Source organism: Aliivibrio logei (assembly GCF_001691055.1).
Lineage (GTDB): Bacteria > Pseudomonadota > Gammaproteobacteria > Enterobacterales > Vibrionaceae > Aliivibrio > Aliivibrio salmonicida.
Map to the genome: position 1 here is coordinate 230,687 of NZ_MAJU01000011.1, position 98,123 is coordinate 328,809.

Annotated in this window: 91 protein-coding genes and 1 tRNA gene (1 of these 92 cut by a window edge); 32 read left to right on the forward strand and 60 right to left on the reverse strand. The window is 39.3% G+C overall.

The window, feature by feature from the left end:
• A protein-coding gene (locus A6E04_RS11595) for a sodium-dependent transporter (RefSeq protein WP_065611444.1) crosses the window boundary here: on the reverse strand, window positions 1–1,257 show its 5' portion. Its footprint begins 93 nt before the window's first position; only the first 1,257 of its 1,350 coding nucleotides appear in the window; its start codon is at window positions 1,255–1,257; the stop codon falls past the left edge of the window.
• Window positions 1,258–1,751: 494 nt separating this feature from the next.
• Here A6E04_RS11595 and A6E04_RS11600 point away from each other — a divergent pair, with 494 nt between their 5' ends.
• Genes A6E04_RS11600 through A6E04_RS11610 form a run of 3 tightly spaced genes read left to right on the forward strand, consistent with a single transcriptional unit; the run spans window position 1,752 to window position 4,151 of the window.
• On the forward strand, window positions 1,752–2,192 hold the full coding sequence (locus tag A6E04_RS11600; protein ID WP_012549564.1) for an ATP-dependent zinc protease family protein: 441 nt from the start codon (window positions 1,752–1,754) through the stop codon (window positions 2,190–2,192).
• Window positions 2,192–3,097, forward strand: coding sequence for a 30S ribosomal protein S6--L-glutamate ligase (gene rimK / locus A6E04_RS11605; RefSeq protein WP_017023039.1), 906 nt, complete (start codon window positions 2,192–2,194; stop codon window positions 3,095–3,097). The genes A6E04_RS11600 and rimK overlap by 1 nt, the downstream gene beginning before the upstream one ends.
• Window positions 3,057–4,151, forward strand: a complete 1,095-nt coding sequence (locus A6E04_RS11610; RefSeq protein ID WP_017023038.1) for a succinylglutamate desuccinylase/aspartoacylase family protein — start codon at window positions 3,057–3,059, stop codon at window positions 4,149–4,151. Before rimK ends, A6E04_RS11610 begins: the two co-directional genes overlap by 41 nt.
• Window positions 4,152–4,220: 69 nt before the next feature.
• Here A6E04_RS11610 and A6E04_RS11615 read toward each other — a convergent pair whose 3' ends face one another.
• Window positions 4,221–4,706 (reverse strand): GreA/GreB family elongation factor, encoded by a 486-nt coding sequence (locus A6E04_RS11615; protein ID WP_026025570.1) that lies wholly within the window; start codon window positions 4,704–4,706, stop codon window positions 4,221–4,223.
• 233 nt (window positions 4,707–4,939) lie between these two features.
• On the opposite strand from A6E04_RS11615, the gene A6E04_RS11620 reads away from it, so the two are divergent.
• On the forward strand, window positions 4,940–7,480 hold the full coding sequence (locus tag A6E04_RS11620) for an Ig-like domain-containing protein (RefSeq protein WP_065611446.1): 2,541 nt from the start codon (window positions 4,940–4,942) through the stop codon (window positions 7,478–7,480).
• A gap of 67 nt (window positions 7,481–7,547) precedes the next feature.
• Here the strand turns inward: A6E04_RS11620 and A6E04_RS11625 are convergent, their stop codons facing one another.
• From A6E04_RS11625 to A6E04_RS11640, 3 genes are all read right to left on the reverse strand, one after another.
• The gene (locus tag A6E04_RS11625; RefSeq protein ID WP_012549559.1) at window positions 7,548–7,874 is read right to left on the reverse strand and encodes a DUF3622 domain-containing protein; all 327 of its coding nucleotides are present in this window, start codon (window positions 7,872–7,874) and stop codon (window positions 7,548–7,550) included.
• A gap of 404 nt (window positions 7,875–8,278) precedes the next feature.
• Window positions 8,279–8,815, reverse strand: coding sequence for a DUF3332 domain-containing protein (locus tag A6E04_RS11635; protein WP_017023034.1), 537 nt, complete (start codon window positions 8,813–8,815; stop codon window positions 8,279–8,281).
• Window positions 8,816–8,885: 70 nt separating this feature from the next.
• Window positions 8,886–9,401: an RNA methyltransferase gene (locus A6E04_RS11640; protein WP_017023033.1), complete on the reverse strand. Its 516-nt coding sequence runs from the start codon at window positions 9,399–9,401 to the stop codon at window positions 8,886–8,888.
• A gap of 176 nt (window positions 9,402–9,577) precedes the next feature.
• Here A6E04_RS11640 and A6E04_RS11645 point away from each other — a divergent pair, with 176 nt between their 5' ends.
• A complete protein-coding gene (locus A6E04_RS11645) occupies window positions 9,578–9,853 on the forward strand; it encodes a DUF134 domain-containing protein (protein ID WP_017023032.1) in 276 nt (91 codons plus the stop codon).
• Window positions 9,854–9,870: 17 nt separating this feature from the next.
• On the opposite strand, the gene nqrM is transcribed toward A6E04_RS11645, so the two are convergent.
• From nqrM to purL, 3 genes are all read right to left on the reverse strand, one after another.
• Window positions 9,871–10,074: a (Na+)-NQR maturation NqrM gene (gene nqrM / locus A6E04_RS11650; RefSeq protein ID WP_012549555.1), complete on the reverse strand. Its 204-nt coding sequence runs from the start codon at window positions 10,072–10,074 to the stop codon at window positions 9,871–9,873.
• A complete protein-coding gene (locus A6E04_RS11655) occupies window positions 10,071–10,541 on the reverse strand; it encodes a NifB/NifX family molybdenum-iron cluster-binding protein (protein ID WP_065611448.1) in 471 nt (156 codons plus the stop codon). Before A6E04_RS11655 ends, nqrM begins: the two co-directional genes overlap by 4 nt.
• Before the next feature lie 238 nt (window positions 10,542–10,779).
• On the reverse strand, window positions 10,780–14,709 hold the full coding sequence (purL, locus tag A6E04_RS11660) for a phosphoribosylformylglycinamidine synthase (protein ID WP_065611449.1): 3,930 nt from the start codon (window positions 14,707–14,709) through the stop codon (window positions 10,780–10,782).
• Window positions 14,710–15,072: 363 nt separating this feature from the next.
• On the opposite strand from purL, the gene mltF reads away from it, so the two are divergent.
• Together mltF and A6E04_RS21320 are read left to right on the forward strand one after the other, a co-directional pair.
• On the forward strand, window positions 15,073–16,557 hold the full coding sequence (mltF, locus tag A6E04_RS11665; RefSeq protein ID WP_023603703.1) for a membrane-bound lytic murein transglycosylase MltF: 1,485 nt from the start codon (window positions 15,073–15,075) through the stop codon (window positions 16,555–16,557).
• A gap of 170 nt (window positions 16,558–16,727) precedes the next feature.
• Complete coding sequence (locus A6E04_RS21320) at window positions 16,728–16,886, forward strand: hypothetical protein (protein ID WP_158007247.1); 159 nt, start codon at window positions 16,728–16,730, stop codon at window positions 16,884–16,886.
• Between the two features lie 79 nt (window positions 16,887–16,965).
• On the opposite strand, the gene tadA is transcribed toward A6E04_RS21320, so the two are convergent.
• Together tadA and A6E04_RS11675 are read right to left on the reverse strand one after the other, a co-directional pair.
• Complete coding sequence (tadA, locus tag A6E04_RS11670) at window positions 16,966–17,499, reverse strand: tRNA adenosine(34) deaminase TadA (RefSeq protein WP_065611451.1); 534 nt, start codon at window positions 17,497–17,499, stop codon at window positions 16,966–16,968.
• A gap of 1 nt (window position 17,500) precedes the next feature.
• The gene (locus tag A6E04_RS11675) at window positions 17,501–18,373 is read right to left on the reverse strand and encodes a LysR substrate-binding domain-containing protein (protein WP_017023027.1); all 873 of its coding nucleotides are present in this window, start codon (window positions 18,371–18,373) and stop codon (window positions 17,501–17,503) included.
• A gap of 710 nt (window positions 18,374–19,083) precedes the next feature.
• On the opposite strand from A6E04_RS11675, the gene A6E04_RS11680 reads away from it, so the two are divergent.
• The gene (locus tag A6E04_RS11680) at window positions 19,084–20,232 is read left to right on the forward strand and encodes an S-(hydroxymethyl)glutathione dehydrogenase/class III alcohol dehydrogenase (RefSeq protein ID WP_017023025.1); all 1,149 of its coding nucleotides are present in this window, start codon (window positions 19,084–19,086) and stop codon (window positions 20,230–20,232) included.
• A gap of 276 nt (window positions 20,233–20,508) precedes the next feature.
• Window positions 20,509–21,351, forward strand: coding sequence for an S-formylglutathione hydrolase (fghA, locus tag A6E04_RS11685; RefSeq protein ID WP_065611453.1), 843 nt, complete (start codon window positions 20,509–20,511; stop codon window positions 21,349–21,351).
• Window positions 21,352–21,424: 73 nt separating this feature from the next.
• Here the strand turns inward: fghA and A6E04_RS11690 are convergent, their stop codons facing one another.
• The 3 genes from A6E04_RS11690 to guaB all read right to left on the reverse strand — a co-directional run bounded on the left by A6E04_RS11690 (window position 21,425) and on the right by guaB (window position 26,496).
• Window positions 21,425–22,984, reverse strand: coding sequence for an AbgT family transporter (locus A6E04_RS11690; protein WP_023603705.1), 1,560 nt, complete (start codon window positions 22,982–22,984; stop codon window positions 21,425–21,427).
• A 278-nt stretch (window positions 22,985–23,262) separates the two neighbouring features.
• Window positions 23,263–24,816, reverse strand: coding sequence for a glutamine-hydrolyzing GMP synthase (gene guaA / locus A6E04_RS11695; RefSeq protein ID WP_065611456.1), 1,554 nt, complete (start codon window positions 24,814–24,816; stop codon window positions 23,263–23,265).
• Between the two features lie 216 nt (window positions 24,817–25,032).
• A complete protein-coding gene (gene guaB / locus A6E04_RS11700) occupies window positions 25,033–26,496 on the reverse strand; it encodes an IMP dehydrogenase (protein WP_017023021.1) in 1,464 nt (487 codons plus the stop codon).
• Window positions 26,497–26,705: 209 nt separating this feature from the next.
• Between guaB and xseA the strand changes: the two genes are divergently transcribed.
• Window positions 26,706–28,040 (forward strand): exodeoxyribonuclease VII large subunit, encoded by a 1,335-nt coding sequence (gene xseA / locus A6E04_RS11705; RefSeq protein ID WP_017023020.1) that lies wholly within the window; start codon window positions 26,706–26,708, stop codon window positions 28,038–28,040.
• 1 nt (window position 28,041) lies between these two features.
• On the opposite strand, the gene A6E04_RS11710 is transcribed toward xseA, so the two are convergent.
• The 21 genes from A6E04_RS11710 to trmJ form a co-directional block, all read right to left on the reverse strand.
• On the reverse strand, window positions 28,042–28,278 hold the full coding sequence (locus A6E04_RS11710) for a zinc ribbon domain-containing protein (RefSeq protein WP_017023019.1): 237 nt from the start codon (window positions 28,276–28,278) through the stop codon (window positions 28,042–28,044).
• A 296-nt stretch (window positions 28,279–28,574) separates the two neighbouring features.
• On the reverse strand, window positions 28,575–29,450 hold the full coding sequence (locus A6E04_RS11715; protein ID WP_065611457.1) for an alanyl-tRNA editing protein: 876 nt from the start codon (window positions 29,448–29,450) through the stop codon (window positions 28,575–28,577).
• Between the two features lie 55 nt (window positions 29,451–29,505).
• Window positions 29,506–31,008, reverse strand: coding sequence for a ribosome biogenesis GTPase Der (gene der, locus A6E04_RS11720; protein ID WP_012549538.1), 1,503 nt, complete (start codon window positions 31,006–31,008; stop codon window positions 29,506–29,508).
• Between the two features lie 180 nt (window positions 31,009–31,188).
• Entirely contained in the window at window positions 31,189–32,346 is a 1,158-nt protein-coding gene (bamB, locus tag A6E04_RS11725) for an outer membrane protein assembly factor BamB (protein WP_012549537.1), read from the reverse strand.
• Window positions 32,347–32,356: 10 nt separating this feature from the next.
• A complete protein-coding gene (locus A6E04_RS11730) occupies window positions 32,357–32,968 on the reverse strand; it encodes a YfgM family protein (protein ID WP_012549536.1) in 612 nt (203 codons plus the stop codon).
• An 11-nt stretch (window positions 32,969–32,979) separates the two neighbouring features.
• Complete coding sequence (hisS, locus tag A6E04_RS11735) at window positions 32,980–34,248, reverse strand: histidine--tRNA ligase (protein WP_065611459.1); 1,269 nt, start codon at window positions 34,246–34,248, stop codon at window positions 32,980–32,982.
• 40 nt (window positions 34,249–34,288) lie between these two features.
• On the reverse strand, window positions 34,289–35,407 hold the full coding sequence (ispG, locus tag A6E04_RS11740; RefSeq protein ID WP_012549534.1) for a flavodoxin-dependent (E)-4-hydroxy-3-methylbut-2-enyl-diphosphate synthase: 1,119 nt from the start codon (window positions 35,405–35,407) through the stop codon (window positions 34,289–34,291).
• 12 nt (window positions 35,408–35,419) lie between these two features.
• Window positions 35,420–36,310, reverse strand: a complete 891-nt coding sequence (locus A6E04_RS11745) for a RodZ domain-containing protein (protein WP_023603709.1) — start codon at window positions 36,308–36,310, stop codon at window positions 35,420–35,422.
• Window positions 36,300–37,061: a type IV pilus biogenesis/stability protein PilW gene (gene pilW / locus A6E04_RS11750; protein ID WP_012549532.1), complete on the reverse strand. Its 762-nt coding sequence runs from the start codon at window positions 37,059–37,061 to the stop codon at window positions 36,300–36,302. Before pilW ends, A6E04_RS11745 begins: the two co-directional genes overlap by 11 nt.
• 30 nt (window positions 37,062–37,091) lie before the next feature.
• Window positions 37,092–38,210, reverse strand: a complete 1,119-nt coding sequence (gene rlmN, locus A6E04_RS11755) for a dual-specificity RNA methyltransferase RlmN (protein ID WP_023603710.1) — start codon at window positions 38,208–38,210, stop codon at window positions 37,092–37,094.
• Between the two features lie 230 nt (window positions 38,211–38,440).
• Window positions 38,441–38,875, reverse strand: coding sequence for a nucleoside-diphosphate kinase (gene ndk, locus A6E04_RS11760; protein ID WP_012549530.1), 435 nt, complete (start codon window positions 38,873–38,875; stop codon window positions 38,441–38,443).
• An 88-nt stretch (window positions 38,876–38,963) separates the two neighbouring features.
• On the reverse strand, window positions 38,964–40,250 hold the full coding sequence (gene pepB / locus A6E04_RS11765; RefSeq protein ID WP_065611461.1) for an aminopeptidase PepB: 1,287 nt from the start codon (window positions 40,248–40,250) through the stop codon (window positions 38,964–38,966).
• A gap of 237 nt (window positions 40,251–40,487) precedes the next feature.
• Window positions 40,488–40,688, reverse strand: a complete 201-nt coding sequence (gene iscX / locus A6E04_RS11770) for a Fe-S cluster assembly protein IscX (RefSeq protein ID WP_012549528.1) — start codon at window positions 40,686–40,688, stop codon at window positions 40,488–40,490.
• A 128-nt stretch (window positions 40,689–40,816) separates the two neighbouring features.
• Window positions 40,817–41,155 (reverse strand): ISC system 2Fe-2S type ferredoxin, encoded by a 339-nt coding sequence (gene fdx / locus A6E04_RS11775; protein ID WP_012549527.1) that lies wholly within the window; start codon window positions 41,153–41,155, stop codon window positions 40,817–40,819.
• Between the two features lie 2 nt (window positions 41,156–41,157).
• Window positions 41,158–43,011 carry a Fe-S protein assembly chaperone HscA gene (gene hscA, locus A6E04_RS11780; protein WP_065611463.1) on the reverse strand — a complete coding sequence of 618 codons (1,854 nt, stop codon included), beginning with the start codon at window positions 43,009–43,011 and terminating at the stop codon, window positions 41,158–41,160.
• Between the two features lie 35 nt (window positions 43,012–43,046).
• Window positions 43,047–43,562 (reverse strand): co-chaperone HscB, encoded by a 516-nt coding sequence (gene hscB / locus A6E04_RS11785; RefSeq protein ID WP_012549525.1) that lies wholly within the window; start codon window positions 43,560–43,562, stop codon window positions 43,047–43,049.
• A 15-nt stretch (window positions 43,563–43,577) separates the two neighbouring features.
• Entirely contained in the window at window positions 43,578–43,901 is a 324-nt protein-coding gene (gene iscA, locus A6E04_RS11790; protein ID WP_012549524.1) for an iron-sulfur cluster assembly protein IscA, read from the reverse strand.
• A gap of 120 nt (window positions 43,902–44,021) precedes the next feature.
• Window positions 44,022–44,399 (reverse strand): Fe-S cluster assembly scaffold IscU, encoded by a 378-nt coding sequence (iscU, locus tag A6E04_RS11795; RefSeq protein ID WP_012549523.1) that lies wholly within the window; start codon window positions 44,397–44,399, stop codon window positions 44,022–44,024.
• A 33-nt stretch (window positions 44,400–44,432) separates the two neighbouring features.
• Window positions 44,433–45,647, reverse strand: coding sequence for an IscS subfamily cysteine desulfurase (locus A6E04_RS11800; protein WP_023603714.1), 1,215 nt, complete (start codon window positions 45,645–45,647; stop codon window positions 44,433–44,435).
• 31 nt (window positions 45,648–45,678) lie between these two features.
• Window positions 45,679–46,185 (reverse strand): Fe-S cluster assembly transcriptional regulator IscR, encoded by a 507-nt coding sequence (iscR, locus tag A6E04_RS11805; RefSeq protein WP_012549521.1) that lies wholly within the window; start codon window positions 46,183–46,185, stop codon window positions 45,679–45,681.
• Window positions 46,186–46,290: 105 nt separating this feature from the next.
• Window positions 46,291–47,019: a tRNA (cytosine(32)/uridine(32)-2'-O)-methyltransferase TrmJ gene (gene trmJ / locus A6E04_RS11810; protein ID WP_023603715.1), complete on the reverse strand. Its 729-nt coding sequence runs from the start codon at window positions 47,017–47,019 to the stop codon at window positions 46,291–46,293.
• 208 nt (window positions 47,020–47,227) lie between these two features.
• On the opposite strand from trmJ, the gene suhB reads away from it, so the two are divergent.
• A complete protein-coding gene (suhB, locus tag A6E04_RS11815) occupies window positions 47,228–48,031 on the forward strand; it encodes an inositol-1-monophosphatase (RefSeq protein WP_023603716.1) in 804 nt (267 codons plus the stop codon).
• A 104-nt stretch (window positions 48,032–48,135) separates the two neighbouring features.
• On the opposite strand, the gene truC is transcribed toward suhB, so the two are convergent.
• Together truC and A6E04_RS11825 are read right to left on the reverse strand one after the other, a co-directional pair.
• Window positions 48,136–48,891: a tRNA pseudouridine(65) synthase TruC gene (truC, locus tag A6E04_RS11820; RefSeq protein WP_175365431.1), complete on the reverse strand. Its 756-nt coding sequence runs from the start codon at window positions 48,889–48,891 to the stop codon at window positions 48,136–48,138.
• 32 nt (window positions 48,892–48,923) lie between these two features.
• Window positions 48,924–49,244 (reverse strand): YqcC family protein, encoded by a 321-nt coding sequence (locus tag A6E04_RS11825; protein ID WP_065611515.1) that lies wholly within the window; start codon window positions 49,242–49,244, stop codon window positions 48,924–48,926.
• Window positions 49,245–49,346: 102 nt separating this feature from the next.
• Between A6E04_RS11825 and A6E04_RS11830 the strand changes: the two genes are divergently transcribed.
• Together A6E04_RS11830 and A6E04_RS11835 are read left to right on the forward strand one after the other, a co-directional pair.
• On the forward strand, window positions 49,347–50,387 hold the full coding sequence (locus tag A6E04_RS11830) for a DUF3549 family protein (protein ID WP_065611465.1): 1,041 nt from the start codon (window positions 49,347–49,349) through the stop codon (window positions 50,385–50,387).
• A 2-nt stretch (window positions 50,388–50,389) separates the two neighbouring features.
• On the forward strand, window positions 50,390–50,698 hold the full coding sequence (locus A6E04_RS11835) for a DUF3301 domain-containing protein (protein WP_012549515.1): 309 nt from the start codon (window positions 50,390–50,392) through the stop codon (window positions 50,696–50,698).
• A 67-nt stretch (window positions 50,699–50,765) separates the two neighbouring features.
• Here A6E04_RS11835 and A6E04_RS11840 read toward each other — a convergent pair whose 3' ends face one another.
• From A6E04_RS11840 to A6E04_RS11870, 7 genes are all read right to left on the reverse strand, one after another.
• On the reverse strand, window positions 50,766–52,043 hold the full coding sequence (locus tag A6E04_RS11840) for a carbohydrate porin (RefSeq protein WP_065611467.1): 1,278 nt from the start codon (window positions 52,041–52,043) through the stop codon (window positions 50,766–50,768).
• A gap of 242 nt (window positions 52,044–52,285) precedes the next feature.
• Entirely contained in the window at window positions 52,286–53,296 is a 1,011-nt protein-coding gene (locus A6E04_RS11845) for a LacI family DNA-binding transcriptional regulator (protein WP_065611469.1), read from the reverse strand.
• A 78-nt stretch (window positions 53,297–53,374) separates the two neighbouring features.
• Window positions 53,375–53,689: a PTS lactose/cellobiose transporter subunit IIA gene (locus A6E04_RS11850; RefSeq protein ID WP_065611471.1), complete on the reverse strand. Its 315-nt coding sequence runs from the start codon at window positions 53,687–53,689 to the stop codon at window positions 53,375–53,377.
• Window positions 53,690–53,699: 10 nt separating this feature from the next.
• A complete protein-coding gene (locus A6E04_RS11855) occupies window positions 53,700–54,635 on the reverse strand; it encodes an ROK family protein (protein ID WP_065611473.1) in 936 nt (311 codons plus the stop codon).
• A 29-nt stretch (window positions 54,636–54,664) separates the two neighbouring features.
• A complete protein-coding gene (locus A6E04_RS11860) occupies window positions 54,665–56,074 on the reverse strand; it encodes a glycoside hydrolase family 1 protein (protein ID WP_065611475.1) in 1,410 nt (469 codons plus the stop codon).
• An 86-nt stretch (window positions 56,075–56,160) separates the two neighbouring features.
• Window positions 56,161–56,466, reverse strand: a complete 306-nt coding sequence (locus A6E04_RS11865; RefSeq protein WP_017023002.1) for a PTS sugar transporter subunit IIB — start codon at window positions 56,464–56,466, stop codon at window positions 56,161–56,163.
• 32 nt (window positions 56,467–56,498) lie between these two features.
• Window positions 56,499–57,869, reverse strand: coding sequence for a PTS sugar transporter subunit IIC (locus A6E04_RS11870; protein WP_065611477.1), 1,371 nt, complete (start codon window positions 57,867–57,869; stop codon window positions 56,499–56,501).
• 928 nt (window positions 57,870–58,797) lie between these two features.
• Here A6E04_RS11870 and A6E04_RS11875 point away from each other — a divergent pair.
• Together A6E04_RS11875 and A6E04_RS11880 are read left to right on the forward strand one after the other, a co-directional pair.
• The gene (locus A6E04_RS11875) at window positions 58,798–59,067 is read left to right on the forward strand and encodes a hypothetical protein (RefSeq protein ID WP_017023000.1); all 270 of its coding nucleotides are present in this window, start codon (window positions 58,798–58,800) and stop codon (window positions 59,065–59,067) included.
• The gene (locus A6E04_RS11880; RefSeq protein WP_017022999.1) at window positions 59,067–59,522 is read left to right on the forward strand and encodes a YaiI/YqxD family protein; all 456 of its coding nucleotides are present in this window, start codon (window positions 59,067–59,069) and stop codon (window positions 59,520–59,522) included. The genes A6E04_RS11875 and A6E04_RS11880 overlap by 1 nt, the downstream gene beginning before the upstream one ends.
• A 61-nt stretch (window positions 59,523–59,583) precedes the next feature.
• On the opposite strand, the gene A6E04_RS11885 is transcribed toward A6E04_RS11880, so the two are convergent.
• Window positions 59,584–60,357, reverse strand: a complete 774-nt coding sequence (locus A6E04_RS11885; RefSeq protein ID WP_023603724.1) for a Zn-ribbon-containing protein — start codon at window positions 60,355–60,357, stop codon at window positions 59,584–59,586.
• A gap of 103 nt (window positions 60,358–60,460) precedes the next feature.
• Window positions 60,461–61,009 (reverse strand): SecY-interacting protein, encoded by a 549-nt coding sequence (gene syd / locus A6E04_RS11890; protein ID WP_017022997.1) that lies wholly within the window; start codon window positions 61,007–61,009, stop codon window positions 60,461–60,463.
• Between the two features lie 108 nt (window positions 61,010–61,117).
• Here syd and queF point away from each other — a divergent pair, with 108 nt between their 5' ends.
• The 5 genes from queF (at window position 61,118) to xni (ending at window position 68,387) form a co-directional block, all read left to right on the forward strand.
• Window positions 61,118–61,963 carry an NADPH-dependent 7-cyano-7-deazaguanine reductase QueF gene (queF, locus tag A6E04_RS11895; protein ID WP_065611479.1) on the forward strand — a complete coding sequence of 282 codons (846 nt, stop codon included), beginning with the start codon at window positions 61,118–61,120 and terminating at the stop codon, window positions 61,961–61,963.
• 119 nt (window positions 61,964–62,082) lie between these two features.
• The gene (locus A6E04_RS11900) at window positions 62,083–64,305 is read left to right on the forward strand and encodes a tetratricopeptide repeat protein (RefSeq protein WP_175365428.1); all 2,223 of its coding nucleotides are present in this window, start codon (window positions 62,083–62,085) and stop codon (window positions 64,303–64,305) included.
• A 176-nt stretch (window positions 64,306–64,481) separates the two neighbouring features.
• Window positions 64,482–66,044 (forward strand): GGDEF domain-containing protein, encoded by a 1,563-nt coding sequence (locus A6E04_RS11905; RefSeq protein WP_017022994.1) that lies wholly within the window; start codon window positions 64,482–64,484, stop codon window positions 66,042–66,044.
• A 128-nt stretch (window positions 66,045–66,172) separates the two neighbouring features.
• Window positions 66,173–67,531, forward strand: a complete 1,359-nt coding sequence (gene ppnN, locus A6E04_RS11910; RefSeq protein WP_065611483.1) for a nucleotide 5'-monophosphate nucleosidase PpnN — start codon at window positions 66,173–66,175, stop codon at window positions 67,529–67,531.
• Window positions 67,532–67,613: 82 nt separating this feature from the next.
• Window positions 67,614–68,387: a flap endonuclease Xni gene (gene xni, locus A6E04_RS11915; protein ID WP_065611485.1), complete on the forward strand. Its 774-nt coding sequence runs from the start codon at window positions 67,614–67,616 to the stop codon at window positions 68,385–68,387.
• Between the two features lie 205 nt (window positions 68,388–68,592).
• Here the strand turns inward: xni and rlmM are convergent, their stop codons facing one another.
• The 3 genes from rlmM to A6E04_RS11930 are packed head-to-tail and all read right to left on the reverse strand — an operon-like array spanning window position 68,593 to window position 70,968.
• On the reverse strand, window positions 68,593–69,684 hold the full coding sequence (gene rlmM, locus A6E04_RS11920; RefSeq protein ID WP_017022991.1) for a 23S rRNA (cytidine(2498)-2'-O)-methyltransferase RlmM: 1,092 nt from the start codon (window positions 69,682–69,684) through the stop codon (window positions 68,593–68,595).
• On the reverse strand, window positions 69,681–70,067 hold the full coding sequence (locus A6E04_RS11925) for a DUF423 domain-containing protein (protein ID WP_023603728.1): 387 nt from the start codon (window positions 70,065–70,067) through the stop codon (window positions 69,681–69,683). The genes rlmM and A6E04_RS11925 overlap by 4 nt, the downstream gene beginning before the upstream one ends.
• A complete protein-coding gene (locus A6E04_RS11930; RefSeq protein WP_012549496.1) occupies window positions 70,060–70,968 on the reverse strand; it encodes a transcriptional regulator GcvA in 909 nt (302 codons plus the stop codon). The genes A6E04_RS11925 and A6E04_RS11930 overlap by 8 nt, the downstream gene beginning before the upstream one ends.
• A gap of 361 nt (window positions 70,969–71,329) precedes the next feature.
• On the opposite strand from A6E04_RS11930, the gene csdA reads away from it, so the two are divergent.
• Window positions 71,330–72,547 carry a cysteine desulfurase CsdA gene (gene csdA, locus A6E04_RS11935; RefSeq protein WP_017022989.1) on the forward strand — a complete coding sequence of 406 codons (1,218 nt, stop codon included), beginning with the start codon at window positions 71,330–71,332 and terminating at the stop codon, window positions 72,545–72,547.
• 24 nt (window positions 72,548–72,571) lie between these two features.
• Window positions 72,572–72,997, forward strand: coding sequence for a cysteine desulfurase sulfur acceptor subunit CsdE (gene csdE, locus A6E04_RS11940; protein ID WP_065611487.1), 426 nt, complete (start codon window positions 72,572–72,574; stop codon window positions 72,995–72,997).
• Between the two features lie 84 nt (window positions 72,998–73,081).
• On the opposite strand, the gene tcdA is transcribed toward csdE, so the two are convergent.
• From tcdA to A6E04_RS11955, 3 genes are all read right to left on the reverse strand, one after another.
• The gene (gene tcdA, locus A6E04_RS11945; protein WP_017022987.1) at window positions 73,082–73,891 is read right to left on the reverse strand and encodes a tRNA cyclic N6-threonylcarbamoyladenosine(37) synthase TcdA; all 810 of its coding nucleotides are present in this window, start codon (window positions 73,889–73,891) and stop codon (window positions 73,082–73,084) included.
• Window positions 73,892–73,985: 94 nt separating this feature from the next.
• Window positions 73,986–75,086, reverse strand: coding sequence for a murein transglycosylase A (gene mltA, locus A6E04_RS11950; RefSeq protein WP_065611489.1), 1,101 nt, complete (start codon window positions 75,084–75,086; stop codon window positions 73,986–73,988).
• A gap of 178 nt (window positions 75,087–75,264) precedes the next feature.
• Entirely contained in the window at window positions 75,265–75,651 is a 387-nt protein-coding gene (locus A6E04_RS11955) for a DUF2850 domain-containing protein (protein WP_083198998.1), read from the reverse strand.
• A 150-nt stretch (window positions 75,652–75,801) separates the two neighbouring features.
• Between A6E04_RS11955 and argA the strand changes: the two genes are divergently transcribed.
• On the forward strand, window positions 75,802–77,142 hold the full coding sequence (gene argA, locus A6E04_RS11960) for an amino-acid N-acetyltransferase (RefSeq protein WP_026025539.1): 1,341 nt from the start codon (window positions 75,802–75,804) through the stop codon (window positions 77,140–77,142).
• A 61-nt stretch (window positions 77,143–77,203) separates the two neighbouring features.
• Here argA and A6E04_RS11965 read toward each other — a convergent pair whose 3' ends face one another.
• The 5 genes from A6E04_RS11965 to A6E04_RS11985 form a co-directional block, all read right to left on the reverse strand.
• A complete protein-coding gene (locus A6E04_RS11965) occupies window positions 77,204–77,536 on the reverse strand; it encodes a DMT family transporter (RefSeq protein WP_065592659.1) in 333 nt (110 codons plus the stop codon).
• A 228-nt stretch (window positions 77,537–77,764) separates the two neighbouring features.
• Complete coding sequence (gene recD, locus A6E04_RS11970; protein ID WP_065611491.1) at window positions 77,765–79,789, reverse strand: exodeoxyribonuclease V subunit alpha; 2,025 nt, start codon at window positions 79,787–79,789, stop codon at window positions 77,765–77,767.
• Window positions 79,782–83,408 (reverse strand): exodeoxyribonuclease V subunit beta, encoded by a 3,627-nt coding sequence (gene recB / locus A6E04_RS11975; RefSeq protein WP_065611493.1) that lies wholly within the window; start codon window positions 83,406–83,408, stop codon window positions 79,782–79,784. The genes recD and recB overlap by 8 nt, the downstream gene beginning before the upstream one ends.
• A gap of 304 nt (window positions 83,409–83,712) precedes the next feature.
• Complete coding sequence (gene recC / locus A6E04_RS11980; RefSeq protein WP_065611495.1) at window positions 83,713–87,147, reverse strand: exodeoxyribonuclease V subunit gamma; 3,435 nt, start codon at window positions 87,145–87,147, stop codon at window positions 83,713–83,715.
• Window positions 87,148–87,227: 80 nt separating this feature from the next.
• Window positions 87,228–88,217 (reverse strand): TDT family transporter, encoded by a 990-nt coding sequence (locus A6E04_RS11985; protein ID WP_065611497.1) that lies wholly within the window; start codon window positions 88,215–88,217, stop codon window positions 87,228–87,230.
• Window positions 88,218–88,352: 135 nt separating this feature from the next.
• On the opposite strand from A6E04_RS11985, the gene A6E04_RS11990 reads away from it, so the two are divergent.
• The gene (locus tag A6E04_RS11990) at window positions 88,353–89,228 is read left to right on the forward strand and encodes a LysR substrate-binding domain-containing protein (protein WP_065611499.1); all 876 of its coding nucleotides are present in this window, start codon (window positions 88,353–88,355) and stop codon (window positions 89,226–89,228) included.
• Between the two features lie 32 nt (window positions 89,229–89,260).
• Here the strand turns inward: A6E04_RS11990 and A6E04_RS11995 are convergent, their stop codons facing one another.
• Window positions 89,261–89,896, reverse strand: coding sequence for an alternative oxidase (locus tag A6E04_RS11995; RefSeq protein WP_026025540.1), 636 nt, complete (start codon window positions 89,894–89,896; stop codon window positions 89,261–89,263).
• A 214-nt stretch (window positions 89,897–90,110) separates the two neighbouring features.
• Between A6E04_RS11995 and A6E04_RS12000 the strand changes: the two genes are divergently transcribed.
• The 3 genes from A6E04_RS12000 to A6E04_RS12010 all read left to right on the forward strand — a co-directional run bounded on the left by A6E04_RS12000 (window position 90,111) and on the right by A6E04_RS12010 (window position 92,185).
• Window positions 90,111–90,401 (forward strand): YebG family protein, encoded by a 291-nt coding sequence (locus A6E04_RS12000; protein ID WP_012549481.1) that lies wholly within the window; start codon window positions 90,111–90,113, stop codon window positions 90,399–90,401.
• A gap of 397 nt (window positions 90,402–90,798) precedes the next feature.
• On the forward strand, window positions 90,799–91,830 hold the full coding sequence (gene dapD, locus A6E04_RS12005) for a 2,3,4,5-tetrahydropyridine-2,6-dicarboxylate N-succinyltransferase (protein WP_017022688.1): 1,032 nt from the start codon (window positions 90,799–90,801) through the stop codon (window positions 91,828–91,830).
• A 166-nt stretch (window positions 91,831–91,996) separates the two neighbouring features.
• Window positions 91,997–92,185 carry a YqaE/Pmp3 family membrane protein gene (locus A6E04_RS12010; protein WP_012549479.1) on the forward strand — a complete coding sequence of 63 codons (189 nt, stop codon included), beginning with the start codon at window positions 91,997–91,999 and terminating at the stop codon, window positions 92,183–92,185.
• A 15-nt stretch (window positions 92,186–92,200) separates the two neighbouring features.
• On the opposite strand, the gene A6E04_RS12015 is transcribed toward A6E04_RS12010, so the two are convergent.
• Window positions 92,201–93,133: a LysR family transcriptional regulator gene (locus A6E04_RS12015; protein ID WP_065611501.1), complete on the reverse strand. Its 933-nt coding sequence runs from the start codon at window positions 93,131–93,133 to the stop codon at window positions 92,201–92,203.
• Between the two features lie 109 nt (window positions 93,134–93,242).
• On the opposite strand from A6E04_RS12015, the gene chrA reads away from it, so the two are divergent.
• A complete protein-coding gene (chrA, locus tag A6E04_RS12020) occupies window positions 93,243–94,394 on the forward strand; it encodes a chromate efflux transporter (RefSeq protein ID WP_065611503.1) in 1,152 nt (383 codons plus the stop codon).
• Window positions 94,395–94,430: 36 nt separating this feature from the next.
• Here chrA and A6E04_RS12025 read toward each other — a convergent pair whose 3' ends face one another.
• On the reverse strand, window positions 94,431–94,862 hold the full coding sequence (locus tag A6E04_RS12025) for a type IV pilin protein (protein ID WP_065611505.1): 432 nt from the start codon (window positions 94,860–94,862) through the stop codon (window positions 94,431–94,433).
• A gap of 103 nt (window positions 94,863–94,965) precedes the next feature.
• Between A6E04_RS12025 and A6E04_RS12030 the strand changes: the two genes are divergently transcribed.
• The 4 genes from A6E04_RS12030 to A6E04_RS12045 are packed head-to-tail and all read left to right on the forward strand — an operon-like array spanning window position 94,966 to window position 97,732.
• A complete protein-coding gene (locus A6E04_RS12030; protein WP_023603743.1) occupies window positions 94,966–95,481 on the forward strand; it encodes a GspH/FimT family pseudopilin in 516 nt (171 codons plus the stop codon).
• On the forward strand, window positions 95,459–96,079 hold the full coding sequence (locus A6E04_RS12035) for a PilW family protein (RefSeq protein WP_065611507.1): 621 nt from the start codon (window positions 95,459–95,461) through the stop codon (window positions 96,077–96,079). Before A6E04_RS12030 ends, A6E04_RS12035 begins: the two co-directional genes overlap by 23 nt.
• Complete coding sequence (locus tag A6E04_RS12040) at window positions 96,079–97,335, forward strand: hypothetical protein (RefSeq protein ID WP_065611509.1); 1,257 nt, start codon at window positions 96,079–96,081, stop codon at window positions 97,333–97,335. The genes A6E04_RS12035 and A6E04_RS12040 overlap by 1 nt, the downstream gene beginning before the upstream one ends.
• The gene (locus tag A6E04_RS12045; protein WP_023603746.1) at window positions 97,325–97,732 is read left to right on the forward strand and encodes a type IV pilus modification PilV family protein; all 408 of its coding nucleotides are present in this window, start codon (window positions 97,325–97,327) and stop codon (window positions 97,730–97,732) included. The genes A6E04_RS12040 and A6E04_RS12045 overlap by 11 nt, the downstream gene beginning before the upstream one ends.
• Window positions 97,733–97,989: 257 nt before the next feature.
• On the opposite strand, the gene A6E04_RS12050 is transcribed toward A6E04_RS12045, so the two are convergent.
• Window positions 97,990–98,066: transfer RNA gene (locus A6E04_RS12050), tRNA-Trp, on the reverse strand.
• Window positions 98,067–98,123 lie beyond the last annotated feature (57 nt).

The following is a 98,123-nucleotide window of genomic DNA, read 5'->3' on the forward strand; positions in this document are numbered from 1 at the left end:
TTCAGGATAACCTTGCTCAAGCTCTTTAATTTTAGAGTGACGACTCCACACCCAGCCACCAAATACACAGAACAATAATGCCGCGACAGGTTGTAAATATTGCGTTGCAATCATCGCAACTAAGCCAAATAGTTCAGAAAAATTAAAGACAATCACCACACTAAACACGGCAATTAATAAACCTAATACCCAGCTTGTTGGTGTTCTTCTCGTTTCAAATCGCTCACTCACTAAAGAAACTGAACATTCAAGCATTGAGATTGAAGACGTTAATGCAGCGATGGTTAATAATAAGAAGAAAGCAATGGCAAACAGATCGCCCAATAAACCTAAACTATCAAACATCATTGGTAAAACCGTAAACACCAACGTGTCAGAACTTAATAACGATCCATCTTCGGCATAAATTTGAACGCCCTTTTGCATTGCAACAAACATCGCAGGCATAACCACTAAGCCCGCAACAAATGCCACAGCGGTATCCACTAAAGTAACGTTCATCGCCATTTTAGGTAAATTCTCTGTCTTACTTAAATACGATCCGTAAATCAACATTGAACAGCCACCAATGGTTAGCGAGAAAAAGCCTTGCCCCATAGCTGCTAGAATCAATTTTTTATCCATTACTTTTTCAAAATCAGGAATCAGATAATGCTTTAGCCCTTCAACAGCACCCTGCTGCATCATGATATAAACAAACAATAATCCAAATAAAACAAATAATGCCGGCATCAAACGAGTAGACCATTTTTCAATACCGTCTTTAATTCCACCCTGTACGATTAAAATAGTTAATACATAAAAGAGTATCGTACCCAGTAAATTACGTTCAATGCTAAAACCTTTAAACCACTCAGCGAGATCATGCAATCCAACAACATTGGCCATCGCACCAAATAGAAAACAGATTAACCAACCACCAACAATGCTATAAAACATCAGTACAACACTAGGTACACTCAGACCAATCCACCCAACAAAAGCACCAAAACGCTTACCCATTGGATTTGAAGTCAGAGATCGCATACTGTCTACTGGGTTTGCTTGACCATGACGACCGATCGCCATTTCGACAACAAGCATAGGGAAAGCCACCACAAGGATCATGATGAGATAAACCAATAAAAAGGCACCACCACCATTGCTTGCTGCCTGAGTTGGGAAGCCCCAAATATTACCCAGACCCACCGCTGCACCAGCAGCTGATAATATAAATCCTAATCGTGAACTAAAACTTTCTCTGTTACCTGTCGTCATCTCTGTATCACCACACTAGTACAATAAGCGAATAATAACTTCACTCGTAATTAAACACCAGATTTAAATACTCGCTTCATTCATTTATTTCTCTTAACAATAAGAAAGCAGAGACTCCATCTGCTTTAAAATAAGAAAACAACATAATATCTATTCATTATTTGTCAAAATACCCACTAACATAGTGCTCTTTTTTTAAACAGTGTGAATAGAAAGCTTAATTCCATTCACAAATGGCTATCCATTAAAAAAACTAATGTGACGTGCGTCAAAATTATAATGAATATTTTATTTGACGAAATTTAAAACTGCTGATAAATTCGCGCCTATTGAGTCACGGTGTACACATCCTATAACACCTCTCTACGTATTCCACCAAACTCCAGACTACTGAACATATCAGTTCAGACAAATTAGATGGTAGCCAAATGGGTTAGATATCTGCAACGTATTTACTATACTTGTTGTAGATTTTTCTATTTGAGAAAATATTAATGACAAATAAAATCATGGTTGGATGGCGAGAGTCTCTTAGCCTTCCCGAGCTTGGTATTAAATTAATTAAGGCAAAAGTCGACACTGGCGCCCAAACATCTTGTTTACATGCGTTTAAAGTTGAGCCCTTTACCAAAGATGGTGAAGCATGGGTTCGCTTCTGGATCCATCCTGAAAAACGTAATAATGATTTTGTTCAAATATGCGAAGCTCCAATTGTTGATAAGCGAGTAGTAAAAAGCTCAAGTGGGCAAGAAGAAATGCGCTATGTGATCAGAACCATGATCCGACTAGCAGGCCAAGAATGGCCAGCAGAAATAACATTAAGTAACCGAGAAACAATGGTGTTTCGTATGTTACTTGGCAGATCATCAATGCAAGACCGCATTGTTGTTGATCCATCGTCGTCTTACCTAGTTGATTTTGAGGAAATTGTATAATGAAAATCGGTATTTTATCTCGTAACCAAGACCTTTACTCTACTCGCCGTTTAATTGAAGCGGCAGAAAGCCGTGGTCATGAAGTAAAAGTAATTGATGCATTACGCTGTTATATGAATATCAATTCAGAAAAACCTCAAATTCACTTCAAAGGTGAAGAACTGATTAATTACGATGCGATTATCCCTCGTATTGGCGCATCAGTTACTTTTTATGGTACTGCTGTATTACGTCAATTTGAAATGATGAATGTCTACCCGGTGAACGAATCTGTTGCTATCACTCGTTCTCGCGATAAATTACGTTCAATGCAACTGCTTTCTCGTAAAGGCATTGGTATGCCAATCACGGGTTTTGCAAGCAAGCCTGATGATGTAAAAGATTTACTTGATATGGTTGGCGGCGCGCCAGTTGTGATCAAGCTCTTAGAAGGCACTCAAGGTATTGGTGTTGTTCTTGCAGAAACAAGAAAAGCAGCAGAAAGTGTTGTTGAAGCATTTATGGGCTTAAAAGCGAATATTATGGTTCAAGAGTTCATCAAAGAAGCTGGCGGTGCAGATATCCGTTGTTTCGTTATTGGTGGCAAAGTGATTGCAGCAATGAAACGTCAAGGTGCAGAAGGCGAATTCCGTTCTAACCTACACCGTGGTGGTTCTGCGTCACTGGTTAAACTGACTCCAGAAGAACGTAAAACAGCAGTAGCAGCAGCAAATATCATGGGATTGAACGTAGCAGGTGTCGATTTACTTCGCTCTGATCGTGGTCCATTAGTTATGGAAGTGAACTCTTCACCTGGCTTAGAAGGCATTGAAGCCGCTACAGGTAAAGACGTTGCTGGTTTAATTGTTGATTTTATTGAGAAAAATGCAGCGACAAAAGGGACTAAAACTCGTGGCAAAGGCTAGACAGAACAAAGCATTCGACATACTAACGCATTCAGTTGCACCCGGTGAAAGAAAGGTCATTGAGATTGAAGCCGCAAAGCTTTATACCCACTCACCTTTATCTATCCCTGTAGAAATCATTAATGGCCAGCATGCTGGCCCAATCCTGATGGTCAATGCGGCCATTCATGGTGATGAGCTCAATGGGGTTGAAATTGTTCGACAGTTAATCAATAACATTGACCCAAAAACCCTAAAAGGCACTTTAATTGCAGTGCCTATTGTTAACGTTTTTGGTTTCATTCATAAATCTCGTTATCTACCCGATCGCCGAGATTTAAACCGTTGCTTCCCTGGTTCAGAAAAAGGCTCTTTGGCATCACGCATGGCAAATACCTTTTTCACCCAAATAGCAAAACGTTGTGATTATATTGTTGATTTGCACACCGGAGCGATTCATCGAACAAACTTACCTCAAATTCGTGCCAATCTAAGTAATCCTGAAACGTTACGAATTGCAAAAGCATTCGCAACACCATTGATTGTAGATTCGCCATTACGAGATGGTTCGTTACGCAGTGAAGCTGAACGTTGCGGTATTCCAGTATTAACATACGAAGCCGGTGAAGCATTGCGCTTTGAACCGATAGCGATCAATGCTGGATATGTGGGTGTACAACGAGTAATGCAATCTATTGGTATGTTAAAAGCCAGTAGAAAGCGCTTACCAACAGCCATTATTGCGAAATCAACTGGTTGGCTTAGAGCAGAAAGCGACGGTATCTTACGTACTATCGTGACACTCGGTGAGCAAGTTGAAAAAGATCAAGTTCTTGCTTATATCAGTGCGCCACTTGGCCACGGTGAGATCGAGATTATCGCACATAAAGGTGGCATCGTTATTGGCCAACAAACATTACCATTAGTTAATGAAGGGGACGCTATTTTCAATTTAGCTTACTTTTCTGAAGATGATGAGATGGTCGGTCAAACAGTTGAAACGTACATCGATGAAATGATTGATGCCGATACTGATCAACTAACGAATGGGCAGATCACAACATCTACCCTTTGATATTTCGATACCAAAAACAAAAATAAGAGAGGTTCGCCTCTCTTATTTTATTCATAATATTTACCGGTATTACTGAACACCAATAATTTCGTATTGTTGTTTTCTTCCAGCTAAGTCAAGTTCGAATTCATCCCCAAGCTGCTTTCCTATCATGGCCTTACCTAAGGGTGCTGATGGCGTGATCAACAAAAATGTCATGTCTTCATGAGTCACTTTTATCCCCCCCGCTGACGGTCCAATAAAGAACTGACTTTCGATATCATCCTGATTCACTAATGTCACTAACGCACACTGATTTATCACACTATCTTCACCGTATTCTAAGCGTGGTAATTTACGATACGCTAAAATATCGGCATCACATTCCGACACTCTTCGAGCTTGCCCATGCGCTAAATACGAGGCTTCTAAACCAAACGTTTCATACTTACTTCGAGCTATGGCTTCTTTATCTGTCGCTTGTTCAATCGCTCGCTGTGTCGCCTCTAACGCCATTTGGTGAACTTGACGTAATTGTTGAATGATTGAATCTAATAACGCTTCTTTTTCTATCATGTTAGATAACCCATAAAATCGACCGCTTATCATAACAAAAATAAAGATAACCGCTTTAACTTCCTATCCCATTTTTAATGTGAAGTATTTCCAAAAAGAATCGTAACTCAATGAGAATAGAGTGAATCCCTGTGATCTCCTGTTAAATAGCAAAACAAAATGAAATACCTTCTTAATTATCGACTAAAACTTAAGAGTCAATCCCCCCGACTTACTCGATTAAGGATATATCTATGAAACGGATTTTCATTAACAGTGCTATTGCCTCTGCCCTCTTTATTTCATACGGAGCCAATGCTTTTGATTGCAGTTCACTCCCTCTTTGGCAAAATTCAGAACCCTACAGCGGTGGTGCTGAAATACAACAGAATCAGATTGCATACCAAGCACAATGGTGGTCCCAAGGACATTCACCAGAAACACATTCTGGTGAATGGCAAGAATGGAAACGTTTAGGTCAATGCGATAATAGTGGCGGGAATGCCGCACCAACACTGTCCATCATCTCCCCTTTAAATAATGCTGCGATTGCAGAAGGAAGTGCCATCACATTACAAGCCAATGCTGTGGATAGTGACGGAGAAATTACTCGTGTTGAATTTTTAGCGGATAGCCAATCCATTAAGATAATCACCGCCCCACCGTATAACACGGATTGGGTAGCACTAAAAAATACGACATCAATTTCAGTGATCGCTACTGATAATGAAGGCAGTTCAACGGCTGAATCCGTCTCTATTCACGTACAATCAACCGGGGATTTAATCCCACCATCAATACAACTTCTCTCACCAACGGGCAATGAAGTTCTCTCTGTCGGCGATGCTTTATTAATGTCCGCAGACGCAACAGATAACGATGGTCAAGTCGCTTATGTCGAGTTTTATGTTGATAGTGAATTGGTTTTTACAGACAGTTCCGTGCCTTTTGAACACTTATGGGCAGCAACAAAGGGAACGCATCGTTTTAAAGCAAAAGCGATCGATAATGATGAACAGTCAAGCATCAGCCAAGAAAGTATCCTAACCATCACGGAACCATCTAGCGGTGGTTGTGCAGGCTTACCTCAATACAAATCAGGAACGGCTTACACTCAAGGCGATGAAATACAAAATATTAATCAAAAATATCGTTGTGATGTCGGTGGCTGGTGTTCTTCTTCATCTGATTGGGCGTATGCTCCAGGCACAGGCTCAAGCTGGCAAGATGCATGGACAGGGCTAGGCGTTTGTAGCACTCCACCAGAGGTCGCCATTACTTCACCAAGTGATAACAGCGTCATTCTTGCAGGATCGTCCATTATAATAAATGCCACCGCAAGCGACAGTGATGGCAGCATTGTTGGCGTAGAATTCTTTGCAAATGACATTACACTAGGCGCTGATACTCAAGCCCCTTATTCCATGACTTGGACTGCCGCCTTAATTGGAAATAACACACTAAAAGCCGTAGCAACCGATAATGAAGGAAATAACAGTGACAATAGTATTCTTGTTACTGTCAGTGATCAAAACGTAGTGACAAGTCTAACTTCCCCTGCATCTGGATCGAGCCTTGCCTTAGGAAAAATTACTCAACTAAGTGCAACCGCAACTTCATTAACCAGCTCGATAACTCAGGTTGATTTCTTAATTAATGGGGCAATCGTTGGGTCAGACACAACAACACCATACAATACCAATTGGACACCAAGTGCTATTGGTTCTTACTCCATTTCAACAGAGGCCACTGATGCCCAAGGAAATAAAGCACTCTCAATAGCATCAAGTATTACCGTTCTAGAACAAAGCCAAGCAACGCATAAATTAATTGGTTATTGGCATAATTTCGTTAACGGTTCTGGTTGCCCTATTCGTTTATCGGAAATGCCTGATGAGTGGGACGTTATCGATATTGCATTTGCTGATAATGATAGAAACAGCAACGGAACGGTGCATTTCAACCTCTACTCTGGTGATATTCACAGTAGCTGTCTCGCTCTAGATCCTAATCAATTTAAACAAGACATGGCCGCGTTACAGGCAAAAGGAAAAATATTTGTACTTTCTCTTGGTGGTGCAGAAGGCACAATAACCTTAAATACAGAACAAGATGAAGCCAATTTTGTCAGTAGTTTAACCGCACTTATTGATGAATGGGGCTTTGATGGGCTAGATATCGATTTAGAAAGCGGATCGAATTTACTTCATGGCACACAAATTCAAGCTCGCTTACCTACGGCACTAAAACAAATAGAAATGAATATGGGCGGAGACATGTATTTAACCATGGCACCAGAACATCCTTATGTTCAAGGTGGAATGGTTGCTTACAGCGGTATTTGGGGCGCTTATATTCCAGTAATAGACCAAGTTCGAGATACATTAGATCTTCTTCATGTTCAATTATATAACAATGGCGGATTAGCAAATCCATACATGCCAGGAGCCGCTCCAGAAGGATCCGTTGATATGATGGTAGCGTCGGTAAAAATGCTCGTTGAAGGGTTTGAACTCGCTGATGGCTCTTTCTTTGCTCCACTAAGAGATGATCAAGTCGCTATTGGTCTACCTTCAGGGCCAAGTTCAGCAAACTCAGGACAAGCGCCAACACAAAACATTATAGATGCATTAGATTGTGTCACTTATGGCTCAGCATGCAGCACCGTTGTTCCAAATAAATTATACCCGAATTTTGGTGGTGTGATGACATGGTCAATTAACTGGGATAAACATGATGGGTTTAATTTCTCACAACCGATTGGCGAGAAACTGACATTAATGAACGCTCAATAACATAAAACAACAGGCACAAAAAAGGCGCTCAATAAGCGCCTTTTTTATTTTAAATAGATAGAGAAGATTACTCTTCGTCGTAATCGTATTCGCTTTCGTCTTCTTTCGCATCACGAGCAGCTTCATATTCTGCTTTTTGTGCCGCTGATTTTTCTTTCTTGCGAGCGATCATTTCTTCTTTTTCGCTACGTTGATCAGCTTTACGATCGTTACGAACAGCTTGAGTCTTTGCAAATTCAACAAGCTCTTTTTGAGCCCATTCAACTGCTTCAGCTTCGCTTTCAAAACCAAGTTGACGCTTAGATACAACCGTTCTGCGAGAAGTAACTTGGCGCGTAATTTCAGCAGCCCAAGCGTTGCGTTTTTCTACAATACGGTAATCAAACTTTGCCATTTTTATTTCCTAGAATTCGATAGTTAAGGGATAGATCATTACTAAAAAATCCATCTATAACTGCAGTATAATACTTGCATTCCCTTTAATGCCCGCTATTAGAACACATTTCAATAAAAATGCACCAAAAAGATGTACTGAGCATCCCTCGAAAAAGTATAAAATTGAAATTAGCACGCGCCCAAAAGATATATCGTTTCCTTCCAAGCCATTATCATCGTTAATCCTTCTCTTACCAAGATCTCGATACGACATATCTTCAACCTATTATTCGTCGAAAATAGCAACCATAATACCAAGAGTAAGTTTGACGTAAATTAAAACCGAAATCGAACCAATCGTTTATTTTACTTATAAAAAAACGATTGATGAGATCATCAATCGTTATTTATTTGAATGAGACGTTAGCTTCTTGATGCAGCCAGTTCTTCAAGTGCTTCGATACTTGTTTCTGATACGATTTGTCCATCCATATAGTAAGTAATGTGATTGCCATCTCTTACCCCTAATAACACGGCTTTCTCGCCATTATTATAAGTAATGTCCATTTGAACCGTATTTTCATCAATTTTCTTCATTTGACCAGATTCGATAGCACGATTTGATGAAAGAGGAATTGGTGCTGTTTTTAATGAATCATCAAGGCTGTCATTAATCTTCATCATCGTATCGACTTTACTATCAAAGATATGAGGTGTTCCAGTCAGTACGTTTTTACCCGTCCAAAATTCTAATGAGTTAAAGACAATATAATCCGATGCTAATGTCAGAGCATAAACAGGGGCTAACAAGAAGTTAACTCCGGCACGAGCATAACGGTTATCCACGACTTGAACGTTAAATTTCATCAACATTCCCGTGACGGCATTACTACCAACACAACCCGATAACGTTAGTGCTACGGCCGATATTGCAATGACTTTGATGATGCTTTTCTTCATAATTCCCTCTACTTAATATAGTGTTCACACTTTAAAAGCATAGGTCTTATATGAAAAACATCCAGAAAGATTATTCTTTCTCTTTAATAACTAAGTGATTTCTATTATCTCGACTACTGCGAATCAATTCATCACCTTTTACAATATCGACTGATTTAGCTAAGCGATCATATAAAAGTACATTAACCGTTGCGGCTAAATTCATGCAACCCACGGTTGGAATATAAACAACGTGATCAGCACGGTCAGCCACTTGTTGTGTAATCGAACCATCTTCTGGACCAAATACATATATCGCTTTATCTGGATGTTTGAATTCAGGTAATGAAATAGCGCCTTCAGCTAACTCAACACACACAATTTTCATGTCATCGGCTAAGTTATCAAGTAAGCACTCAACGCTAGTTAGCGGGATTTTATTTACTGCTTTTTTTGTATCGGTTTGAAATTTAGCAGCACGGTCATACCTTTCACCAGTATAACGAACATCATCCACTTGATAACAACCAGCAGCACGCATCACTGCGCCAACATTCGTCGGACTTTTTGGGTTACTTAAACCAATTGTGACATGCGTATTTTTCATTATTGTTCCGTACTCTCAAATTAAAGAGCACGCATTTTACCAAAGAGAACCTAAGAGGGATAGTTGGAGTTATCAATCATGATTATATCGATTAATGTTATGCCCTTTATATAATAATCATTGGCATATTTACGTCTCTCATTTATGGTTACCCAATTAAAGCAGAGGACACTTTCATGGCCAGACCAATAATAGAACGAAATATACGCTGTAGACCCGCTCATAGTTGCTTCAAACCTAATGGCATTCCCATGACAGAACTAGAACAAGTGTCATTATTACCTGATGAATTTGAAGCCATTCGCCTATCCGATCTTCATGGGCTCAATCAACAAGCTTGTGCTGACCAAATGGGAATATCTCGTCAAACGTTTGGAAACATCATTAAACGAGCACGAGCAAAAACAGCACAAAGTATCATTGAAGGAAAAGCACTAATGCTAAGCAAGTAGTGCTTTGTTTGAAACCACTAACGTTGAGGTTCTTGAATTTGGTATAACGATTGTTTCGCCTCTTCAATACAGGTTGTCTTGCAATTACAAACACGCTTTACCTTTAAAATACTTAACCCTCCGCAACTGCCTTTAATACTTTGTCGGTGAAAAATAACGCCGATGGCCATCATTAAAATTACGGCTAAAAAAACACAAAAAGTCACCATGAATGTCATCATAATCCCTCCTCACCTTTACGGAAATTAAGCATTTTAGCGACTACTCCAATCAAACGAGGCGCTAATATTTTGGCTTGAGTTCTTTCTGTTTTTCGCCCCTCAGAGCACCCCACTTTATTTAAATGATTTATAGATTGTTTTGCAGCACTGCAATCCATAATTTTTTCTAACCCAGAGGGATGAATTGAAGACAATTGATTCATTCTTGTTGCTTGGTAAATATCCACATTACGGCTCAATAACTTAGTTAATAATCGCTCTCCGATATTACGAACCACCACAGCTTCAACTCCATTCATTATTAACATGTCTAATAATGCTTTCTTTCCTTTGCAGCCAGTAATCACCTTCGCCGGATTATCAATAGAAATAGACCTTCCTTTTCTATCATCCAGAATTAAAAACTGCTCAGCTTTAGAAAAATGGGGGGCGATTTTATCTCGATGACTTGGAATGGCGTAAATCATAAAAACCTCATAAGTAATATTGAATGATCACACCATACACTTAATTACTGGCATATGCCAATAACTCATATTTTACGCATAAAAAAACCGCTGAGATTTTCACCCCAACGGTTTTTAATAAAAGAGTCGTCTTTACCCAACCCTTTGTCTTATTGTAAAACAAAATTAGAAATAAATTTATTCTAATTAATCACATTTTTTAATTAATGTTTGATTTCCTGCTCATTAAAACAGCAAATCAACCAATGTTCTTACGTGCATTTTGGAACATACGCATCCATGCCCCATTTTCCCCCCAAGACTCAGGCGCCCAAGAGTTAGCAACCGTACGGAAGACACGCTCAGGGTGAGGCATCATGATCGTCACTCGACCATCCGTCGTTGTTAAACCAGTGATTGCATTTGGTGAACCGTTCGGGTTATTCGGGTATTGTTGCGTCTGATTGCCATTATTATCAACATAACGTAACGCAACGGTTCCTGAGTTTTCGATTGCATTTAGGTGCTCATTATCACGAACTTCAACACGCCCTTCGCCATGAGAAACAGCAATAGGCATGCGAGAACCTTCCATTCCATTGAAGAAAACAGAATCAGATTTCTGAACTTCAACTAGGCTGAAACGTGCTTCAAAACGCTCTGATTCATTACGAACGAAACGAGGCCAATACTCTGCACCAGGAATCAATTCACGCAAGTTAGACAGCATTTGACACCCGTTACACACACCTAGAGAGAACGTATCTTCACGCTTGAAGAAATCTTCAAATTGATTACGAGTCTTTTCGTTGAACAGAACCGATTTAGCCCAACCTTCACCAGCGCCCAATACATCACCGTAAGAGAAACCACCACACGCGACAAGACCGTTGTATTCTTCAAGTACCGCAGAGCCAGTAAGAATGTCACTCATGTGAATATCAGTGGCTTCAAAACCTGCGCGGTCAAACGCTGCTGCCATTTCCACATGCGAGTTAACGCCTTGCTCACGCAAGATTGCCATTTTAGGCTTGGCCCCTTTATTGATCATAGCCGCTTCAATGATTGGAGCCGCAATGTCTTCGTTCACATCAAAACTAAGGCTAACGTTTAGGCCAGGGTCTGAATTGTCTTTCTTCGCTTCGTGTTCTTGGTCTGCACATTCAGGGTTATCACGTAATCCTTGCATTTTATGTGTTGTTTCAGCCCAAATAGTACGTAACTCAGTACGGTTACGTTCAACGACAACTGTCTCACCAGATTTAATTACTAGCTCGTCTGAATCAGCAACAGAGCCGATAACGTGTGAACATTCACCTAGCTCATTTACTGCTAATGTTGATAGAACGGAATCTAGATCTTCGTTACGAACTTGAATTACTGCGCCTAATTCTTCATTGAACAACACAGCAAGCGTATTTTCATTGCTCTCTGATTCAAGTAACAGCGCTTCAATATTCGCGTTCACACCACAGTGACCAGCAAACGCCATTTCAGCAAGTGTTACAAATAAACCGCCGTCGCCCTTATCGTGGTAAGCCACTAGTTGATCATTAGCAACCAATGTTTGAATGCCTTCGTAGAAGCCTTTCAGCTGTACTGCGTTATCGACATCAGCCGGTTTATCACCCAATTGTTTGTAAACTTGTGCCAGTGCCGTTGCACCCATGCGGTTTTTACCGTTGCCCAAGTCAATAAGAACTAACGATGTTTCACCTTTGTCGGTTCTTAACTGAGGAGTCACTGTTTTACGGACGTCTTCAATTCGAGCAAAAGCAGTGATGACAAGAGAAAGTGGAGACGTCACTTCTTTCTGCTCGCCATTTTCTTCCCATTTGGTTTTCATCGACATAGAGTCTTTACCCACCGGGATAGTCAAACCAAGTGCAGGGCAAAGCTCTTCACCAACGGCTTTAACTGCTTCATAAAGACCCGCATCTTCACCAGGGTGACCCGCTGGAGACATCCAGTTTGCAGACAGTTTAATGTGTTTAATATCACCCACATTCGTTGCTGCAATGTTTGTAATTGCCTCACCAACCGCTAAACGTGCTGATGCACCAAAGTCTAATAAAGCAACTGGTGTACGTTCACCCAGTGACATCGCTTCACCGTGGTAAGTATCATAACTTGCCGCTGTTACTGCACAGTTCGCAACAGGAACCTGCCAAGGACCAACCATTTGATCACGAGCAACAAGACCTGTTACTGAGCGATCGCCAATGGTGATTAGGAATGTTTTTTCAGCGACGGTAGGTAAACGAAGAACACGCTCAATCGCCTCATTCAATTCAATGCCAGAACAATCAAGCGCCGAGTTATTTGCTTTTAGTGTCTTAGCATCACGGTGCATCTTAGGTGTCTTACCTAAAAGGATGTCCATTGGCATATCAATTGGCGTATTGTCGAAATGTGAATCTTCTAATTTTAGATCACGCTCTTCTGTTGCTTTACCAACGACGGCATAAGGTGCACGTTCACGCTTACAAATCGCTTCAAACGTTGCTAAATCTTTATCAGCAACAGCCATAACATAACGTTCTTGAGATTCGTTACACCAAATTTCAAGTGGGCTCATGCCCGGCTCATCATTTGGTACATCACGTAGATTGAAGATACCACCACGTTCACCATCATCAACAAGCTCAGGTAATGCGTTTGAAATACCACCTGCGCCTACATCGTGGATAAATGCAATTGGGTTTGCATCACCAAGCTGCCAACAACGGTCGATAACTTCCTGACAACGACGCTCCATTTCTGGGTTTTCACGTTGCACTGAAGCAAAATCAAGATCTTCAGCCGATTGACCTGATGCCATTGACGATGCAGCACCACCACCAAGACCGATGTTCATTGCTGGACCACCAAGAACAATTAAGCTTGCGCCCACAGGGATCTCTTTCTTCTGAACATGATCATCACGGATATTACCTAAACCACCCGCAAGCATGATTGGTTTGTGGTAACCACGAACTTCTTCACCATTGTGTGAATTTACTTTTTCTTCATAAGTACGGAAGTAACCTAATAGATTTGGACGACCAAATTCATTGTTAAATGCTGCACCGCCTAGAGGGCCTTCAAGCATAATATCAAGTGCGGTTACGATACGGCTTGGCTTACCAAAATCCGTTTCCCATGGTTGAACAAAGTTAGGAATTTTTAAGTTAGATACAGAGAAACCAACCAAACCAGCTTTTGGTTTACCACCAATACCGGTTGCGCCTTCATCACGGATTTCACCACCAGAACCTGTTGATGCACCCGGCCAAGGAGAAATTGCCGTTGGGTGGTTATGGGTTTCAACTTTCATCAAGATATGTGTTTTCTCTTGGTGGTAGTTGTACTGGCGTGTTTCTGGATCAGGGAAAAAGCGACCAACGGTTGACCCCGTCATTACCGCGGCATTATCTTTGTAAGCAGAAAGTACATGCTCAGGGGTAACTTCAAAGGTGTTTTTGATCATTTTGAACAAGGTTTTATCTTGTTTCACACCATCAATAGTCCAATCTGCATTGAAAATCTTGTGGCGACAATGCTCTGAGTTCGCTTGTGCAAACATCATTAATTCAATGTCAGTCGGATTACGACCTAGTTTTTCGGTAAAGCTTTCAAGAAGGTAATCGATTTCATCTTCAGCCAATGCAAGACCTAGGGTAACGTTTGCGTTTTCTAGCGCTTTACGACCACCGACAAGTAGATCAACTTCAGCATAAGGAATCGGTTCTGCAACCGTAAACAATGCCGCTGCCGATTCAAAATCAGTAAAGACCACTTCCATCATGCGATCATGAAGAATGGCTTTTAGTTCGACTAATTGAAGTTCAGAAAGTGTTTCAGAGGTTTCTACATAATAAGCAGTACCGCGCTCTAAACGTGCGATATTTGATAAACCACAGTTATGGGCGATATCAGTAGATTTTGAAGACCAAGGAGAGATAGTACCCGGACGAGGGGCAGAAAGAAGCAACAACCCTTCAGGTTCATGTTCTTCAATCGTTGGACCATAAGTCAGTAGTTTTTCTAACTTTTCAACTTCAGACGCATCAAGGTCAGCTTTTACATCAGCAAAATGGGCAAACTCAGCATAAATACCTGTTACAGGTAAACTCAGTTCACGGCAAAGCTCAAGCAGCTTATTAACACGAAATACAGATAGAGCAGGTGAACCACGCAAAATTCTCATGTACTTAGGTCTCTTTGGCAATGAATTAAAGGTAATATTGGAATAGTTTCATGATGTTAAAAGCAATCAACTCAATTAATTACTCATATCACATAGCGACTATGCCGATGTTACCTCTGGTATTGCGAGCGCATTATAAAGGATTTTGTTTTGTGAAGTAACACCCAAAGCAACCGTTTGCGTATTTTTTTTCAAAAAAAGAGAAACGCCCCTCTGTTTTAATGAATTTGAATATAAAATGTACACTTGATGCAAATGTTGGCCTTAATCTCTCTTTATTGTTCTAATTTGTTACTGCGCTTTTGCCTCTTTTTCTCCCATTTGATATAACTACGCCCTACTTATTTAAAAGAGCATTCTGACTTGAGCCACATCCGATATTATCGTCTTCTAAAATCTTGCCTAGTTATTTCTACGCTTGTATTTACCTTAACGGGTTGCCAAGTAGAATCAGAACCAAAAACAAAACTAGAGCAAGTAAGAGAACGTGGCATCTTAAGAGTCAGTACATTAAATAATCAACTCTCTTATTATATTGGCTCGAACGGTCCTACAGGGCTTGATTATGATCTTGCGAAAGCCTTTGCTGAAAAGCTAAATGTAAAACTAGAAATCACGCCTGCTTATACGTATTCAGGTTTATTCCCAGCGCTAAACCGCAACGAAGTCGATATTGTTGCCGCTAATATGACCATTACCCCTGAACGTCTAGAAAACTTTCGTACCGGACCAATTTATTATTATGTTAGTCAACAGGTCGTATATAAAAAAGGAAACTGGCGCCCTCGAAATATCAAAAACCTCACAGAATTAGATGAAAACTTAACGATTGTGAAAGATTCTAGTTTTGAAGGCACTTTATTAAAATTAAAAGAAAAATATAAAAAATTAGAATGGTCTACAGAAGATAATACGGATGTAAGTGAACTATTAAAACAAGTCGCACGCGGTGAAATACATTACACCTTAGCCGATTCGGTTGAGCTGTCTCTTACCCAACGAATTCATCCCGATCTCGCTGTCGCTTTTGAGTTAACCGAAGATCAACCTATCGCTTGGTTCTTACAAAAAACAGAAGACGATAGCCTTCAGGCATTATTGATTGAGTTTTTTGGTGAGCTAAAAAGCAGTGGTAAATTAGCATTACTAGAAGAAAAATATTTTGGTCACGTAGAAACGTTCGATTACGTTGATACACGTGCTTTCATTCGTTCACTAGAAAGTAAGTTACCGAAATGGGAACCTTTATTTAAAAAATACGCAGGGGATTTTGATTGGCGTTTCTTAGCCGCTCTCTCATACCAAGAGTCACATTGGAACCCTATTGCTAAATCTCCTACAGGTGTGCGAGGCATGATGATGCTCACTTTACCAACGGCTCAATCTGTTGGAGTTAAAAATCGATTAGACCCAGAAGAAAGCATTCGCGGGGGAGCTGAGTATTTACGTCGTATAGTAAAACGTGTACCAGATTCCATTACCGAACATGAGAAAATTTGGTTTGCCTTAGCGTCTTATAACATTGGTTTCGGACACATGATGGACGCCCGTCGTTTAACACAACGATTAGGGGGCGATCCTAATTCATGGACAGACGTAAAAGACAATTTGCCTTTGTTACGCCAGAAACGTTATTACAAATACCTTCGCTATGGATTTGCTCGTGGTGATGAAGCTCAAAACTACGTTGAAAACATCCGTCGTTATTACCAAAGTATTATTGGTTATGAACAAGAACAAGCAAACAAGTTAATCCAAGAAGATATCACCGTTGAAGATTTAACTGTCATTGATGTTCCATTGTCATCAGCAACGTCTACGACAAGCCACGCAGTTTCAAGTCAGTAATTTGTTACTGTATAAAAAAGGCATTAGGATGATAACGGCTGACTCGATGAGAACGTTCATATAACGGTAACAATTACCACATACTCTGAGCTAAATAGATTAGAAAATCACTCGAATTAAGGGTAAGTGATTAACCTTAATTTTTTGCTTGTTAAATGGAAGGGGGATCAATGATCTCTAATAGAAGAAAACTAAAAACACAAACCTCGCTTAGGGGAAGTACTCAGCGTCGACGTAAATTATTAAATAACCATAAAAAAGTACTTCATCGCCAACGCACTTATGCACTATCTCTTTTTGATGAAAATGAAGCTCTCTTTTGTCGTTAATTACCTTTATTCCTCCTTTGTTAACGTACTTTAAAAAGGCAAATTAACTGTGAACTTGCCTTTTTGTCTCTGCTTTCTGTTATTTACTCTCTAATTCGTCTTTCTTTTCAGCCTCTCGCTGCAATTGTTTCTCTTCTTTTTTCTCTTTTCGTCTACGCTTAAAAAAAGCTTGTAGCTGTTCACGACACTCATCAGCCATTAATCCAGATTCACACTCAACAAAATGAAAAGCAGTGGCTGCTGTAAACAAATTAATGACACTGCCTGATGCCCCTGTTTTTAAATCCGCTGCACCAAAAACAACCTGTTTAATTCGACTCTGTACGATGGCGCCAGCACACATTGGACAAGGCTCAAGAGTGACATATAACGTCGCGTTAACCAGTCGATAGTTCTCAACGGCTTGCCCCGCTTGCTTAATCGCCATCATCTCAGCATGAGCAGTAGCATCATGAGTTCCAATTGAACGGTTCCAGCCCTCTCCTATTATCTCGCCATCTAGCACAATAACGGCACCAACAGGAACTTCACCTTCACCTTCTGCGATTGAGGCAAGCTCTATCGCTCTTTGCATATAGAACGTCGCGTTCTTATTCTCGTCTAAATCTACCATTCTATTCTGCTAACTCTTTTGCTAAGAACTCAACCAATAAACGAACTTTTGTTGAAAGGTGTCGATTGTTGGGATATACCGCCCAAATACCTTCTTTAGGCTCTCTATATGGAACCAGTATTTCGACTAATTCCCCTTTATCCATTGATTCTTGAACATAAAAATCAGGCAGCTGAACAATGCCTAATCCTTTTAAAGCAGCATTCGTTAGGGCTGCGCCACTATTACAATGAACCGATCCCTTTACTCTTACACTTTTTTCTTTTTTATTTTCAATGAATCGCCAAATAGGCAAACTGCCAACTAAACAATTATGCTGAGAGAGTTCAGACAAGGTATGTGGTTCACCATATTTTTCAATATAAGCAGGCGATGCGCATACTCGTACTTGTCGGCTAGATAAGCGTTTTGCCATCATTGTTGAATCACTTAATCGACCTAAACGAATCGCCAAATCAAAATCTTGCTCAACGAGATCGAACGTTTGATTTGATAACACAAGTTCAAGTTCAAGTTGCGGATACATGAGCATGAAATCGCTAAGCAATGGCGCGATAAGTTGCTCACCATACGTGACTGATGACGTGATTTTTAAACGCCCTTGAGGGGTCGCATTTAATTCGGTAATCGCTCTATCTGCTTGTTTTAAGCCTTCAACTAAATGACGACAATGTTGATAATAAGTTTGTCCAGCTTCTGTTACAGATACTTTTCGAGTCGTTCGTATTAAAAGTTTTATCGATAAACGTTCTTCTAATGCCGCGACTTTACGACTAATTTGTGCAACTGAAGTCTCTAATGCTTTTGCTGCACCAGTAAAACTTTGTGCTTCTGCTACGGCAACAAATTCTGTTACCCCTTCCCAATTAATCACTCGCTGATACTCCGTACTTATTATTACACAACCGTAAAAATAACTTTTATTATACAGCGATTATCACAAATAATGAACTGCTCATAATGACCACTAACAAAACAGTAAACGAAAACAAAAGTAATACTAAGCTTGAAGAATTACTTTAATCTATGCTGCTCTGCATAGAAATAAATAGACCAATATAAAAATAGATTTTGCCCTACTTTCTGCGTTTGCTTAAACGTGACTAAAAACATCGTCTCTCCAATTCCCCCAAAGGAGAAATGATTATTGCTATTGCCATTTTGCCCCAATAAAAGAAACATATACTTTTTCAAAGGCCGTATTTTACGTCACGTCGGTTAACCTCTTTCCTTATCGCTTCAAATTTATGCAATACAAGCAATACATACTCAAGTATAAAATGAATGTTATTTTTAAGATGCAGCACTCAAATACTCTTTTTCCTATAAATTGATTCAATACGCTTATTTAATTCTAAATTAAGACTAATATTCACTCTATTGACTGCTATTTTATAGACAAAATAATGATTACAGGCTGAAAACACGTTTATTATTACATTTTAGTAAAAATCATTTTCATTTTAGGGGGATTATCAATTCTCATGGAATGCTTATACTAGGCACATCAAAACGAGACAGCGAAATTAAAATTCAACTACGCTTTAGTTGACTGCTGATTCAACCAATTAAAAGGAAAACCCAATGGCTCTTGATATTAAACCTGATCAAACACACATCAAATCTAAAGCAATGGTAGCTTGGGCTGCTGGCGAACCGCTAAAAATGGAAGAAGTTGATGTACAACTTCCTAAAGCGGGCGAAGTATTGGTTCGCATCGTTGCTACTGGCGTGTGTCACACTGATTTATTCACTCTTTCTGGCGATGATCCAGAAGGTATCTTCCCATCAATCCTAGGCCATGAAGGCGGCGGTATTGTTGAGATGATTGGCGAAGGTGTAACAAGTGTTGCTATTGGCGACCATGTTATCCCTCTTTACACTGCTGAATGTGGTGTATGTAAGTTCTGTACTTCTGGCAAAACGAACCTTTGCCAAGCAGTTCGTGAAACTCAAGGTAAAGGCTTAATGCCTGATGGAACTAGCCGCTTCTCTATTAATGGCGAAACTATCTTCCATTACATGGGTTGCTCTACGTTCTCTGAATTCACGGTTCTTCCTGAGATTTCATTAGCGAAAGTATCTAAAGAAGCGCCGCTTGAAGAAGTTTGTCTTCTAGGTTGTGGTGTAACTACAGGTATGGGTGCAGTTCTTAACACGGCTAAAGTTGAAAAAGGCGACACGGTTGCTGTATTCGGTCTTGGCGGTATTGGTCTTTCAGCTATCATCGGCGCAAAAATGGCCGGAGCAAGTCGCATCATCGGTGTGGACTTGAACGAAAGCAAATACGAATTGGCTAAGAAATTAGGTGCGACTGATTGCATCAACCCAACAAAATTCGATAAGCCAATTCAAGAAGTGATTGTTGAAATGACGGACGGTGGCGTGGATTACTCTTTTGAGTGTATCGGTAACGTGAACGTAATGCGTGCAGCACTTGAGTGTTGTCACAAAGGTTGGGGAGAATCAATCATCATCGGTGTTGCTGGTGCTGGTCAAGAGATCTCAACTCGTCCATTCCAACTTGTGACTGGTCGTGTATGGCGTGGTTCTGCATTCGGTGGCGTTAAAGGCCGTACTGAACTTCCTGGTATCGTTGACCGTTACATGCAAGGTGAGTTCGCTCTTGATGACTTCATTACTCACACTATGGGCCTTGCGGATGTAAACGCAGCGTTCGACTTAATGCACGAAGGTAAATCTATCCGTACTGTTCTACATATGGATAAATAATAAATTCGGTTCTAGCTCAAACTGCTAGAGACAATTTTTACTTGCTCCCATCTTCTATGTTGGTGGGAGTAATTTATAGATGACTTTTTGATTTTAAAGTGCTTTCCCGTAAAAGAAAAAGCAACACTGCCTCATTTTTACGCGGGTGGCGTAGCAATGAATTAAATAGCAATACCTCTTTTTTCTTTACTTCAAAGCACTTTAAAATCAATCAGTAGACTCCACATTCTATGCAGTGCTCTCACTGATATGAATAACACATAATAAGGGCTCACCATGACAATCGAAAACATCAGCCAAGCCAAAGTTGCCGGTGGTTGGCACAAACAATATACACATACATCGTCAACATTAAATTGTGATATGCGCTTTGCAATTTATCTGCCAGCAAACGCGTCTGAAACGAATCCTGTACCTGTTTTATATTGGTTATCTGGCTTAACTTGTACTGATGAAAACTTCATGCAAAAAGCAGGGGCATTCAAAAAAGCAGCTGAACTAGGTATTGCGATTGTTGCAATGGATACTAGCCCTCGCGGCGAAGACGTAGCTGATGATGCCGAAGGTGCTTACGATTTTGGTCTGGGTGCAGGGTTCTATTTAAATGCGACGCAAGCGCCATGGAATCGTCATTATCATATGTATGATTATGTAACTAAAGAGCTGCCTTCTCTTATTGAAGCGCACTTCCCTGTTTCAAGCAAAAAATCGATATCGGGTCATAGCATGGGCGGACACGGTGCAATTACGATTGGATTGAAAAACCAAGAGGCGTATCAGTCTATTTCTGCATTTAGTCCAATATCTAATCCTATTAATTGCCCTTGGGGTCAAAAAGCATTGGGGCTATATCTTGGTGAAAATAAAGACGATTGGAAGGAATACGACAGCTCTGAACTTCTTAAAAAAGGGTCTAAATTACCAATTTTAGTTGACCAAGGTGAAGCGGATGGCTTTTTAGAAGAGCAATTAAAGCCAGAATATTTATTTGCCTCAGCACAACTGTCAGGCGCCAATCTTGAAGTTAGAATGCAACCAGGCTATGACCACAGCTACTTCTTTATTTCTACCTTCATTGATGAGCACTTAGAATTTCACGCGGCTTATTTAAACGCCTAGCTTTCCCTAAAGAACCAATATAAAAAAGCCCTGAGAACTCTCATTCTCAGGGCTTTTTTGTCACTAATACAAATTAACCAGGAAGGTTATAAGTGTACGGTGCTTGAATACCCAGTGGGATACCAAGTGCCCAATACGCTAGTAAGAAGATTGTCCAACCAATAAGCATCGCAATAGAAAAAGGCATCATAAGTGAAGCCAATGTACCGATGCCCGTCGACTTAACGTAACGTTGACAGTAAACCACCACTAGCGGGAAGAATACCATCAGAGGTGAAATAATGTTTGATACAGAATCACCCACACGATATGCCGCTTGAGACAGCTCAGGTGAAATACCAACACCCATTAGCATTGGAACCAGTACAGGACCAATTAGTGCCCATTTAGCGGAGGCCGAACCAATAAGTAAATTAACAAAAGCGGTTAGTAAAATCATACCAACAATCGTTAGTTGCCCTGGAAGGTCAAGCGCCTTCAAGAAATCAGCACCGTACATAGCTAAAATAGTACCGATGTTTGATTGACTAAATGCCACTAAGAATTGCGCACAGAAGAATGACATAACCATGTATGCCCCCATTGTCCCCATTGTCTCTGACATCGCTTTGATTACATCATTACTGCTCTTAAATTTACCAGAAACACGTCCAAAAACGATACCCGGGATAACAAACAGAATAAAAATCAATGGAACAATAGACTTCATTAGCGGCGCAGAGAACGACGTAATTTCGCCTTCTGGTGAACGAAGTGCTGAATCTTCAGGATAGATAAGCGCAATTAATAATGCGATACCAGCAACCATAGCCCAGCCTGCATATTTAAACGCTTTTGATTCGATTTCAGTAAAAGAACCAAGATCTGGCGCTTCTTCTGCATCTTTATCTACTGGCGTATTTGCTAAACGTGGTTCAATGATTTTCTCTGTCACATACCAACCAATAGCAACAATCAGTACAGAAGAAAGTCCAGTAAAGAAAATATTCGCTAATGGATTAACAACATACGATTGGTCCAGTACTTGAGCGGCCGTTTGTGTAAAGCCTGCCAATAATGGATCAATACCTGATGGAATAAAGTTAGCAGAAAAACCACCTGATACACCCGCAAATGCAGCGGCAATACCCGCTAACGGATGGCGACCCGCCGCGTGGAAAATGATACCACCTAGTGGGATAACTAATACATAACCTGCATCCGCTGCTGTGTGTGACACAATCGCAACAAGAATAAGCATTGGTGTAAGTAATTTAGCTGGAGTGAAGTTCAGCATTTTCTTTAGGCCCGTTTGAATAAAGCCCGAAGAATCTGCAACACCAACACCTAGCATTGCAACCAGTACAATACCTAAGGGTGCAAAGCTAGTAAAATTAGTTACCATTGTTGCTAAAAAGTTCGCTAAAGAATCACCAGTTAAAAGGTTTTTCACCTGAACCGCATCTTGGGTTACAGGGTGAATTAGATCAAAGTTAATCTGTGATAATAGCGCTGAAAGCCCCCAAACAATTAAAAGGCCCCAGAAAAAAAGTAAAGCAGGATCTGGAATTTTATTACCTACTCGTTCAATAGTGTTTAGAAAACGGTCCATAGCACTAAGCTTTGGTGCCTTCTCTGCTGATTGGTTACTCATTCATAATTCCATATTAGTAAATGTTGTATTTAAAGATAAAGAGATTTAATTTTTTTTATTCTTTATCTATTCCTTTGCTAAATCAGTGTAAACCAGATATTGCCAAGAAAAGCTTAATACATTGCATTTTCACCACTATGGAAATGTTTAATTTGTAAATCAATGTTTCACCGAAACATATCACTAACAAATTTAATAATCACATCACAATAGAAACAAAAAAAGCGCCTTTCGGCGCTTTCTGTTTATTTGATATACATTAGCAGATTAAGTGAAAATTATTCCCACTCAATCGTTGCTGGCGGCTTACCAGAAATATCGTAAACTACGCGAGAAATACCACTAACTTCATTAATAATACGGTTAGATACTTTACCTAAGAAATCGTATGGTAAATGAGCCCAATGCGCAGTCATGAAATCAATGGTTTCTACCGCACGTAGAGAAACAACCCAATCGTATTTACGACCATCGCCCATTACGCCAACAGAGCGTACCGGTAAGAATACAGTGAATGCTTGAGATACTTTATTGTAAAGATCGGCATTATGAAGTTCTTCAATAAAGATCGCATCAGCACGACGAAGTAAATCACAGTACTCTTTCTTAACTTCACCAAGAACACGTACACCTAGACCAGGTCCAGGGAACGGGTGACGATAAAGCATATTGTATGGAAGACCTAATTCTAGACCAATCTTACGAACTTCATCTTTAAACAATTCACGTAACGGTTCAACAAGACCCATTTCCATGTCATCAGGTAGGCCGCCAACGTTATGGTGAGATTTAATAACGTGTGCTTTACCCGTTTTAGACGCCGCAGACTCGATAACATCTGGATAAATGGTCCCTTGAGCTAACCATTTAGCATTTGATAATTTCTTAGACTCTTCGTCAAAAATATCAACAAACACATGACCAATGATCTTACGCTTAGCTTCTGGATCTGATTCACCACTAAGCGCGGTTAAGAAACGTTCTTCAGCTTCAACATGAATGATCTTAAGACCAAAGCCTTCACTGAACATTTCCATCACTTGTTCTGCTTCATTTAAACGAAGTAAACCGTTATCAACAAATACACACGTTAGTTTGTCGCCAATCGCACGGTGAGCAAGCATCGCAACCACAGATGAATCAACACCACCAGAAAGACCAAGGATAACTTCATCGTCACCCACTTGTTCTTTAATGCGAGCAATGGCATCTTCAATGATTGATGCAGAAGTCCACAGACCTTCACAACCACATACATTAAGAACAAAGTTCTCAAGCATTTTTAGGCCATTTTTAGTGTGTGTTACTTCTGGGTGGAATTGAACACCGTAGTATTTCTTCTCTTCGTTTGCCATTGCAGCGTAAGGACACGTTTCTGTCTCTGCAATTTTTACGAAATCAGATGGGATCTCAACAACTTTATCACCGTGGCTCATCCAAACATCTTGAGTTGCTTCAAGATCTTTAAACAACGCTGATTCGCCAGTTACTTGAACTGCAGCATAGCCAAACTCACGCTCAGTAGACGTTGCTACTTTACCGCCAAGTTGCTCTGCCATTGTTTGCATGCCGTAACATACGCCGAATACAGGAACACCAGAATCAAATACATATTGAGGAGCACGTGGAGAGTTTGCTTCTGTCACACTTTCTGGACCACCAGATAAAATGATGCCATCAGGATTGAAGTCACGGATATCCGATTCTTCTACATCCCAGCTCCAAAGCTCACAGTAAACACCAATCTCACGGATACGACGCGCAACAAGCTGCGTGTATTGAGAACCAAAATCTAAAATAAGAATGCGTTGAGCGTGGATATTAGTCGTCATTAGTCTTTCTCAAAAAGTCATTTATTTAGTGTGGTTTTACTATAAAACCACACGCTTAAAATTGAATTTGGTACAAAGTATTTTTCTCATATTTCAAAGCAGAATCACTCGAACTCGAAGAGAAGGTAGAACATTTACAATGTGCAAACGAGTACCTTTAACAACGAAACCGTAAGGTTCTACAAAAACTGAGAAAAATTAACCTAGGCGCTTTTTCTAACCTAAACGGTAGTTTGGTGCTTCTTTTGTAATCTGAACATCATGTACGTGCGATTCTTTCATACCCGCACCTGAGATTCGTACAAATTCTGCTTTAGTACGCATATCTTCAATCGTTGCAGAACCCGTTAGGCCCATGCTTGAGCGTAAACCACCCATTTGTTGGTGAACGATCTCTTTTAGACGACCGCGATACGCGATACGACCTTCAATACCTTCTGGTACAAGTTTGTCGGCTGCATTATCTGATTGGAAGTAACGGTCTGAAGAACCTTGAGACATTGCACCAAGAGAACCCATACCACGGTAAGATTTGTATGAACGACCTTGGTAAAGAATAACTTCACCCGGCGCTTCTTCAGTACCAGCAAACATTGAGCCAACCATGACACATGATGCGCCGGCAGCGATTGCTTTACAGATATCACCAGAATAACGAATGCCGCCATCTGCAATAACAGGAATGCCGTGAGCATTTGCCACTTCAGCTGCGTCTGAAATTGCAGTAATTTGAGGAACACCAACACCAGTTACAATACGAGTAGTACAAATTGAACCAGGGCCAATACCGACTTTAACCGCACTTACGCCAGCATCGATTAATGCTTGAGCGCCTAAACCAGTCGCAACGTTACCACCGATGATTTGTAGATCAGGGAAAGCAGCACGAGTTTCACGAATACGTTGTAAAACGCCTTCTGAGTGACCGTGTGATGAATCGATAAGTAGAACGTCAACACCTGCTTCAACAAGAGCAGCAACACGCTCTTCGTTACCAGCACCCGCACCAACAGCAGCACCAACACGTAGACGACCACGTTCGTCTTTACATGCATTCGGTTTACGTTCTGCTTTATGGAAATCTTTTGCTGTGATCATACCAGTTAGTTGGAACTCATCGTTCACTACCAATACTTTCTCAACGCGAGCTTCATGCATTTTCTCTTGAACTTCTTCACGAGTTGCGCCTTCTTTAACAGAAGCTAAGCGTGATTTTGGCGTCATTACAACGTCAACTTTCTTAGATAAGTCTGTTACGAAACGCACATCACGACCAGTAATGATACCAACAAGTTCGTTAGTTTCAGTTACTACAGGGAAGCCAGCAAAACCGTGTTTTTCAGTCAGATCTTTCACATCTTGAATAGTTGCGTCAGGACGAACGGTTACTGGAGCAGAGACAACGCCTGCTTCAAAGATTTTTACTAAGCGAACTTCTTCAGCTTGCTGTTCAATTGACATGTTTTTGTGGATAAAACCGATGCCACCCTCTTGCGCTAACGCAATAGCAAGACGCGCTTCTGTCACGGTATCCATTGATGCTGAAATCATTGGGATATTTAGAGAGATGCTCTTCGTTAACTGAGTGCGAATATCAGCGGTGTTAGGAAGAACAGTAGAGTGTGCTGGGACGAGTAAAACGTCATCGAAGGTTAAAGCTTCTTTTGCGATTCGTAGCATTTGCAATATCTCACAACATAAGGTGTTAAAAGAAATAAATCCCACTTTATCGTTTCGCATAATAAAGTGTTTTGGATTTGATATTGCAGACGGATTATACGCACCGCGCAAACGCTTGGCTAGACATTTATTTGTTTTTAATTTGCAATTACCCCCTTGATATGTATTATATTGCCGCTAATTCCTATATTCATGTCTAAGGCATTCTCATGTCTCTCGATTCTAATCCCCGCATCTTTACAGTCTCCCGATTGAATTCTGAAGTTCGTTTATTATTAGAAAATGAAATGGGAATTGTTTGGCTTGTTGGTGAAGTGTCTAACCTTACGATGCCCGTTTCTGGCCATTGGTATCTCACTCTTAAAGACAGCCAAGCTCAAGTCAAATGTGCCATGTTTAAAGGCAATAATCGTCGCGTAACGTTTAAACCTCAAAATGGTAAGCAAGTACTTGTTAAAGCTCGTCTCTCTTTGTATGAGCCTCGTGGTGACTATCAGTTAATCATTGAAAGCATGCAAGCTGAAGGGGATGGTCGTCTTCAACAAGAATTCGATCACTTAAAAATGTCATTAGCCGCTGAAGGCTTATTCGCTCAGACCGCTAAAAAGGCCTTACCAGAGCAACCGAAATGTGTCGGTATTATTACGTCTAAAACAGGCGCGGCTCTTTTTGATATTTTAAACGTATTAAAACGACGAGATCCAAATCTTCCTGTCATCATTTATCCAACCTTAGTTCAAGGCACAAATGCCGCAATTCAAATAGCACAAGCCATTGGACGAGCAAATAGCCGTAATGAATGTGATATTTTGATCGTTGGACGTGGAGGCGGTTCATTAGAGGATCTTTGGTGCTTTAATGAAGAAATTGTGGCAAGAACCATTGCTGCTAGTCAGATACCAATAGTTAGTGCTGTAGGTCATGAAATCGATGTCACTATCGCTGATTTTGTTGCCGATGTACGTGCTCCAACACCTTCTGCTGCGGCTGAACTAGTGAGTCGAGATCTCTCTTCTCAATTGCAGATAGTCTCGCATCAAAAACGTCGTTTACGCAGTGCTATTGAACGCTATTTATCCCAACAACAAAAACGACTTTCAACATATCAATTTAGAATTGAAAAACAACATCCTCAACTTCAATTAAATACACAAAGCCAACGTTTAGACGATCTTAATCAACGCTTAGAAAGTCATATGCAACAGCGACTAGAGCGCAATCAGCATAAGATAGAAAACCTTTCTTTACGTCTTAGTAATTTATCTCCCGCAAGAAAAGTACACCAAGATAAGCAACGTATAGAGACATTAAAGCGTCGTCTTTTAGATTCAATGGACAGAAACTTACTAATGCAACGTCATCAGCTTGCTTTAGCTGCTGAAAAACTGGATACCGTAAGCCCTCTTGCAACATTAAAGCGAGGCTATTCAATTACACGTAATGCATCAGGCAGTCTCATAACATCAACTCAGCAGGTTCATACTGGTGATACCATTACAACCCGCTTTGTTGATGGTGAAGTACAATCAATAGTCGATAAGTAACTTACTGCTTATCGCTTAATTGTACTAACTCAGTCTTTACTCGTGATTTTGACTTCAGCTCATTACACTCATGGCAGAAATAATTTGCTGCACCACAGGCGTTAAGCTTTTCCATTTCTTTATTGCAGTCAGGACAATGCGCGATTTTTTTAAAATCAACCTGACAAAAATCACAATGATAACCCTCTTTCTGCCAGCGTAATTCTGATTGGCAGCTTGGGCATTGATTTACTTGCATCACTTACTTCCTCTACGACTATTCACTTTAAACAAATGCAGATCTTTGCGCTTATAGGGATCTGATCAGCGATCATCCCCTTTAAGAACATTTATATAACCACACCCCGAAAGCATTAGTTACATATGCTGTATTTCAATTTAAAACGATATAAAAAACCAATAATGATATGAAGAACACAAAGATCCAGTACATCAATCAGAGAACAAGAAGACTCTTCCAGTTGAATTACCTTTAATTACGTAAATAACAGAGCGTACTCTACACTTCATGTAATTTCGATTTATGCATTCCTATTATCGCTTTATGGACTGCGTTATCATCAATAATTCTTGCTCACCTTGAACTTGTAGTTGCACCTTAATTTCTTGATATTCATCAAATGAAGCAACATGTGTTCCACCACAAGGCAATTTTGCAATACCATCTATACCAAAATCAGCAATCCAATAACGTGAGTCTGTTAACGCTTTACCATCACACTCCATGCTTACCTTACTGCCTAATGATAACCATTCTTTAATCTGTTGGTTTATTTGATGCTCAATAGCAGAAAGATCATCTAGCATTTCAACGCTGTTTAATCCACGCTTACGAAGTGTTTTACCTAAACGATAAATGTCTTCACAATGGTCTTCTGTTACAAAACTTGTAACTTGGGCGTAGTTATTAAAATTGTAATGACCTAATTCATCTTTTCTGTCTGCATCTTTACGCCAATACTTAGCATGAAGCGCTTTATTTAATGCAAGATAGGCAATATGGCCTGCACTGTGTCCTCGGCTTAATGCTTTTTGATGTTCTTCATCAACCGTTAACTCAATGCTATCACCAAGAGAAACGGGCACTGCACTTTCAACTAAATGAGCAACAACAAACACCCAACCCTCTTCACCTCGTTTAATCGGTATTTCTTTATTGGTGTATAGAGTACCCGTCGATAATTCAATAACAGCAGTATGGCAAGCAAGTACTGGGTATTCATTTGAACGAGTACTAATCGTTCCTTTATCTTCAGGATGATCTGGCCAAATATGACTAACAGGGTGAAAAGGCGTTTCTTTCACAACAAGCCATTGGCCTTGTTCTGTTTTTTTAATTAATTGAATCTCAGAGGTGTGTTGCCACGTTTGATGACAGAATAAAACATCCGTTGAAAAGAATTGAGTCATGATTTTTACCTAAAAAAAACGCCCAATTAATTGGGCGTTTATCGTTTAGTTGAATTTATTTTTTATTGCGGTTTTTAACAGCACCAACAAGACGTTTACGTTGACGCTCTTGAGACAATGTTAATTTACCACCGCGATCTTCAAATGGGTTTTCGCTGTTCTGGAACTGAATACGAATTGGCGTACCCATGATTTCTAATGATTTACGGAAGTAGTTCATTAAGAAACGTTTGTAAGAAGAAGGTAATTCTTTTACTTGGTTACCGTGAATAACGATAAGTGGTGGGTTATAACCACCTGCGTGCGCGTATTTCAATTTCACACGACGGCCACGAACCATTGGCGGTTGGTGATCATCTTGAGCCATCTTCATAACACGAGTAAGAACAGATGTACCTACACGCTTAGTTGCAGAAACATAAGCTTCTTGTACTGATTCATATAAATGACCAACACCCGTACCATGCAATGCAGAAATAAAGTGAAGACGAGCAAAGTCAACAAAACCTAAACGGCGGTCTAGTTCTGATTTTACTTTCTCTTTAACTTCATTATTCAATCCATCCCACTTATTAACAGCAATAACTAAAGAACGACCCGCGTTCAATGCAAAGCCTAACAAGCTTAGATCTTGATCTGAAATATTTTCACGCGCATCAATAACCAATAAAACAACGTTAGCATCTTCGATTGCTTTCAATGTTTTGATTACTGAGAATTTTTCAACGGTTTCATTGATACGACCGCGACGACGAACACCCGCAGTATCGATCAGTACATATTCTTGACCTTCACGCTCCATTGGAATGTAAATAGAGTCACGAGTTGTACCAGGCATATCGTAAACAACCACACGCTCTTCACCTAAAATACGGTTAATTAGCGTTGATTTACCTACGTTAGGACGACCGATAATGGCAAGTTTGATTGGTTGATCTTGAAGACGAGCAAAATCTTTCTCTGCATCTTCTTCTGTAAGATCTTTTTCTTCGTCTTCAAAATCTTCAAATTCAGTCAGATCAGTAATCTCACCGTTTTCATCTCTTAAAGATTCTTCAACAAGCTCTTCCATAAAAGGAGCAAGAGCAAGCTCAAGCAGAGAAGTGACACCACGACCGTGTGAAGCAGCGATTTGGTATACTTTACTCATACCTAATTGCCAAAACTCAGCACTTGCTGCATCTGCATCAATACCATCAATCTTGTTTACTACTAAGAATGTTGGTTTTTCACGAGAACGTAAGTGTTTTGCTATCGCTTCATCAGATGATGTCAAACCAGCACGGCCATCAACCATAAATAGTACAACATCAGCTTCTTCAATCGCAGCTAATGACTGTTCAGCCATTTTAGTTTCAACACCTTCTTCTGTTCCATCAATACCGCCGGTATCGATTAGAATGAATTCTTGCTCTTCTAACTTAGCTCGACCATATTTACGGTCACGCGTTAAGCCTGGAAAGTCCGCAACTAATGCATCCCTTGTGCGTGTAACACGGTTAAACAGCGTCGACTTACCAACATTTGGACGCCCTACCAGAGCAACAACAGGAATCATATATACCTCTTAATTTAATCATAGGCATAGCGCGAGCTAATACCAATTTGATGATAGTTTTTTTAATATGAACGGATAAAAACCATCACCAAATTGGATTATCTTTCACTATCTAAAAACAATAAAAGGCTCCAAAGTCAGAAGGACTTGGAGCCAATTCACAATTATAGCAAATAAAACTTATTTAATTCGCATTTTTTTGATATCGCCTTCACGTGTAACAATTAGGAAACTATCCCCAACCACTATCGGTGAAACCGCAATACCATCGCTGTCAATTTCTTGTTGTGAAACAAACAAACCACTTTCTTTATCTAGCCAATGCAAATAACCTTCGTTATCCGCTAAAACTACATAATTATCGATGATAATTGGTGATGTTAACTGGCGATACTCTAGCTCTTTATTGTTCCAAAGCTCAGTACCACTTCGTGCATCGACGGCAACAACATGATCTTTTTCTGTTACTAGGAAAAGGCGCTTTCCATCCGTAGACATATCCATGGCAGAAGAATAATTACGCTTCCACGCAGGTTGACCAGTACGAAGATCTAACGCAATCAACTGTCCGTTATAGCCAATAGTATATAAACGTCCACCAAGGATTAATGGTGATGAATCGACATCAACAAGGCGATCTATTTCAGTCGCTCCTTTTGGTGTTCCTACTGGTTGTTGCCACAACAATTGACCTTTAGACATCAATGCTGCTGCTAAACGTCCATTAGACATTCCCCAAAAGACACCACCAGATATACTGACAGGAGCACTGTCACCACGAAGTGTTAAGCTAGGAACTTCACTGTTAATTTCCCACTTTTCGGTTCCGGTTTCCGCATCAAATGCAACCAAAGCCCCACGACTGGTATGAACGATTACATAACCTTCGTCCGCTAATGGTTTAGCAATGACTTCACCATCGACTTTCTCACGCCAAAGCTCTTCACCCGTTTCTGCATCAAGAGTGATAATCTCTCCATTTTCAGAACCAATGAATACTTTTCCATAAGTCAGCGTCAGACCGCCAGATAATCGAGCAGTATCATCTTGTTCTAAATCTTGTTCCCAAATGGTTTTACCATTTTTAGGGTCAAGCGCTTTAACAAGACCATCTCGACTTGCGACATAAATCTTATCGTAAGCATATGCAGGTGTTAAACGTGAAAAATAATGTCCAACACCATCACCAATTGAACTTGTCCATTCCGTTGTTGGTTCAAATTGATTCTGAACAACAGGAACAGGTGCCATTACGATTGTATCTTCTTCACTCGCACAACCAACAAGCATGGAGAAACCAAAGGTACATAATGCCGCTTTTTTTAACACCTTACGCATTCAGTTGTCCTTACTCAGCTAAGTCGTCCAATTTCATTTGAACAGATGGATTCATGCCATCTTGAAGTGACTCTGTATATTCAGAACGAGCGGTTGCAATATCACCTTGACTCAGTGCAATGTCGCCTTTCAATTCTGCAACACGAGCAGACCAGCTTGTTGATTTAACACCAGCTAATGTAGTAAGTGCAGCATCAAACTTATTTTGTTCCGCTTGAATACGAGCAGCACGAACTTGAGCCATTGCGACTAATGCATCATCTTTACTGTTGTTTGAAATCCAAATCAACTGTTCTAATGCGGCATCTAATTGATTCGCTTCAACTTGAACTTTAGCTAACTGAAGTGCTGCCAATGCGGCATATTCACTTTTCGCATGTGCTGCAATAAAAGTTTGAGTCGTTTCTTCAGCTTTAGCTCCAGAGGTGTGCAATGCCGTCAATGTTCTTTCGTAACCTGCAGAAGCCGTTTCTTTCGCAGTCACTTGCATTGATTGGTAATATTTCCAACCTAGAATCGCACCAATACCAACAACGCCACCAATTACGACAGCCTTGCCATTTTCTTTCCACCAACTTTTAATGGCTTCAACTTGTTGTTCTTCAGTTTCGTAGGCTTCCACGTCCTATCCTCTTAAATCAATTCTGCTAATTTTGCGAATACGTCTGCTTGAGCGAATGTCTCTTGCTCACCAGTACGTAAATCTTTTACGTTTACAGTTAGCTCTGCAACTTCACTCTCACCTAAAATAAGAGCTACCGCTGCACCCGCATTGTCTGCACGTTTAAATTGCTTTTTAAAATTACCACCACCGAAGTGACACATTACTCGTAATCCAGGAACCTGTTCACGCAGTCGTTCAGCCAGTTTCATACCAGCCATTAATGTGTCAGATCCAGAAGTCACCATATAAACATCAACCGAGCGGCGTACGTCTGTTAATTCTAATGTTTCCATTAAAAGAACTAAACGTTCAAGTCCCATAGCAAAGCCAACTGCCGGAGTCTCTTTTCCACCCAATTGCTCAACTAATCCATCGTAACGACCACCAGCACATACCGTACCTTGAGCGCCTAAACTTTCAGTTACCCACTCAAAAACAGTACGGTTATAATAATCTAAACCACGAACTAAGCGTTCATTAACTTGATATTGGATGCCAGCAGCGTCAAGTAGTTCACATAATCCAGAAAAATGTGCTTTTGAATCATCATCTAAATACTCAGACAGCTTAGGTGCATCGCCTAAAATAGCTTGTACTGCTGGGTTTTTAGTATCAAGAACACGCATTGGATTAGTGTACATACGACGCTTACAATCTTCATCCAAGATATCTAAATGTTGTTCTAGGAATTCAATTAACACCACACGATAGTTAGCACGAGCTTCTAATGAACCAATTGAGTTAAGCTCTAAATGAACGTGCTTATCAATACCTAGCTCACGCCACAAGCGTGCTGTCATCATGATAAGTTCAGCATCAACATCTGGACCATTTAGACCAAATACTTCAACACCAACTTGATGAAATTGACGGTAACGACCTTTCTGAGGGCGTTCATGACGGAACATTGGTCCCATGTACCATAAACGTTGTTCTTGGTTGTACAACAAACCATTCTCAATCCCTGCACGTACACAACCTGCAGTACCTTCTGGACGAAGCGCTAAGCTATCACCATTACGGTCGTCAAACGTATACATTTCTTTTTCAACAACGTCTGTAACTTCACCGATAGCACGCTTAAATAGATGCGTCTGTTCAACAATCGGCATGCGAATTTCGCTATAGCCATACGCACTAATAACGCGTTTTACGCTGTCTTCTACTTTGTGCCACAATGGCGACTGTGTTGGAAGGCAGTCATTCATGCCTCGAATTGCTTGGATTGCTTTAGCCACGTTCACTTCCCAATGGGTTTTATTTATATCTGGATATTAATCAGTCGATCTGATTAATATCAATTTGATTTTCTTTTGATAACATCGCTGCTTTTGCACGGATCCTAGCTTCTAGCTTATCCACGATATTGTCGTTATCAAAACGTTCTTTTTGACGAATGCCATCTTCATAGAATGCACTTTTACGATAACTTCCCGCAATTCCCATATGAGACACTTCCGCCTCGCCTGGGCCATTAACGACACAACCAATCAAAGATACGTCCATTGGTGTGATTAAGTCTTCTAAACGCTGTTCAAGCTCATTAACCGTAGCAATAACATCAAACTCTTGACGAGAACAGGTTGGGCACGCAATAAAATTAATACCACGAGAACGAATTCGTAATGATTTTAATATGTCAAAACCAACTTTGATCTCTTCAATAGGATCTGCCGCTAGCGAAATACGTAATGTGTCGCCAATGCCTTCTGATAATAATAAACCCAAACCAACGGCTGATTTAACAGAACCCGCACGAGCACCACCTGCCTCGGTAATTCCAAGGTGCAATGGTTGCACTATCTGTTTTGCTAGCAAACGATAAGAATCGACAGCTAAAAAGACATCAGAAGCTTTGACACTGACTTTGAACTGATCAAAGTTCATACGATCTAATATATCGACATGGCGCATTGCGGACTCTAGTAATGCTTCTGCTGTCGGTTCTTTATATTTAGCTTGAATGTCTTTTTCTAATGAACCGCCATTCACACCAATACGAATCGGAATATTATTATCTCTTGCACAATCGACAACAGAACGAATTCGTTGTTCATTACCAATATTACCGGGATTAATACGTAAGCAATCCACGCCATATTCCGCAACTTTTAATGCAATACGATAATCAAAATGGATATCAGCAACTAATGGAACCGAAACCTGTTGTTTAATCAACTTAAAGGCTTCTGCCGCATCCATTGTTGGCACTGAAACACGAACAATATCAGCGCCGACTTTTTGAAGTGCATTAATTTGTGCAACGGTAGCAGCAACATCAGTTGTTAACGTATTCGTCATAGACTGAACAGCGATTGGTGCGCCATCACCAATAGGAACATTACCCACATAAATGCGAGTAGATTGGCGACGTTTAATTGGAGACTCTATATGCATGGAATCAACTCATTATTGAGGTAAAGTTAGTCGTGCAACTTTACCGGCAGGATATGCAGATAAATTAACAGGTTTGCCTTTGTAGCTTAACGTGACCGCATTTGGAGCGCCAATCACCAACTCATAAGGTGCTTTGCCTGTTAATTTTAATGTTTGATTTGATTTCTTAACACCTGAATACAAACGATTGTTTGCGGCGTCTTTCACTTGAAGCCAGCAATCACTATTGAATGTAATTACAACATCATCAGTAATAATTGCTTCTTGTGCTTGCTCTGATACTGTCGGCGTTTCAATCGAATCAGTCGCTTCATCAGTAACGGTTGTTTCAGCTAAAGGGGCAGTCACTGTATCAGAACTTTCTAATGTATCAATTCCGTCATCAAGTGCCACTGCACTTTCTGTTGAGCTATCAGCTAACTCATCGACAATAACCGCTTCTTCTTTATTTATCTCTTCAACATGAGACGTCGCTTCTGCGGTTTCAAATTGAGCTTGTTCTTGCCACCACCACAGTACAGACATACTTAGAATAAGCGCAAAAATAACCCATGTTAGCTTCATAATACGGTTATCATGTTTTTCTCTTTTTGTTTTACGAGAAAAACTTTGCATATCGTGTTCTTCAATTTGCGCTTTACCCAGTATATCTAACCCATTCAATACCGCCATTTCTGGAACATTAACGGCTTTTGCATATGAGCGATAATAACCACGAGTAAATGTGGCAAGTTTTCCCATATCAAACTGATCAGCTTCTATCTGCTCGAGAACTTCTACACGCAGTCGTAAGCGCGCTGAAATATCTTCTAACGTTAGATTTGATTCTTCACGAGCGTTTTTTAATAACTGCCCTGGAGCGATAATGGTTTCAATGTTGTCTTCTGTATGTTCAATAGTCATGATTTATATAGGTCTGATATTCTTTGGAGTCCGGATATTTTTGTCCCAAAATGTTTGCATATTTAGTAACCAAATGTGCATTGCCTGCTTTTTTTTCTAATTCTATGAGTAAGCTTAGGCTAACGGGTTTATATCCGTACTTCTTATTAAATTTAAACAGCGAAATCCTCGGTTCTGAATAGTTGCCTTCATCAATATTCAATTTAGCCAATTGAAGGGTGGAACGAACTCGATGGGGATCGTGAGCGAGTGAACGCTCAAAATACGTTTTTGCTGTTACGTTATCTCCACTACTTAGGGCGCACATCGCTGCATTTTCATAGCTTGCTGACACTAAATAGTAGTAAGGTTGTTCAATTGCCAGAGTAAACTTTTGCTGTGCTTCCTCATAACGGCCTTTTCTACAGAGAAAAACCCCGTAGTCGTTTAATACATTACCATTTTTTGATGAATAACGTAATGCTCGTTTGTAAGCCTTTTCAGCTAATTCATTTTCTTCTACTTGTTGATAATAATAAGCGAGGGAAGTTTGAGAGCGGTAGTAGTCAGGAGCATATTGTGCAGCCAGTTCCAAATTCTCACGGGCCTTCATCATATTGCCCGCATTTAAGTAACCTAATCCGAGAGTAATTCGAGCTTCGGAAGCTCGAATTATCTCATCGTCGGTCATCTCATCGGCTTCATTAACCGTGACACAACCGGCACTGGTTAACAATCCAATTGCTAACCATGCTGCACTCCATTTTATCATTCTGCTTTCCCTTGCTGTAATACATCAAGATTAAACAGTTTTTACAGGGATAGCCTCACCTTGCTGTTTAACTTGAGTGCGTTTAGTTCTATCGATTACATCACCGACCAATTGACCACAAGCGGCATCAATATCATCACCACGAGTTCTACGAACCGTTACCGTAAAATCGTATTCCATCAATGTCTTCATGAATCGATCGATACGTGAATTACTTGGCTTTTTGTATGGTGACCCAGGATATGGGTTAAATGGAATCAAATTAATCTTTGCCGGGGTATCTTTTAGCAATTCTGCGAGTTGTCTTGCATGATCCATATCGTCATTTATATGATCTAAAAGTACGTACTCTACCGTTACACGACCACGGTTAGCATTTGATGATGCTATGTATTCACGAACACACGCTAAAAACGCTTCAATATTCCAACGATCATTAATTGGCATGATCTCACTGCGCAATTTATCCGTAGGTGCATGAAGAGAAATAGCTAAAGCAACATCAACTTTGCCGATCATTTGTTCTAAGCCAGAAACAACACCTGATGTAGATACAGTGACACGACGTTTAGACAAACCAAAACCTAGATCATCAAGCATAATATCTAATGATGGAATTAGATTTTTCATATTAAGCAATGGTTCACCCATGCCCATCATTACGACATTCGTAATTGGACGGCGACCCGTTTCTTTTTCTAAACCAATTTCACGAGCTGCACGCCAAATTTGACCGACAATTTCAGAAACTTTAAGGTTACGGTTAAAGCCTTGTTGTGCTGTTGAGCAGAATGTACAAGCAAGTGCACAGCCCACTTGAGAAGATACGCATAAGGTTGCGCGATCACCATCAGGGATATAAACCGTCTCAACATCTTGATCGCCTACTTTCATCGCCCATTTGATGGTGCCATCAACTGAATGCTGAGCTTCAGATACGTAGGGTGCTCGAATTTCACATTTCTGCTTTAGCTTTTCACGAAGCTTTTTGTTGATGTTGTTCATTTGATCGAAGTCATCACAACCAAAGTGATACATCCACTTCATGATTTGATCTGCTCGGAAGGCTTTCTCTCCTAATTCCTCAGAAAAAAATGCTCGAAGTCCTTTACGATCAAAGTCCAGTAGATTGGTTTTAGTTGTAGTCATGTTGCCTCTCTGATAAATAACATCACCGCTAATATGGGCGCAGAATTGTACAAGCTTTGAGAGGATATTACTAGAGTTTCAGGCATGAGAGCCGTTAGGAGGGAGTTCATTTAACAATAAAAAGGTTATCGTATTTATCGTTCTGTTATCTAGGGTATTCATATTACAGTAAATACAAGCTCCTCTGAATCTTCAGGGAGCCTGCAAACATTCTAAACTCTTAGTTCGATTTACTCAGCAGGGCGTGGGCAAATTTCATCTTCAACAAAGAAATAAGCAATCTCACGAGCGGCTGATTCAGGACTGTCCGAGCCATGCACAGAGTTATAACGCATGCTGATCGCATAATCAGAACGCAAGCTACCACAGGCCGCTTCATCTGGATTTGTTTTTCCCATCAATTCACGGTAGCGAGTAATAACACTTTCACCTTCAAGCACTTGAACCATAACAGGGCCTGATGTCATGTACTCAACGAGTGCATCAAAAAATTCTTTGCCTTCATGCTCGGCATAAAAACCTTGAGCCTGTTCTTTTGTTAGAGAGAGCATTTTAGCGGCTACAACTTGCATACCCGTTTTTTCAATACGACGGTAAATAGCACCGATTAAATTACGCTTAACCGCATCTGGTTTTACAATTGAAAAAGTACGTTCTATTGTCATTCTACTTTCCTTCAAGTTTCTTTTACTTCTTAAAAGCTATTATAATTATTAGAAAAAAGACCGAGTCTATTGCCCGATCTTTTCTTATTTATTTTGTAAGAATGTTCGCTAATGTTCTTACACCGACACCCGTTGCCCCTGCTGACCATTTGTCTGAGGGAGCGGTTCGGTAAGTTGCAGAGCAATCCATATGCAACCAGCCTTTCTTATAATCATCAACAAAATAAGAAAGAAAACCCGCGGCCGTACTTGCGCCTGGTGAATAGGCTCCAGAACCAATATTCGCTAAATCAGCAAAATTAGAAGGCAACATCTCACGATGAAATTCCATTAACGGCAAACGCCATAAACCTTCGTTCTCTTCTTGAGCTGAAATTAATGCTTGCTGGCTTAACTTTTCATCAAAACTCAATAATGAATGAAAATCATTACCAACCGCCATTTTAGCGGATCCCGTTAGTGTTGCACAATCGATAATTAATTCGGGGGTTTGCTCAGAAGCAAATTGAAGGCCATCCGCTAAGACTAAACGTCCTTCTGCATCTGTATTTAAAATCTCAACCGTTTTTCCATTTTTATAGGTAATGATATCGCCTAACTTTAATGCTCGACCTGATATCATATTTTCTGCGCAGCATAAAACCAATTTAACACGCTTATCTAAACCACGAAGAATCGACATTGCAAGACCTGCAGTAACAAGCGCAGCTCCGCCCATGTCAGCCTTCATTGATGCCATGCCACCTGAAGGTTTAATGCTGTAACCACCAGAATCAAACGTAATGCCTTTACCTACAAGACAAGCGTATACAGGCGCATTTTCATCACCCGTTGGGTTGTAGTCTAATTGCAGCATCGCAGACGTACGTTCAGAGCCACGACCGACGGCATACGTTCCCGTCCATCCTTCCGTTAAAAGATCTTTATCTTTTACAATTTTAGCTTTTACCGTTCCTTCTGGAGCAACTGATTTAATGAATTCGGCCGCCATACTCGCCAACTGGCGTGGGGCAACTTCTTCTGCCGTTTTATTAATAATGTCACGGGTCCAGTTGGTCGTTAAAATACGTGCATTTAATTCTTTTTCGTCATGATCTGAGAGTGAGTTCCAAGCGATATCATTATTACTTTTCGAACCACGGAAGCCTTGAATAAAAGACCAAATAGATTCGAGATCCCATGACGCGCCATCCAAAGCGACATCAACAATACCTTGAGTATTTAACTTTCGTGCAGCACGTTGAACCGTACTGTATACATCATTGTCAGTATAATGAATGACGGCGCCTTCTGTGGTAAATGAAAGCAGTGCGTTATTCCCCCAATGAGCAAGAGCTTTTGTATTTGAAAGTTGTACTGTCATCTTCTGTGACATCATGTATCTCCTTTATAAAACGCAACACCACTCAACAATAAGTCATGATCATACCAATTCAACTTGCCATTGATTTTTATTGCATTTTTGTATTCGGTTAAACGAACAGAACGTTCGATTTTTAAGTCAATTTGCCTACTTTGAACCCATGATTCAAGGAACTTAGGTTAATTCTAAGAGATGGAGCCAACCAATTGCTGATATTTCATATATTTCAGACGAGATCCTTCATTAAGACTAATCCCACTCATCCATCCAACAAAGAATGATAGCTTCTAATACCTTCTCTCCTGAGTGCTTTGGATCGTCATCAAAATCATCCAATTCCAATATCCACTCAAGTAAATCCGTAAAGCGAACCGTTTTAGGGTCAACTTCTGGGTATTTTTCTACTAATTCAATCGCAATATCTTGAGAATCTATCCATTTTAAGCTCATAATCACATCCTTAAATTATGTTGATACCATTAACTTACTAATATAAAAAAAGGTAAGTTCTGAGGGGTAAGCTATTACTCACATCTCATCCCTTACCTTTTTAGAAGAGGCTAATTAATTCGTTAAAATTAATGCTCTTCTGATGCTAAGTTTAGTGTATATTTTGGAATTTCTACCACTAAATCTTGTTTTGCCATTCTTGCTTGGCAACCTAAACGAGATTCAGGCTCTAGACCCCATGCTTTATCTAGCATGTCATCTTCAAGCTCATCACTTTCTTCTAATGAATCAAACCCTTCACGAATAACAATGTGGCACGTTGTACAGGCACATGATTTTTCACATGCATGCTCAATAGCAATACCATTTTTTAATGCAACATCTAAAACGGTATCGCCTTCATTCGCTTCAAGCACTGCGCCGTCAGGACATAATTCACTGTGTGGTAGAACAATTATCTTTGGCATTTCTATACCTCATCAATAGATTGACCAGCTAATGCGGCACGAATAGAGGCATCCATTCGACGCGCTGCAAACTCTTGGCTTGCTTCATCAGCGTGTTTAATTCCGTCTTCAATTGCTTGCGTATCAGTACCTTTACGTACCGTAATTAACGCTTCAACTGCTTGTAATATTACTGTTTGTTCTTCTTTCGATAACAATGCATCACCATCGTTATTTAACGCTACGACTAATCCTTCGATAACACGATCGGCCTCAACTTGTTGCTCAGCCAGTGCTCGTGCTTTCATATCATCTTTTGCATAGGTCATAGAATCTTTTAACATTGTAGCGACTTCATTATCACTCAAACCATAAGATGGCTTAACTTGAATATGAGATTGAACACCAGTGCTTTTTTCCATTGCCGTAACAGATAAAAGACCATCGGCATCCACTTGGTAAGTCACTCGAATATGTGCAGCACCAGCTGTCATTGGAGGAATGCCTTTCAATGAGAAGCGCGCTAATGAGCGTCCATCTTCAACCATTTCACGCTCACCTTGAACAACATGAACCATCATGCCTGTTTGACCGTCTTTAAAAGTCGTAAATTCTTGTGCTTTAGCTACTGGGATTGTGGTATTACGAGGAATGATTTTTTCAACTAATCCCCCCATGGTTTCAATACCCAGAGACAGTGGAATTACATCGAGTAATAACATTTCTGCGTCTGGTTTATTACCCACTAAAATATCCGCTTGAATGGCTGCGCCAATAGCAACCACTTGATCAGGATCGATACTGGTTAATGGTGTTTTAGCAAAATAATCACCAACAGAACGTCGAACGATAGGTGTTCTTGTTGAACCACCAACCATGACCACTTCCATTACGTCTTCAGAACTAATATCGGCATCTTTAAGAGCACGGCGGCACGCCATTAGTGTTTTCTTTACTAATGATTGAATTAATTGATTAAAGATATCAACCGTAATAGTGCCTGACCATTCTTTAAAAGAAACCGTGACTGAATCTGCATCTGACAATGCGACTTTGGTTTCTGTTGCTAATGTCAAAAGCTCACGTTGTTCTTGATTAGAAAGGGCCGTCGTAATTTCTGCTTGATCTTTAATCCATTGGGATAGTACATGGTCAAAATCATCACCACCGAGTGCTGAGTCGCCCCCTGTAGCTAGTACTTCAAATACACCTTTTGATAAACGTAATATTGAAATATCAAACGTACCACCACCAAGGTCATAAACCGCAATAATACCTTCTTGACCAGAATCAAGACCATAAGCAATCGCTGCGGCCGTTGGTTCATTTAATAAACGTAGAACATTTAAACCCGCAAGTGTTGCTGCATCTTTTGTTCCTGCTCGTTGAGCATCGTCAAAATAGGCAGGAACCGTAATTACGACACCTTCAAGACTGCCACCTAAAGTGACTTCTGCGCGATTGGATAATGATTTTAAAATTTCAGCAGACACTTGAATTGGATTAACATCACCCTGAGTAGTATGGATAACAGGTAACCCATTATCGCTTTCCGTAAATTGATACGGTAAATCAGGATAACGAGCCTGAATGTCTTTCAATGAACGGCCCATTAAACGCTTTACTGAAATAATGGTATTTTGAGGATCAGAAGCAGCCGATTGGTAAGCATTAGCACCTACACAAATTTTATCATCTTGATATTGCACTACAGATGGAAGAATCACGTTACCTTTCATATCGGGCAATGTATTCGCTTCACCACTTCTAACAGAGGCTACCAGCGAGTTAGTGGTTCCTAAATCAATGCCAACCGCTAACTTATGTTGATGCGGTGCAGCACTTTGTCCAGGTTCAGAAATTTGTAGAAATGCCATCGGTAATATCCTTCACTTAGTTAATCTAACAAAGATTAACCTAATAATTTATCTTCTAACTTTTCGACTTCTTGGTTTAGCTTATCAATAAACTTAAGTTTACGAACGCTTTGTGCCGCTTCTTGCCATAACTCGGATTCTAATTGCTGCTTTAATTCAGCTAATTGAGTTTTACGCATTGCAGAAACATTTTCTGAAAAATCAAACAGTGCACTTTCAGGATCTGAACTTGATAGCAAGTCTTCGAGATCTTCTCGTAACTCCATCTGTTGCATTAGAAACATAGGATCTTGCATTGTGGTTTGTTCGCCACGAATGTCATGTCCTTGCTCTGATAATATATACTCTGCACGAGTGACTGGATTTTTAAGCGTTTGATAAGCGTCGTTGATTTGTGCCGCTTTTTGAACGGAAAGCAAGCGGTCACGCTCTGAAGAGGTCGCGAAATTGTCGGGGTGGAATCGTTTCTGCAATTCAAGGAACTGAGCAGAAAGAAGGCCACCATCCAGTTCAAACTGGTTTGGTAGCCCAAATAATTCAAAATGATTCATAGTTAACGTTATGCTCTATACGTTGAAGCTTTCACCACACCCACATTCACTTTTTACGTTAGGGTTGTTGAACTTGAAGCCTTCATTTAGACCTTCTTTGGCAAAGTCTAATTCAGTGCCATCCATATAAGCTAAACTTTTTGGATCGATGATGATTTTTACACCAAACTTTTCAAAGACTTCGTCTTCTTCATTTAGATCATCAACAAACTCAAGAATATACGCCATACCAGAGCAACCAGAGGTTCTTACGCCTAAACGTAGACCAATGCCTTTTCCTCGGTTTTCAAGAAATGTTTGAACACGGCTTGCTGCTGCTTCGGTTACTGAAATGGCCATACTACAACCTTTACTATATTTGTTTTGTGGTCATGGATGTCATTAACTAATAATGACCTACTTAGATAACAAAGCGCTTTACTATATTACAAACAAAACGCTTTATTAGATTGCTTAATCTTAGTGCTTATTACGGTAATCAAGTACCGCTGCTTTAATTGCATCTTCCGCTAAGATTGAACAGTGAACTTTTACTGGTGGTAATTCTAGCTCTTCTGCAATTTCAGCATTTTTCAATGCAGCAGCTTCGTCAAGAGTTTTACCTTTAACCCATTCAGTTACTAATGAGCTTGACGCAATTGCAGAACCGCAACCGTATGTTTTGAATTTTGCATCTTCAATAATGCCTTCTGGAGACACTTTGATTTGCAATTTCATTACGTCACCACACGCTGGAGCACCAACCATGCCGCTACCAACTGATGGATCATCTTTTTCAAATGAACCTACGTTACGTGGGTTTTCGTAGTGATCGATTACTTTTTCGCTATAAGCCATGATAAATACCTCTAAATTCTGAAACGTCCGTGTTTAGTGGTGTGCCCACTCAACCGTGTTTAAGTCGATGCCTTCTTTGTACATATCCCATAACGGAGACATATCACGCAGTTTATTTACTGCCTGGCTAATTTGTGTAATTGCATGATCAATTTCTTCTGCCGTTGTATAACGACCAAAAGAGAAACGAATTGAACTGTGTGCTAATTCATCATTCAAGCCTAATGCACGCAATACATACGATGGTTCAAGACTCGCTGAAGTACATGCTGAACCAGAAGAAACAGCAAGATCTTTCAATGCCATTAGCAATGATTCACCTTCAACAAACTCAAAGCTGATGTTTAAGTTATGTGGTACACGTTGGTCTAAATCACCATTAATGTGTACCGCTTCCATATCTTTAACACCATCAAGAAGACGATCACGCATTGCTAGGCAATGGTCGTAATCTTTTTGCATCTCTTCTTTTGCAATACGACAGGCTTCACCCATACCAACAATTTGGTGAGTTGCTAATGTACCAGAACGGAAACCTCGTTCGTGGCCACCACCATGCATTTGTGCTTCTAAACGAATACGTGGTTTACGACGAACGTACAATGCACCAATGCCTTTAGGGCCATACATTTTATGAGCAGAAAGTGAGATTAAATCTACTTTCACTTCTTGTACATCAAGTGGGATTTTACCCGCTGATTGCGCCGCATCTACATGGAAAACAATTTTACGTGAACGACAAAGTTCACCGATTGCCGTGATATCTTGAATCACACCAATTTCATTATTTACGTGCATAATAGAAACAAGAACCGTGTCTTCACGCATTGCTGCTTCTAATTTAGCTAAATCAACCAAACCATTTGATTCTGGGTCTAAGTACGTTACTTCATAGCCTTCGCGCTCAAGTTGACGACATGGATCAAGAACCGCTTTATGCTCAGTTTTACATGTAATTACGTGCTTACCTTTCTTATGATAGAAATGCGCAGCACCTTTAATTGCAAGGTTATCTGATTCTGTAGCGCCTGATGTAAATACGATCTCACGTGGATCGGCATTTAATAAAGCAGCAATATTGTCACGAGCAGTATCTACTGCTTCTTCAGCCTGCCATCCGTAACGGTGTGAACGTGATGCTGGGTTACCAAAGCATCCATCCATAGTCATATGTTGAACCATTTTATCGGCTACGCGCTTATCAACAGGACAAGTCGCCGAATAATCAAAGTAAATTGGCAGTTTCATTTTCATCTCCGAGAATACAGACGTTTGACCGTCAAAAGCGGACATTAACACCCACAGAATTTGTTAATTTTGAATTCGTTACTAACCCATTATTTAAGGCTGCATCGATGTTTTGTCGATCTGATACTTGTTGAACTTCATTATCAACCATCAGCTCACCAAGGCTTATACCATCTAAGAAGCTACTGATACGTGAACTTAAATCACGCCACAATGTGTGCGTTAAACAACGCGTGCCACCTTGACAACCTTCTTTACCATGGCACTTAGTTGCATCAACCGATTCATCAACCGCCGAAATAACCATTCCAACCGCAATTTCATCTGGTTTTAATCCTAAGCGATAACCACCACCTGGACCTCGAACACTAGCAACTAAACCAGCTTTACGTAATTTAGAGAATAATTGTTCAAGATAAGATAATGAAATTCCCTGTCGTTCCGATATATCGGCAAGTGGCACAGGCCCTTCTTGAGCATGCAGTGCAACATCAAGCATTGCCGTTACTGCATACCTTCCTTTCGAAGTTAATTTCATAAGTTACCTCATACCCACACTATTCGTATGGAATGAAGTTTCCCATACCTGACCATTTTGGTCAAGTATTTATCCTACTATTTTAGTCAAGTATTCTAATTGCATCTATTTTTTAAGATTTGAGCTTCTTTCTACCGCAGTTAATATACCGCGTAATGTACGTAATTCATGAATTTCAGGACGAGCACGATTAAACATGCGGCGCATCTTATTCATTACTTGTCCTGGATGAGCCTTATTAATAAAGTCGGTATCCGTCATCACTTTTTCAAGGTGCTCATAAAATAATTCTAATTCGTTATTTAAAGGATATTCCGCTTCTTTAGATTCACCTTTATACGCCTGACTATCTAACCAAGCAACACGTGCTTCATAACTAATTGTTTGCACTGCCATTGCTAAATTTAATGAGCTGTATTCAGGATTTGCTGGAATACATACATGAAAATGACATTTCTGTAATTCTTCATTGGTTAATCCAACTCTTTCTCGACCAAATACAAACGCAATAGGATGAGACGGCGCTTCTTCTATTGCTTTGACGCCCGCTTCTCTTGGTTCTAACATTGGCCATTCGAGTGTTCTTGAACGAGCACTTGACCCAATAACTAAACCACAATCAGAGATAGCTTCATCTAATGTACTAACAATACGCGCTCGATTCGCAATATCACTTGCACCGGCAGCTAATGCGATGGCTTGACCATCAACTTCACATTCAGGCGCAACTAATACCATATTAGTTAAGCCCATTACTTTCATGGCACGAGCCGCTGACCCAATGTTTCCTGAATGGCTAGTACCAACAAGGACAATACGAATTCTATCTAACATGTTATTTTTCCATATGATGAAAAGAGCCGCCGGATACTACCATAAAGCAATATCCCTTTCTTCTTTATATACCAGAGATTTTAACCTGTAATCGCTTTTTTCATAATAAAGACACGAACTGAACAAAAAATAAACGCTTCCTTTTAATTATTAATTTATGTATACTCGCGGCCGATTTCTGTTCTTTAACATCTTTTGGGATATAACTATGCATCCAATGCTAAATATTGCTATACGTACTGCGCGTAAAGCCGGTGACTTTGTTGCTAAATCTTTTGAGCAAACTGACAAAATTGAAACAACAAAAAAAGGCAATAATGAGTTTATTACGAACATCGAAAACGATGCTCAATATATGCTTGTTGATATGATCAAGAAATCTTACCCTGATCACAGCATCATTTCTGAAGAGTCTGGCCTAATCGAAGGCAGAGACGCTGACGTTCAATGGATCATTGACCCATTAGATGGCACTACTAACTTCGTTAAAGGTATCCCACACTTCGCTATCTCTATTGCTGTTCGCATTAAAGGTCGCACAGAAGTTGCTTGTGTATACGATCCAATCCGTAATGAATTATTCACAGCTCAACGTGGTTCTGGTGCTCAACGCAACAACCAACGTATGCGTGTGCAAGAATTAAAAGACATGAATGAAACCATTCTTGCAACAGGTCTTCCTTACCGTCAAAAACAACACGCTGAAAGCTACACAAAAATCCTAGGCGCAATGTTTGTTGAATGTTCTGATATCCGCAGTTCTGGTTGCCCTTCTCTAGATTTATGTTACTTAGCAGCAGCTCGTATTGATGGTTTCTTCGCTCTAGGTCTTAAGCCTTGGGAAATCTCAGCAGCAGACCTAATCGCTCGTGAATCTGGCGTGATCTGTACTGACTTCACTGGTAATACTGACTACATGAAAACAGGTAACCTAGTTGCTGGTAGCCCACGTATGGTTAAGTCTATGCTTAAAAAAATCCGTGACAACGGCAGCGAAGCTCTTACTAAATAGACGCGTTGACGACATAATTGTCATTGATTGAAAATTGAATTAAAAAAAGGGAAGTGAATTTATTCACTTCCCTTTTTTATTATCTCGATGTTATTGATGATCGATCACAGCTCAATTTCCCACCCAAAATCAACCATTAGTTTATTCCACTTTTCACCAACACTCGCTTTTATTACAACATGCTTATTCGTGCTCGGATGAATGAAACTCAATTCAGACGCGTGTAATAATAAACGGTGACTATCTAAATTATTTTGAAATAATCGATTATGTTTGCTATCGCCATGAGTCGTATCCCCAACAATTGGGTGGCGTAAATGCGCCATGTGACGACGTAGCTGATGTTTTCTGCCTGTATGCGGCTTTAATTCCATCAAGCAATATCGACTGGTTGGGAATTTACCTGTTGAATAGGGTAATTCAACGTTAGCTAAGGGTTTATATTCCGTTATTGCTTCTTTTGCCTCAACGTCTTTTGACGCCTTTTTATCCGCAATTTTATCTAATTGTTCTTTAAGTGGGTAATCAAGAATATCCCCCTCTTCTATCCAGCCACGCACAATAGCATGATACGTTTTTTTAATTTCTCGACTTGCAAATAACGGTGAAAATTGAGCAGCCACCGCGCTTGATAACGCAAAAAACAAAATGCCAGATGTAGGTCTATCTAAGCGGTGTAATGGAAAAACATGTTGGCCAATTTGATCTCGTAATGTTTGCATCGCAAATACGGTTTCATGTTTATCAAGCCATGAGCGGTGAACAAGCATTCCTGCCGGTTTATTAATGGCTATCAAATCGTCATCTCGATACACTATCTCTAATTCAATCGGCTTTGGTTTTTCTTCATGTTCGCTCAACGCTTCAGTGTTTATATTGTGTTTATTAATGTTCACAAAATCTTACCTAACTTATCAATATTCTGGCAAATACCTATGATCTCAGTAGTGCCTTTTTGATTTTTCAATGCTTCTTCGATATAAGGCGCGATAGAGAATTCTTTCGGTAATGGGTGCCCATTTTCGATTAAAATAAACATCTTAGGGATAAAAATCCACTGCAACCACTCTGTTGAAGATAACGTATCAATAGCAAAAGGTTCTGTACTCGCCAACGCAGACAAAGACGGAGTTGCTGTCTGCCAATGACCATGATGCTGTAATTGCTCAGTTAACTGCTTTAATAACACCGTTAATGATAATGAAGTTGTCATAACCGATTGTTCTCGCACTCTCTAATACTTTTAATGACAAAGGATACCATCTTATCAACGGTTGGGTATAATCGAAGCATTAACCATTGAATAAGATATATCATGGAACAGATTTATACGCTTAGCCAACTAATCCAACAGTCCAATTGTGAGTATGCTATTTATGATTTAGGTCGTCGTGTCCAACGCATTGACAGTAAACAATTTGAGTCAATTGAAGCGGCACAACAACCTTATCTTTTTCCTTTGCAACGTCATGCTCACTTAGCTATCGCTTATTGGAATGAAACAAAACAACCTTGGATTTGGTTTTTAAAACTACCTCTAGATGAACGCAGTCTGTTGCAACAAGCTGATGTAGGTAATTTTATTAAGTATGTAATTGAAGCGATTGGTGTCTCACTAAGCAGTGAGTTAAATGAAGATCAACAACAAAATCTGTCCAACAATCCATACACGTTTAAGCCTAAAGATGACAAGATGGCGATGTTTCATAGCCTCTTACGCGCTGACTTAAAACAGCCAATGAGTCAATATTACGAACATGCGAAAACCTATCTTTCTGGCAATAATGGTTGGACTAATTGGCAATCGGTTGGCGTTCAAGGGTTAGCTGATGTATGTGCAAATCTAGATAAAGACAATAACTCAGTCGCACTGCGTAACGCATTAACCCACCTACCAAATACAGTTTTATACGCAACGCTAGGGTGCTTAGAGCACATTAAATTGCCAGAAAAACTAGCTCAAAGACAACTTGAAATCATTAATGATCTTTGCGACTCAGATGCTGCTGATTTATTTTTATTATCAGCCCACATTCGCGCCCTTTCTGGCGCACCTAAAAAGGTCCTTTCTGAAGCATTAGCTCAAATTCTACGTAGTGAACGATTAAGCCACCCTGAAGTATTAGTCGCAATTGCAGGGCGTTGCTGGGGAGGATTAGAAGACATTGCTATTGCGAATCAATTTTTACTTCGTTTGGCCCAAACCGGTGATCAGCAACTCTTTAATCAACTGTTTGCCGATCTCGTAATGCAACCAACATTACGTATGTGTATGTTACAAATTCTACACGGTGATGCCGACTCTCAACTGGCTCAAGCATTAGTCAAACTACAGCAAAATACGAAGAGTGAATAAAAATGGAGAATCTCTTTGCGATACTCGGCTTAACGTTTTTTTGCTTTCTATTTTGGCAGCAACGAAGACAATCAGAATTTGCTAACCAAGCAATTCAACATTATTGTAAAAAAATGGAATTACAACTATTAAGTGTCGCAAGAGGCTCTTATGGTTTTCGTCTACCTAGTGGAAAAAAGCGCCTTTATACTACGTATGAATTTGAATTTTCTTCCATTGGTGATGATCACTATACGGGGAAATTGATCATGGTTGGATTTAAAGCCGCTAAATTTAATCTACCTCCATATCGTATTGATGGTGAGTTTTAATACAAACGGTATAAGTGGGTAGTAACTCAATGCTACCCACTTAAGAGCTTAAGTTATACGATGATAATTACCACCACGCCTCCCACATTGCACCCACTGCAAATGTGTCTTGCTTACCGGTTTCTCCGCGAGTTAAATCTACTTCAGTATTTGAATCACCAACCGTTGCATAGAATCTCAACATTGGGCGTGCTCCTGAGTCCATATCAAAACTGATATTTTGAGATAGTGTGACTTTCCACGCGTCGTTCTGTCCACTTTGATTATCAAAATCAACCACAGAATAACCCGCTTCCAACCAAGTAGAATGAATACTATTCCATGCATATGTTGGTCGGACAATTGCACTGTAGTTCGCTCGGTCATCCTGACTTGCATTTTTATCTTCTAACGATTGATAACCTGCTAAATATTCAATATTGGTTTGATTACTAATAACCAACTTACCTTCTAACTGCATAAGCAACGTAGTGAGATCTTCCGTTTTATTAAAGATATTATTATCGACATTGTTGCCATAACGAGTAACAAACTGATTCGTCATTGCACCATAAGTATGATCAAGTTGAATGGCTAATTGGTATGAATCAATATCATCCACATAGCACTGTTTATCCAGCCCAGTGCCCGTACATGTTTGCGTATCTTTATCTGTCTCTGTATTTTTAGAAGAGAAACCATAGTTAGCATACAGTGATAATGCTAATGCATCTGTCAGGTTAATATCATGCAATTTAGAGGTAATCGCATAATTTCCGCTATCACCAGTACCGCCATTGTCATCAACTTGCGCAACCGCTGCCATGTCAAATTTTACACTGCCAAATTCAAGGTTTTTAATACCAGCACCTTGAGCATCATTCTGCATCCAAAAGTAATCATTTAACCCTGTTTGAGGACGATTATGGAAATCTCGGCCAGCCCAAATATAAGCATTAGGTTGTGATTCAAAAACATTCGTAGCCCCCGCATAGAATTTTTTCAAACCAACTTCATCACCCCAATGCTCTAACATTAAAACGACATCCCAAATCGTACCATTATCAGAGACGAATCCTTTAGCAAATTGAAATTCCCCCCCATTACTTTCGTTACCTAAACGACCCGTAGCATTTCCAATCAATTGACCATCAGCAGAAACGTATTTCTCTGTGTCATCTGAAAAGTGAAAACCATAACGAGCGTACCCTGAAAATACAATGCCATCAGGTATGTCTGTTTCCGGAGAAATAACTAAGGGTTGTTGATCATCTAATTGGATATTATCTAGCAATTCTGTTTCAGCCAAAATGATTGGTGAAGAAAGTGCAGCTGTAACAGCAAAAGCAACAGGTAATAACTTCATTTTATATTCCTTTAAATATTTAGACAGCAAAAAACAAATCAATGCAAAAATGCACTAATTAAAGTTATTCATTTATTCTCTATTTAATTATCAAACACTTACTTAAATATATTCAAACACAGAAAGTGTTAACTATTAAGTTAATCACATGGCTTTTATATTCATATATATTTTATTTTTGTGCTTTAAAAAGAATAGTTAAATCCGAACGAATCATATCTACGTACGGATATTTATATTAGTTACTGGTTTTTATTATATATACTAGAATCACGAATAATAAGTTCGCCAGTTAATACTTCGGTTGTTGGTTTGATTTCTTTATCCGAGATTAACGCTAATGCTTTATTCATTGCTAGTTGTGTTATTTCTTGTATTGGAACATTAATGGTTGTTAATGCAGGAGATAAGAACGCGGATATCTCATCATTATCAATACCTACAATTGAAATATCTTCAGGTACTCGCAGGTTCATTTCTTTTAATGCCTTTATTGCCCCTAGAGCTAAATGATCATTAAAACAAAATATAGCGGTAATTTTATCTGATTTACTCAATAATTCTTTGCACGCTTGATAACCATCTTCCAACTTACCATGCTTCACGATGGTTAAGCTCTCATCGTAATGTACACCATGTTTTTCTAGTGTTTCTTTCGCACCTTGTAATCTTATTTGTCCGGTACTTGAAGCCAAACTAATAGTAATAATTGCAATATTTTTATGTTTTAATTCAATAAGATGCTCTATTGCCATTCGACTTGCATCATATTGATCAAAAGCAACAGCATGCCCTAGCCCATCAGGTAATGTTCTATTGATAACAACTAAAGGAATAGGTAGTGTTTCTTGGATCTTACAATAATCAGTCGCTGTCATGGTTCGGCTATAAATTAAAATAGCATCACACTTTCTAGAAACTAATGAATTAATGGCTTCTATTTCGGTTTCAAGTTGGTTGTGACCATCAGTAACAATTAACTGCTTACCTGATTCTTCTGCAATTCTTGTTGCTTCTTTGAGTAAAATACCAAAATAATAACCATCAAAGAAAGAGACAATAAGACCAATGCTATTTGAACTATTTGTTGCCAATGCTTGAGCTACGAGGCTCGGTTTATAGTTCAATGTCTCCATTGCATCAAAAATCAGTTTTTTGGTTTCTTCCTTTACCGGCCCCTTCCCATTCATTACACGAGAAACCGTCGCTTTAGAAACACCAGCAAGCTTACATACATCATTAATTGTTGCCATTCACCCACCAAATACACCCAAAAAGAACTAGCGTAATAATAGCTAAGTTATTACGCTAAATACACTTTATTATTTATTTTACAAAACTCGATGGATCTCAATCAACTCTTGGATCATTTCTTTTGCAAGCATAGAAGTCATTATATGATCTTGAGCATGCACCATAATTAAATTTACCGGTACTTTACCTTCCCCTTCATCAAGACCAATTAACTGCGTTTGCACATCATGAGCTTTTTTTGATGCTTCTGCTGATTGTTTTAATAACTCATCAACTTTATCCCATTCACCCGATTTTGCAGCTCGAAGGGCTTCCATTGCGCATGATTTTGATTCACCAGCATTAATGATCAGTTCCATTACCGTGCTTTCTAGTTCTTCACCGACTAACATCGCTTTATTCCTATTTAATTTGATTGGTCATTGATAAAAAGTGATAAACAGATCCAATTAATCCGCTGTCATTATTAAACGTACTTTTTTCAATAGTGACTAACTCTTTAACATTAAATTTATTTATTGATGGTTGAGTTTGTATAATCTCTTCAAATTTATTTTCTATATTTGAAATTAAATCATCTCGATTACTTATTGCACCACCAATGATTATTTTCTCTGGATTTAAAATAAACGTTAAATTATATAAACCAATGGCTATATTCTTATAAAAGTCATCAATAATATTAATTGCAATATTATCTCCAGACTCCGCCAATTTAAATATATCTTTACCTGATAAATTTTCAATACTATTAATATTTTTTAATTTAGAATATCGTCGTCTAAGTCCTTCTCTTACTGATGCGGTAAAACTCATTGTTGCTGTCGCTTTATCTTCAGTATCAAATATATTCTTTGTGAACATATAACCAAATTCACCCGCCATGAAACCATGACCTCGAACCATTTGATTATTGATATAGATAGCACCACCGATACCTGTACCTATAGTAATGCAGATAAAATTATCAACCGATTGTGCTTTACCAAGCCACTTTTCAGCTAAAGCCACACAATTAACGTCATTTTCTAATTCAACCGGTAATGACAATTTTGCAACCATTACCTCTTTAAATTGAAATCCATAAAAATCATTAATGGCTCCACCAGTTTTTAAATACCCCGTGTTTACATCAACAAAACCAGGTAATGAGAAAGCCGCACCATCAAACGTATATCGTGTAGACCATTGTTCTTTTATATCAACAATGGTTTGAATGATTTGCTCCCCACTTGACTCAGTTTGCACCTTGCCTTGCTCTAGAATGTGGCCGTGTTCATTCAACACGCCAAACTTAATGTCTGTTCCACCAATATCAAACGATAAATACGTTGCCATAATTCGACTTTCCCATTTCTAATATAACGCTAGATATTTTCACCACGAGTCGCGATAACATCTTTAAACCAATGGAAAGACGCTTTTTTCTTACGCTCTAGTCCATTTTGATGATCAACATAAATAAACCCATATTGCTTTTTGTAACCGTTTAACCAGCTCAATAAATCAATCGCTGACCATGCGTAATACCCCTTAATGTGAACACCACGACGAACCGCTTCTTTTACTGCACCTAGATGATCTTTAATAAAATTGATTCGCGGAATATCACACACTTCACCATCAATAATCGGATCTTCATCACCCAATCCATTTTCTGTAATGTACAGTTTGATCTGACCATAATGCTCTTTTATCATTTCAAGCCCAGCAACAAACCCTTCAGGTGAAATTTCCCAATCCCATTTAGTGTATTTTTTATCGTCCATTTTAACTGTGCGATATACATTATCGTAACTTGGGTTGCCCGGAGAACCAGTCGAATTTTCACGAGTGATTTTACGAATTCCCATACCACTTTCAATTTTTTCAACACGTTGTGGTTGGTAGTAATTCAGTCCCATAAAGTCATTCAACGGTGCGGCTTCAAAAATAGTTTGTAGTTCTTCATCAGTCCAATCAGGCAAGTTACCTTCTTCTTGTAGTTGCTTAACCACGTATTCAGGATACTTACCTAATAGGATAGGATCATAGAACCAATTCATACTAAATTGGTTCGCATGCATTGCGGCAAAGTGACTCGCCTCTGAATCATCGACCCCAAATGCAGGGCTAAATACATGACTCAAGCCAATCTCACCAAATTGATTCAGTTTTTTATACTCAATCACCGCCTTAGCGTGTGCATAAAATACATTATGCGTCGCTTGAAAATATTTCTTAGGATCATTTTGAATCCCTGGTGGGTGTGCGCCTGCCATATAGCCTAATGCGCAAAACACAACGGTTTCATTAAAAGTAATGAAATGTTTAACACGATCACCAAACTCATTAAAACATAGCTTTGCAAACTCAACATACGCATCACAGGTTGCTTTGTTTAACCATGAACCTTCTTTTTCTAGCGTTAAGGGTAAGTCCCAGTGATATAAAGTGACAAAAGGAACAATGCCATATTTCAAACATTCATCAATGACATTGTTATAAAAATCGATTCCTTTTTGATTAATCTCACCGGTGCCATTTGGAAAAATACGAGCCCAAGAGATTGAAAAGCGATAAGACTCTAAGCCCATTTCAGCCATTAATGCGATGTCTTCTTTATAACGATTGTAATGATCAATTGCGATATCGCCATTAGTTCCTTCAAAGGTTTTCCCTGGAATTTTAGTAAACTCATCCCAGTTTGTTGGACCTTTTCCATCTTGATCCCATGCGCCTTCTATTTGGTAAGAAGCCGTTGCTGCGCCTAATAAAAAATCATTTGCAAATTTCATCTCGAATTCCTGCTCTACTGCTGCTAACAAATCGATAGCCAACTGATGTTTGTATTGGCCTAAGTCTTCTTAGGCCTAGAATATGATTAACTTAAAAGTACCAATGCATCTTTAAGGATCTTGTCGCCTTTCATCATGCCGTAATCCATCATGTCGATGACTTCTACCTTTTTATTTACTTCATCTGCCAATTTCTGAAGCTCATCTTTCTTGAAGCGGATTTGTGGCCCTAATAAAAATAAATCATATTCAGCTAAATAATCTTGAATGGTCTCAACACCATGAGCTTCGATATGAATCTCCAATCCTTGTTGTGCCGCTGCTTCTCGCATTTTTTTAACAACCATTGATGTAGACATGCCCGCTGCACATAGTAGTAAAATCTTTTTCATAATAACCTCGATAATAATCTAATAAATTTCAATTAAGCTGTTGCTGTCGTTGTTACAGATTCTGTTTCTGGCGCTGTTGATTTAGCTTCTTCTTGCGCCGTTAATTTGTCTAGATACTTAAAGAATGGGAAATACACACATAACGTCATACAGAAGACTGCGACTTGTAATACAGCGGCACTCCACCCCCCAACAATAAATCCACTCAATACTATTGGCGTTGTCCATGGCACTTGAACGGCCGTGAATGGTCCAACAAACCCCATGTTAATTGAGGTATAAACCATGATTGCTGACAGCACTGGAGCAGTAACAAATGGAATAAACATAATTGGGTTAAAGATGATTGGTGTTGCGAAAATTACGGGCTCATTGATATTAAAGATGCCTGGAATAAAAGAGAGACGACCTAATTGCTTAAACTGAACAGAGCGGGCAAATAGCACCATACAACACACCAAGCCAAACGTTAGACCTGAGCCACCAACAGTAATGAATTGGTCAACAAATTGGTTGGTCACTATTTTTCCATTCTCACCAGCAATAAGAGCTTCGCCTGCATTCACTATAGATTGATTATGAAGTGCATTGGCTGTAACGATAGGTCCCATGATACCCATAACAATGACTGGCCCATGAACACCACACCACCAAAGTAAAGAGATAAGTAAAGCAATACCTACTGCACCAAAAAATGAATCAGACATGCTCTGTAACGGTGTTTGAATAATATGGTAAATGGTTTCAATAAAGGTTCTTTCAAACACCACTTCAAAGAATATGTACGTTAAGAAAGCAAGAGTGATAATAATAAAGCCAGGAATCAATGATTTAAAGGCATTAGATACACCTTCAGGCACGCTGTCTGGCAGTTTAATCACCCAATTACGGTTAAAGGCCATTGAGTAAATCATGCCAACAACTAAACCAATAACAATAGCTGCAATCATGCCTTTACCACCTAGGAAGGCTTTTGGTATCACACCACCTATATGCGTCACACCATCTGGCGCCACAACAAAAGCGTTCATCACAATAAGAAGAGACACAATGGCTAATACCCCCGCATTTACGCCATTGTGCCCTTCATATTTAACGTAAGTGTAAGCGATACCAAAAGCTCCAATCAGTGCCAAAATATCAAAAGTAGCGCCAACAACTTGAAACAATGGTGTTGACCATTCAGCACCAAAAATTCCCGCCATAAATTGGTCATAGCCATCAATAGGAACAAAGGCCAATAACAAGAATACCGAGCCAATGATTGTCAATGGCATGGTTAACATGAAGCCTTCTTTAATGGCTACAATTGGTTTTGAATTCACTACCTTTAAAAGCTTAGGAAGGATTTTATTTACCTTCTCCATTATTGTGCTTTGCATAGTTGCCGCTTGCGTACTCATTTTTCACCCCTGAATTGAATTTTAAACATGCGAATTAATTTAACCTGAAATTAATGTAACCGGTTTCAGTAACCGGTTACATATCATGATTGAGCAAGTTTGATTCAACTCACGCTTATTAATTAAACGAATAATAAAAATGTGATCTATGTAATTTATTACTGAAGTTATGAGGGGAATGATCTTTTAAAGCAGATAAAAAAGAAAAACCCCACTAAGCTTTCGCCTAATGGGGTCATAACTCTACTCGCAGCAGTCCGGCTACTAATGGGGCTCCGTGCATCAATTCCTTGATAGTATGCTGAAATCCGTCAGCGTATCCTTTCATCGCTATCCTAGCGGTGTCCATGATCTAATCCTGATCCGTTAACAGTCCATCGCTAACTTTCTTCATTTATCCTTAAGCGGTGTCCCTTACATCATCCTGATGCTTTATCCTTCCTCTATCCTAGAGGTGTCCACTGTCTTTCCTTAGTAGTAACCATCCTAGTTACTATTGAATCCATTCAATGTCCAAATTTGCTTTCCATGCCGATTACTCATCCTAAGTAACCGAGTGCTTCATCCTAAAGCGTACCAAATCCTTGGTCGTTCCTATTCCGTGTCAGTATCCTTCCGACACCAATAAGATTACGCTTTTTACTTTGTTGAACAATTCCTTGCATACAAACTTTTAAAGAAATAGAGGGTGAGATATAAGATTAAAAATAAATAGTAATAAAAAACAATAAGATAAAAAACGACCACAAACTAAAGTCGATAAAACAAACGACATATCTCAATCATCTTGTAAGAGATCTCTTACACGTTGCTTCTACTATGTCTTTACTCCCTCTTTAAATGTTCTATATACCTTAGCGAATTACTTCTGTGGTGAATTAGATCAGTATTCGATATCATGGCGAAAGATGAAGCATAGGAAGTCATAATGAAAAATGTAACGGATGAACTGCAAACAATAATGCAGGATTTAATGAATGAAGGTAAAAAACCAACCACCGCTCTCGTTAAATCTCGCTTAAGCACTCAAGTTCCGATCCCTGCAATTATTACAGCGATTAAATCATTTAAATCCAGTGCTCAAGTTCCAAAAATTGAAGTCCGTGAAACGTCATTGACTGCAGATGAGCGTATTGCTCAGCTTGAACAACAAATAAAAGAATTAACCCAGCGTTTAAACGCTTTGGAGAATAAATAATGCAAATTTGGGTAGATGCTGACGCGTGTCCAAAAGTAGTGAAAGAAGTTCTTTGTCGCGCCGCTACACGTACAGGGCTTCAAATTACTTTTGTTGCTAACCACTACGTACCGGTTCCGACAGCGCCAAATATTAAATCTATACAAGTTGAATCAGGCTTTGATGTTGCAGATGATGAAATAGTAAGACGCTCTGAAGCGGGTGACTTAGTTATTAGTGGGGATATTCCACTGGCCGCTGAACTTATCGAAAAGAAAGTTCAAGTATTGAATCCTCGCGGCGAACTCTATACTGAAGCCACGATTAAAGCGCGACTGAATATCCGTGACTTTATGGATACAATGCGAGCAAGTGGTATTCAAACTGGAGGTCCTGCGGCATTATCGCAGACAGATCGACGTGAATTTGCCAACCAATTGGATCGTATTTTAGCGAAAGTGAAAAAACCAATTTAATCGATCTTCATTGGTATAAATAAAGATCCCGCATTCATCGCGGGATCCTATTCAGCTCTATCTACTCTTTAAAGTCCCAAGATAAATTACTGACTAATCGGCATTCATCGCACTTAAAATCAAACACGTCATGGATTGGCTCTTCTAACGCCCAATCTCCATCGCATACTGGGCATTTACGTGCTAATTCTTTTTCTTTGCTTTCACCACCCACGCGATAAATGTACAGATACGTTGAAATACCACTCAGTACTTCCATACGACGACACAAATCCCAACCGCGCTTAAACAAACGACTCTCACTTGAGCTCACTTCATGCAATGCTGGATGCTCAACCACTGACCCATTCATTTGCAATTGATCACACGCACTCCAATCTTCTTGCCATTTTATGAATTGTTTTTGATCGCCATTGGCAACCGCCGGTAAGCGATAAAGAGGAATAGGTTGAAATGTCTCACCGTGACGAATTGGCGAGCAAGTATGTAAATGAGTAGTGTACAGAATTTGCCAGCTCACCTTTTCACTCTCATCACTTGGATCCGAGTTCATGTCTTGGCCAACCACTCTTATTTTTGGTTGCAACAATCCGAAATCACTTAGTTGCTTAAGCGCTAGATTCACTTGCGGACTGTGATTATCAGGATGAAGAGAGTCTTCTTCTGGACAAATAACACGAGCAACAAAGTTAGTGCCCTTCATTAAGACTGGTAGTTCACGTCCAATCACTTGTCCGTTATAACGCAGACAATCTAAACAGTAATTTATCGCTTTCTCTACCGCTGCCATTGAGGTATCGCAGTACACTTCAAAATCTAACTCAGTTACAAACATTAACGCGTCTTTCCTACTACAACTTTAAAAATAAAAATTCCGATACATACACCTTATCGGAATCCATTTAACTCTGCTCGTTACCTGACACAATAATTTTTATTTACGCGACAACAGGTTCAAGCTTTTCTAAAAACTCAGCCATACTTTCTGCTAATACTTTTCGCTTTTTCGTTCCTACGGTATCTAGAATCACTTCCCCAGATTGATTACAAATAGAAATCACTTCCATCTCATCATCCGTCACCGCAATAAACAACGTAGGGACTAATTTTAATCGACGCTGCATAACAAGGTGCCCTAGCATGTTCCCTTGTAAATTCTCAAGATCTTCATCACTCCAAATTTGAAGTAATTCAACATTCATATCTTCAAATTTAGCCGTCATATCAGCACTAAATTGAGCACCATAAAACGCATGAAAGTCATCATGCAGATCGAGTTCAATGCCATTCTCAATATTAACCAATCGAATACTTTCATCGCGAGCGACGGGTTGCCATGAAACCTCTAAATCGCGCGTTTCATCAATACAAGGAGAAGCTAATCCCACTAATTCTTCATTTATCGGAAGGCTATCATGTTTTTCTTTCCATGCTTCGACATAACGTTGACTAAAGTTAGCAAGCGCTTGCTCTACCGAAAGTGGCATTCGATTCTCCTAATAAGACAAAAATTCAAGTAAACTAGCGTCAATCGCATCAAATAACGCTAATTTACTAAGCGACCTTTATTCTAATCTACTTTTGGCATTTTCAATATGACTAAATACACGAACGCTGATGAGCTAAAATCACTGACTCTTGGCCAGAAAACTGAATATAAACACAGCTATGAGCCAGAGTTGCTGCAAGCAGTTCCTCGCAGTTTAAATCGCGATGATCTAGCTCTTGGCGATGAATTACCTTTTGTTGGTTGTGACGTATGGACACTCTATGAACTGTCTTGGTTGAACCAAAATGGTTTACCTCAAGTTGCCATTGGGGACGTTGTATTACCTGCAACAAGCCCTAATTTAGTTGAATCGAAGTCCTTTAAATTGTATTTAAACAGCTTTAACCAAACTAAATTTTCATCATGGGAAGACGTAACCAGTACGCTAATTAAAGATTTAAGCGTATGTGCAGGTGAAGATGTTATGGTTAACATCCACCCTGTTCAAGCTTATTCACAACAACCTATTGTCGATATGCAAGGTGAATGTATTGATAACCAAGACATTGTTATTAATAGCTATGAGTTTGATGCTAACTATTTAGAATCAAGTACATCAGAAAAAATGGTGAATGAAGTTCTGCATAGCCATCTACTAAAATCAAATTGTCTGATCACCAATCAACCAGACTGGGGCAGTGTTGAAATTAATTACGAAGGCAATAAAATTGATCGTGAAAAATTGCTTCGCTACTTAATTTCGTTCCGCCAACATAATGAGTTTCATGAGCAATGTGTTGAACGTATTTATACGGACATTATGAAATTCTGCTCACCAAAATCATTAACGGTATTTGCTCGTTACACTCGTCGTGGCGGATTAGATATTAACCCATTCCGCAGTTCTCATTTAGTTAAGCCTGAACATAATCGACGTTTGGCTCGCCAATAAGAAATAACACGAAAAGCACATATTTATCGTCTAATTTGTCTACTTTGAACCGTTTTCTTAGTAGACAAATTTCATGACAACGATAGTATGTAATAGTTGTTTTTTAGTGGATGATTTACATGCCTTTGCGTCAATGCTTTCTTGTTATTTTGATTTTATTCCCGCTTTCTGCTTGGGCTAAATTTTTCTCTGCGCCAATTCTAAATGATGCTTATCAATTATTAGAAACAAACCCAGAGCAATCCCTCTCTATTGCTAATCAATATCTAGAACAACGCCAGATATCACCAAGCCAAGATCCTAATCGAATTCAAATCAACAATGATTCTGAGCGTACTATTCGTACGCCAATCAGTACTGTTGAGGCATTTCAAATAAAAGCACTCGCCAATAAACGATTAAGTCGAAATCGTGAATCCATAGAATCAATTAAACAAGCAATCTCTTTGGCTGATGATTTCAGTTTAAAATCAAGCTACCTTGAATCAAAACTAATTTATGCCAGTTTATGGTGGGATTTAACGAAAGACGTTGATGAAACGAATACTATTTTAGACGACATCCAACAAAATTTATCTCAATTAAATACCAAGACAGATATCCATCAAAAAATATATTTTGGATTAGCATTAATTCATGCTCAAGTCGAGTCAGGGCAAGGAAACAACAATAAAGCCCAACGCTACTTTAGCGAAGCCATGAGCTACGGTAATTCACTGAACGATCCAAGTAGCATGATTTATTATCATATCTCTTACGGTCGACATTTCTTAAAGAACAAGCAATTTGACCAAGCCTTAACGGAACTATTAAGTGCTTATTGGCAATCTATTGAGGCTGATAATAGTGGCCAATTAGCAAGTACTAATTATTTATTAGGTCAGCTTTTCTTCCAACGAAAAGTACTTGATAAAGCCCTTGAGCATGCTTCTCAATCTGCCGAGTTTTATGGTCGCTATAATAAAAGCGAACAGCTTTCTAATGTGCTTGTGTTAATCGCGAAGATCCACCTTGAACAAGGCCGATTCAACTTAGCGCTTGTTCAATATTTTAATGCCCTCGATCAAGAGAAAGAAAAAAATAACGTAAATAAACTGATTTCACTTCGTTTAGACATCGCGAATACGTATTTCTTACTTTATAACTACGCCCTTAGTGAGCATTACTTAAAACAAGCAAACAACCTAAACGAATACGTTGATTTACCAAAAGAGCAAGCCGTTGCCAACTTACTTCAGGCAAAACTAAACCTAGTGCACAACAAACCGAAACTGGCTGTTAGCGACATTCAAAAAGCAATTAAATACAGTAATCAAGATAATAATATTTCATTAAAATTACAGTCTCAGAAACTTCTTTCTGAGACCTATGAAAAAATGGGATTATTTAAAAAAGCACTGATTGCACAACGTGAATACGAAACATTAAATTCATCGCTTCAAGCTGCTCAAAACCAGATCAATGAAGAAGTTTTCCGCCAACAAAAAAGTATTATTGAACAATCTTTACATTACCAAGGTTTAGAAGAGCAATTAAAAGAAAACCATGTTCAAACGCTTAAAATACAAAAGATTGCCGGTTTCTTAGTCGTATTACTGACTGTGTTGGCTATTTATTCTTTTAGAAAACAACAGGTAAACCGATTCTTAAAAAAACGCTTACATTTATTACTCAATAAATACTATACCCATCCAAGAAGTGGATTACGTAACTTACGATTGCTAACAGAGCGTTTACCTTCGTCTTTACAACAAAGTAGTTCCAACTTAGAACAATGGCATTTAGGTGAGCTAATCAATGAACCATTAAGTGACCGCTTACGCTTTACCCTTTTTAATGTACCTATGCTACAAGATTTATATATGACCCAAGGGTATCAAGAAGGGTTAGCAATAGAGAAAGAATTTGGCGATCATTTATCGGCTGTAGTGAGATCCCCTAGCCGTATTTATCATTTTTCAGATGCGAGCTTTCTTTACATAGAGCATAAATCAGACACAACAAGTTGCGCACAAGAAATGGCAGAAACCGTTCAACAATGGATAAACGACTTCACATCCGATGTTATGACAGATAAAACCGTTAATATAGGAATGGTTGAATACCCATTTTTGCCCCGAGCATATACTGCGATTAATGATCGGGAGCTGATTGATATTTTATTGATGGCAACGAACACGGCAAGAGATATTCACGCCCAAGAATCAGGCAGTCAATGGGTGCATTATCGAGCAATAGATAACGCACCAGCGGCAAGTTTTGCCACGAATAATATACGTTCAGCGTGTGAACAAGCCATCAATCAAGGCTTAATCAAAGTGTACTCGTCAAGAAATACATAATCATTTTAAAAAACAACTCACAAATTTAATAAAATTTCGCTACAAATGATTATCAACTATACAAACACCGTTATTTTTTTTAGTCTGTTAATTATAAATTTGTTATTATGAAGAGTATTGAATTTCTCAATATATACACTGCCACTTATTCTAATATGAGTTTTATGTAAGTTATTATGATTGAAGTATCCATTGTTGCCTCAGAGTTAAGCCAATTAAAGCAACAATTAGATCAAACGCGCTTATCACACCGTGACACCTCGTTGAAATCACGCCGTGAAATATTGTTGCTTAAACGCATTATTTTGCGATTTTGTGCTGCGTGTAAACATCATGATAGCGATCTAGATAAAGAAATTATTGAGCTTGCTCATGATATTGAACATATCGAAAACACCTCAGATTTAACCGTCCGTATTGCGACTTTTGAACGCTTAATTAACCGCTATCAATTAAATGTCCAAAAAGAACATTCAGTAATGGAAGAACATATTTCTTATTGTGGCGAGACATTACAGCGTGTTGTTGGATTGCCGACAGGTTTAAAAAGAGACTTACGTAATCTACTTAGGCACCCATCTCAAGATGGAACTAAACATATCCAACGTATTGTTCGCCTTATTGAGCTGTACGAAAGAGCAATTAAGTTTATTTCAGCGGGTAGCGTATCTTCCGAAATCAATGCCAATGAAATCATTGATGTTGATACTCAAGAGCAATTAAGTAATGAATTGCAACACCTGATCTCAGAGCTTGATTTCAATAACACCTCCGGTGAAGACCTCCTTGATATCAGAAATAAACTGCTCACTGGCGTTGATGCTGTATCCCTAATTGATTTAGCCCTGCAAACGTTACAACTCGTTCTTCAAGGCACAAATAAAGAACGAAAAGCATCCCAAGTCTTTGTTGGTGAGATGAACACTCAAGTGGCTCAAATCATAAAAACGAGTGAGCAAAACCAAGAACAAGGCCAATCTTATTTAGATCAACGTTCATTATTAAATGAAGAATATGGCCTTTTAATCAAACAAGCCGAAAACATTCTAGAAAGTAAAATAAGCGCACAAGAACACAAAACAAAAATGTCGTTACTGCTCAATGAAATGAGCGATCTTGCAGAGCGAAATAAAGCCATGCAGGAGCGAGAAGCCGCACTAATAGAACGTCATGAATACACAACAAAAAAATTAAATAGCGTCTATCAAGAAACTCTAGAATATCGTCGTCAATTAAACGATCAACAACAAAGAGTGTTTAAAGATCCATTAACCAATGTTTATAATCGCGCTGCTATGCATGAACGTTTAGATTTAGAATATAAACGCTGGGTCCGTCATCAACACTCTCTAGTATTAAGCATGATCGATATTGATCAGTTTAAACGTATCAATGAGCAATTTGGACACCTCGCTGGTGATAAAGCACTTAAAATCATCGCAAAAACCATAGAAAAACAAGTCTCAAATACTGATTTTGTCGCTCGATTCAGTGGTGAGGAGTTTTTAATCCTCTTTACAGAAACCACGAAAGAAGAACGAGAAACGGTGCTTAAAGCGATCCAAGCTGCCATCGCAAAATTGCCCTTCAAATTTAAAGGCAATCACGTTCAAGTCACGGTTTCTATTTGCAGCTCTGAATTTACCAACAGTGATATTCCTGAAAAAGTCATCGAACGATCAGTTCAAGCGCTATACAAACAAAAAACCAAAGGCACTCAACAACGCATTTGTGCATAGTTACCTTTTATATTGCCTACGATAAATCCATAACCCTCTCACTTTTTTACTCTTTTTCTAGCTAAAGTCCCCATTGCTGTGTAAGTTTACTATTCGAACAATAATAAAAATAAGCTAGGGAGGCGCATATGATCACTCATATAAGCCCAGCAGGTAGCATGGATTTGCTATCGCAATTAGAAGTCGACCAACTAAAAAAAACCGCATCGAGTGATGTCTATAGAATGTATCGCAATTGCACTTTAGCGGTTCTAAACTCAGGCAGCCACACTGACAGCTCAAAAGAACTCCTCGATAAATATAAGTCATTTGATGTTTCAGTAACACGACGTGATCGTGGTATTAAGCTTGAGTTAAGTAACCCACCAGAACATGCGTTTGTTGATGGCAACATCATTAAAGGGATCCAAGAGCACCTTTTCTCTGTGTTACGCGATATGGTATATGTGAATATGCAAATAGCGGATCACAATCGATTGAATTTAACCAAAGCCACTCATTTAACTAATCTCGTTTTTAGTATATTACGTAACGCAAAAGCGCTTCATACGGGAATTGAACCTAACCTTGTCGTGTGTTGGGGGGGGCATTCAATTAACCCAATCGAATATCAGTACACTCGTGAAGTTGGTCATGAACTTGGCTTACGTGAGCTCAATATCTGTACTGGTTGTGGTCCAGGAGCAATGGAAGGTCCAATGAAGGGCGCCGCGATTGGTCACGCTAAACAGCGTTATTCTCAAAGTCGTTTTGTTGGATTAACTGAACCCTCAATTATCGCCGCTGAGCCACCAAACCCTATCGTCAATGAACTGATTATCATGCCTGATATTGAGAAACGTTTAGAAGCATTTGTTCGTATGGCACATGGAATCGTTATTTTTCCTGGTGGCCCAGGGACTGCTGAAGAATTACTGTATATCTTAGGGATCATGATGAACCCTGCTAATCGTCAGCAACCAATGCCTATCGTTCTTACCGGTCCAAAAGAGAGTGAAGCTTACTTCCTTTCAATTGATACCTTTATTCGTGAAACATTAGGGGAAGAGGCGACTCAATATTACAGTATTGTCGTTGGCGATCCTGAAAAAGCAGCGGTGATCATTAATAACGGGATCAAAAAAGTGAAAGAATATCGTAAAGCAACCGATGATTCTTACAGCTTTAACTGGGCATTAAAAATAGAGCCAGAGTTCCAACTGCCATTCGAACCCAATCATGAAGCGATGGCGTCACTTGATTTGCACCTTAACCAACCAACAGAAAGTCTTGCTGCCAACTTACGCCAAGCTTTCTCTGGTATTGTGACGGGTAATGTCAAAGCGGAAGGCATTGCCGAGATTGAAAAGCACGGTGTATTTAAGTTACACGGCGAACCAGAATTGATGGAAAAAATGGATCGTCTACTTCAAGATTTTGTTGAGCAAGGCCGAATGAAGCTTCCGGGCTCTAAATACGTTCCTTGTTATGAAATCGTCGTTGATTAGGGGTAGAATCTCACCTCATCACTAACGTACAATAAGAGGCCTACTAGGTCTCTTTCTTTTTATACATAGGAATGAATACGTTATGGCAATTCATCTGGTTATTATCGATGCTCTCAATCTCATTCGTCGTGTTCATTCAGCACAACCAAACCAAGATGATATCCAAGCAGTAGTGACAACGACAGGCCGTACAATTAATCGTATTTTAAAAGAAACCAAACCAACTCATATCATTGCCGTCTTTGATCACCACCTTCAAGACAGAGGGTGGCGAGCCGAAGTATTGCCTAAATACAAAGAAGACCGAAAACCAATGCCTGAAGCTCTGCAAAAAGGCATGGATACAATTCAAGAATCTTGGTGGAAACTGGGGATTGACTCTCTTTTATCTGATGGAGATGAAGCTGACGATTTAGTCGCAACACTTGCCAATAAAGTCGCCTCTCGCAACGAACAAGTCACAATAGTCTCTACCGATAAGGGCTATTGCCAGTTACTTTCCCCGACGCTACGAATTCGTGATTATTTCCAACATCGTTGGTTAGATGAACCTTTTATTGAAAAAGAGTTTGGACTAAAGCCTGAACAATTGGCCGATTACTGGGGATTAGCTGGAATTAGCTCAAGTAAAATAACGGGGATCCCAGGGATAGGCCCTAAAGCAGCATTAGAAATTTTGACTCAATTTCCGACAATTGAAGCGGCCAATGAATCCGATGAATTACCAAAGAAATACCGTAATAAATTTGATGAGTATTACAATACCGCGATTCTATGTCGAAAAGTCGCCGGTTTAAGAACCGATATTGAACTTGGATTTAACTTACAAGATATACGATATGAGAAGCCAGAATAGTTGAAATTAAAACAATGAATATAATGTGCTTTCTACAAAAGAAAGATGGCTGTATTTGATGTGGTTATTACGTCGATGACAAACCGTTTTTTTGCGCCAAAGTACATCATATTTAACACTGAATTTAAATAAAAACGCCCGTAGATCAGACGATCTACGGGCGTTTTGCATTTATCTTGCAAGAGCGTTTTATCTCATAGCAAAATTAATGTGGAGAGATATTTGTAATCGCTTGAATATGTACCGTAATTTCTTCACGGTCATGATACAAATGCTTCGCTTGAAGTTTGTATTTAAAGCCATTCTTATTTAAAAATTCTTTTAAGTTTTCAATATCTTGAAGAACTTCGTCGTAACGACCTTTCATTGGTAACTTAAGGTTGAATAGTGCTTCTTTAGCCCAACCTTTAATTAGCCATTCACCCATAAGGTGAGCAACTCGTGCAGGCTTTTCAATCATGTCACACACGATCCACGTTACGTTCTTTCTTTGTGGTTCAAATTTAAAACCATCAACCATGTGGTGTTTAACTTGACCTGTATCCATTAAGCTTTGTGCCATCATGCCATTATCAATCGCATGAACAAACATAGAACGCTTAACCAGTTGGTAAGTCCAACCGCCAGGACAGGCACCTAAATCAACAGCCCACATACCAGAAGCCAAACGAGTATCCCACTCATCTCTTGGAATGAATACGTGAAACGCTTCTTCCAATTTCAATGTAGAACGACTTGGTGAATCTGAAGGGAATTTTAAACGAGGAATACCCATAAAGAATTTTGAATTATTATTCGTATATGAGTAACCAACATAACAATGGCCAGGTTCAATAAAGCACACGTGCATTACTGGGATTCGATCAGTATCTCTTGCTGTTAGCATTTGCTTGCCGCGTAATGCTTGACGAAGTGGCACAGTAAATTTACGACAGAATTTTAATAGCTCTTTCGCTTCATTCGTATCCGGAGTTTCAATGCGAATATCACCACAATGAGGCACGCCTTCAACACTGCTTAATGCATCAAGGATCGGAGAAATACGATCTTCTGTTGGTAGGTCACTTAATTCTGTTGCAACAGCAAACATTTGACGAGCAAAAATAAGCTCATTAAATTTAATCTGTTGAATCAGTTTATCTGCATCGCCTTCCTGATAGCATTCAAATAATACATAGCCAGTGTTACTTTTTAGGCGAGGAAAACCAAACACTTCAAGTTGAGTGGCTTTATCTTGGATCTCACCTGCGCACTCTTTTTCAAAACCAGAGCGACAATAGAACATTACTTGTTTCACTTTGAAACCTCAGTCAAACGATAAGTTGAAACAGCCAGCGTCAGCCAACCGCTAATAAAACAGAGCCCACCTAATGGAGTTATTGGCCCAAACCACTTAATTCCTGTGAACACTAATGCATATAAGCTACCACTGAAGAAAATTATGCCAATGGTAAATAGCAAGGCGGCGTATGATACCCCTTTTGACATGGAATTTCTCAACAAAATTCCACAACCAAATAAAGCCAGAGTATGCCACATTTGGTACTGTACCGCAGTCTGATATACATCAAGGAGATACGGTGATAATACGTCTTTTAAACCATGAGCTCCAAAAGCGCCTAACCCCACGGTTAATGCCCCACTTAAGCCTGCAATAAGAAAACATAGACGACTATTCATCATCCACCACATCTTGCTCACTGCGTGCTTTGCTTAGCACCCACTCTCTAAAGGTGGCAATACGACCCGTATCGGCCTGCTTTTCATTACACACCAGATAAAATGCATTTTTACTAATAAGTAATTCTTCAAATGGAGCAACAAGTCGACCTGCATCTAATTCTGGTTGAGCTAATACATTATTACCTAATGCGATGCCTTGTCCGTGTGCGGCAGCTTGCAATACCATGGTAGAGTGACTAAAAATGGGGCCTTGGTTTACATTCATACCTTGTAATTCAAACTGTTTAACAAACAACTTCCAATCTTTACGTGAGGTATCATGCAATAACGTATGGAATCGAAGATCATCAATCGTCGCTAATGGCTTTTCGTTCAATAACACTTGAGGTGAACACAGCGGTAATAATTGCTCTTGATACAATAGTTCAACTCTTAGCCCCGGCCAATTACCTCGACCATAATAAATAGCAACATCAACATCTTCTGTTAATGAACCTTCATCCATATCAACGGCTTTAATTCGCACATCAATATCTGGTTCTTTCTGATTAAAATCAGACAAACGAGGAACTAACCATTGAATTGCGAAGCTTGGCGGTAAACTAATGGTTAACGCGCCTTTCGCACTTCTTTCCAATACTTTATCTGTTGCTTCAGATAGAGATGAAAAAATCTCTTTGATATCTAAAAAGTAACCTTGCCCTTCCTCTGTTAGAAGTAAAGAACGATTACGACGACGAAAAAGCTTAAGCCCTAGAAATTCTTCTAACGCTTTGATTTGATGGCTAACCGCAGCCTGCGTAACAAATAATTCTTCTGCTGCACGGGTGAAACTTAGGTGTCGAGCTGCCGCTTCAAACACACGCAGAGAATTTAACGGTGGTAATCTTCGAGACATAAGAACTCACATTCTGAATCATTAGTTTTTTTAATGCTAACTATTATAAATTGTCCATTGTCGAACTACCAGATAAAACCTACTATTGCTTTGCAGTTTAGAGGAACGACCTATATTCCTCCCTGAGTATTTTTTCAATCTCTAAGCTGCAATGTTGTGTTTGCATATATTGGCTTGACTCTTCAAGCCCGGAATTACTGTCATTATGATTAGTAATCCATACTTACTGTCTTTTTAGCCTTTGGTTAAAAAAAATTGTTAGCACCGTTTAATACGGTGCTTTTTTTTGTCTGTAATTTTGACTTACGGCCAAGAAATCCGCATCATTCCCCCAGTTTGCTAACCACTAAAGAAAATCACTATGACCGCATTTACTGTTGACGCTGTTCGTTCTCAATTTCCCGCTCTATCACAAGAAATTAACGGGCAACCTATCGCTTATTTTGACAGCGCTGCCACCACTCAAAAACCACAAGTGGTATTAAATGCGATTCAAGATTATTACCAAAATGATAATGCTAACGTGCATCGTGGTAGCCACAGTCTAACCGCCTCCGCAACCTTAAAATTTGAACAAGCAAGAGCAACCGTTCAACAGTTTATTAATGCGAAAAACGCTAAAGAAGTAATTTGGACTCGCGGGGCAACAGAGGCCATCAATCTAATCGCGCAAACTTACGCTCGTAGCACATTACAACCAGGTAATGAGATCCTAATTAGTGAATTGGAACACCATGCTAATATTGTGCCTTGGCAAATTGTGGCAGAGCAAACTGGCGCAAAAATTATAAAAATACCAATGAAACAAGATTGCACATTAGATATGTTCGCTTTTGAGTCATTGGTAACCCAGAACACAAAAATCGTCGCTATCGCTCAAGTAACCAATGTAACAGGCACATTAAACCCGATTGATACCATAATAAAAGCAGCGCATAACGTGGGAGCTATTGTCGTTATTGACGGCGCTCAAGGTATTGTTCATCACGATATTGATGTTCAAGCAATGGATGCGGATTTTTACGTTTTCTCTGGGCATAAATTGTTTGCGCCAGCAGGCATTGGTGCTCTCTATGGTAAACAGCATCTATTGGAGTCTATGCCAGTTTGGCATGGTGGCGGTAAAATGGTTGAAAAGGTTTCATTTGAAAAAACCACGTTTGCAGAACTTCCCGGGAAATTTGAAGCGGGTACACCAAACGTTGCTGGTGCGATTGCCTTTGCTACTGCAATCAAGTGGATTAAACAATTCGCCCACGATGATCTAAATACTCATATTAACGAACTTCGTCATATGGCAATTGATGGAATTAAAGACATTGAAGACTTACGTTTTATAGGGCTACAAGATAATGCGAGTTTATTTTCTTTTGTGATTGATGGTGTTCACCACCAAGATATTGCGACTTTATTAGATCAACAAGGCATTGCTGTACGCTCTGGTAACCATTGTGCGCACCCAATGTTAGACGCATTAGGATTAACGGGAACTGTACGCGTTTCATTTGCCTTGTATAATACTAAGCAAGATGTTCAACGTTTTATCGACGCGCTAAATAAAGCCGCTGATATGCTATAAGCCCAAGTTTAAGGTATTTTATTTATGTCTACATTCCCTTCATCACCTTTTGGTTTTGACGTCACTCATACCACGGTATTGGATTTAATGAGTGAAGCGAAAGGCTGGGAAGATCGTTATCGTAACGTGATTCAATTAGGTAAAAAACTGCCTAAAATGCCAGAAGAGCTTCAACAAGAGAACGTGACTATTTCTGGCTGTGAAAGTAAAGTTTGGCTACAACATGAAGTAGTTGATGGGGTTTATTTTTTCTGTGCGGATTCTGATGCAAGAATTGTCCGCGGACTTATCGCGTTAGTAATGGCTGCTGTTAATAATAAAACCGCACAAGAGATTAGCATGTTTGATATGAATGGATACTTTGCTCAATTAGGGTTAATTGAACATTTAAGCCCATCACGCGGTAATGGGCTTAAAGCGATCATTGAAACGATTAATCGCTTAATTTAAAGCAGGAACGAGAACGCTTCGCTTCAAGGGTCTAGATACGAGAAAGAGCCAATAAAGCTCTTACTCGTCCCTTAACTCTAATCTCTATTTACTATGTTTCTCTATCAACTTCTCTACAATTCTCGACACCGCAACAAATCCAAAGGTCGCTGTAACTACCGTAGCGGCACCAAACCCTGTTGCACAATCCATACGTTTAGGCCCTTCCGCTGTTGCTTTAGTTGCACACACAGAACCATCCGCTTGTGGGTACTTCAAATGCTCAGTAGAGTACACACAATCAATACCAAATTTACGTTTTGTATTCTTAGTAAAATTATGATGATGACGTAACGTATCACGCAATTTCTTTGCTAAAGGATCTTGAATTGTTTTGGATAAATCCGTAATCGCAATTTGAGTAGGGTCAGTTTGGCCACCAGCGCCACCGGTTGTAATTACTTTAATCTTGTTGCTCTTACAATAAGCTAATAACGCCGCTTTAGGTTTCATACTATCAATGGCATCAAGTACGTAATCAAATTCTTTAGAAATATATTCTGCTTGGTTTTCAGGGGTAATGAAGTCATCAATCAAATTAATCTTACATTCAGGATTAATTAATTTAATGCGTTCAGCCATTACTTCAATTTTACTTTGGCCGATTGTTCCCGTCATAGCATGGATCTGACGGTTAATATTCGTCACACACACATCATCCATATCAATCAAGGTAATCTCACCAAGACCAGTACGAACTAATGCCTCTACAGCCCACGATCCGACACCACCTATACCTACCACACAGACATGTGCAGCACGCATTATTTCTACTTCACTATTACCATACAAACGGCGAGTGCCACCAAAGCGTTGGTCATAACTTTCAGAAGCAGGCGTGGTTAATTCGCGCATGGGTTTCCCTTACTCAAAAACAAAAAAAGAGCACGATTTATACGCACTCTTTTTTAGAAGATCAAGCTTTAAGAAATCCAGCTCTATTTCAGCCCTATTTCTTTTTTAGCATTTCCCATGGATTTTCAGTTTCAGAATCTTTTAAACCTAATTTCCATACTCGACCAAAATGTTTAAAGTGCCCTGCAGCAATACCCGCTTCTGGCCCCATTCCATAATATTGGTCTAAATGATTTTCTTTTACTGCGCCACCAGTATCTAATGCAAGTAGAACTTTAAGTACATGCTTACCAGTCCATTTACCGTCTTTATCCAATTGTGGAACTTCCGCAAGTATAGGGGTTCCCATAGGCAATAAAGTACGATCTGCTGCAACAGCTGCCCCTGCAATTAAAGGGATACCCGCCGTACCTAATACATGATTGGCGTCCCTTGGTGAAAAGAAAACATACGATGGGTTAGTTTCTAACAATTCACGAACGGTCGCATCATCGTTTCTTTCAACCCATTCTTTAATCGCTTTTAACGACATGTCTTTGCGTTCAACTTCACCGCGTTCAATGAGTACTTTACCAATACTCACATAAGGATGGTTATTCTTCCCACCGTAGGCAAAATACTCTAGCCTGTCATCGTCACCAAAATGAATAAAACCACTGCCTTGCACTTCCATAATAAATGGGTCAATCATATTATCTGAGTAACCAAGCTCTAAACCTAACCCAGATAAAGCGCCTGCATTTATTTCAGCACGTGTTGGACAATTAGAACCACATGCTGGTTTATCATAAACAGGGTATTTAAATTTATCCGTTGGCTTATGACGCATTTCAATCACTGGTGAAAAATAACCAGTAAACATCACGTTCCCTTGTTTATCCCCCCCCCCCATTTGAGCAAATTGAATTCCGTAATTTGATAATTCAGCTGGATTTGAACTTTCATCAATCCACAGTTGAAGTTTCGTATAAAGCTCTTCATAACGTAAAGACATGGATTCAGAACGCTCTACCACTTCTTTGCTTTGATTTTTAAATGCACTAAAATCAGAGGGTTTATCTGAATTAATATCACTGACTTCATTTAAGTTACTGCTAAAACTGCCATCCAAATACTGCTGAGCACGATCAGTCGGTTGATCAGCACAACCGGCTAAAGCAAGAAGAATACAAACAAAAGGAAGTTTACGAAGCACAATAAGACCTTACTTATTAAATAGTGCGGCAAGAATGACAAACAAATAGAAAGAGAGCAATTACCTAGAATGGAATAAATGTAAGAAAAGGAGAATTTTGACAAAAATTGACACAAAATCAGAGGCTAAATTCTAAGTAAGCTCAGGTAGTGACACTTACTTAGAAAGAAAATTATTATTATTGTTTACGAAAACTCGACTTGTAATGCGTTGGTTTTATTCGCAGTAATTCAGCACCATCATTGTCTTCTACAAGATAAACATACTCTGTTTCACCGTGCATATAAGTTAATGTCTTCCCATCGAAATCAAACTTTGTATTAATTAAACGACCGTGAGTATAAACACCACTCGAATTCACCGTAAAACTGTCCTGAACATAAGTAGGAACCCCTAACTCAACCCAATTACCGTACAATTGAGAAACGGGCATTTGAGCAAAAAATCCAACACGAAACATCGCAGCGATCACAGCAGATACTAAACCAACGGCAAAAAAACTCATTAACACTAATAAACGAATTTTTCTCTTCTTTAACTCTTTTTGCTGAGTCTGACTCATCATGGCGCCTACTAAAAACTATTATGTTATTAATCTTATCGGCAATCTGTAGAAATATTAAGAAAAACTTATGTGACCTTGCACTAAACACTTGTATATAGTTAAATACTTAGTCAATATAAATGCATAACTAATTACTCATGGATGAATAGTGTGAAGTTTCGTAGTACTGCTTTAGTTAAAGGCTTTCGCCAATCGGCACCTTATGTGAATGCTCACCGTGATAAAACCGTGGTGATTATGCTTGGAGGTGAAGCCATTGCTGACCAAAACTTTGCAAATATCGTTAATGATATTGCTCTCCTAAACTCTCTTGGGTTACGGATTGTTATTGTTTACGGCACTCGACCTCAAATGCGATCCCAACTCAAAGCAAATGGTCATCATGCGCCTTTTCACAAAGGGATCCGAGTCACCGATGAGCAAACCCTTGAACTCGTAAAGCAAATCGCAGGGCAATTACAACTTGATATTACAGCTCGGCTATCCATGAGTTTAAATAACACGCCAATGGCAGGTGCACAAATTAATGTTATCAGCGGTAACTTCATTATCGCCCAACCGCTTGGCGTTGATGATGGGATTGATTATTGCCACAGTGGTCGTGTTCGCCGTATCGATACCAATGGTATTAGCCGTATGCTTGACCAGCAGTCCATCGTCTTACTTGGCCCTGTAGCCAGTTCCGTCACTGGAGAGTGTTTTAACTTGCTCTCTGAAGACGTAGCGACCCAATTAGCCATTCGATTAAACGCAGATAAATTAATTGGGTTTTGCTCTGAACAAGGTGTTGTTGATAACCAAGGTCATATTTTAGCCGAGCTATTTCCCAATGAAGCAGAAACCATACTTGGGAAATTAGAAACGGATCTTAACCCGAAAGATGGAAATTCTACGGGCACCATGCGCTTTTTAAGGGGGGCCATTTCAGCTTGTAAAGCGGGCGTACCAAGAAGCCACCTTATTAGTTACAAAGAAGATGGGGCATTAATTCAAGAATTATTTTCTTTTGATGGTATTGGTACTCAAGTTGTAATGGCCAGTTCTGAACAAATTCGTGATGCTGAAATTGATGACATTGGCGGTATTATGGATTTAATTCATCCATTAGAAGAAGAAGGTATTTTAGTACGTCGATCTCGAGAACAACTAGAACAAGAAGTCGCTCAATTTACCATCATTGAAAAAGACGGATTAGTGATTGCTTGCGCCGCTCTTTATCCTTTTCCTGAAGATGGCATGGCTGAAATGGGCTGCGTTGCGGTTCACCCTGATTATCGAGACGGAGATCGCGGAGTCACATTACTCAATCGCTTACGCTTTAAAGCCAAGCAATTTAAATTATCACAACTGTTTGTTCTTACCACTCGCAGCCTGCATTGGTTTAGAGAGCAAGGGTTTGTTGAAGTTGATGTCTCGCAATTACCAATGACAAAACAAAAATTGTATAACTACCAACGTAAATCAAAGATCTTAGTGTTAAAAGAACTGTAAACGAAAAAAGCCGCAACGGAATTATCCCTTTGCGGCTTTTTAATAATCGTCTTTGTTCTCTTTAGTGACTAGCAGTATTAGAAAACAAATTAACAACCAGTACTCCAGATAAAATCAGAGCGATTCCGGCTAATGCTGGTAAATCCAGTTTTTGCCCATAAGCAAAATATCCAATACCGGCGACCAAAACAATCCCAGCCCCACTCCATATCGCATAAACAATACCTACAGGCATGCTTTTTACGGTTATTGACAGTAAAAAGAAGGCAATAGCATAACCCACAGCAACAATAACACTCGGGGTTAGCTTGGTGAATTGCTCTGTTTTAGGAATAAAAGAGGTCGCTATCACTTCGGAAATAATAGCAATAATAAGCGCCATTGCTGGTGGCATTGAAACAAGTAATTTAAACATATAACGGAACAGCCATATTAATACCAACTCTATCAATCATCTAATTAATGATATTGGTAGAAAAAAAGATCCGGTATTCCTTCCGAATTTTAGAGACGCAATTATAGGCATTTATTTCACATTTACTAGAGGTGGAGAAGAAAATGATTATTACGTATATGAAATAATACAGCGGCTAATCTTTTCTTTATTAACCACTGTATTTAACTAACTCATTAACGCTGCTAATCCACTGTTTCTCTGAGTTTTAATCATTACACCTCGCGCCACCACTTTCTCTGTTGCGAACAGATCGAGTTTTTTCTTAGCTCGTGTGACACCCGTATAAATCAACTCTCGCGTTAAGATTGGGCTGAACTCAGCAGGTAAAGCTAAAACTGTATGTTCAAACTCAGACCCTTGAGATTTGTGAATCGTCATCGCATACACGGTTTCATGCTCTGGTAATTGGCTTGGTAATACTCCACGAATCGAACCGTCCGGCATATCAAAATAAACACGTAGACGTTGATCAACAGGATCTGGCATCGCAATACCAATATCACCATTATAAAGACCTACGCCATAATCATTTTGAGTCACCATCACCGGGCGACCTGAATACCACACTTCATCACCATGAGGAATCAAATCAGCTTTTCTTAATCCTTTTTCAATGCGTTGATTAAGTCCTACAACCCCAAAGTCGCCTTCGCGCATTGCACACAATAATTGAATATGGCTAAAGGCTTTTAGTGCCACTTCTGGTTTATCGCCCGCATGGATATGGCCCAAATAACTGCGATAGCCATTCACCATCATGGTGATCATTGCGTTATAGCTGTCATTACTTAAATCATGAAAACGAATATCAGAGAACCCTTTGGCCCACACCGCTTCTACTTTAAATTTACTGCCTTCATTAATGGCTTTCGCTAATTGACCAATCCCTGAGCGCGCATCAAAACGGTAACTCTTTTGCAGCATACACAAGCTATCGGCTACCGCGTTATTGTGCGATTGCACAGGCAAAGCATAGCCTGTTAATTGAGATAATTGTTGTGCTTGATTCTGGCTGTAACCCATTTTAGTAAACTGACAGATATCACCTAACACCGCTCCCGCTTCAACCGAGGCTAGCTGATCTTTATCACCCAATAAAATAACACGCGCGTGTTCTGGTACCGCATCGAGTAGTCGGGCCATCATAGGTAAATCGACCATCGAGGCTTCATCCACCACCAATACATCAAGGTGTAACGGGTTCGATTTATTATGACGAAAATCCACTTGGTTTGGAATATAACCAAGCAAGCGATGCAGCGTACTTGCGTCTGTCGGGATCGCTTCTTTTACTTCTGATGCTAAACCAATAGATTGCACCGCTTGACCAATGGATTCAGTCAAACGCGCTGCGGCTTTACCAGTAGGAGCCACTAATTTAATTGCGATGCTTTTATTATCTTGCTGAGCTTGAGTTACTAGGGAAGCCAAAAGCTTGGTAACCGTGGTTGTTTTACCCGTTCCTGGACCACCAGAGATCACAGAAAACCGACGAGTTAACGCTACCGCTGCCGCAACTTTCTGCCAATTCACACAGTGTTTAGTTGGGATTAAGTTATCCAGCGGATCTAATTCTGAAGACTTAGTGGCTGCGAGTAAAACCGCATCAATCGCTTGCCAATCTAACTCACTAGAACTAGATCCCACAACATCGAGCATATCGCACACTAATTGCTGACGAGATACTTGATTATTATTCTCTAATTTTTTAAGCCCACTGAATAAAAAATGGTATTGGCGAGCAAATAGCTCATCCAATGTATTCGATAACTGAGGGTTTACTGCCACGCTTTGCGCCGCTTTAGTGATACGGTTGGCAACACGCTGCTCAAAGGACCAATAGCGTTGTAAATATAAACGAGTTCCATCAAAGGCTAGTGGCGTTGCTTCTGTGCCATTAGATACCGTCGATGCCGCTGATAACTCACGAATCCACTTATTTTTCTCTGGTACTAACGCTAACAATGCATCACGATATTTTGCAGGCAACGTAAACAGATCACCTTGCTCTACTTGCTCGATATCAATACACACATGGCCTTTACCTAACTCATGGCTAGTCATTGCTGCGAGCAACATGATTAAGTTTTTATCGCTGTTCTTTTCCTGTTGGCCTAAAAACTTAGCGAATTGTAGATCCAATGGACGAAGTACACCGTGATCCATTAAGTGTTGTAATTGCTTAAGCATCGACTTCTACTCCATCTACCAATAACTCTAATTCGTCTAATAACACTTCACTTGGTTTTGAATAAAAGACCCCATTTGAATTGCTATCATGCCCCTCATGACTCTCTTCAATACCACGCAAGAAAATATAATACGCTCCACCAAAATGAGTGTCGTAATTATAATCTGCAATGCGGCTTTTCAAGAATCGATGCAACGCTAAAGCATACAGCTGATATTGGAAGTCATAACGATGATCTCGCATTGCTTCAATTAAAGCATCACCGCCGTAGCATTCTGGAGAATCGCCTAAATGGTTAGATTTCCAATCGAGAACGTAATATTTGCCTTCATGCTCAAACACTAAATCGATAAAGCCTTTCAACATTCCACTCACGGTAGAAAAGCCTAACTCACCCGCACGTGCAGAGACTTCATCGTGTTTAGCGATGGTTTTATTGACCAAGCTTGAGTTTAATAGCGTTATCGGCAATAAAAACTCCATTTCAACCAAACGTTGAGTTGGGCCTTTGGTTGCCAATCGTAAATCGTGACCATCCAACGGACAATCGAGCACGCGTTGCATCATGCTTTGAACGACGTCTAACCATTCCACATCGTAGTTTTCTTTTTCTAATAGCTTGATGATTATTTGTGTATTTTCTTCGCTGTGAATTGGTTGAGTAAATTCAACCTCTTCAAACAATGAGTGTAAAAACGTACCCGCTCTCGCACCGCGAGGGAAAGTGAATATCGTTCGTTCTGGCTCTAAATCCAATTCTTTGTCGTCTTTATCTTCAGCGGAATCCACATCCAAATTAATCAATTCTAATGACGAATCGTTATGATGGTTACCTTGTTTCACCAAACCCGAATAACTGGTCATCCACCAATTACTTTTCACAGGCTGACTCAATTTGTTGGCTGTTAATGCTAACGAGTTGTCTTCTGTCTCTTTATAAAGCACATCACTTAAGGTTTGGGGTGACTGGATCACCATAGGCGAATTGCCTGCAACCAACTTATCTAAGCACGCTTTAAGCTCTTCTACATTGCATTCATCCGCTTGTTGGATCAAATACCCTAAACCAGAAAGATGTACACCCGTTGGTGGTTTTTTCGACGTGCCTTTACCGATAGGTGCCATGCCAATATAACAAGCATAAACAGCACGAGTCAGGGCTACATAAATCAAACGTAAGTCTTCGGCTAAACGTTCTTTTTCTGCCTTCTCAACGGAATCATCTTCTTTTAATAAATCCAACACCGAGTAACGATTATCTTCATCATAAAAACTGACTTCGCCTTTTTTATCCACGGCTCGATAGGAACAAACAAACGGTAAAAATACCAAGTCATATTCCAACCCTTTTGATTTATGAATCGTCACGATTTGCACCAAGTTACGCTCAGATTCTAAACGTACCGTTTGCTCTTCAGCATCGCCATTAGGTTCAGAAATCGCATCAGATAACCAACGTAACAATCCATAATCACTGTCGAGGGTTTGGCTTGTTTGTTGTAATAATTCACCAATATGAAGTAAATCGGTTAAGTGACGTTCACCGACATTTTCAGCCAGTAAACGCTCAGAAATACCTTGTTGAGTAATAATTTGATGCAACATAGGCATGATGCCACGTTGTAACCAGTGTTTACGGTAGGCACGGAACTCATTAACGGCTAATTCCCACTGCATTTCGTCAACATTAAATTGATGTAGTTGATCGGCCGTATAAGCAAACAAAGACGAGGCTAATGCAGAACGAACCGCTCGTGCATCCGTTGGCGTCATTGCAGCCTGCAATAAACGCAAAATGTCTTTAGCTAATGGCGAAGAAAACACACTGTCTCGGTTCGACAAATAAACACTGGCAATACCCTGTTTTGATAACGCTTCTCGAACCAATTTCCCTTCTTTACCAGTACGAACCAGTACGGCAATATTCCCAGCTTTAATCGCTTCTTTTTTCTCTCCATTTTGTAGGTGCGCAGACCCTTGTTGAGATCCGGTCAAAATGGTTTGAATTTGCGCCGCCGTCGATTCAGCCATAACTCGTTGGTAATTGCCTTTGTTTATCGGGTTACCATCTTTGCTTTCTTGTAACCAAAACGTCATTGCTGGCTGAGTTTGATTATCTAACGACCACGATTTCTGCTCTGCATTTTTTGGGTTATATTTCACCGGATAAAACGGAATATCATCATCGTATAAAAACGGTTGTTTACCATGCTCAAAAATACGATTTACTGACGACACCATATCGGCAGTTGATCGCCAGTTAGTATCAAGAGTGTAGTGATCCGCCACTTGGCGACGAGCCTGAATATACGTAAATATATCTGCGCCACGGAAAGCATAAATAGCCTGCTTTGGATCGCCAATCATGAACAAACCACACTGTGATTGATCTTGATAGATGGTATTAAAAATAGAATATTGAAGTGGATCGGTATCTTGGAATTCATCAATCAAGGCAATTGGGTATTGCTCGCGGATCTTTTCTAGCAGTAAAGCGTTCTCTTGATTTTCGGTTGCAGCCGACAATTGAGTCAGCAAGTCATCAAACGATAACCAGTTCTTCTGCTCTTTTGCTTGCTGCAAGGTGTCTCGACAGCGATGAATGGCTAAAGATAACAATGGCTGTTTTATTTCTAATGGCTGCGCTAAAAAGTCATCAATTAATTTAAATACTGCGTGTTCTGGTGCTTCGCCTTTTTTGGTTTTATCAATTAATAACGATTGAGAAAACTTTTCTAATTTGTCATGAATTTTCAGCGAAGTCGTTGGGTTACTTGCCCATACTGACACTTGCTCTAACCAATTTGGTAAATTCTTTTTAGTGTAACTACGTTTATCAACACCTGAGCCTGAAATTAAGGCTTCAAAATCGGCACAATGCTCTGACCATTGTTTTTTTAATCCATCAATACGAGCAATGCCCTGCTGACAGAACTCTTCTAGTGAGTTTTCTAATGGCTCAACCGTTAAATGCTTTGGGACACCAGTAAGACTATTGCCCATATCACCTAATAATGCAGAAGGGCTTGGCCAGCAATCATAAACACTTTCAGCCACCATTTTTGGCAGATGATAAAAACTACGACGCCAAAAATCTGCGGCCACTTGGTGCATTAATTTGGCTTGGTCGGTGACAAATTCACTTTCGAACTGGGCTCCAGATTCAAAGGCATTTTGCGTTAGCATACGCTGACAAAAACCATGAATGGTAAAGATTGAGGCTTCATCCATACTGCGTTCAGCATTCAATAATATGTGTGCTGCCGACTTATGATCAGAAATAGCCGCTAATAACGGGTCAATAACGGGATCGCCACTCTCATAATCACTTTTATGCACAGCACGAGCAAACGCTAAACGAGCATCATGGATCTTAGCTCGAATACGTTCTCTTAATTCTGCGGTTGCGGCTTCCGTAAAAGTCACTACCAGTATTTTATCTACGGTTAATTCTTCACTATGGCGACTGTTCTCATCACCATGCCCTAATAGTAAACGTAGGTATAAACTGGCAATGGTAAAGGTTTTACCTGTACCTGCGGAAGCTTCAATTAAACGTGTCCCATGTAAAGGAAACGTCATTGCATTCAATTGATTTGGAGCTGCGATTGTCGTCATCGAACATCACCATTTTTATTTATCATCAACACTCTGTTTTTACAGACTATTTGTGTGACCCATATCGTAGTTCATTAGGAACAACGATAATAAAATTAATAAAGCGACCAATGTGAGATCTTTCTCACGGTTCACTTTTTCTGCTTTGTTACACTCAGCGCCACTTACAAAGAGCCCATTAAATGTGCATTTGTATTAAAGGATTCGGTCAACCTCTGACCTGTGGCCGTACAGCGAACGCCCTACACTAAAAATGATTTACTGGCGGCCACCCTACTCTTACCAATAACAACTCTCTTTTTTATTACAGCTTTTCTTTCTCACTATGCAATAACGCATCGTGTAATACTGTTTTGGCATTATCAAAAATTTCCTGACCAAATTCATCATTCCATTCTGGCCACATACGCATCACGTAATCACTACGGTTTTCGCCAGCAAAAAGTTTCCCGCCATAAAAAGCCCCATTGTATTCATCTGCCATTTTTTTCAGTGCTTTTTCATGAGTTTCTTCATCGTCATTCCACACACCTTTTTTATCAATGTGTGTTTCTAGCCCGGCCAACGCCGCTTTTGGTAAATAAGGCAGTGGCGCACAGTTACCAGAAATATAAAGGCTCAATATAACGTCTAAATGTTGATACGCTTTTTCTGTTTCGATTGGCTCAAAATGATAAATCGCATCGGTGCCAAACAGGTGAGTAAACTGTTGTTGCTTCATCGCACACAAACAAAGGTGATCAATCCACGTTGCTAGGATTTCATGTGAACGAATTTTACCCCCACGATAACGCAGCATTCCCGCTTGATAACGCTGTTTTAGCCAGCCTTGCAATTCCATTTCACCATGAGGAAAAGTAAAGCGTAAACGCACTTCTTGATCCTCTAATGGTGATGTCGTTAATGGCTGAATATGAGCCACTAACTCTTTTACCGTGTTCACTTCTTTGTCTGCCGCGATCTCACCAAAGCTACCAATAGGTAATTTTCCTTGCGCTTTTTGTTGCTGATAAAACTCACGACTTAGTTGAGATACTTGGTTAGGATCATCATAGGCCAATAACTCTTCTAGCAATTCTGATTTCATTCCATAACCAGTACGACCATCAATAGAAAACGGTTCATCATCTTCAACTCGACTCTCTACCGTTTCAAAAAATACTTTTAAACCACGGTTAAAGAAATAGGCGACAGGTAAGCGCCAAAAGCGTTGTAGCTCTGTTAATTCAAGCTCTTTTGATTCTGGTGCAAACACTAAAGGTTCAGTTTGGAATTCTGGCGCAGATTTTCCTTCCAGTTTTGCGGTTGGTAGCCATTCACTGGCATAACTGGTGTTATCCCCCACAAAACTCTGTTGGCTATAAGGAACCAAAGGATGTTCTATTGTTAATTTTTTAACTAAGCGTTTAGCTGACTCTTCAGGGTTCAGATCACTATCGCCATCTAGACAATAACTTTGCTGACAATACTCAAGCAGTTCACTCACCAAAACAGAAGGGGCTTTTTCTGTGTTATCTCGAATAGAGCGACCTATATAGCTGAGATAAAACGCTTTATTCGCCGATTGCAGTGCTTCTAAAAATAAATATCTATCATCATCTCGACGAGAACGGTCACCCGGCTTCATTCGTTTCTGCATTAAATCGAAACCTTCAACTGGCATGGTTCGCGGATAAGACCCATCCGTCATACCAAGTAAACAGACCACATCAAATGGAATTGAACGCATTGGCATTAAGGTACAGAAATTCACTTGTCCCGCTAAGAAACGCTGACTTGCTTTGCCACCAGATAAATTATTTTTTAGGTAATTATTAATGATCGCTGTTGAAATTGGTGCTTCAAAGCCCGCATCTTCTAAATTTTCTTCCAGTTTTTGCAATTGATCTCGAATACTTTTAACGACCAGCTCACCTTCTAATTCGACAAGTAAAAAATCGTCCATTAGTTGGTTAATAATGGTGCGCCATGCATTAATGGTTTGCGCTTGGCCTAGGATGATCTGATAAGTCAAAAGCTGATCAATAAAGTGCGCTAAGTTACCTGCGATTTCGGCATTCATGCCTTGCACTTGTTCGTAGCTCGCCATGCCTTCAAATAAACCCGCGTCTTGCTCCATCGCATAACCAAGCAACATTCTCTGAATACCAAATAACCATGAATTTTGATTATGTTCAGGAAGATCAAAATGCGCAGAGGTGCTGTTATCCAATCCCCAGCGAATACCGGTTTCTTCTGCCCATCGTTTTACTATTTCAAACTGCTCGGCATTAAATTTAAAACGTGACATGACCGCAGGAACTTCCAACAAACTTAATAGCTCTGATAAACCACAACGATTCTCAGGTAACGCCATTAAGTTCATGAAGGCCAATAACACTGGATTTTCTTGCTCAGCACTTTGATCGGAAATAGCAAAAGGAATGTAGCGATCGAATGCTGCGTTACCAAAGACGGCTTGGATCGCCGCACTGTACACATTGATGTCTGCCACCATCACAATAATATCGCGAGGTTTTAATTCTGGATCATTGGCAAACATATCCAATAATTGATCATGCAATACTTCTACTTCACGCATTGGGCTATGACATGAATGCAAAAGAATCGAACGATCATCAGCGCTGATTGGTTGCTTGTGCTCACTGTTATCAAGCACATCATCACGACTGCGTTCTTCTAAATTTAAAATATCAGATTGGATAGAATGTAAGAGATTGTCATTATTTACATCAACAAAAGCATCAATCTCTTGCGCTTCCATTTCTGATAATAGACAAAGATTATCTCGACCTAATTTCCCCCATGATGCAAGCAGTGAATTACCTACTTCTGAAGTGTGCAGCTCATCTTCAAAATTTGCATCAAGCGATCCTTTTAATTGCTCCGTATCACCGATTTGCTCACTGTGATCATCTAACCATTTTACTTGCAGACGATTACGCGCCTCTAAACGAGCGAGGTACTTTCTGTCTCGAATTTCACCCCAGTAATAACGACAAGGATTGGTAAACATTAAATGCACATCAATGTGTTGCCCAAGAGCCGCTAGCGCATCTAAATAACGAGGAGGCAATGAAGTAATACCCACTACAAATAAACGCTTAGGCATGCCTTTTGGCAAGGTTCCCGTTTGCAAATAATTTTCTAAGGTTTCAATAAAGTGCTCGAACATATTGGCACGATGATAAGGAGAATGACCCAGCGCTAGGGTTTGATCATACAGCGCTTGCCATAAAATAGGCTGCCAAGGATGTTCTCCTTCTAATTCTATAACCTCTTCACCCGCTTCCCATTTTTGGATCCATTCTGGGCGGAATACTAAATATTGGTCAAAGATATCGGCAATTTTTGCAGCGAGTTGGTAGCACTTCAGTTGTTTGTCATCATTTTCTAAATAGCGTTGCAGTGGCGCAAATTCATCTTGTTTTAATAACTCGGGTAATAACGTCACTATCTTCCACGTCATGGCTTCTTTATTAAAAGCACTGCGCTTTGGCACATCATCCAGAACCTGAGTAAACAAGTCCCAAATAAAAGTAGCAGGAAGTGGAAAAGTAAGATTGGCGGCAATGCCGAGCTCTTTGGCGAGTTCGATTTTAAGCCATTGCGACATACCCGGACTTTGAACGAGAATTTGCTCTTGCTCAAATGGGTTATCAAGAGGGTTTAGACGAATTAATTCAACGACAAGAGATTTAAGAACATCAAGTTGATTTGAATGATAAACAGTAAACACACCCAGCTCGCTTATAAAGAAATGAAAGTCTCTATAGCTTAACGTAACTGGATGTGTTTTAAGAGAAAAAGATTACGAATTTAGTGTGCGTGTTTAGGGTTTGCTAAACGATTAGCCATACGTGTTATTGGGCGATAATGTGCTAGATAATGCGCTGCTACATAACTTACAACACAGGTAGCAACAACTAACTCAACAACGGCAAGCATTCTGACTTGGTAGACATAATCAGCAACAACACCTTGAGATAACATCCAGTTCGCCATTTTAAATAATGCTGTCGCACCAATCACCATTGGAAAGGTAAATGCTGCATAGCCTGGGCTAAATGGAAGTCTCATTAATTTAAAGAAAGCCATGTAAATTACGCTTGTCATTAATACTGCAATCCCAAATAAAAGCGCAATAATCACAGGCGATGGTGAAGCCGTGACGGTTAGATAGCCCGCTAAAGATAAGCTTGCTGGTGCAGCCATAATTGCAATCGTTGGTTTTGCAGCGTCAGGAACTTCATTACAAAACATCAAACGGTAGATCATAATTGGTAGCATAATGGCATAGATAATTAAACCAAACATCAATACCCAATGTGCCACTGATGCTAATGCAGGATTACCAGAAAAAGAGACATCCGCTACCACTAAACCTACAGGCGGAACAAACCAACTTGGTACCATATGATGTAATTCAAAATCTTTTGCTCGATGGTAAATAAAAGAGACTAAGAAAATAATATGGAGAGCAATTGCAGCAAGCCATAACGCATCACCAGCGGCTGGATAAAAATGACCAACACTGCTTGATACAACCATTGTGCCCATCGCAAACGTCGGAGCAACACTACCGACAACTGGGTGAGCAAGTTCACTCCATAATACGGCGGGGTGTAATAAAAATTTAACCGCTAAAATAAGTAATAATACTGAAGCGATTGCCGCTGAGATCCATTGCGCATAACCGTTTAAAGGTAGCGCATTTTCCCAGCACCAACCTAAGCTGGCAATCCCAAGAGCTAACCCTGCCATTGGTGTTGGTGCGCCTGCTATTTTTTGTTTTGTGTAATTAAGCATGACATTGTTCTCTTTACTATTTAACGATGAAGCCAGTTTACTACCAGCCAGTCATTAATAAAATTTGAATAAATTAAAGACTACGTTAATATAAACTTAACGATGATAATCTATTAGTATTTAGGACTTCCTGTCATGAGAATTTCACTAAAACAACTCAATGTATTTACGGCAATTGCTCAAGAAAAAACAATGACCAAAGCGGCTGAGCGACTGTTTATTACAAAACCTGCGGTGAGCCTTTCATTGTCTGAACTTGAAAAGAATTTGGGTTACAAAGTATTTGATCGCGTAAATAATCGCTTAGTGTTAAATAGTGAAGGCCGCCAACTCCTTCCTTTAGCGGATGAATTACTAGAACGAGCGGAAGCTATCGAGCATCAATTTACTGCTGATAGTCAGTTGACTGGTTCATTAAACATTGGTGCCAGTGATACGATTGGTAATCATATCGCACCAGTTTTACTGAGTAAATTCCAACAACAACACCCTTGTGATATTCAACAATTATTTATTTCAAATACCGCTCAAATCATTAATCGACTGTTGGAATTCAAACTCGATATTGGCTTAGTTGAAGGGAAAGCACATCATCCCAAGCTAAACATGATTGAATGGCAACAGGATGATATGTACATAGTATGCGCCCCTTCTCACCCGTTAGCTATGCAGAAAATAATTACATTAGAAGACTTAGAAAACTCAACTTGGTTATTAAGAGAGGAAGGATCTGGTAGCCGGGAGTATTTCCTTAATCATATTGCATCCAATTTAAATGATTGGCATGAGTCCTTACAGCTTCACACCACCGAAGCCATTATTAATTGCTGCTCTGAAAATATGGGGCTCGCGTGTTTATCTCAATTAGCAGCTCAAAATTCGATTAATGATGGACGGTTAGTTCAGCTTCCTTATGAAAAGAAATTGACTCGCCCTTATTGGTTATTGGTTCATAAAGAAAAATATCAAACGCCATTATTGCAGTATTTTATGACTTTTATTCAACGTTAATGAGGCTATTTCTAGCCCCATAAAAATGATACCTAACGTTGGTGAGCAGGAAGATCGTGGTTTTCATAAGCGTCAGCAAACGAATGATTACGATCTCGATGTTTTGCTTCATCATCACGAATCTTTAAGATCACATCACGCAGTAGTGCGTCATTTGGTAATTGATAATAGTCTATCGCTATTTGTGGTGCAGCTTCGTTTTCCACGTCTCCATTATCAATTTTACTTAAATATTCGGTGTAACTTTTACAAGCTTCTTCTTCAAAATAACCGACCACTCGGTGAGCCACTTTTGATGAGAGTAAATAAATAAAGCTATAAACAACCATAAAGACACCTTGGCCCAATAAAACCAACGTGCGCTCTATCCAGCGAGGTTTTGCAATATCTAAAAATATCATTAAATGCATTCTTTCGTTTTCAGCTTCATTCAATAATTCGCGGATCCACCCTTCATCATCTTTCATACGACGTAATGCTTTTAGGTGATTAAACATGCCGGCAACCATCCCAGGAACCGCAGCAATCGTTTCTAAAATAACGGCACGCTTTGCATATTGAGAACCATAAAAAATATTTAAAAGAAACTTTAAGCACTGCGTAATTTTATAAGCAATACGCTCTGACATTTTCGTTGTCGCTTTATGTTTCAGTTCAAAATCTGACATCATTAAGCACTCCTTTATTTAAAGTTGCATTTAAAATACAACTTTAGATAAGATTACTCAACTATTTTTCTACATTTAATTTTTTACATTTTAGCCATAAAAAATCAGTCGATTATCTCCTAGCGTTACCTCTCTCTCGCTTTCTCTCCTCCAAGTGGACAAAAAACCTCATTTACTGTATAAAACACCAGTTAATTTAATAGGAGAGACGACCATGGCTGTTATCGTCAAATATGTAGTTGAGCGCAACGGAGAAGAGAAGATGACTTTTACCTCTAAAACTGAAGCCGATGCTTATGACAAAATGCTGGATGTTGCAGATGAACTTTTTACTCTGCTAAATGAAAGTAATTTAATTGAAGATGAAGGGAAACAAGAAGAGTTGTCTCTTTACCTGGCTAAGCACAAAGAAGATGTTTTAGTTGCTTTGGGCGCAAAACGTAAACCTGTACCTAAAAAAGCAAAGATTGAAGCCGTCAAAGACGAAGAGTCTGACGCCGCTTAATTCTAAAGATACGATATATAAAAATACAAATAGCGGCTTAATGATCCGCTATTTTCTTTTCTCCACGACCACTTTAAATTCCCTTTTCTTACCTCTATTCCCTTTTCTCATTAAAATTTTTTGATTTCACTCTTCTATATCACAGCAACTCTCTTTATGATGTGAAGTAAGATTTATTTTTAATACCTATCGAATTAATTAAATGACAAATTCATTACATAAGGTAAATCACTTAAAAACAAGATAGAGATTTTAATAATCAGTCACCCTAATGACCGCAATCTTGTAATAAAACAGCTAACGTAGCGATGATTTGATTGAACCAATGTGAATGAACGGATAATGATTTAAATAGGTCTAAATTACTATTATTGATATGAAAATGGAGAATCATTACATGGCTCATTTTGCACTTGCCTTTGGTACAGCGACAAAAAACCGCGACAATAAAATTATTGAAGCTTTTTTCCCACACCCAGTATTAAACCCATCTGAATCATTAGTTAACGCTATTGCTAAAGCAAGTGGTTATACGGAAGGCAATCAAGCGATTGAAATTACATCTGAAGTTTGCACTGAACTTGCTAACGCTTTTGCAGCAAACGGGGATGTTCCAAACGCGGCATTCGCAGAAAAGGCAGTTCAATCAAAGCAGCCTCTTGTTCTTGTTGTTTTAGCAACTGATGAACAATCTCAATCTGTTGCTGAAGGCTTTTTGAAACTTCAATTGATCTCTAATCGTTTAGTTAAGCCACACGGCACTGTACTGGATGGTATTTTTGGTTTATTACACAATATCGCGTGGACGAACCAAGGCCCTATCGATCTTCCTGAATTAGCCGATCGCCAAATAGAAGCTCGCCTAGCTGGTGACACCCTGACTGTCGATTGTGTTGATAAATTTCCTAAAATGGTGGATTACGTTGTACCTACAGGTATTCGTATTGCCGATACTTCTCGTGTTCGTTTAGGCGCACATGTAGGTGAAGGTACAACAGTAATGCATGAAGGCTTCATCAACTTTAACGCAGGTACTACTGGTGTGAGTATGGTTGAAGGTCGTATTTCTGCCGGTGTTGTTGTGGGTAATGGATCTGATATCGGCGGTGGTGCTTCTATCATGGGTACACTTTCTGGTGGCGGTAAAATGGTTATCTCTATCGGTGAGAACTGCCTACTTGGCGCAAATGCAGGCCTTGGTTTCCCAATGGGTGATCGTTGTACGATTGAATCTGGCCTATATGTTACTGCTGGCACAAAAGTAAGCATGTTAGATAACCAAGGTAAAGAAGTTGAAGTCGCGAAAGCTCGTGATCTTGCAGGCAAAACAGATCTTCTGTTCCGTCGTAACTCTATCACTGGTCAAATCGAATGTTTAACTAATAAATCTGCAATTGAACTGAACAGCGAATTACACAGCAACAACTAATACTCACTTAATAATATGAGTATGCATTCATGCTCTATTCATTGATGAAACGGTATTCTTGTGGCCAGTAACTTTATTGTTACTGGCCATTTTTATTGAAAAAGACACAAGACAACCCCATTTATTAATAAGACTAACAACAAAATAAATTCACATAGGAAATACCATGAGACTCTTACTTGCTTTATTACTGCCTTGGTTACAGTTTTTTACTATCGGTCGGCCATTTAGTGGCGTCATTTGCCTTATTTTACAATTAACTTTAATTGGCTGGATCCCTGCCGCTATTTGGTCTGTTTATGCATTAAGCCAATACAATACTGATGAAAAAATTAAAGATGCATTTGGACGATAAACAAAACTCGTTGTATTATTTTTTGTAAGCGCTAACACTTTTTTCAATGGTTTGAATGAGCAACTCTTTAAGCCATTGGTAGCGTTTATTTTCTTTGTTACGAGTTTGCCAAATCAATTGAATATCAAATTCCCCAACTTCAATTGGAGGCTCTGAGTGGACCAATTGCTCAGAGAACAAATCCAGCTGTGCCATTAATTCTGGTACAACACAGATTAAATCTCTTTTTTTCATGAGATGCCTGATGGTTAAAAAGTGCTTAGAAGCGACGCTAACTGAACGATGCACTCCTAATCCCTTTAATTTACTATCTACGCCTGTTTTCAATGCACCGTCAGGACTCACTAAGGCATGAGGTAACGATATATATTCATCAAGCGTTATCGGCGTTTTAAATTGATGTCGATTACCATCCCACATACATACGTGCTTTTCTGTATATAATTTTTGATACTGTAACTCTTTTTGCTCTGGTTTCATGCTACCAATAACTAAATCAAGTGGTTCGCTATCAAACCTATCTTGGTAATTCGCTTTATCTACCGTGGTAAAACATAACTGTGCTTTTGGTGCTAATTGATGAATCGCATCAAAAATATCTGCTGCAAAAAGTAATTCTGCATAATCTGTCATTCCGATTTTAAAGGTCCCAGAGAACTCACTCGCCTCAAAGGTATCTGCCTTTAAAATATCCCCCGTTATTGTTTGTAGTACTTTATCTATCATAGGATAAAGTTGAATAGCCTTCGCGGTAGGGATCATTTTATGCCCTTGCCTTTCGAACAAAGGATCGTTTAATAACTCACGTAAACGAGAAAGACTATGGCTCATCGCTGATTGTCCGACAAATAATCTATCCGCAGCTAATGAGACACTTTTCGTTTTCATCAATGTTCTAAATACCACCAATAAATTTAAGTCGACCGCTTTCCAATTAATTTCATTCATAGTTAATAGTAATTTAATCGATTTGAATAATTGGATAGTAACTCGTAATCTTTATCCCATCAAAATGGAATGTCCGAATTTGGATGATACGTCAAAAGTTGAGTAGATTATGTTTGAAATATTTAAGCGATTTTTTTTATTAGGCTGGGTTAGCTTTGGTGGACCTGCCGCTCATATCGGTTACTTCCGCAATGAATTTGTACAAAAGCGAGGTTGGATAAGTGAAGAGGAATACGCACAACTGATCGCCTTGAGCCAGTTCTTACCTGGTCCAGGTTCAAGCCAAGTAGGCTTTGCTTTGGGTTATCACAGAAAAGGACTCTTTGGCGCTCTACTCGCTTCAATTGGTTTCACATTACCTTCCATTCTTATCATGGTGTTATTAGCAAATATAAGCCATTCATTCTTTGGTAATGACATCTTTGAAGGCATCATTCATGGATTGAAATTATTAGCCGTTGTTGTTGTTGCTGATGCCATCATGGGAATGTATAAGAGTTTTTGTAAGGACAAAATCACGATACTTTTATGTATTATGACCGCAACCTTATTATTAATACTCCCTTCAATAAGCACACAATTAATTGCACTGTTAATTGCCGCTATTATAGGTCGAATTTATCTAAAATCAGATAAGGTGACTGAGATTAAAAAAGAATCTAAAGGCATTAACTGGTTACCCTTAATTATCTTTGCACTTTGTTTCTTTGCTTTACCTGCTATCGTTAATCATTCGCCATTACTTCTTCTTTTTTCTGATTTCTTCCAAGCAGGTAGTTTAGTCTTTGGTGGCGGTCATGTAGTCTTACCATTACTACAAAATATCGTTGGCGACCAAATTAGTACGGATAGCTTTTTAACGGGTTATGCTGCAGCTCAGGCTGTTCCCGGTCCAATGTTTACCTTTGCAACGTTCTTAGGATATGAATTGTGGAGTGAACAGCCAATTCTTGGTGCTTTAGTTGCAACCATTGCTATTTTCTTACCGGGATTTTTATTAGTACTTGGAGTATTTAGTCATTGGCAGGTTCTAGCTCAAAAACCAGCATTAGCAGGAGCAATTACGGGAATTAATGCATCTGTTGTCGGGTTACTAATCGCAGCGCTGTATGACCCTGTATTTACAAGCGCCGTTGGCTCAGGGGTAGATATGGCATTGGTTATTGTTGGCTTTGCATTACTTAAAGTACTTAAACTTCCCATTGTAGGTTTGGTTGGCTTCTTTATTGCCGCTGGTGGTATGTTGCCTTTCGTTGGTTGATAAACATTAAGGTGGGTATAAATTCCCACCTTTAGTTTACCAGCATTCCTTAGGCTCACTTTTATTAAATTGATTTAAAGTAATCGCAGTATAAGTTTTCCCCGAGCATGTATCCTTTATCTGTACCTTTATAGGAGTAGCTTTAATCGTATAAGTTGTAGCAGTTAACCCCTCTAAGCTCAGAGTATATTTATCCGATTGTGTTTCACAAAAAGAACAAGTTCCCCCGCTAACGATAGAGCTAGCTATATCTGAATAACTAGCTATATATTTCGTTTCTAATTCTAATTGAATTTTCGCAATATCAGCTAAGGCAACGATACGGTTCGCCTTTAATATATGGTTTGTATACGCAGGATAAGCAATCGCTGACAATAAACCAATAATAGCAATTACAATCATAATTTCGATCAGTGTCATACCCCTTATATGAACACGAGATAAGTTACATTTATTTATTAGAATCATTTCTATTTATCCTTCTCTAAATATCTTTCTATTTTTCATACTTGGTATAATTTAAGCAAGAATTATTGATGCTTTATCAATAGTTTACAAAAGGATTTGAGAGATGAATCGCGGGTTTACCTTATTGGAGCTGTTAATTACAATCACCGTTTTGGCCATACTTCTATCCGTTGCTGCACCAAACTTCAACACAGTAAACAACAGCGTAAAAATGCAACGTTTAGCAACAGAATTAAACGGTTTTTTAATTCAAGCTAAATCAGAAGCAGTCCTAAGAAATAGTAACTTATGGGTGCATATTTCATTTCCTAAAACGGAAGAAAATAAAACCGGTTCATGGAATTTAGCTTTAAGAGATTCAGATAACATCTCAGGTAATTTAATCGCTTACATGGGTGGAAATAATTTTAATAAAACAACCTTGCAACATAACTACGATAGCCAAAAGATCAATTTTGAAGGCATTAGAGGAAGACCAGCCAGAGGCACATTCATTTTCTATCCTAATAATGATATGACCAAAAAATTAAAAATTATCCTGTCTAACCCACCTGGAAGAATAAAAGTTTGTTACGACAATACGAGTGGAGAGCTCTATGGATATAATTCCTGCTCATAAATACAAACAAAATGGATCTTCACTTATTGAGCTTCTGATCGCTTCATTTATTGGGGTTATTGCAATTAGTCTTGTTGGATCTATTTTTATTAATGGGCAACGTGTAGCAAAAAACCGAGGTCTAGAATTACTACTAGCTCAAAACCTAACGAGTACAATGCAAATTATAAAAGACGATATCCAAAGAGCAGGATACAACGGCACTGATGGACAGTCAGTAAAGCTGTCGGCTGCGACAAATATTATAGAAATAACACCAAATAGTATTGGTTTTGTGTATCACAAGAAACTATCTGGAGCACAAAAAACTTACCAAAATGTAATATATAAATACTCATCTTCCGATAAAAAATTAAAAGTATGTGAAGAAGAAACACTCATAACAAACATAAAAAGCCTAACTACGGTTAGTAATTGCTATTCACTTTTTGATACTCAAAACATACAAGTAACTAATTTTTCAGTGTTACGTAAACCGTTAATCACAAGCTCTGCAACCTCATCAATAATTGGTATTCAACTTGATACTGAACTAGTAAATATACCAACAATGAAAAAAGACTTAAGTTTCAGTGTCAAACAAAGGAATTGGCAATAATGAATATAGAGAAACAAAATGGCGCTGTTGTTTTAATAATGACATCACTCCTAATCCTTGCTGCTTTAATTTTATCTCTAGGAACTTACAAAAGTACTTTCTATCAAATAAAAAGATCACAAAATGAAGTTATTGCTAAACAAAGCAATTGGAAGGCAGAAGGTGCCATTGAATGCCTTTTTAGCTTTATAAATGAAAGTAAAACAGATCCATCACTGTTATCAAAGAATAATACTTCTACTGAGTATAGTAATATGAATACTCAGTGTAATATCAATAATCCAATAGAACGTCTTTACGCTCAACCAGTATCTTCAGCAAATTCTACAATTAACTATCAATTAACTTATGAACTAAATAATAAAAATCTAATCAAGAAAAATATAATACCAAAAATTACTTATGGAAACGGAGCGATACAAGCTAGAGGTAATTTGATTATAGATGGTTCTATCGATATATATCCTGATGTTACAGGTAAGAAAATTAATGAAAAAGATGAATGTGTGGCCATTAAATACACTGGATATATCGATTATAATTTTGGTTTTGGTGGATTGAAAACACTTAATCCTGAAGAAAATGGTCCCTATGATGGCTACAAAGGAACCTGCCACCCAGAAACACAATCAAACATTCAAGAAAATTCTAAAACTGATAATCCCGCTACTTCTGATAATTTTCTTTCTGATTATATAAAAGAAGAACACTACGATCCTTTTGAAGCATTTTTCCAAAAACCTCGTTCTAAACTATCAGAAGTAAAAAGTAAGTATACGCAAATAACAGGAAGTAAAACTGATTGTGATGTTCGCATTGTAGATGCATTTAAAACATCAGATAAAGTATGGGTCACTGGTGATTGCAATCTTGAGGGTGGCTCCTCATTAACAACTCTATCAAATGAATCTAGAAACCTTGTTATTGAAGGTGGGGTCGTTGCTTTAGATGGTTCAGGTACCTTTCATGGTTCCATTTATCATATGTTTATTGACATTCCAGTAGATGGAAAGGGTAATATCGACCTTACAGATAATTGGAAAAATATAGATACTGCGGCTCATATTACTGGTAAAACAAAGTTCATTTCTCATGTTCAACGTGGGGCTTTTATTCCAACGGGAGGGTTAATTTTGGATACCCCAAACTCCTCAACATTACTCAGAGGTTCAATTATATTTAAATATAAAAGATCTGCCCGTAAAGAAGAATACAACAATTTTACATGGCAAAAAGGATCTTGGAATGATCTATAGACAAAAAGGATTTAGCCTTCTTGAAATAATGATTTCATTTACCATTATTGGTATTGGTGCATTAGGCTTATTGAAGCTGCAAACGTTTATTGAGCTAAAATCTGAACATGCGACAAGGAGTATTGAGGCTCTATATAGTGCAGAAACTCAATTAGAAAAATTTCGTAGTCGCTCAATCTCTGGAGCAGGTGGAACTATTACTTATGATTCCATTGCTACATCGTCAAATGAAGTCACAATCAATGATGTTACATATATGTTAACCTGGAACGTTGATAGCATAATTTCGGCCTCGGCAAAGCACATCACAATATCTAGTGCTTGGAACACAAGACATGGAAACCAAGAATTTGTAACCTTAGAAACCATCATATCTAAATACAACGAATTTGATTAATAGTTAATTAAACACAATAGTAGAATTTCAAACTCCGACATACATAGTCTTATGGCGGAGGGAGCCGCGAGTCTTTTCTTAAACTACAGATGGCAAAAAGCCCATACCTTTCGATATGAGCCTTCTTTAATATGGCAAGGGTGGAGAGATTAGAATTCCAAACATGCGCGTTCTTATGACGGGGGAATCCACTGCTCTTTCCTCAAACTACAAATAGCAAAAAGGCTCATATCTTTCGATATGAGCCTTTTTTAATATGGCAGGGGTGGAGAGATTCGAACTCCCAACACGCGGATTTGGAATCCGCTGCTCTGCCAGTTGGAGCTACACCCCTATAGTTATTTTAAAGACTTAACTCTGTCTATAAATAAGTGGCGGAGTGGACGGGACT

Coding starts and splice junctions, on each gene's coding strand:
- A6E04_RS11600 (WP_012549564.1), top strand. CDS start 1,752: ATGACAAATAAAATCATGGTTGGATGGCGAGAGTCTCTTAGCCTTCCC.
- rimK (WP_017023039.1), top strand. CDS start 2,192: ATGAAAATCGGTATTTTATCTCGTAACCAAGACCTTTACTCTACTCGC.
- A6E04_RS11610 (WP_017023038.1), top strand. CDS start 3,057: ATGCAGCGACAAAAGGGACTAAAACTCGTGGCAAAGGCTAGACAGAAC.
- A6E04_RS11615 (WP_026025570.1), bottom strand. CDS start 4,706: ATGATAGAAAAAGAAGCGTTATTAGATTCAATCATTCAACAATTACGT.
- A6E04_RS11620 (WP_065611446.1), top strand. CDS start 4,940: ATGAAACGGATTTTCATTAACAGTGCTATTGCCTCTGCCCTCTTTATT.
- A6E04_RS11625 (WP_012549559.1), bottom strand. CDS start 7,874: ATGGCAAAGTTTGATTACCGTATTGTAGAAAAACGCAACGCTTGGGCT.
- A6E04_RS11635 (WP_017023034.1), bottom strand. CDS start 8,815: ATGAAGAAAAGCATCATCAAAGTCATTGCAATATCGGCCGTAGCACTA.
- A6E04_RS11640 (WP_017023033.1), bottom strand. CDS start 9,401: ATGAAAAATACGCATGTCACAATTGGTTTAAGTAACCCAAAAAGTCCG.
- A6E04_RS11645 (WP_017023032.1), top strand. CDS start 9,578: ATGGCCAGACCAATAATAGAACGAAATATACGCTGTAGACCCGCTCAT.
- nqrM (WP_012549555.1), bottom strand. CDS start 10,074: ATGATGACATTCATGGTGACTTTTTGTGTTTTTTTAGCCGTAATTTTA.
- A6E04_RS11655 (WP_065611448.1), bottom strand. CDS start 10,541: ATGATTTACGCCATTCCAAGTCATCGAGATAAAATCGCCCCCCATTTT.
- purL (WP_065611449.1), bottom strand. CDS start 14,709: ATGAGAATTTTGCGTGGTTCACCTGCTCTATCTGTATTTCGTGTTAAT.
- A6E04_RS21320 (WP_158007247.1), top strand. CDS start 16,728: ATGATCTCTAATAGAAGAAAACTAAAAACACAAACCTCGCTTAGGGGA.
- tadA (WP_065611451.1), bottom strand. CDS start 17,499: ATGGTAGATTTAGACGAGAATAAGAACGCGACGTTCTATATGCAAAGA.
- A6E04_RS11680 (WP_017023025.1), top strand. CDS start 19,084: ATGGCTCTTGATATTAAACCTGATCAAACACACATCAAATCTAAAGCA.
- fghA (WP_065611453.1), top strand. CDS start 20,509: ATGACAATCGAAAACATCAGCCAAGCCAAAGTTGCCGGTGGTTGGCAC.
- A6E04_RS11690 (WP_023603705.1), bottom strand. CDS start 22,984: ATGAGTAACCAATCAGCAGAGAAGGCACCAAAGCTTAGTGCTATGGAC.
- guaA (WP_065611456.1), bottom strand. CDS start 24,816: ATGACGACTAATATCCACGCTCAACGCATTCTTATTTTAGATTTTGGT.
- guaB (WP_017023021.1), bottom strand. CDS start 26,496: ATGCTACGAATCGCAAAAGAAGCTTTAACCTTCGATGACGTTTTACTC.
- xseA (WP_017023020.1), top strand. CDS start 26,706: ATGTCTCTCGATTCTAATCCCCGCATCTTTACAGTCTCCCGATTGAAT.
- A6E04_RS11710 (WP_017023019.1), bottom strand. CDS start 28,278: ATGCAAGTAAATCAATGCCCAAGCTGCCAATCAGAATTACGCTGGCAG.
- A6E04_RS11715 (WP_065611457.1), bottom strand. CDS start 29,450: ATGACTCAATTCTTTTCAACGGATGTTTTATTCTGTCATCAAACGTGG.
- der (WP_012549538.1), bottom strand. CDS start 31,008: ATGATTCCTGTTGTTGCTCTGGTAGGGCGTCCAAATGTTGGTAAGTCG.
- bamB (WP_012549537.1), bottom strand. CDS start 32,346: ATGCGTAAGGTGTTAAAAAAAGCGGCATTATGTACCTTTGGTTTCTCC.
- ispG (WP_012549534.1), bottom strand. CDS start 35,407: ATGCATATAGAGTCTCCAATTAAACGTCGCCAATCTACTCGCATTTAT.
- A6E04_RS11745 (WP_023603709.1), bottom strand. CDS start 36,310: ATGACTATTGAACATACAGAAGACAACATTGAAACCATTATCGCTCCA.
- pilW (WP_012549532.1), bottom strand. CDS start 37,061: ATGATAAAATGGAGTGCAGCATGGTTAGCAATTGGATTGTTAACCAGT.
- rlmN (WP_023603710.1), bottom strand. CDS start 38,210: ATGACTACAACTAAAACCAATCTACTGGACTTTGATCGTAAAGGACTT.
- ndk (WP_012549530.1), bottom strand. CDS start 38,875: ATGACAATAGAACGTACTTTTTCAATTGTAAAACCAGATGCGGTTAAG.
- pepB (WP_065611461.1), bottom strand. CDS start 40,250: ATGTCACAGAAGATGACAGTACAACTTTCAAATACAAAAGCTCTTGCT.
- iscX (WP_012549528.1), bottom strand. CDS start 40,688: ATGAGCTTAAAATGGATAGATTCTCAAGATATTGCGATTGAATTAGTA.
- fdx (WP_012549527.1), bottom strand. CDS start 41,155: ATGCCAAAGATAATTGTTCTACCACACAGTGAATTATGTCCTGACGGC.
- hscA (WP_065611463.1), bottom strand. CDS start 43,011: ATGGCATTTCTACAAATTTCTGAACCTGGACAAAGTGCTGCACCGCAT.
- hscB (WP_012549525.1), bottom strand. CDS start 43,562: ATGAATCATTTTGAATTATTTGGGCTACCAAACCAGTTTGAACTGGAT.
- iscA (WP_012549524.1), bottom strand. CDS start 43,901: ATGGCCATTTCAGTAACCGAAGCAGCAGCAAGCCGTGTTCAAACATTT.
- iscU (WP_012549523.1), bottom strand. CDS start 44,399: ATGGCTTATAGCGAAAAAGTAATCGATCACTACGAAAACCCACGTAAC.
- A6E04_RS11800 (WP_023603714.1), bottom strand. CDS start 45,647: ATGAAACTGCCAATTTACTTTGATTATTCGGCGACTTGTCCTGTTGAT.
- iscR (WP_012549521.1), bottom strand. CDS start 46,185: ATGAAATTAACTTCGAAAGGAAGGTATGCAGTAACGGCAATGCTTGAT.
- trmJ (WP_023603715.1), bottom strand. CDS start 47,019: ATGTTAGATAGAATTCGTATTGTCCTTGTTGGTACTAGCCATTCAGGA.
- suhB (WP_023603716.1), top strand. CDS start 47,228: ATGCATCCAATGCTAAATATTGCTATACGTACTGCGCGTAAAGCCGGT.
- A6E04_RS11825 (WP_065611515.1), bottom strand. CDS start 49,244: ATGACAACTTCATTATCATTAACGGTGTTATTAAAGCAGTTAACTGAG.
- A6E04_RS11830 (WP_065611465.1), top strand. CDS start 49,347: ATGGAACAGATTTATACGCTTAGCCAACTAATCCAACAGTCCAATTGT.
- A6E04_RS11835 (WP_012549515.1), top strand. CDS start 50,390: ATGGAGAATCTCTTTGCGATACTCGGCTTAACGTTTTTTTGCTTTCTA.
- A6E04_RS11840 (WP_065611467.1), bottom strand. CDS start 52,043: ATGAAGTTATTACCTGTTGCTTTTGCTGTTACAGCTGCACTTTCTTCA.
- A6E04_RS11845 (WP_065611469.1), bottom strand. CDS start 53,296: ATGGCAACAATTAATGATGTATGTAAGCTTGCTGGTGTTTCTAAAGCG.
- A6E04_RS11850 (WP_065611471.1), bottom strand. CDS start 53,689: ATGTTAGTCGGTGAAGAACTAGAAAGCACGGTAATGGAACTGATCATT.
- A6E04_RS11855 (WP_065611473.1), bottom strand. CDS start 54,635: ATGGCAACGTATTTATCGTTTGATATTGGTGGAACAGACATTAAGTTT.
- A6E04_RS11860 (WP_065611475.1), bottom strand. CDS start 56,074: ATGAAATTTGCAAATGATTTTTTATTAGGCGCAGCAACGGCTTCTTAC.
- A6E04_RS11865 (WP_017023002.1), bottom strand. CDS start 56,466: ATGAAAAAGATTTTACTACTATGTGCAGCGGGCATGTCTACATCAATG.
- A6E04_RS11870 (WP_065611477.1), bottom strand. CDS start 57,869: ATGAGTACGCAAGCGGCAACTATGCAAAGCACAATAATGGAGAAGGTA.
- A6E04_RS11875 (WP_017023000.1), top strand. CDS start 58,798: ATGAAAAATGTAACGGATGAACTGCAAACAATAATGCAGGATTTAATG.
- A6E04_RS11880 (WP_017022999.1), top strand. CDS start 59,067: ATGCAAATTTGGGTAGATGCTGACGCGTGTCCAAAAGTAGTGAAAGAA.
- A6E04_RS11885 (WP_023603724.1), bottom strand. CDS start 60,357: ATGTTTGTAACTGAGTTAGATTTTGAAGTGTACTGCGATACCTCAATG.
- syd (WP_017022997.1), bottom strand. CDS start 61,009: ATGCCACTTTCGGTAGAGCAAGCGCTTGCTAACTTTAGTCAACGTTAT.
- queF (WP_065611479.1), top strand. CDS start 61,118: ATGACTAAATACACGAACGCTGATGAGCTAAAATCACTGACTCTTGGC.
- A6E04_RS11900 (WP_175365428.1), top strand. CDS start 62,083: ATGCCTTTGCGTCAATGCTTTCTTGTTATTTTGATTTTATTCCCGCTT.
- A6E04_RS11905 (WP_017022994.1), top strand. CDS start 64,482: ATGATTGAAGTATCCATTGTTGCCTCAGAGTTAAGCCAATTAAAGCAA.
- ppnN (WP_065611483.1), top strand. CDS start 66,173: ATGATCACTCATATAAGCCCAGCAGGTAGCATGGATTTGCTATCGCAA.
- xni (WP_065611485.1), top strand. CDS start 67,614: ATGGCAATTCATCTGGTTATTATCGATGCTCTCAATCTCATTCGTCGT.
- A6E04_RS11925 (WP_023603728.1), bottom strand. CDS start 70,067: ATGAATAGTCGTCTATGTTTTCTTATTGCAGGCTTAAGTGGGGCATTA.
- A6E04_RS11930 (WP_012549496.1), bottom strand. CDS start 70,968: ATGTCTCGAAGATTACCACCGTTAAATTCTCTGCGTGTGTTTGAAGCG.
- csdA (WP_017022989.1), top strand. CDS start 71,330: ATGACCGCATTTACTGTTGACGCTGTTCGTTCTCAATTTCCCGCTCTA.
- csdE (WP_065611487.1), top strand. CDS start 72,572: ATGTCTACATTCCCTTCATCACCTTTTGGTTTTGACGTCACTCATACC.
- tcdA (WP_017022987.1), bottom strand. CDS start 73,891: ATGCGCGAATTAACCACGCCTGCTTCTGAAAGTTATGACCAACGCTTT.
- A6E04_RS11955 (WP_083198998.1), bottom strand. CDS start 75,651: ATGATGAGTCAGACTCAGCAAAAAGAGTTAAAGAAGAGAAAAATTCGT.
- A6E04_RS11965 (WP_065592659.1), bottom strand. CDS start 77,536: ATGCCACCAGCAATGGCGCTTATTATTGCTATTATTTCCGAAGTGATA.
- recD (WP_065611491.1), bottom strand. CDS start 79,789: ATGCTTAAGCAATTACAACACTTAATGGATCACGGTGTACTTCGTCCA.
- recB (WP_065611493.1), bottom strand. CDS start 83,408: ATGACGACAATCGCAGCTCCAAATCAATTGAATGCAATGACGTTTCCT.
- A6E04_RS11985 (WP_065611497.1), bottom strand. CDS start 88,217: ATGCTTAATTACACAAAACAAAAAATAGCAGGCGCACCAACACCAATG.
- A6E04_RS11990 (WP_065611499.1), top strand. CDS start 88,353: ATGAGAATTTCACTAAAACAACTCAATGTATTTACGGCAATTGCTCAA.
- A6E04_RS11995 (WP_026025540.1), bottom strand. CDS start 89,896: ATGTCAGATTTTGAACTGAAACATAAAGCGACAACGAAAATGTCAGAG.
- A6E04_RS12000 (WP_012549481.1), top strand. CDS start 90,111: ATGGCTGTTATCGTCAAATATGTAGTTGAGCGCAACGGAGAAGAGAAG.
- dapD (WP_017022688.1), top strand. CDS start 90,799: ATGGCTCATTTTGCACTTGCCTTTGGTACAGCGACAAAAAACCGCGAC.
- A6E04_RS12010 (WP_012549479.1), top strand. CDS start 91,997: ATGAGACTCTTACTTGCTTTATTACTGCCTTGGTTACAGTTTTTTACT.
- A6E04_RS12015 (WP_065611501.1), bottom strand. CDS start 93,133: ATGAATGAAATTAATTGGAAAGCGGTCGACTTAAATTTATTGGTGGTA.
- chrA (WP_065611503.1), top strand. CDS start 93,243: ATGTTTGAAATATTTAAGCGATTTTTTTTATTAGGCTGGGTTAGCTTT.
- A6E04_RS12025 (WP_065611505.1), bottom strand. CDS start 94,862: ATGATTCTAATAAATAAATGTAACTTATCTCGTGTTCATATAAGGGGT.
- A6E04_RS12030 (WP_023603743.1), top strand. CDS start 94,966: ATGAATCGCGGGTTTACCTTATTGGAGCTGTTAATTACAATCACCGTT.
- A6E04_RS12035 (WP_065611507.1), top strand. CDS start 95,459: ATGGATATAATTCCTGCTCATAAATACAAACAAAATGGATCTTCACTT.
- A6E04_RS12040 (WP_065611509.1), top strand. CDS start 96,079: ATGAATATAGAGAAACAAAATGGCGCTGTTGTTTTAATAATGACATCA.
- A6E04_RS12045 (WP_023603746.1), top strand. CDS start 97,325: ATGATCTATAGACAAAAAGGATTTAGCCTTCTTGAAATAATGATTTCA.